Source organism: Streptomyces sp. HSS9-12, assembly GCF_054963655.1.
The window spans coordinates 1-115,343 of the sequence record NZ_JBUEGC010000002.1 but is presented as its reverse complement, the minus strand read 5'-3'; the positions used below and the strand labels follow the sequence as shown (position 1 = coordinate 115,343).

The 115,343-nt window shown below is 70.0% G+C and carries 80 protein-coding genes and 6 pseudogenes (1 of these 86 running past the window's edge); 28 read left to right on the top strand and 58 right to left on the bottom strand.

What is annotated here, in order from left to right; translation table 11 throughout:
* The 6 genes from ACY34J_RS01585 to ACY34J_RS01560 form a co-directional block, all read left to right on the top strand.
* Positions 1 to 623 carry the 3' portion of a DUF3000 domain-containing protein gene (locus ACY34J_RS01585; protein ID WP_462724440.1) on the top strand. 28 nt of this gene lie to the left of the window's left edge, so the window shows 623 of its 651 coding nt (coding positions 29-651); its start codon lies beyond the left edge, outside the window; it ends in the stop codon at positions 621 to 623.
* Positions 624 to 885: 262 nt separating this feature from the next.
* Positions 886 to 1,548 (top strand): LuxR C-terminal-related transcriptional regulator, encoded by a 663-nt coding sequence (locus ACY34J_RS01580; protein ID WP_462724439.1) that lies wholly within the window; start codon positions 886 to 888, stop codon positions 1,546 to 1,548.
* Positions 1,549 to 1,632: 84 nt separating this feature from the next.
* On the top strand, positions 1,633 to 2,907 hold the full coding sequence (locus tag ACY34J_RS01575; protein WP_462724438.1) for an HRDC domain-containing protein: 1,275 nt from the start codon (positions 1,633 to 1,635) through the stop codon (positions 2,905 to 2,907).
* Between the two features lie 407 nt (positions 2,908 to 3,314).
* The gene (locus ACY34J_RS01570; protein WP_462724437.1) at positions 3,315 to 4,535 is read left to right on the top strand and encodes a thiolase family protein; all 1,221 of its coding nucleotides are present in this window, start codon (positions 3,315 to 3,317) and stop codon (positions 4,533 to 4,535) included.
* A gap of 73 nt (positions 4,536 to 4,608) precedes the next feature.
* Positions 4,609 to 6,738, top strand: coding sequence for a 3-hydroxyacyl-CoA dehydrogenase NAD-binding domain-containing protein (locus ACY34J_RS01565; protein ID WP_462724436.1), 2,130 nt, complete (start codon positions 4,609 to 4,611; stop codon positions 6,736 to 6,738).
* A gap of 233 nt (positions 6,739 to 6,971) precedes the next feature.
* Positions 6,972 to 8,030 (top strand): LCP family protein, encoded by a 1,059-nt coding sequence (locus ACY34J_RS01560; protein ID WP_462724435.1) that lies wholly within the window; start codon positions 6,972 to 6,974, stop codon positions 8,028 to 8,030.
* A 7-nt stretch (positions 8,031 to 8,037) separates the two neighbouring features.
* Here ACY34J_RS01560 and ACY34J_RS01555 read toward each other — a convergent pair whose 3' ends face one another.
* From ACY34J_RS01555 to ngcE, 10 genes are all read right to left on the bottom strand, one after another.
* A complete protein-coding gene (locus tag ACY34J_RS01555; RefSeq protein ID WP_462724434.1) occupies positions 8,038 to 9,576 on the bottom strand; it encodes a glycosyltransferase family 39 protein in 1,539 nt (512 codons plus the stop codon).
* 72 nt (positions 9,577 to 9,648) lie between these two features.
* Positions 9,649 to 11,118, bottom strand: a complete 1,470-nt coding sequence (locus ACY34J_RS01550) for an amino acid permease (protein WP_462724535.1) — start codon at positions 11,116 to 11,118, stop codon at positions 9,649 to 9,651.
* Between the two features lie 214 nt (positions 11,119 to 11,332).
* Positions 11,333 to 13,252, bottom strand: a complete 1,920-nt coding sequence (dxs, locus tag ACY34J_RS01545) for a 1-deoxy-D-xylulose-5-phosphate synthase (RefSeq protein ID WP_462724534.1) — start codon at positions 13,250 to 13,252, stop codon at positions 11,333 to 11,335.
* 187 nt (positions 13,253 to 13,439) lie between these two features.
* Complete coding sequence (locus tag ACY34J_RS01540; RefSeq protein WP_462724433.1) at positions 13,440 to 14,726, bottom strand: sugar ABC transporter permease; 1,287 nt, start codon at positions 14,724 to 14,726, stop codon at positions 13,440 to 13,442.
* Positions 14,723 to 15,511, bottom strand: coding sequence for an ATP-binding cassette domain-containing protein (locus ACY34J_RS01535; RefSeq protein ID WP_462724432.1), 789 nt, complete (start codon positions 15,509 to 15,511; stop codon positions 14,723 to 14,725). The genes ACY34J_RS01540 and ACY34J_RS01535 overlap by 4 nt, the downstream gene beginning before the upstream one ends.
* A 149-nt stretch (positions 15,512 to 15,660) precedes the next feature.
* Positions 15,661 to 16,746 carry a sugar ABC transporter substrate-binding protein gene (locus tag ACY34J_RS01530; protein ID WP_462724431.1) on the bottom strand — a complete coding sequence of 362 codons (1,086 nt, stop codon included), beginning with the start codon at positions 16,744 to 16,746 and terminating at the stop codon, positions 15,661 to 15,663.
* Positions 16,747 to 16,867: 121 nt separating this feature from the next.
* Positions 16,868 to 18,091 carry an ROK family transcriptional regulator gene (locus ACY34J_RS01525; RefSeq protein WP_462724533.1) on the bottom strand — a complete coding sequence of 408 codons (1,224 nt, stop codon included), beginning with the start codon at positions 18,089 to 18,091 and terminating at the stop codon, positions 16,868 to 16,870.
* A gap of 287 nt (positions 18,092 to 18,378) precedes the next feature.
* Positions 18,379 to 19,314: a carbohydrate ABC transporter permease gene (locus ACY34J_RS01520; protein ID WP_462724430.1), complete on the bottom strand. Its 936-nt coding sequence runs from the start codon at positions 19,312 to 19,314 to the stop codon at positions 18,379 to 18,381.
* Positions 19,314 to 20,237, bottom strand: a complete 924-nt coding sequence (locus tag ACY34J_RS01515; RefSeq protein ID WP_462724532.1) for a carbohydrate ABC transporter permease — start codon at positions 20,235 to 20,237, stop codon at positions 19,314 to 19,316. The genes ACY34J_RS01520 and ACY34J_RS01515 overlap by 1 nt, the downstream gene beginning before the upstream one ends.
* A 49-nt stretch (positions 20,238 to 20,286) precedes the next feature.
* Entirely contained in the window at positions 20,287 to 21,717 is a 1,431-nt protein-coding gene (gene ngcE / locus ACY34J_RS01510) for an N-acetylglucosamine/diacetylchitobiose ABC transporter substrate-binding protein (protein ID WP_462724429.1), read from the bottom strand.
* Between the two features lie 439 nt (positions 21,718 to 22,156).
* Here ngcE and ACY34J_RS01505 point away from each other — a divergent pair, with 439 nt between their 5' ends.
* The gene (locus ACY34J_RS01505; protein ID WP_462724428.1) at positions 22,157 to 26,002 is read left to right on the top strand and encodes a GH92 family glycosyl hydrolase; all 3,846 of its coding nucleotides are present in this window, start codon (positions 22,157 to 22,159) and stop codon (positions 26,000 to 26,002) included.
* A 79-nt stretch (positions 26,003 to 26,081) separates the two neighbouring features.
* On the opposite strand, the pseudogene ACY34J_RS01500 reads toward ACY34J_RS01505, so the two are convergent.
* Positions 26,082 to 26,290, bottom strand: a pseudogene (locus ACY34J_RS01500) (hypothetical protein); the annotation flags it as partial.
* Positions 26,291 to 26,419: 129 nt separating this feature from the next.
* Positions 26,420 to 29,143, bottom strand: a complete 2,724-nt coding sequence (acnA, locus tag ACY34J_RS01495; RefSeq protein WP_462724427.1) for an aconitate hydratase AcnA — start codon at positions 29,141 to 29,143, stop codon at positions 26,420 to 26,422.
* Positions 29,144 to 29,521: 378 nt separating this feature from the next.
* On the opposite strand from acnA, the gene ACY34J_RS01490 reads away from it, so the two are divergent.
* The gene (locus ACY34J_RS01490; RefSeq protein ID WP_462724426.1) at positions 29,522 to 31,051 is read left to right on the top strand and encodes a helix-turn-helix domain-containing protein; all 1,530 of its coding nucleotides are present in this window, start codon (positions 29,522 to 29,524) and stop codon (positions 31,049 to 31,051) included.
* A gap of 7 nt (positions 31,052 to 31,058) precedes the next feature.
* Here the strand turns inward: ACY34J_RS01490 and ACY34J_RS01485 are convergent, their stop codons facing one another.
* The 3 genes from ACY34J_RS01485 to ACY34J_RS01475 form a co-directional block, all read right to left on the bottom strand.
* Positions 31,059 to 31,886, bottom strand: a complete 828-nt coding sequence (locus tag ACY34J_RS01485; protein WP_462724425.1) for an alpha/beta fold hydrolase — start codon at positions 31,884 to 31,886, stop codon at positions 31,059 to 31,061.
* 231 nt (positions 31,887 to 32,117) lie between these two features.
* Positions 32,118 to 32,516: a RidA family protein gene (locus ACY34J_RS01480; protein WP_462724424.1), complete on the bottom strand. Its 399-nt coding sequence runs from the start codon at positions 32,514 to 32,516 to the stop codon at positions 32,118 to 32,120.
* Positions 32,513 to 33,649: an acyl-CoA dehydrogenase family protein gene (locus ACY34J_RS01475; RefSeq protein ID WP_462724423.1), complete on the bottom strand. Its 1,137-nt coding sequence runs from the start codon at positions 33,647 to 33,649 to the stop codon at positions 32,513 to 32,515. The genes ACY34J_RS01480 and ACY34J_RS01475 overlap by 4 nt, the downstream gene beginning before the upstream one ends.
* 120 nt (positions 33,650 to 33,769) lie before the next feature.
* Between ACY34J_RS01475 and ACY34J_RS01470 the strand changes: the two genes are divergently transcribed.
* Entirely contained in the window at positions 33,770 to 35,398 is a 1,629-nt protein-coding gene (locus tag ACY34J_RS01470) for an AMP-binding protein (protein WP_462724422.1), read from the top strand.
* Between the two features lie 9 nt (positions 35,399 to 35,407).
* Positions 35,408 to 36,232, top strand: coding sequence for a PaaX family transcriptional regulator (locus ACY34J_RS01465; RefSeq protein ID WP_462724421.1), 825 nt, complete (start codon positions 35,408 to 35,410; stop codon positions 36,230 to 36,232).
* Between the two features lie 67 nt (positions 36,233 to 36,299).
* Here the strand turns inward: ACY34J_RS01465 and ACY34J_RS01460 are convergent, their stop codons facing one another.
* Together ACY34J_RS01460 and ACY34J_RS01455 are read right to left on the bottom strand one after the other, a co-directional pair.
* The gene (locus tag ACY34J_RS01460; protein WP_462724420.1) at positions 36,300 to 38,624 is read right to left on the bottom strand and encodes a bifunctional salicylyl-CoA 5-hydroxylase/oxidoreductase; all 2,325 of its coding nucleotides are present in this window, start codon (positions 38,622 to 38,624) and stop codon (positions 36,300 to 36,302) included.
* Positions 38,609 to 39,436, bottom strand: coding sequence for an enoyl-CoA hydratase family protein (locus ACY34J_RS01455; RefSeq protein WP_462724419.1), 828 nt, complete (start codon positions 39,434 to 39,436; stop codon positions 38,609 to 38,611). The genes ACY34J_RS01460 and ACY34J_RS01455 overlap by 16 nt, the downstream gene beginning before the upstream one ends.
* Positions 39,437 to 39,697: 261 nt before the next feature.
* Between ACY34J_RS01455 and ACY34J_RS01450 the strand changes: the two genes are divergently transcribed.
* A complete protein-coding gene (locus tag ACY34J_RS01450) occupies positions 39,698 to 40,138 on the top strand; it encodes an ATP-binding protein (protein ID WP_462724418.1) in 441 nt (146 codons plus the stop codon).
* Here ACY34J_RS01450 and argF read toward each other — a convergent pair.
* From argF to ACY34J_RS01385, 13 genes and pseudogenes are all read right to left on the bottom strand, one after another.
* On the bottom strand, positions 40,101 to 41,105 hold the full coding sequence (gene argF / locus ACY34J_RS01445) for an ornithine carbamoyltransferase (RefSeq protein WP_462724417.1): 1,005 nt from the start codon (positions 41,103 to 41,105) through the stop codon (positions 40,101 to 40,103). The genes ACY34J_RS01450 and argF overlap by 38 nt on opposite strands.
* A 103-nt stretch (positions 41,106 to 41,208) precedes the next feature.
* Complete coding sequence (locus ACY34J_RS01440) at positions 41,209 to 42,441, bottom strand: arginine deiminase (protein ID WP_462724416.1); 1,233 nt, start codon at positions 42,439 to 42,441, stop codon at positions 41,209 to 41,211.
* 404 nt (positions 42,442 to 42,845) lie between these two features.
* Complete coding sequence (mmuM, locus tag ACY34J_RS01435) at positions 42,846 to 43,769, bottom strand: homocysteine S-methyltransferase (protein WP_462724415.1); 924 nt, start codon at positions 43,767 to 43,769, stop codon at positions 42,846 to 42,848.
* 53 nt (positions 43,770 to 43,822) lie between these two features.
* Positions 43,823 to 43,975: pseudogene (locus ACY34J_RS01430) on the bottom strand (LLM class F420-dependent oxidoreductase); the annotation flags it as partial.
* A 5-nt stretch (positions 43,976 to 43,980) separates the two neighbouring features.
* Positions 43,981 to 44,126, bottom strand: a pseudogene (locus ACY34J_RS01425) (LLM class F420-dependent oxidoreductase); the annotation flags it as partial.
* Between the two features lie 14 nt (positions 44,127 to 44,140).
* Positions 44,141 to 44,632 (bottom strand): DUF6099 family protein, encoded by a 492-nt coding sequence (locus tag ACY34J_RS01420; protein ID WP_462724414.1) that lies wholly within the window; start codon positions 44,630 to 44,632, stop codon positions 44,141 to 44,143.
* A 163-nt stretch (positions 44,633 to 44,795) separates the two neighbouring features.
* Complete coding sequence (locus ACY34J_RS01415; RefSeq protein ID WP_462724413.1) at positions 44,796 to 45,161, bottom strand: nucleotide pyrophosphohydrolase; 366 nt, start codon at positions 45,159 to 45,161, stop codon at positions 44,796 to 44,798.
* Positions 45,158 to 46,300 carry an AAA family ATPase gene (locus ACY34J_RS01410; RefSeq protein ID WP_462724412.1) on the bottom strand — a complete coding sequence of 381 codons (1,143 nt, stop codon included), beginning with the start codon at positions 46,298 to 46,300 and terminating at the stop codon, positions 45,158 to 45,160. Before ACY34J_RS01410 ends, ACY34J_RS01415 begins: the two co-directional genes overlap by 4 nt.
* Positions 46,301 to 46,355: 55 nt before the next feature.
* Positions 46,356 to 46,739, bottom strand: coding sequence for a cell division protein SepF (locus tag ACY34J_RS01405; protein WP_462724531.1), 384 nt, complete (start codon positions 46,737 to 46,739; stop codon positions 46,356 to 46,358).
* A gap of 139 nt (positions 46,740 to 46,878) precedes the next feature.
* Positions 46,879 to 48,408, bottom strand: coding sequence for an ABC transporter ATP-binding protein (locus ACY34J_RS01400; RefSeq protein ID WP_462724411.1), 1,530 nt, complete (start codon positions 48,406 to 48,408; stop codon positions 46,879 to 46,881).
* Positions 48,405 to 49,253, bottom strand: a complete 849-nt coding sequence (locus ACY34J_RS01395) for an ABC transporter permease (protein WP_462724410.1) — start codon at positions 49,251 to 49,253, stop codon at positions 48,405 to 48,407. Before ACY34J_RS01395 ends, ACY34J_RS01400 begins: the two co-directional genes overlap by 4 nt.
* A complete protein-coding gene (locus tag ACY34J_RS01390) occupies positions 49,250 to 50,272 on the bottom strand; it encodes an ABC transporter permease (RefSeq protein WP_462724409.1) in 1,023 nt (340 codons plus the stop codon). Before ACY34J_RS01390 ends, ACY34J_RS01395 begins: the two co-directional genes overlap by 4 nt.
* On the bottom strand, positions 50,257 to 51,804 hold the full coding sequence (locus ACY34J_RS01385) for an ABC transporter substrate-binding protein (RefSeq protein ID WP_462724408.1): 1,548 nt from the start codon (positions 51,802 to 51,804) through the stop codon (positions 50,257 to 50,259). The genes ACY34J_RS01390 and ACY34J_RS01385 overlap by 16 nt, the downstream gene beginning before the upstream one ends.
* A 326-nt stretch (positions 51,805 to 52,130) precedes the next feature.
* Between ACY34J_RS01385 and ACY34J_RS01380 the strand changes: the two genes are divergently transcribed.
* The 5 genes from ACY34J_RS01380 to ACY34J_RS01360 are packed head-to-tail and all read left to right on the top strand — an operon-like array spanning position 52,131 to position 57,986.
* Positions 52,131 to 53,120: a TauD/TfdA family dioxygenase gene (locus ACY34J_RS01380; protein ID WP_462724407.1), complete on the top strand. Its 990-nt coding sequence runs from the start codon at positions 52,131 to 52,133 to the stop codon at positions 53,118 to 53,120.
* Positions 53,121 to 53,167: 47 nt separating this feature from the next.
* Complete coding sequence (locus tag ACY34J_RS01375; RefSeq protein WP_462724530.1) at positions 53,168 to 54,151, top strand: ornithine cyclodeaminase family protein; 984 nt, start codon at positions 53,168 to 53,170, stop codon at positions 54,149 to 54,151.
* Positions 54,142 to 55,515, top strand: a complete 1,374-nt coding sequence (locus ACY34J_RS01370) for a type III PLP-dependent enzyme domain-containing protein (RefSeq protein WP_462724406.1) — start codon at positions 54,142 to 54,144, stop codon at positions 55,513 to 55,515. The genes ACY34J_RS01375 and ACY34J_RS01370 overlap by 10 nt, the downstream gene beginning before the upstream one ends.
* Before the next feature lie 24 nt (positions 55,516 to 55,539).
* The gene (locus ACY34J_RS01365; RefSeq protein WP_462724405.1) at positions 55,540 to 56,568 is read left to right on the top strand and encodes a cysteine synthase family protein; all 1,029 of its coding nucleotides are present in this window, start codon (positions 55,540 to 55,542) and stop codon (positions 56,566 to 56,568) included.
* Positions 56,569 to 56,573: 5 nt separating this feature from the next.
* The gene (locus ACY34J_RS01360; protein WP_462724404.1) at positions 56,574 to 57,986 is read left to right on the top strand and encodes an MATE family efflux transporter; all 1,413 of its coding nucleotides are present in this window, start codon (positions 56,574 to 56,576) and stop codon (positions 57,984 to 57,986) included.
* Positions 57,987 to 58,582: 596 nt separating this feature from the next.
* Here the strand turns inward: ACY34J_RS01360 and ACY34J_RS01355 are convergent.
* The 7 genes from ACY34J_RS01355 to ACY34J_RS01325 form a co-directional block, all read right to left on the bottom strand.
* A complete protein-coding gene (locus ACY34J_RS01355; RefSeq protein WP_462724403.1) occupies positions 58,583 to 59,965 on the bottom strand; it encodes an FAD-binding oxidoreductase in 1,383 nt (460 codons plus the stop codon).
* A 66-nt stretch (positions 59,966 to 60,031) separates the two neighbouring features.
* Positions 60,032 to 61,414: a hypothetical protein gene (locus ACY34J_RS01350; RefSeq protein WP_462724402.1), complete on the bottom strand. Its 1,383-nt coding sequence runs from the start codon at positions 61,412 to 61,414 to the stop codon at positions 60,032 to 60,034.
* Positions 61,415 to 61,454: 40 nt separating this feature from the next.
* Positions 61,455 to 62,168: a class I SAM-dependent methyltransferase gene (locus ACY34J_RS01345; RefSeq protein WP_462724401.1), complete on the bottom strand. Its 714-nt coding sequence runs from the start codon at positions 62,166 to 62,168 to the stop codon at positions 61,455 to 61,457.
* A 77-nt stretch (positions 62,169 to 62,245) separates the two neighbouring features.
* A complete protein-coding gene (locus ACY34J_RS01340) occupies positions 62,246 to 63,064 on the bottom strand; it encodes an ABC transporter permease (protein WP_462724400.1) in 819 nt (272 codons plus the stop codon).
* Entirely contained in the window at positions 63,061 to 64,044 is a 984-nt protein-coding gene (locus ACY34J_RS01335; protein ID WP_462724399.1) for an ATP-binding cassette domain-containing protein, read from the bottom strand. Before ACY34J_RS01335 ends, ACY34J_RS01340 begins: the two co-directional genes overlap by 4 nt.
* A gap of 65 nt (positions 64,045 to 64,109) precedes the next feature.
* On the bottom strand, positions 64,110 to 65,048 hold the full coding sequence (locus tag ACY34J_RS01330; protein ID WP_462724398.1) for an NAD(P)/FAD-dependent oxidoreductase: 939 nt from the start codon (positions 65,046 to 65,048) through the stop codon (positions 64,110 to 64,112).
* Positions 65,049 to 65,336: 288 nt separating this feature from the next.
* A complete protein-coding gene (locus ACY34J_RS01325; protein WP_462724529.1) occupies positions 65,337 to 67,715 on the bottom strand; it encodes an ATP-binding cassette domain-containing protein in 2,379 nt (792 codons plus the stop codon).
* A gap of 166 nt (positions 67,716 to 67,881) precedes the next feature.
* Between ACY34J_RS01325 and ACY34J_RS01320 the strand changes: the two genes are divergently transcribed.
* The 3 genes from ACY34J_RS01320 to ACY34J_RS01310 all read left to right on the top strand — a co-directional run bounded on the left by ACY34J_RS01320 (position 67,882) and on the right by ACY34J_RS01310 (position 71,773).
* Positions 67,882 to 68,649, top strand: a complete 768-nt coding sequence (locus ACY34J_RS01320; RefSeq protein WP_462724528.1) for a TioE family transcriptional regulator — start codon at positions 67,882 to 67,884, stop codon at positions 68,647 to 68,649.
* 65 nt (positions 68,650 to 68,714) lie between these two features.
* Positions 68,715 to 69,923, top strand: coding sequence for an erythromycin esterase family protein (locus ACY34J_RS01315; RefSeq protein WP_462724397.1), 1,209 nt, complete (start codon positions 68,715 to 68,717; stop codon positions 69,921 to 69,923).
* A gap of 89 nt (positions 69,924 to 70,012) precedes the next feature.
* Positions 70,013 to 71,773 carry a non-ribosomal peptide synthetase gene (locus tag ACY34J_RS01310; protein ID WP_462724396.1) on the top strand — a complete coding sequence of 587 codons (1,761 nt, stop codon included), beginning with the start codon at positions 70,013 to 70,015 and terminating at the stop codon, positions 71,771 to 71,773.
* A 6-nt stretch (positions 71,774 to 71,779) separates the two neighbouring features.
* On the opposite strand, the gene ACY34J_RS01305 is transcribed toward ACY34J_RS01310, so the two are convergent.
* On the bottom strand, positions 71,780 to 72,967 hold the full coding sequence (locus ACY34J_RS01305) for a cytochrome P450 (RefSeq protein ID WP_462724395.1): 1,188 nt from the start codon (positions 72,965 to 72,967) through the stop codon (positions 71,780 to 71,782).
* Between the two features lie 188 nt (positions 72,968 to 73,155).
* Here ACY34J_RS01305 and ACY34J_RS01300 point away from each other — a divergent pair, with 188 nt between their 5' ends.
* The gene (locus ACY34J_RS01300; protein ID WP_462724527.1) at positions 73,156 to 73,851 is read left to right on the top strand and encodes a tryptophan 2,3-dioxygenase family protein; all 696 of its coding nucleotides are present in this window, start codon (positions 73,156 to 73,158) and stop codon (positions 73,849 to 73,851) included.
* Positions 73,852 to 73,990: 139 nt separating this feature from the next.
* On the opposite strand, the gene ACY34J_RS01295 is transcribed toward ACY34J_RS01300, so the two are convergent.
* From ACY34J_RS01295 to ACY34J_RS01255, 9 genes and pseudogenes are all read right to left on the bottom strand, one after another.
* Positions 73,991 to 74,398: a helix-turn-helix domain-containing protein gene (locus tag ACY34J_RS01295; RefSeq protein ID WP_462724394.1), complete on the bottom strand. Its 408-nt coding sequence runs from the start codon at positions 74,396 to 74,398 to the stop codon at positions 73,991 to 73,993.
* 283 nt (positions 74,399 to 74,681) lie between these two features.
* Positions 74,682 to 74,894: an MbtH family protein gene (locus ACY34J_RS01290; protein ID WP_462724393.1), complete on the bottom strand. Its 213-nt coding sequence runs from the start codon at positions 74,892 to 74,894 to the stop codon at positions 74,682 to 74,684.
* 47 nt (positions 74,895 to 74,941) lie between these two features.
* A pseudogene (locus tag ACY34J_RS01285) lies at positions 74,942 to 84,315 on the bottom strand (amino acid adenylation domain-containing protein).
* A gap of 38 nt (positions 84,316 to 84,353) precedes the next feature.
* Entirely contained in the window at positions 84,354 to 90,614 is a 6,261-nt protein-coding gene (locus tag ACY34J_RS01280; protein ID WP_462761933.1) for an amino acid adenylation domain-containing protein, read from the bottom strand.
* Positions 90,611 to 92,026, bottom strand: coding sequence for a condensation domain-containing protein (locus ACY34J_RS01275; protein ID WP_462724392.1), 1,416 nt, complete (start codon positions 92,024 to 92,026; stop codon positions 90,611 to 90,613). The genes ACY34J_RS01280 and ACY34J_RS01275 overlap by 4 nt, the downstream gene beginning before the upstream one ends.
* 271 nt (positions 92,027 to 92,297) lie before the next feature.
* On the bottom strand, positions 92,298 to 92,636 hold the full coding sequence (locus ACY34J_RS01270; protein ID WP_462724391.1) for an antibiotic biosynthesis monooxygenase family protein: 339 nt from the start codon (positions 92,634 to 92,636) through the stop codon (positions 92,298 to 92,300).
* Positions 92,627 to 94,003: an FAD-dependent oxidoreductase gene (locus ACY34J_RS01265; protein WP_462724390.1), complete on the bottom strand. Its 1,377-nt coding sequence runs from the start codon at positions 94,001 to 94,003 to the stop codon at positions 92,627 to 92,629. Before ACY34J_RS01265 ends, ACY34J_RS01270 begins: the two co-directional genes overlap by 10 nt.
* 66 nt (positions 94,004 to 94,069) lie before the next feature.
* Positions 94,070 to 95,104 carry an isocitrate/isopropylmalate dehydrogenase family protein gene (locus ACY34J_RS01260; protein WP_462724389.1) on the bottom strand — a complete coding sequence of 345 codons (1,035 nt, stop codon included), beginning with the start codon at positions 95,102 to 95,104 and terminating at the stop codon, positions 94,070 to 94,072.
* A gap of 7 nt (positions 95,105 to 95,111) precedes the next feature.
* Positions 95,112 to 95,858, bottom strand: coding sequence for a thioesterase II family protein (locus ACY34J_RS01255; protein WP_462724388.1), 747 nt, complete (start codon positions 95,856 to 95,858; stop codon positions 95,112 to 95,114).
* Between the two features lie 283 nt (positions 95,859 to 96,141).
* Here ACY34J_RS01255 and ACY34J_RS01250 point away from each other — a divergent pair, with 283 nt between their 5' ends.
* The 3 genes from ACY34J_RS01250 to ACY34J_RS01240 all read left to right on the top strand — a co-directional run bounded on the left by ACY34J_RS01250 (position 96,142) and on the right by ACY34J_RS01240 (position 99,057).
* Positions 96,142 to 97,728 (top strand): (2,3-dihydroxybenzoyl)adenylate synthase, encoded by a 1,587-nt coding sequence (locus ACY34J_RS01250; RefSeq protein WP_462724387.1) that lies wholly within the window; start codon positions 96,142 to 96,144, stop codon positions 97,726 to 97,728.
* 751 nt (positions 97,729 to 98,479) lie between these two features.
* On the top strand, positions 98,480 to 98,872 hold the full coding sequence (locus tag ACY34J_RS01245; RefSeq protein ID WP_462724386.1) for a hypothetical protein: 393 nt from the start codon (positions 98,480 to 98,482) through the stop codon (positions 98,870 to 98,872).
* 5 nt (positions 98,873 to 98,877) lie between these two features.
* Positions 98,878 to 99,057, top strand: coding sequence for a hypothetical protein (locus tag ACY34J_RS01240; protein ID WP_462724540.1), 180 nt, complete (start codon positions 98,878 to 98,880; stop codon positions 99,055 to 99,057).
* On the opposite strand, the gene ACY34J_RS01235 is transcribed toward ACY34J_RS01240, so the two are convergent.
* Positions 99,058 to 99,543, bottom strand: a complete 486-nt coding sequence (locus ACY34J_RS01235; protein ID WP_462724539.1) for a hypothetical protein — start codon at positions 99,541 to 99,543, stop codon at positions 99,058 to 99,060.
* Here ACY34J_RS01235 and ACY34J_RS01230 point away from each other — a divergent pair.
* Positions 99,442 to 99,744 carry a hypothetical protein gene (locus tag ACY34J_RS01230; protein ID WP_462724526.1) on the top strand — a complete coding sequence of 101 codons (303 nt, stop codon included), beginning with the start codon at positions 99,442 to 99,444 and terminating at the stop codon, positions 99,742 to 99,744. The genes ACY34J_RS01235 and ACY34J_RS01230 overlap by 102 nt on opposite strands.
* 227 nt (positions 99,745 to 99,971) lie before the next feature.
* Positions 99,972 to 100,955 (top strand): hypothetical protein, encoded by a 984-nt coding sequence (locus ACY34J_RS01225; RefSeq protein ID WP_462724385.1) that lies wholly within the window; start codon positions 99,972 to 99,974, stop codon positions 100,953 to 100,955.
* Between the two features lie 351 nt (positions 100,956 to 101,306).
* On the opposite strand, the gene ACY34J_RS01220 is transcribed toward ACY34J_RS01225, so the two are convergent.
* Together ACY34J_RS01220 and ACY34J_RS01215 are read right to left on the bottom strand one after the other, a co-directional pair.
* On the bottom strand, positions 101,307 to 101,915 hold the full coding sequence (locus tag ACY34J_RS01220) for an HhH-GDP family DNA glycosylase (RefSeq protein WP_462724384.1): 609 nt from the start codon (positions 101,913 to 101,915) through the stop codon (positions 101,307 to 101,309).
* 121 nt (positions 101,916 to 102,036) lie between these two features.
* Positions 102,037 to 102,759, bottom strand: coding sequence for a DUF4839 domain-containing protein (locus ACY34J_RS01215; RefSeq protein ID WP_060904576.1), 723 nt, complete (start codon positions 102,757 to 102,759; stop codon positions 102,037 to 102,039).
* A gap of 214 nt (positions 102,760 to 102,973) precedes the next feature.
* Here ACY34J_RS01215 and ACY34J_RS01210 point away from each other — a divergent pair.
* A pseudogene (locus tag ACY34J_RS01210) lies at positions 102,974 to 103,146 on the top strand (IS5 family transposase); the annotation flags it as partial.
* Between the two features lie 138 nt (positions 103,147 to 103,284).
* Positions 103,285 to 104,522, top strand: a protein-coding gene (locus tag ACY34J_RS01205) for an IS3 family transposase (RefSeq protein ID WP_462724383.1) whose coding sequence is annotated in 2 segments (ribosomal slippage) — positions 103,285 to 103,614 and positions 103,617 to 104,522 — 1,236 coding nt in all. Because the reading frame shifts where the segments join, the coding sequence is not laid out codon by codon here.
* A 151-nt stretch (positions 104,523 to 104,673) separates the two neighbouring features.
* Here ACY34J_RS01205 and ACY34J_RS01200 read toward each other — a convergent pair.
* From ACY34J_RS01200 to ACY34J_RS01185, 4 genes are all read right to left on the bottom strand, one after another.
* On the bottom strand, positions 104,674 to 105,390 hold the full coding sequence (locus ACY34J_RS01200) for a hypothetical protein (protein ID WP_462724382.1): 717 nt from the start codon (positions 105,388 to 105,390) through the stop codon (positions 104,674 to 104,676).
* A gap of 1,200 nt (positions 105,391 to 106,590) precedes the next feature.
* Entirely contained in the window at positions 106,591 to 107,064 is a 474-nt protein-coding gene (locus ACY34J_RS01195) for a hypothetical protein (RefSeq protein ID WP_462724381.1), read from the bottom strand.
* A 13-nt stretch (positions 107,065 to 107,077) separates the two neighbouring features.
* Positions 107,078 to 108,133, bottom strand: coding sequence for a CATRA conflict system CASPASE/TPR repeat-associated protein (locus ACY34J_RS01190; protein ID WP_462724380.1), 1,056 nt, complete (start codon positions 108,131 to 108,133; stop codon positions 107,078 to 107,080).
* Positions 108,123 to 108,446 (bottom strand): CATRA system-associated protein, encoded by a 324-nt coding sequence (locus tag ACY34J_RS01185; protein WP_462724379.1) that lies wholly within the window; start codon positions 108,444 to 108,446, stop codon positions 108,123 to 108,125. Before ACY34J_RS01185 ends, ACY34J_RS01190 begins: the two co-directional genes overlap by 11 nt.
* Before the next feature lie 74 nt (positions 108,447 to 108,520).
* Here ACY34J_RS01185 and ACY34J_RS01180 point away from each other — a divergent pair, with 74 nt between their 5' ends.
* Complete coding sequence (locus tag ACY34J_RS01180; protein ID WP_462724378.1) at positions 108,521 to 112,408, top strand: CHAT domain-containing protein; 3,888 nt, start codon at positions 108,521 to 108,523, stop codon at positions 112,406 to 112,408.
* A gap of 181 nt (positions 112,409 to 112,589) precedes the next feature.
* Here the strand turns inward: ACY34J_RS01180 and ACY34J_RS01175 are convergent, their stop codons facing one another.
* The 4 genes and pseudogenes from ACY34J_RS01175 to ACY34J_RS01160 all read right to left on the bottom strand — a co-directional run bounded on the left by ACY34J_RS01175 (position 112,590) and on the right by ACY34J_RS01160 (position 115,208).
* Positions 112,590 to 113,183 carry a hypothetical protein gene (locus ACY34J_RS01175; RefSeq protein ID WP_462724377.1) on the bottom strand — a complete coding sequence of 198 codons (594 nt, stop codon included), beginning with the start codon at positions 113,181 to 113,183 and terminating at the stop codon, positions 112,590 to 112,592.
* Between the two features lie 285 nt (positions 113,184 to 113,468).
* On the bottom strand, positions 113,469 to 113,741 hold the full coding sequence (locus ACY34J_RS01170; RefSeq protein ID WP_462724376.1) for a hypothetical protein: 273 nt from the start codon (positions 113,739 to 113,741) through the stop codon (positions 113,469 to 113,471).
* 343 nt (positions 113,742 to 114,084) lie between these two features.
* Positions 114,085 to 114,504, bottom strand: a pseudogene (locus tag ACY34J_RS01165) (transposase); the annotation flags it as partial.
* Between the two features lie 194 nt (positions 114,505 to 114,698).
* Positions 114,699 to 115,208, bottom strand: a complete 510-nt coding sequence (locus ACY34J_RS01160) for a hypothetical protein (RefSeq protein WP_462724375.1) — start codon at positions 115,206 to 115,208, stop codon at positions 114,699 to 114,701.
* Positions 115,209 to 115,343 lie beyond the last annotated feature (135 nt).

Here is a 115,343-nt window from a genome sequence, read left to right as displayed (position 1 = left end):
ATGACGCTGACGGCACGGACAAGACGCAAGGGGAGGAGACGCCGCTCCCTTTCCGGCAGGCAGTCGAAGCGCTGCGCACCGCACGGCTCCGGCCCGAGATGGAGATCGACCAGGCCCGACCGCCGCAGCGGCTGGCCCCCTTCGCATACGCACTGGAGGCCGCGGTCGTCCAGGACGGAGCCGATCTGGCCGACGGACGCCTGGTGCTGCTGCACGACCCGGCCGGGCATGACGCCTGGAAAGGAACCTTCCGGCTGGTCACCTTGGTGCGGGCGGAGCTCGAACCGGAGATGGCGGCCGACCCGCTGCTGCCCGAGGTGAGCTGGTCCTGGCTGACCGGCGCGCTCGAGGCCCGCCGGGTCGCGTACGGGGAACCGAGCGGGACCGTGACGCTGGCCGGCTCGCACTACTTCGGCGGCCTCGCCGACCGCGCCCCGGCGACGCAGATCGAGATCCGTGCGTCGTGGACGCCGCACGAAGGCACCCGCGGGGTGCCTGACACGGCCGCGCATCTGGCGGCCTGGTGCGAGCTGCTGTGCCAGATCGCCGGGCTGCCGCCGGCCGCGGGCTCCGACGCCGCCGTGGTACCGCTGCCGCAGCGCCGCGGCCCGCAGCCCCACTGAACCTCCGCGCCCGGGCCGACCACCTGCCCCTGGCCTCCGTACGGCGGTTGTCACGCCCGTTCGTGCCCGCTCACCGCCCGCGCCGCGTTCATTGCTGATCGATCGCGCATCCGAATTGCCCGAATTGTTACTCACTGAATCGTGATCTTTTGCTAAAGCCGCTCGCGGATGCTGCCGAAGGAGTCTGTGACCCTTCCCGTAGGGATCGCCCCGACTCACCCCCAAGTCGGCCCCGTCCCCGCCACTTCCCCCAGGAGGCCTGGTGTCCGTTCTCCTCGAGCAGCCCGCAAGCCTGGTCGCCTACCGCCCGAACAAGCCGACGGCCATGGTCGTCGTCGCCGATCCCCGCGTCCGCTCCACCGTCACCCGCCATCTGTGGGCTCTCGGGGTGCGTGACGTCATCGAGGCGTCTTCGATCGCGGAGGCCCGTCCCCGGATCGGCAACCCGCGCGACATCTGCGTGGCCGATGTCCACCTCCCCGACGGCTCCGGCCTCACCCTGCTGTCGGAGACCCGGGCCGCAGGCTGGCCGAACGGCCTCGCGCTTTCCGCCGCCGACGACATCGGCGCCGTACGCAATGCCCTGGCCGGCGGTGTCAAGGGCTATGTCGTCACCGGCACCCGTACCAACCTTGGTGTCCCGGGCCGGCCGGGCGCCTCGCCGGTCGGCGCCGCCGCGGCCCGGATGCAGCGCCGCCCGCCGGGCATGCCCGGGCACCCGGGCGGCTACCGCGAACTGTCCGGACGTGAGGTCGAGGTCCTGCGGCTGGTTGCGGAGGGCCAGTCCAACAAGGCCATCGGCGTCTCGATGGGACTGTCCGCGCTGACCGTCAAGAGCCACCTCGCCCGCATCGCCCGCAAGCTCGGCACCGGCGACCGGGCCGGGATGGTGGCCGTCGCCCTGCGGACCGGCATCATCCACTGACCACGAAGAGCTGAAAGAACACGCGCTCCCGTCGACGGAACGTTCCGTCGACGGGTGCGCGACATCCATAGATACCCTTGACTGGTGACCGACGCCCAAGACACCGCAGCAGACCAGACACTGCGCAGCCCCGGGGACGCTCCCCCGGACCTACAGTCGGCGCCGGTCCCTCTCCTTGAGCCCCGCGAGGGCATTCCGCCCGTGACCTCCACCCCGGAGGCGCTGCGAGAGGTGGTGGCGGCCTTCGCCGCCGGCACCGGCCCCGTCGCCGTCGACGCCGAGCGCGCGTCCGGCTACCGCTATGGTCAGCGGGCCTATCTCGTGCAGCTCAGGCGTGCCGGAGCGGGCACAGCCCTGATCGACCCCATCGGGTGCCCGGACCTCGGCGGGCTGGGCGCCGCGCTCAGTGACTGCGAGTGGGTGCTGCACGCCGCGACCCAGGACCTGCCCTGTCTGCGCGACATAGGCATGACGCCGGTGCGGCTGTTCGACACCGAGCTCGCCGGGCGGCTCGCGGGGTTCGCCCGGGTCGGGCTCGGCGCCATGGTCGAGAGCGTCCTCGGCTACGCCCTGGAGAAGGGGCACTCCGCCGTCGACTGGTCCACCCGGCCGCTGCCCGAGCCATGGCTGCGGTACGCCGCGCTCGACGTCGAGCTGCTGGTCGACCTGCGCGACGCGCTGGAGAAGGAGCTGGACCGGCAGGGCAAGCTGGACTGGGCCCACCAGGAGTTCGCGGCGATCGCCACCGCACCGCCGCCCCCGCCCCGCAAGGACCCCTGGCGCCGCACCTCCGGCATGCACAAGGTGCGCCGGCGGCGGCAGATGGCCGTGGTACGGGCGCTGTGGTACGCCCGTGACCGGATCGCGCAGCGGCGCGACGTCTCACCGGGCAAGGTCCTCAGCGACGCCGCGATCGTGGAGGCGGCCCTCGCCCTGCCACGGAACGTCCACGCGCTCGCCGGGCTGCCGGGCTTCGGGCACCGGATGGGACGCAAGCAGCTCGAGCAGTGGCAGGCGGCCGTTGACCAGGCCCGCGAGCTGCCGGACTCAGAGCTGCCGCAGCCGGGCCAGCCCGTGGCCGGACCTCCGCCGCCGCGCGCCTGGGCGGACAAGGACCCGGCGGCCGCCGCCCGGCTGTCGACGGCCCGGGCCGCGGTGACGGCTCACGCGGAGCGGCTGAACCTGCCCCAGGAGAACCTGATCACGCCCGACACGGTGCGGCGGCTGTGCTGGGAGCCGCCGGCCGAGCCGACGGTGGAGGCGGTCTCGGAGTTCCTCGCCCAGCACGGCGCCCGGCCCTGGCAGATCGAGCAGACGGCCGCGCTGCTGGCCGGGGCCCTGTCGACCACGTCTCCCTAGCCGCTCGCATCCGCCTTCAGGCGACCACCACGCGCCACCGGGCCCGACCGACGCGCCGGGGCGGTGCCGCAGACGGCTCTCGACCGGGAAACACGGTGGGCGGCACCCACTCGGGTGCCGCCCACCGTGTTTCCGGGTGCCCCGCCCCAGGTACCTGTTCGAGCGCGACATCGCAGATCCGGGCGGAGGTGAGCCCCCATGACCAAGCGGCCGCGCGAGGGAACCGACTGTGATCTGCGACGCTCCGGGCGGCAGGGGTGGGCAGCATGGTTACCCGTAAGTAGCATGTGCTTCAGAGCCGCCGCAGGCAGCCTCGCCTCAGCGCCGCCACCGCCACCCGCACCGCGGAGCGGTCCCCGCGGCCAGCGGCCCCGCAGTGCCCGTTCCGCATCAGGAGGAGAGCCAACGTGCCTCGTACCGCCAGGGATGTCGTCTTCGTCGACGGCGTCCGCACCCCGTTCGGCAAAGCGGGCCCGAAGGGCATCTACCACGAGACCCGGGCCGACGACCTGGTCGTCAAGTGCATCCGCGAGCTGCTGCGCCGTAACCCGAACCTGCCTCCGGAGCGCATCGACGAGGTTGCCATCGCAGCCACCACCCAGATCGGTGACCAGGGCCTGACCCTCGGCCGGACCGCCGGCATCCTCGCCGGCCTGCCGCAGTCGGTCCCCGGCTACTCCATCGACCGGATGTGCGCCGGTGCGATGACGGCCGTCACCACCACCGCGGGTTCCATCGCCTTCGGCGCCTACGACCTCGTCGTCGCCGGCGGTGTCGAGCACATGGGTCGGCACCCGATGGGCGAGGCCGTCGACCCCAACCCGCGCTTCGTGTCGGAGAAGCTGGTCGACGAGTCCGCCCTCTTCATGGGTATGACGGCGGAGAACCTGCACGACCGCTTCCCGCACATCACCAAGCAGCGCGCCGACGAGTACGCCGTGCGCAGCCAGGAGAAGGCCGCCAAGGCGTACGCCGACGGCAAGATCCAGGCCGACCTGGTGCCGATCTCCGTCCGCCGTACCAACCCCGAGGGCGGCGAGACCGGCTGGGGCCTCGCCACCGCGGACGAGCCGATGCGGCCCGGCACCACGCTGGAGAGCCTGGCCGGCCTGAAGACCCCGTTCCGGGCGCACGGCCGCGTCACCGCGGGCAACGCGGCGGGCCTGAACGACGGTGCCACCGCCTCACTCGTCGCCGCCGAGGACGTGGCGCGCGAGCTGGAACTGCCGGTCAAGATGCGCCTGGTCTCCTACGCCTTCGCGGGCGTTGAGCCCGAGGTCATGGGCATCGGCCCGGTGCCGTCCACCGAGAAGGCGCTGGCCAAGGCGGGCCTGTCGATCGACGACATCGGCCTGTTCGAGATCAACGAGGCCTTCGCCGTCCAGGTGCTGGCTCTGCTCGACCACTACGGCATCGCGGACGACGACCCGCGCGTCAACCAGTACGGCGGCGCCATCGCCTTCGGCCACCCGCTCGCGTCCTCCGGCGTCCGGCTGATGACGCAGCTGGCGCGGCAGTTCGAGGAGCAGCCGCACGTCCGCTACGGCATCACCACGATGTGTGTGGGCTTCGGTATGGGCGGCACCGTGATCTGGGAGAACCCGCACTTCGAGGGAGCAGGCAAGTGAGCGAGCGGAGCGAGCGAACCATGGGAAGGTGCACGACGTCGGCATGGCCGACCGAGCGAAGCGAGGGCGCGGCATGACGACCACCGCTGAGCTGTTGAAGGGCGCCGCAGAGCTCTTCCCCGACGAGGTCGTGACGCAGGCGCACGTACGCCACCTCGACCTTCCGCAGGGTGCCGGCCGGTTCGCACTGATCACCCTGGACAACGGCCTGGACCACACCAAGCCGACGACCTTCGGCCCGCAGTCGCTGGCGAACCTGAACGCCGCGATCGACCAGGTCGAGAAGGAGGCCGCCGACGGCGAGATCGTCGGTGTCGGTCTCACCGGCAAGCCGTTCATCTTCGCGGTCGGCGCCGACCTCAAGGGCGTCGAGCTGCTGGGGCGCCACGAGGATGCGCTGGCCATCGGCAAGGGCGGCCACGACGTCTTCAAGCGCCTCGCCGCGCTCGCCGTGCCCACCTTCGCGTACTACAACGGTGCGGCGATGGGCGGCGGCGTCGAGGTCGGTCTGCACTGCACCTACCGCACCGTCTCGGCGGCGGTCCCGGCCTTCTCCCTGCCCGAGGTGTTTCTCGGTCTGGTCCCCGGCTGGGGCGGCTGCACCATCCTGCCGAACCTCATCGGTGCCGACCGCGCGGTCTCGGTCATCATCGAGAACTCGCTGAACCAGAACAAGCAGCTCAAGGGCAAGCAGGTCTACGAGCTGGGCATCGCGGACGCGGTCTTCGAGGGCGCGGACTTCCTGGAGCAGTCCCTGATCTGGACTGCCTCGGTCCTCCGGGGCGAGCTGGAGGTCGTACGGGCCGAGGTCGACCGGGGCGAGGCCTGGGACCAGGCCGTCGAGCGCGGCAAGTTCATCGCCGACGGGAAGGTGCACGGCGCGGCCCCGGCCGCCTACCGTGCGCTGGACATCATCGCCGCCGCCAAGAACGGCGACCTGCGCCAGGGCTTCGACTCCGAGGACCGGGCCCTCGCTGACCTGATCATGGGTGGCGAGCTGCGCAGCGGCATCTACGCCTTCAACCTCGTACAGAAGCGCGCCAAGCGCCCGGCCGGTGCCCCGGACAAGAGCCTGGCCCGCCCGGTCAGCAAGGTGGGCGTGGTCGGCGCCGGTCTGATGGCCTCTCAGCTGGCGCTGCTGTTCGCCCGCCGCCTGGAGGTGCCGGTCGTGCTGACCGATATCGACCAGGAGCGCGTGGACAAGGGCGTCGGCTACGTCCACGGCGAGATCGACAAGCTGCTGGCCAAGGGCCGCGTCAACCAGGACAAGGCCAACCGGCTCAAAGCCCTGGTCACCGGCACGCTCGACAAGGCCGCCGGCTTCGGCGACGCGGACTTCGTGATCGAGGCCGTCTTCGAGGAGATGGGCGTCAAGCAGAAGGTGTTCGCCGAGGTCGAGGCGGTCGTGCAGGAGCACGCGATCCTCGCCACCAACACCTCCTCGCTCTCGGTCAGCGAGATGGCGTCGAAGCTGCGGCACCCCGAGCGGGTCGTCGGCTTCCACTTCTTCAACCCGGTCGCGGTCCTGCCGCTGCTGGAGATCGTCCGCGGTGAGAAGACGGATGACGCGTCGCTGGCCACCGCCTTCGGCGTCGCCAAGAAGCTGAAGAAGACCGCGGTGCTCACCAAGGACGCCCCCGCGTTCGTTGTGAACCGCATCCTGACCCGCTTCATGGGCGAGATCCAGAACGTCATCGACGAGGGCACCCCGGTCATGACGGCCGAGAAGGCCATCGAGCCGCTCGGTCTGCCGATGTCCCCGCTGGTCCTCCTGGAGCTCGTCGGCCCGGCCATCGGTCTGCACGTCTCCGAGACCTTGAACCGCGCCTTCCCGGAGCGCTTCAAGGTCTCCCCGAACCTGAAGGCGGTCGTCGAGGCCGGCAAGCGCGGCTTCTACGTCTACGACTCGGGCAAGCCCGAGCTGGACCCGGAGGTCGCCGCCCTCCTGAAGCAGGGCGACACCGTCCTGACGGAGGAGCAGGTCCGCGCCCGTGTCCTGGACGCGGTCGCGCAGGAGATCGGCCTGATGCTGGAGGAGGGTGTCGTCGCCGAGGCCCAGGACATCGACCTCTGCCTGATCACCGGCGCCGGCTGGCCCTTCCACCTGGGCGGCATCACGCCGTACCTGGACCGTGAGGGTGTCTCCGAGCGCGTGCACGGCAAGAGGTTCCTGGCCCCGGGCGTCGCCAGCGTCCCGGCGTAACGCACCCGCATACGGGCCTGACGGCGCCCGCCCGCACTCCGCGGGCGGGCGCCGTCTTATACATATCCCCAAGTCGCCTATTTTTTTGCGAATTTGGGAATCACGTTCGAACTTGGGCCTCATAGACTCCAGTCGGCACTTCTGGCCTCAGTCCTGTCCCCCCACCGTCCGGAGGAGCCAGTACGGAGCACCGCCCGTCGCCCGACGGCCCGGCCAGAGGATGAGAAGAGACCATGACGAACGGGACAAGCAAGCCCGGAAAGCGGAGCAGAGGCCGCAGCGTCCTGCTGTGGGGCGTCGCCGCTGCCGTACTCCTCGGGGGCGGGGTGACCGGCGGGATATACACCAGCCTCAACCGCAATCTGCACGGCGTCGACATCGACGACGCCATCGGCGGCGACCGCCCGGCGAATCCGCCGAACGGCTCACAGGACATCCTGATCCTCGGCTCCGACTCCCGGTCGGGCGCCAACCGGAAGCTGGGCGGCGGCGGTGATCTCGGCGGTACGGCCCGCTCCGACACCGCCCTGGTGCTGCACATCCCCGGCGACGGCCGGCGGGCGACCGCCGTGAGCATCCCGCGGGACACCCTGATAACCCGTCCAAGCTGCAAGAAGGCCGACGGTACGACCCTGCCGACCGCGCAGCGGGTCATGTTCAACTCCGTCTACACGCTCGGCGGCCCGGCGTGCGTGGTCAAGACCGTCGAGAAGATGTCCGGAGTGCGCATCGATCACTATCTGGAGATCGACTTCACCGGCTTCAAGGACCTCGTGGACGCGCTCGGCGGGGTCACCGTCACCACCGACCGGCCGATCCACGACCGCAGCAGTGGACTCGACCTCGAGGCGGGCACCCACCGGCTGAACGGCACCCAGGCCCTGGCCTTCGTCCGGACCCGGCACGGCATCGGCGACGGGAGCGACCTGGGCCGGATCGGCCTGCAGCAGCAGTTCATGCTGGCGCTGCTGAACGAGATCCGCGCGCAGCGGCTGCTGACCCACCCGGCCAGGCTCTACGAGGTCGCGGATGCCGCGACACAGTCGCTCACCACCGACTCCGAGCTCGACTCCCTCACCTCGCTCGTCGGTTTCGCCAAGAACCTCAGGACGTTGGACACCGGCACCATGGAGACGGTCATGCTGCCGGTGGAGTACGACAGGATCGACCCGAACCGGGTGGTCGCGGCGGAGCCGCAGGCCTCCACGCTGTGGCAGGCGATCAGAGCCGACCGGGAGGTGCCCGAGCCGGCCAAGAAGTCCCCGGCTTCGGCACCCTCGTCGCCGAGGTGACGCGGCGTCAGGACAGGCGCGTATAGAGGATTGCACCGTCCACGGTGATCGCCGGGGTGTAGTGCGCCGCCAGGAACGCCCTCAGCGTGGGCGTGCGGTAGGGCCCGTACGGCTTCCCCCGGGAGTCGTCCACGATCAGCGCCGGGGGGTCGGCGTGGAGTTCACGCCGGAAGACGGGCCAGGAGCCGGGCACCGCGTAACGCTCACCGACCGCCGCCCCGAGCCGCCCGCCGCTGTAGTTGGTGAGCAGACCGGCGGTGAGGAAGCGGCTGGCGGGGGTGCGGTCGGCGAGCCAGTACTGCTCCGGGTGCATTCCCCAGAACAGCACCCGGTCGCCGGGCCGGGTGCGCTGCTGGACGGCGGCCGCGAGGCGCTCGGAGTGGCCCAGTTCGGCGCTCGGGGCCGCCGCGCCCCACACCAGGAACGCGGCGCAGGACGCCACCGAGCACAGCGCCGACGTGCGCAGCCACTGCCCCGGCAGCTTCTGGAGTGCCGCCGTGCCCAGCAGCGCCAGCGGCGGCATCAGTTGAAGGTAGTAGTGGCCGAAGAAGTGGAAGCCGAGGGCTACCGCGAACGCGGACGACGCGAGCCATAGCCACAGGTCGGGCGGCAGGACGCGACAGCGCGTGCCCTCGCGCCGCAGCAGGCTCGCCATGGGCGCGATCAGCCCGGCGCAGGCCGCACCGACCAGCAGCGCATTGACCAAGGCCCGGGAGAGCACGTGGAGTTCTGAGCCGGCCAGGGACGCGTACTGGCCGGAGCCGGTCACCGTCCAGAACAGGAAGCCGGCCGGACCGGTGACCAGCGCGGCCACGGCCACAGGCCCCGCGATCCCCAGCGCCAGCCGCCATGCCGCCTTCGCCTGGTCCGGCCCGGTGCGCCCGTCGGAGCCGCCGCCACCGGACCACAGCCCCGGCAGCGCTGCCGGGCCGCCCCGGCGCTCGTACCGCCACAGCAGCCACAGCACCGGCAGCAGGACCGCTCCCCCGGTCTGCTTGGTGAGCGCGGCGACCGCCACGGCCGCTCCCGCCGCACCCCACCGCCGGCGATCCGCGCACCACATCGCCGCCGCCGTCGCGGGGAGCATGAAGACCTCGAATGTCGCGGCCTGGGTGTCCTCCGGGTTGAGCCCGATCGAGACCAGGAGGTACAGCACCCCGGCCGTCCGCCCGGCCCGCTCACCCCACCGCCCGTACGCGATGGATGCGAGCGTCGCGGCCGTCACCAGCTGCGCGAGCGCGGCCAGGACGCGCAGCGGCAGCAGCGAGTGATCGCCGCAGAGCGCGAACACCCCCTCGTACAGCCAGGGCAGCAGCGGCGGCTTACGGTCCACGACGGTCTCGTACAGGGCCCCGCCGGCCGCCAGTATCCGGGCCTGGACGGCGAGATAGCCCTCGTCCGAGTTCCACAGCGGGCGGGCGAAGGACGGCAGCCGGGTGAGCAGGGCCAGCCCCGCGAGGAGGGGCAGCAGCCGCCGCCAGAAGCAGCGTTCGGCGGCTTCGGCGGGCCGGATCGAGGCCCACGGCGCCGACAGCACGGCAGACATGGGCCTCAACCTAGAGCCCCGTATGCCACCGCCTGCGGCGACATACGGGTGTAGTACCGGCTTTGTTCCGGGCTACAGCCGGGAGGTGGCGGTCAGTCGGCTGTGCGTCCGCCCGTACACGAAGTAGATGACGAAGCCGGCCGCCATCCACACCCCGAACCGGATCCAGGTCTCCGCCGGGAGGTTGAGCATCAGCCAGACCGAGGCGGCCACCGAGGCGATGGGGAGCACCGGCACCCACGGGGTACGGAAGGCACGGGGCAGGTCGGGCCTGGTGCGGCGCAGCACGATGACGCCCAGGGCGACGACGACGAAGGCGAAGAGCGTTCCGATGTTCACCAGCGCCGCCAGCGCGGAGATGGTGGTGAAGCCCGCGACGATGGCGATGACCACGCCGAGCACGATCGTCGAGCGGTACGGCGTGGCATAGCGCGGATGCGTTTTGGCGAAGAACCGAGGAAGCAGCCCGTCGCGGCTCATCGCGAAGAACACCCGGGTCTGGCCCAGGAGCAGGATCAGGCACACGGTGGTGAGACCGACCGCGGCGCCGAAACTGATGATGCCGGCGTAGATGGGGTGCCCGATCGATTTGAAGGCGTCGGCGAGCGGTGCCTCCACGGTCAGCTTCCGGTAATTCTGCATGCCGACGACCACCACCGACACGCCGACGTACAGTCCGGTGCAGATGAAGAGCGAGCCGAGAATGCCGCGCGGCATGTCCCGCTGCGGGATGCGGGTCTCCTCGGCCGTGGTCGCCACCACGTCGAAACCGATGAAGGCGAAGAAGACGATGGCCGCGGCGGTGAAGATCCCCTCAACGCCGAAGGTCGTCGGCTGATAGCCGAACATCAGCTGGATGAGCGGCGCTTTGAGGCCGGACCCCGAGACCGTCCCCTGGGCCGGCGGGATGAACGGCGAGTAGTTGGCGGCCCTGATGAAGAACGCGCCGGCGATGATGACCAGCAGCACCACGGTGACCTTGACCGCGACAACGACCGCGGTGACGCGCGCGGACAGCTTCATCCCGAACACCAGGATCGTGGTGAGCACGATGACCAGCAGGAAGGCAAGCAGGTCGAAGCCGAAACCGGGCCCCGCACCCGGCCCCTCGAGGGCTCTTGGCAGATGCACCCCGACGTTGTCCAGCAGCGAGCGCATATAGCCGGACCAGCCGACCGCGACCACGGCGGTGCCGAGCGCGAACTCCAGGATCAGGTCCCAGCCGATGATCCAGGCGGGCAGTTCGCCGATCGAGGCGTACGAGAAGGTGTACGCGGAACCGGCCACCGGCACCGTCGAGGCGAACTCGGCGTAGCACAGGGCGGCCAGCGCACAGACGACGCCGGCGATGACGAAGGACAGCGCCGTCGCGGGCCCGGCCTGCTCCTTCGCCACGGCTCCGGTGAGCACGAAGATGCCGGTGCCGATGATGACACCGACACCAAAGACCGTGAGGTCGAGCGCGGAGAGGGAACGGCTGAGCGCATGGTCCGGCTCTTCCGTGTCCTGGATGGACTGCTCGACCGACTTGGTCCGGAACATGCCTCCGGCGCTGCGCTTGGGTTCTGACGTGGCCACCGGTGCACCTCCATGTTCGCCTGTCCGCGCCATGGTTCTCGTACCCGAACGGGAGGGTGCGTACCAGCAAGGCCGCTTGGGTGGGGATTCACCCATTGGAATGCGCGGGGGCGAAAACAGCTGGGCTGGTCGGAGTACGTACTCCGACCAGCCCAGAGGGACGTTCCTGCGCGAGACCTCAGTCGCGGGCGGCGCCGGCCGGCTGGTCCTCCAGGCGGCCGTCCAGCTTGGCGACCAGACCGGTGACCTGGCGGGCGATGTCGGGCGCGGTCAGCCCGATCTCCGCGAGGACCTCCTTGCGGGAGGCGTGGTCCAGAAAACGGGGCGGAATGCCGAAGTCGCGCAGCGGTACGTCCACGCCCGCGTCCCGCAGCGCCTGGGCGACGGCCGAACCGACGCCACCCGCACGGCTGTTGTCCTCGACGGTGACGACGACGCGGTGGCGTTCGGCCAGCGCGGGCAGGTGCTCGTCGACCGGCTTGACCCAGCGCGGGTCGACGACGGTCGTGGAGATGCCCTGCTTGTCGAGGAGGTTGGCGACCTCCAGGCACATCGGGGCGAGGGCGCCGACGGAGACCAGAAGGACGTCGGGCCGCTCCGTCTCCTCGGCCGGCTCGCGCAGCAGGTCCATGCCGCCGATGCGGCCGACGGCACGCACCGCCGGGCCCACCGCGCCCTTGGAGTAGCGGACGACGGTCGGGGCGTCGTCGACGTCGACGGCCTCGCGCAGCTGGGCGCGCAGCTGGTCGGCGTCGCGCGGCGCGGCGATCCGCAGGGTGGGGACGCACTGCAGAACCGACATGTCCCACATGCCGTTGTGGGACGCGCCGTCGCTGCCGGTGACCCCGGCCCGGTCCAGGACGAAGGTGACCCCGCACTTGTGCAGGGCGACGTCCATCAGGACCTGGTCGAAGGCGCGGTTGAGGAAGGTGGCGTAGATGGCGACGACGGGGTGCAGACCGGCGCTCGCCAGGCCCGCCGCCGAGGTGGCGGCGTGCTGCTCCGCGATGCCCACGTCGTACACCCGGTCGGGGTAGGCGTCGGCGAACTTCTGCAGGCCGACCGGCTGCAGCATCGCCGCGGTGATGGCGACGATGTCCTCGCGCTCCTTGCCGAGTTTGACCATCTCCTCGCCGAAGACGGAGGTCCAGTCGGCGCCGGCGGCCGAGACCGGCAGGCCGGTGTCGGGGTGGATGACGGGGACGGCGTGGAAGCGGTCGGCCTCGTCCTGGACGGCGGGCTGGTAGCCGCGGCCCTTCTCGGTGAGGCAGTGCACGATCACCGGGCCGCCGAAGCGCTGGGCGCGCTGCAGCGCGGACTCCAGGGCCTCGATGTCGTGGCCGTCGATCGGGCCGACGTACTTCAGACCCAGGTCCTCGAACATGCCCTGGGGGGCGATGAAGTCCTTCAGGCCCTTCTTGGCGCCGTGCAGGGTGTCGTACAGCGGCTTGCCGACGACAGGGGTGCGGTTGAGCATCTCCTTGCCGCGCGCGAGGAAACGCTCATAGCCGTCGGTCGTACGGAGGGTGGCCAGGTGGTTGGCCAGACCGCCGATGGTCGGGGCGTAGGAGCGCTCGTTGTCGTTGACGACGATGACCAGCGGGCGGTCCTTGGCCGCGGCGATGTTGTTCAGCGCCTCCCAGGCCATACCGCCGGTCAGCGCCCCGTCCCCGATGACGGCGACGACGCGGTTGTCCCGGCCCAGCAGCTGGTTGGCCTTGGCGAAGCCGTCGGCCCAGCCCAGGACGGTGGAGGCGTGGCTGTTCTCGATGATGTCGTGCTCGGACTCGGCGCGGGACGGGTAGCCGGACAGCCCGCCCTTCGCGCGCAGCTTGGTGAAGTCCTGACGGCCCGTGAGCAGCTTGTGGACGTAGGACTGGTGCCCGGTGTCGAAGAGGATCTTGTCCTTCGGGGAGTCGAAGACGCGGTGCAGGGCGATGGTCAGCTCGACCACGCCGAGGTTGGGTCCGAGGTGGCCGCCTGTCTTGGAGACGGCATCGACAAGGAAGGTACGGATCTCTCCCGCCAGCCGGTTCAGCTGCTCCGGTCCGAGCCGGTCCAGATCGCGCGGTCCCCTGATGCGGGTCAGCAGCGCCACCCGTGCCTCCTTGCTGTCGAGCTTGCTGTCGAGCTGTGCCGATCCGCCGAGTCTAATCTTCCGCTCGAGGCGCGTTGGACCGGGCCATGAGATTAAGGTCACGCATGGGGAGCACAGGCCTGCGTGCCCGCCGCCGGTCGGCGGCGGGCACGCAGGCCTGTGGTTGTGCGCTGTGCTGAACCGCCTGTCAGGCGCGGCCCGCCGTCTTCTGGGTGCGGCGGGAGACGGAGTCCAGGACCACGGCGGCCAGGAGCACCGCGCCGGTGATCATGTACTGAATCTCACTGGCCATCCCCAGCAGGTTCAGCCCCTGCATGATCGACTGGATGACGAGCATGCCCAGCAGCGCGGACCAGATCTTGCCGCGCCCGCCGAAGAGGCTGGTGCCGCCGATGACGGCCGCGGCGATGACGTTCATCAGCAGGTTGCCGCTGCCCAGGCTCTTGGTCGCGCCGCCGGACTGGCTGGCGATGAACAGACCGCCGACCACGGCCAGCGTGGAGGAGATCGTGAAGACCGTGATCCGGACCTTCTCGACGCCGATACCGGCCCGGCGGGCGGCCTCGGTGCTGCCGCCGACGGCGAAGATCTGGCGGCCGTAGGAGGTGCGCCGTACGACGAAGTCGGCGACGACCAGAACCGCGAGGAAGATCACCAGGGCGAGCGGCAGGCCGCGCGACTGGTTGAGCTCGTACGCCCCCGCGAAGACGACCACCGCGAGAAGGACCGTACGCAGCACGATCTCGCTGAACGGCCGGTACGGCAGATCGGCGGCGCGCCGGCGGCGGCTGTCGAGGAGCATCGAGGCGAGGTAGGCCACAACGGCGACGAGGGCCAGTCCGTAAGCGGCCGAGATGTCCTCGAAGTAGTAGTTGGTGAGGTCGTCGACGATGCTGCCGCTGGGCGTGTTGATGCTGCCTTCCTGGCCCATCAGCCAGATCTGCAGGCCGCTCCAGCCGAGGAAACCGGCGAGGGTGACCACAAAGGCCGGCACACCGACTTTGGCGAAAAAGAAGCCATGGATGGCGCCGGCCGCGGCGCCCACGAGGAGCGCGACCAGTACGGCGACCCCGTCGCTCTGGTGGTGGGTGACGCTGAGCACGGCCCAGACCGCGGCGCCCAGACCGGCCAGCGAACCGACGGACAGGTCGATCTCGCCCAGCAGCAGGACGAAGACGATACCGACGGCCATGATGCCGGGCCCGGCGATGTAGACACCGATGTTGCTGATGCTGTCGGCGGACAGGAAGCTGCTGTCCAGCGACTGGAAGATCACGGCGATGGCGATCAGGCCGAGGACCACCGGGATGGAGCCCAGCTCGCCGCCGCGCACCTTGCGCTTGAACTCGGTCCAGTAGCCGGTGAAGCCCTCTTCCCGTACCAGCAGGCGCGGGTCGACCACGGGGATCGGCGCGGCGCTGTCGTCGACGACCGGCTGTGCGTCCTTCCGTACGGTCTTCGCGGTGTCACTCATTTGGCTGCCTCCGCGGTGCGCGCCTGCCGACGGGTCACGGCGTTGTCCGTGGCGCCGGTGATCGCGGCGATGATCTCTTCGTGGGAGGTGTCCTTGACGGGGAAGACACCGTTGTTGCGGCCGAGGCGCAGTACGGCGACCCGGTCGGCGACGGCCTTCACATCGGCCATGTTGTGGCTGATGAGGATGACACCGAGACCGCGCTCACGCAGCCGTTCGACCAGGTCGAGGACCTGGGCGGTCTGCTCCACGCCGAGGGCGGCGGTCGGCTCGTCGAGGATGACGACCTTGGGGTCGCCGATCAGGGCGCGGGCGATCGCCACGACCTGCCGCTGGCCACCGGAGAGGGAGGCGATGGGGATGCGCACGCTGGGGATGCGGATGGACAGGGTGTGCAGCAGTTCCTTGGCGCGCTTCTCCATCCCGACTTCGTCGATGACGCCCGCGCGGCGCAGTTCGCGGCCGAGGAAGAGGTTGGCGACGACGTCGAGGTTGTCGCACAGCGCGAGGTCCTGGTAGACGGTCGCGATGCCGAGGTCCTGGGCGTCATGCGGCCGGTGGATGGTGACGGGCCGGCCCTCCCACTCGATGAGGCCTTCATCGATGGGGTGGACCCCGGCGATGGTCTTGACCAGGGTTGATTTTCCGGCACCGTTATCGCCCACCAGGGCGACCACCTCACCGGAATGGATCTCCAGATCGACGTCGGTGAGCGCCTGGACGGCGCCGAACCGCTTGGAGACCCCGCGCAACGCCAGCACGGGCGTAGCGGACACGTGAATCATCTCCTTCGCCGCCGGTCAGGCGGAGACAAGGGGAACAGCGTGGGGGAATGTCCGGCGTCCGCCCCCTGCAGCAGGGTGGTGGGGGCGGACGCCGGACGGGATCAAGGGACGAGAGCTCTTGCCGGGCTTACGGATCTACGGATCTACCGTTACTGGATCCCGGCTTCCTTGCACGCCTTGGCGATGCCGGCCGTGCAGATCTGATCGGCCGTGTAGACCTTGTCCTTGATGATCGTGTCCTTGATGTTGTCCTTGGTCACGATCGTCGCGGTGTAGAGCTTGGTCGGGATGCCCTTCTTGGTCTTGCTGTCGGCCTTCTGCGGCGCGAGGGAGTCAATGGACTTGCCGTTGAGGAGCGCGACCGCGATCTCGGCGGTCGTCTCGGCCTCGGGCTTGATCCCCTTGTAGATGGTGAAGGTCTGGGTGCCGGAGAGAATCCGCTGCAGACCCGCGAGCTCGGCGTCCTGGCCGCCGAGCGGGGCGTCCTTGATGCCGGCCGACTTCAGAGCCGTGGCGATACCGCCGGCCATGCCGTCGTTGGCCGAGTAGACGGCGTCGAAGCCCTTCTTGCCCAGCGAGGTGATGGCGGCGGACATCTTCTTGTTGGCCTCGTCCGGCGACCAGTCCGGGATGTCCTGCTCGTAGACGATCTTCTTGACCTTGCCGTCCAGGACGCTGTGCGCACCCGCCTTGAACAGGCCGGCGTTCGGGTCGGTGGGCGAGCCATTGATCATCACGACGCGGCTGTCGGCGGCCTTGTCACCGAGGGCCTTGAGGACGCCCTGGCCCTGCAGCTCGCCGATCTTCTTGTTGTCGTAGGAGACGTACGCGGAGACATCGCCCTCCGCCAGACGGTCGTACGCGACGACCTTGACGCCCTTCTTGGCGGCCGCGTCGACCCACGACTTGGTGGCGGTGGCGTCGACCGCGTCCAGGATGATGACCTTCACGCCCTTGGTGATGAGGGCGTCGAACTGCTTCTTCTGGGTCTCGGTGTCCTGGCTGGCGTTGTTGTAGGCGACCTTGCACTCCTTGCAGAGCGACTTGATCTTCCCCTCGATCAGCGGGCGGTCGAAGGTCTCGTAGCGGGTCGTCTTGTTCTCCGGCAGCAACAGGCCGATCGTCTTGTTACCGCTGCCGCTGTCGTTGCTCCCGGCCTTGCCACAGGCGGCCATGGACAGGGCCATCGAGACCGCGGCAGTGCCGATGACGACGCGACGCATCGTTGCGTTCATGTATGGAACCTCCCTGACGAGGCCGCGTCCTTGCGGCCGAGGTGGCAGGAAGTCAACTCGGCCGTCAGCGGAGCGTCAAGAAGTAAATCCTTAACGAGATGGCAACGGTGCCATTCGTTATCTAAGTGAAGGCGGGTGCAATGGCCGGAGGCGTGGTCGGCGCGTCGGCGGGCGAACGGCCGTCCAATAGGGTGGAATCGCCCATTTCACTCAGCACGAGGGCGAGCGCGCCCAGCACTTCGGCGCGGCCGCCGAGCGCCCCGGGGACCACGGACAGCTGCCGGGCCGCACTGGGGATGGCATACCGCGCGACGGAGTCGCGTATGGGCGCGAGCACCAGCTCGCCCGCATCGGCGAGATCGCCGCCGAGGACCACCCGGCTTGGGTTCAGAAGATTGCACAGGTTGGCCACGCCGCTGCCGATGTGGCGGCCCACGTCCCCGATGACCCGGCGGCAGCCCGGATCGCCCTCGCGGGCGAGCTGCACCATGCGCTCCATGGTGAGATCGGGTCCGTGGCTCGGCTGCAGCAGCGACAGGACGTACCGGGCGGCGGTGAAGGTCTCCAGGCAGCCGCGGTTGCCACAGCGGCACACCGGGCCGGACTCGTCCAGAGTGATGTGCCCGATCTCCCCGGCCGTACCGCCGGGTCCACGGTAGATCTGCCCGTTGATCACCAGGCCGGCACCGACACCACTGGCGATCTTGATGTAGGCCAGGTCCTTCACCCCGCGGCCACTGCCCCAGACCATCTCGCCGAGCGCGCCCAGGTTGGCATCGTTGTCCACATAGACCGGCACCCCGAGCCGGCCCGCCAGCTCCTCGCGCGGGTTGGTGCCCACCCAGCCGGGCAGGATCGCGCTCGAGCCGAGGGCGCCGGTCTCCATGTCGATGGGGCCGGGCACGCCCAGTCCCACGCCGATGACCTTGCCGAAGCCGACACCAGTGGCGTCGATCAGCCGGTTGACCAGGCGTTCCGCCCGGTCGAAGCCCTGGGACGAGGAGGCGTCCACATCCAGCGGCTCCGCCTCCTCGGCGAGCACCTGGTGGGCGAGGTTGCCGACGGCGACCCGCAGGTGGGTGTGACCGAAGTCGACGCCGACGACGACACCGGCGTCGCCGCTGAGCGAGACGCTGCGGGCGCGGCGGCCGCCGGCCGAGGTCGGGGTGACCTCAACGGTCCCACTGTCCTTCAGTTCCCGAACGATGTTGGAGACCGTGGCGGCGGACAGCCCCGTGCTGCGGGCGATCTCCGCCTGCGTGAGCGAGCCGGCCAGCCGCACGGCGCGGACGACCCGCTCCAGATTGGCCCGGTGCAGCGATGACTGCGATCCCGGAGTCTCCACCACGGCCTGATCACTCCCACCTGGCAGGACGGGGCCGCGCCGGTGAGACCCCGTCGTGTACAACATCTGAACTCTAAGAAGAGCCCCGCAGATTGTCTCCCGTCAAGACCTTGAGCGAGATCTTGAGCAGCTCAGACCTCGGATGAGCGCCCTCGTGCGCCCCGAATGCGACCCCCTCGCGGGCGGTGGCCGACAGCCCCTCGGGGGGCAAAACCGCAGGTGGGGATGGGTACGCACAGCGCTGAGCGGGGCGCTGGAGTGAGGCGCCCCGCTGCTCTGCCCCGCGGCTACTTCAGCGCGCCTGCCGTCAGTCCGGACTGGACCTGGCGCTGGAAGATGATGTACACGGTCAGCACCGGCAGCATCGCCATCACCAGGCCGGCGAACAGCCCCGACCAGTCGCCCTTGTACCCCTGGCTCACCGCAAGCTGGACCAGGCCCTGGGAGAGGACCTTCCGGTCCGGGTCCGTGTTGAGCACCGTCGGCAGCATGTACTGGTTCCACTGCCCGAGGAAATTGAAGATCCCGACGCTGATCAGGCCGGGCTTGGCCATCGGCAGCATCACCTGGAAGAAGGTACGGGTGTGCGAGGCGCCGTCGATCAGCGCCGCCTCGGCCACCGAGGTCGGCAGCGTACGGAAGAAGGCGGTGAGAAAGAAGACCGTGAATGGCAGGGAGTAGGCGATATAGACCAGAATCAGCCCGTGCAGCGTGTTGAGCAGGGCGATGTTGTTCATGACATAGAACAGCGGGACCAGCGCCAGGATGATCGGGAAGCTCATTCCTCCGATGAAGAGGAAGTAGATGAAGCGGTTCCCGGGGAAGTCGAAGCGCGCCAGCACATAGGCTGCCATCGAGCCGAACAGCATGGTGCCGATCAGTGAGCCGCCGACGACGAGCACGGTGTTGAGGAAGTAGTCACTCATATGCGCCTGGGTCCAGGCGCGTGACCAGTTCTCGAAATGAAGGCTGCTCGGCAGGCTCCACGGCGAGGTGAAGATGTCCCGGTCGGTCTTGAAGGACGTCATCACCGCCCATACCAGCGGCATGACGACCATGCAGGCCCACAGAATCAGCACGCCGTGCGAGAAGACATTGAGGACCGTGCCCTCGCTGCCCTTCTTCGCGTGCCCGGTCGGCGCCGGGGAGGACGTCCTCTTCTCGACGGACGGGCGCTCGTCGGTGACGCCGGCGCCGGAGGGAGGGGTGTCGGTTGTCTTCATCAGTACTCCAGCCGCTCGCGCCGGCCCAGTCGGATCACGATGGCCGCAAAGGCCAGGGTGACAATGAGCAGGGCGACGCCGATCGTCGTCGCGTAGGCCGCCTGGCCGTCCCGGAATGCGCGCTGGTACACGTACAGCGGCAGGACCGTCGTGGAGTAGTCCGGGCCGCCCGGGCCCACGGTCATGATCTGCACCACCGCGAAGGACTCGGCGCCCAGGGCCAGAATCCCCATGTAGACCCAGCCCGACTGCACGGTGTCCCACAGCAGCGGCAGCGTGATCCGGAAGAACGTGGTGACGCGATTGGCGCCGTCCAGCAGCGCCGCCTCGTAGAAGTCCTTGGGAATGGAGGACATTCCGGCGGAGAAGAGCACCACGAAGAATCCGACGGTGCTCCAGACCAGCACCGCCATCACGCACCACAGGGCGAGGTCCGGATCACCGAGCCAGTTCGGCTGGATGCTGCCGAGGCCGACGGCCTCCAGCGCGGAGTTGAGCGATCCGCTGTTGGGGTTGTACGCGAACTGGAAGAGCAGGGCGACGATCGCGATCGAGAGCACCTGCGGAAAGAAGTAGACGATTTTGTAGAAGGCCGAGCCGTGTACGCCGGCGACGGCGGCGCCCCTGCGACGCCGCCCGCCGACATTGAGCATGAACGCGAAGAACAGCGCCAGACCGATCGTCACCAGCGGCAGCAGCAACGCGAAGGTCAGACTGTGCTGCAGCGACTTCCAGAAGATCTCGTCGCCCAGCAGCCGGTCGTAATTGCCGAGGCCGACCATCGTGAAGTCAGGGCTCAGGCCGGTCCAGTCCGTGAACGAGTAGTAGATGGACTGGATGAACGGCCAGATGACGAAGAGCGCGTACAACGCCAAGGGCGCCGCCAGAAACCCCACGATGAACCGGTACTTGCCGTGTTGCATGGTCACCGACCCCGATCTTCCCGCGCGTGCTGCCGCCAGTGACGGTCACTCACTGGTGCTTGTAGTGCTTGATGGAGTCGTCCTTGGCCGCCTCGTCGGCGAGGCCCTGGATCTTCTTGATGGCCTCGGCCGGAGTGAGCCTGCCCGCCATCATCTCGCCCAGACCGGCGACTCCGATCTTCTCCTTCTGCAGCGCCACGTACCAGTCCTGCATCCGCGGGTTGAGCACGTTCTCCCCGGCCTTGTCCAGGGCAGCGATCGCGGAGGTGAGGCCCGGCGGCAGGGTCAGGCCGTCAGTGCCGCCGTTGAAGGAGGTCAGCGAGGAGACCGCCTTGGTGAAGTTCTTCGACGAGGCCTCGCTGAGCATGATGCGCAGCTGCTCCATACCGCCGTCCGGGTTCTTCGCCTTGGCCGGGACGATGAAGGGCTCGCCGCCGGAGGCCCACAGCGTCCCGAAGGGCATCTTGTCGGAGCTGTCCAGGCTGGACGGCGCCCCGACCCGCATCTCGAAGTCCTTCGGCGTGGTCTTCTTCGACTCGTTCTCCACCCAGGAGCCATTGGGGATGAACAGGGCCTTGCCCTCGTTCCAGGCCGTCTGGGACTGGATGTGGTCCAGGCCGGGGGTGCCCTTGAGGATGTAGCCCTTCTTGTACAGCTCGTAGTACGCCTCGAAGGCCGCCTTGACCGCCGGGTGCTTCCAGGCGTTCGGCTCCAGGTTGTCGATCGCGTCCAGCACCTCCCGGCCGCCGATCTTGCCGATGAAGGCGTAGAGGCTGAAGGGGATGTAGTACGGGTACTTGCCCGCGTACGTCCAGCCCGCGATGCCCTTCTTCTTGGCCTTGGCACAGAGCGCGAGCATGTCGTCCCAGGTTTCCGGGTACTGCGCGTCGAGCTTGTCGAGCGCGGTCTGGGAGTACCACACGCCGTACACGGTGTAGGCGTAGTAGAGGATCCAGACGGGCTCGCCGTCGAACTGGCCCATCTCCACGACGCCCGGGCGCAGCGTGTCGCGCACCTTCTTCTTCGGGTCGTCGATGGAGGGCGCGTCCAGCAGCGGGGTGAGGTCGGTCAGCTGCTTCTTGGCGACCAGGACGCCCATGTCCATCTGCTCGGCGCCGGAGTTGTCGATGAGGTCCGGTGGCGTGCCGCCGTTGAAGCGCGGCTGCAGCACCGACTGGATCTTCTGGGTGGCGGCGTGCTTGATCTTCGCCTTCGGATACGTCTTGGCGTACACGGCCTCGGCGTCCTTGGCGTACTGCTCGCCGAAGCCGCCGTCGAAGATGACGACCTCGAGCGGCGCGCTCTCATTGACACCGAGGGGGTTCTTGGCGCTCTTCTTGCCCTTGGCGACCTTCTCTTCGCCGCCACCGCCGCCACTGGCACAGGCGGCCAGGGTGCTCATCGACGGCACAGCGATCAGGCCGAGTGCGGCGGCCCGCTTGATCAGGTCACGACGGCCGTAGTCGGAGGTGGATCCCATGCTCAAGTCCTCGCCTTCTTCAGGACTCAGGCGGTGGTAGGGAGCCTCTCCCCGGCACCGCGGTCTGTGAAGCTGGGGTCGTGCTGGGTGTTCTCCGGGATCGGTGGGACAGCCGCGGCGTCCGTCGCCTGAAGCGCCGTGCCGCCCCGTCCCCCCGGGTCGGCGACCGTCTTATACGACCGCCGGACGCCGACAGGTATAGTCCACTTACCGTCGCCTGGGCAAGATCGAATGCAGCTTTGGACGGCACTCTTTCCCGAGTTGAGACCTCGAAGAAATGCGTTTCCGGATAGCCCGGGGTGACGGGCGATGACCGGGGGATCCCTTACGCCCCTTCAGGTGATATCGGCAACTCCCTTGACATCACTGGCCATATGAACCGTTACTTATGGTTGCGCGACCTTTTGACAACGTTGTCGAGACCGTTGGAGAGGTTCGAATGCAGCGGAGACGATGGCGCGCCCTCGGACGTACGGCCGCCCTGGTGGCGGCCGTCGCGCTGACCGCGGCGACCCAGGGGGCCGCGGTGGCGCTCCCCCGCGAACCCACCTCGGCCGCGACGGAGTTCGCCTCGTCGTTCGAGCCGGACGACCCTCAGCCAGCCTGGAACAATACCGTAGAAACAACCTCAGAAGGGATAAAGAAGGCCTCGGGTGTCGACGGCGGCTACTCCTCCGGCATCCCAGGCAATGTGACCGACAAGGTCACCGCGGTCCGTGCCAGCGGTGAGAACAGCGGCGGTGGAGAGGTCGGCGGCAACCTCGTCGACGGCGAACCGACCACCAAATGGCTGGTCTTCGACCACACGGCATGGCTGGAGTTCGACCTGGAGGAACCGGTCACCGTGGTGCGCTACGCCCTGACCTCCGCGAACGACGCCCCCGGCCGCGACCCCAGCGACTGGACGCTGCAGGGCTCGCGGGACGGCAAAGAGTGGACGGACCTCGACAAGCGGCAGGGCGAGACCTTCGACAAACGCCGGCAGACCCGGCAATTCGAATTCACGAACGACACCGCGTACCGGCATTACCGGCTCAACATCACCCGCAACGCCGGGGACGACATCATCCAGCTGGCCGAAGTGCAGTTCTCCGACGGCAGCGACACGCCGCCCGCACCCTCCGACATGCGCAGCCATGTCGACAAAGGCCCCACCGGCTCTCCCACCGCCAAGGCGAACGCGGGCTTCAGCGGCAGGCACGCCCTCCGCTACGCCGGTACCCACAAGGCGGACGGCCGGGCCTGGTCGTACAACAAGGTCTTCGATGTGGACATCGCCGTCACGCGCTCGACCAGCCTGTCCTACCTGGTCTTCCCGTCGATGCCCGAGACCACCCCGGACTACCCGGCCACCCATGTGGCGCTGGACCTTGCCTTCACCGACGGCACGTATCTGAGTGACCTGGGCGCGGTGGACCAGCACGGCGCCCGGCTCACCCCCCAGGCGCAAGCCGCTTCCAAGACGCTCTACGTCAACCAGTGGAACCACAAGGAGTCCCGGATCGGTCAGGTCGCCGCCGGCAAGACCGTCGACCGGATCCTGGTGGCGTACGACTCGCCGGCAGGCCCGGCGAAGTTCCGCGGCTGGGTCGACGACATCTCCATCGCCCCGAAGGCCGAAAAGAAGCCCCCCGCCCATCTGGCCGACTACGCCGTCACCACCCGCGGCACCAACTCCAGCGGCAGCTTCTCCCGGGGCAACACCTTTCCGGCCACGGCCGTCCCGAACGGCTTCAACTTCTGGACCCCGGTCACCAACGCACGCTCCACCAACTGGCTGTACGAGTACGCCCGCGCCAACAACGCCGACAACCTCCCCACCCTGCAGGCCTTCAGCGCCAGCCATGAGCCCAGCCCCTGGATGGGCGACCGCCAGACCTTCCAGGTGATGCCGTCCACGGACGCCGGCACCCCCAACGCCTCACGCACCGCCCGAGCCCTGCCCTTCCACCATGAGAACGAGACCGCCCGGCCCCACTACTACGGCATCACCTTCGACAACGGCCTGCGCACCGAGATCGCCCCGGCCGACCACGCCGCGATCCTCCGCTTCACCTTCCCCGGCAGCGACGCCAGCGTGATGTTCGACAACGTCAACGACCACGGAGGGCTCCGCCTGGACCCGGCCAGCGGGGTGGTCACCGGCTGGTCCGACGTCAAAAGCAATCTCTCCACCGGCGCCAGCCGGCTGTTCGTGTACGGCGTCTTCGACGCGCCCGTCACCGACAGCGGTCATCTTCCGGGTGGCGCGGGCGATAACGTGACCGGCTTCTTCCGCTTCGCGCCGGGCGCGGACCGTACGGTGCAGCTGCGCATCGCCACCTCGCTGATCGGGGTCGACCAGGCCAAGGCGAACCTCGCCCAGGAGATTCCGTCCTCGGCGTCCTTCTCCTCGGTCGCCTCCCGGGCCCGGTCCGCCTGGGACGACCTCCTCGGCGTCGTCGAGGTGGAGGGCGCCACCGAGGACCAGCTCACCAGCCTCTACTCGAATCTCTATCGGCTGTACCTCTATCCGAACTCCGGCTTCGAGAACACCGGGAGCAGACATCGGCCGAGGTACCGGTACGCCAGCCCGTTCTCCGCGCCCGTCGGCGAGAACACCCCGACCCATACCGGCGCCAAGATCGTCGACGGCCAGGTCTACGTCAACAACGGCTTCTGGGACACCTACCGGACCACCTGGCCTGCGTACTCCCTCTTCAGCCCCAAGCGGGCCGGGAGGATGGTCGACGGCTTCGTACAGCAGTACAAGGACGGCGGCTGGATCTCCCGCTGGTCCTCACCCGGCTACGCCGATCTGATGACCGGCACCAGCTCGGACGTGGCCTTCGCGGACGCCTACCTCAAGGGGGTGCACTTCGACGCCGAGGCCGCGTACGAGGCCGCCCTCAAGAACGCCACCGTCGCCCCGCCCTCCCCCGGTGTCGGCCGCAAGGGCATGGAGACCTCCGTGTTCCACGGCTGGACGAGCACCACGACACGCGAGGGCATGTCCTGGGCGCTGGAGGGCTATCTGAACGACTTCGGCCTGGCCCGGATGGGCAAGGGGCTGTACGCGAAGACGAAGAAGACCCGCTATCAGGAGGAGTCCGCCTACTTCCTGAACCGTGCGCAGAACTACGTCCGGCACTTCGACGACAGGATCGGCTTCTTCCAGGGCAGGGACCCGGACGGCGAGTGGCGGCTGTCGCCTGACAGCTACGACCCCCGGGTCTGGGGCGACGACTACACCGAGTCCAACGGCTGGAACTACGCCTTCAGCGCTCCGCAGGACACCCGGGGCCTGGCCGGCCTCTACGGCGGCAGGGCCGATTTCGCCGAGAAGCTGGACCGGTTCTTCTCGGTCCCCGAGACCGCGGAGCCGGATTTCGCCGGCTCTTACGGCGGGGTCATCCATGAGATGACGGAGGCCCGCGACATCCGGATGGGCATGTACGGGCACAGCAATCAGGTGTCGCACCACATCGCGTACATGTACGACGCCGCCGGACAGCCCTGGAAGACGCAGGCCAAGGTGCGCGAAGCCCTCTCCCGCCTCTATCTCGGCAGTGAGATCGGCCAGGGCTACCCCGGCGACGAGGACAACGGTGAGATGTCCGCGTGGTACGTCTTCAGCGCGCTCGGCTTCTATCCGCTCGTGATGGGCAGCCCCGAGTACGCGGTGGGCTCCCCCCTGTTCACCAAGGCCACGGTCCATCTGGAGAACGGTCGCGACCTGGTCATCAAGGCACCAGGCAACAACAGCCCGCGGAACGTGTACGTCCAGGGTCTGAAGGTGAACGGCAAGCCCTGGAACTCCACGGCCCTTCCGCACGCGCTGCTGGCGCGGGGCGGCACCCTGGAGTTCGCGATGGGGCCCGAGCCGTCCGCCTGGGCCACGGGGAAGGACGCGGGACCGACCTCCATCACCCAGGGCGACGAGCCGCCGTCCCCGATACAGGATGTGACATCCGTCAGCGACGACCCGCTGCTGGACAACACCTCCTCCACCGCGAGCCGCTTCGACTCGGCCGCGCTGCCGCTGTCGTCGCGGGCCCAGGTGTCGTACTACACCCTCACCTCGCCGCCTGAGGGGTCGCAGGGCAATGCACCGACGGCCTGGGTCCTCAAGGGCTCGCAGGACGGGAGGGAATGGCAGGTCGTGGACCAGCGGGCGGACGAGTCGTTCCGCTGGGACCGGCAGACCCGGGCCTTCAAGGTCGCGCATCCGGGCCGTTACGCGCACTACCGCTTGGAGGCGGTGGGCAGCGAGCCGGAGCTGGCCGAGATCGAACTGCTCGCCTGAGAACCAGTCCCCATGCGGCAGGGCCGCACCCTCTTCGCGGCGGGTGCGGCCCTGCCGTTCGCCGTGGTGTGCCAGACGCTCAGCCCAGGGCGACTGTGAAGACGTGGAGGTTCTCGTTGTCCGGCGGCGTGACGCTCTTGATCGTCCTGCCGCCGGGGCCCGGAACGGCACGGTCGCGAACACGTATGTGTCCACCTCGTCCTTGGCCCCACCGCTCACATTGCGGTACGGGGTCTTCGCCACGGTCTGGTTGCCGTACTGGACCGTGCCGCGCCCGCCACCAACCGTCCGTCTGACAACGTTGTCGCACGCGGCCCCTGCGTTGCGATATGACGCGGCGGGGCCCGCACCCCCTTGGGGAGGTGCGGCCCCGCCGACTGCCGTGCCGACGTACCGCTGTGCCGAGTGGTGCCCCGTTTACTTGCGGATCAGCGAGCGCAGCACGTAGTGCATGATGCCGCCGTTGCGGTAGTAGTCCGCCTCACCCGGGGTGTCGATACGGACGACCGCGTCGAACTCGACACCGGTGTCCGTGGTGACCTTGACGGTGCGCGGGGTGGTGCCCTCGTTGAGCTCGGTCACGCCGGAGATGGAGAAGGTCTCCTCACCGGTCAGGCCGAGCGTCTCGGCGGACTGGCCCTCGGGGAACTGCAGCGGCAGAACGCCCATGCCAATGAGGTTCGAGCGGTGGATGCGCTCGTAGCTCTCGGCGATGACGGCCTTGACGCCGAGCAGCGCGGTGCCCTTGGCCGCCCAGTCGCGGGACGAACCGGAACCGTACTCCTTGCCGGCCAGGACGACCAGCGGGATGCCCTGCTCGATGTAGTTGCGCGAGGCGTCGTAGATGAAGGAGACGGGGCCGCCCTCCTGCGTGAAGTCACGCGTGTAGCCGCCCTCGGTGCCCGGCGCGATCTGGTTGCGCAGGCGGATGTTGGCGAACGTACCGCGGATCATCACCTCGTGGTTGCCGCGGCGGGAGCCGTAGGAGTTGAAGTCGCGGCGCTCGACGCCGTGCTCCAGCAGGTACCTGCCGGCCGGGGTGTCGGCCTTGATGGCACCGGCCGGGGAGATGTGGTCGGTGGTGACCGAGTCGCCGAGCTTGGCCAGGACGCGGGCGCCCGTGATGTCCCCGACCGGAGCCGGCTCCATGGTCATGCCCTCGAAGTACGGGGGCTTGCGGACGTAGGTGGACTCCGGGTCCCACTCGAAGGTGTTGCCGGTCGGGACGGGCAGCGACTGCCACTGCGCGTCGCCCGCGAAGACGTCCGCGTAGCTGGTGTTGAACATCTCCTGGCCGATCGCGGAGGCGACGACCTCCTCGACCTCCTGCTCGGAGGGCCAGATGTCCTTGAGGAAGACGGGACGGCCGTCCTTGTCGGTGCCGAGCGCCTCGCTGGTGATGTCGACCTTCATCGAGCCGGCGATGGCGTACGCGACGACCAGCGGCGGGGACGCCAGGTAGTTCATCTTGACGTCGGGGTTGATCCGGCCCTCGAAGTTGCGGTTGCCGGACAGCACGGACACGACAGCGAGGTCGTGCTCGTTGACGGCCTGGGAGACCTCCTCCGGCAGGGGGCCGGAGTTGCCGATGCAGGTGGTGCAGCCGTAACCGACCAGGTTGAAGCCCAGCTTGTCGAGGTACGGAGTGAGGCCGGCGCGGTCGTAGTAGTCCATGACGACCTTGGACCCGGGGGCGAGGGTGGTCTTGACCCACGGCTTGCGGGTCAGGCCCTTCTCGACCGCCTTCTTGGCCACCAGCGCGGCCGCGACCATGACGTACGGGTTCGAGGTGTTGGTGCAGGAGGTGATCGCGGCAACGGTGACGGCGCCGTGGTCGAGCTCGTACTCGGTCCCGTCGGGGGCGGTGACCTTGACCTTCTTCACCGGGGCGCCGTTGGAGACGGCGGGCGGGTCGGAGGCCGGGAAGGACTCCACGACGCCCTCGTAGGCGTCCTCGGCGTCGGGGACGTAGTTCCGCACGTCCATCAGGAACTGGTTCTTGGCATCGGCCAGGACGATCCGGTCCTGCGGGCGCTTCGGGCCGGCGATGGACGGGACGACGGTGGACAGGTCCAGCTCGAGCTTCTCGGAGAAGTCCGGCTCGGCGGACGGGTCGAGCCACAGACCCTGCTCCTTGGCGTACGCCTCGACGAGCGCGAGCTGCTGCTCGGAGCGGCCGGTGAGCCTCAGGTAGTTGATGGTCTCGCCGTCGATCGGGAACATCGCCGCGGTGGAGCCGAACTCCGGCGACATGTTGCCGATGGTGGCGCGGTTGGCCAGCGGCACGGAGGCGACGCCCTCGCCGTAGAACTCGACGAACTTGCCGACGACGCCGTGCTTGCGCAGCATCTCGGTGATCGTGAGGACGAGGTCGGTGGCGGTGGTGCCGGTGGGCAGGGACCCGGTCAGCTTGAAGCCGACGACGCGCGGGATGAGCATCGAGACCGGCTGGCCGAGCATCGCGGCCTCGGCCTCGATACCGCCGACGCCCCAGCCGAGCACGCCGAGGCCGTTGACCATGGTGGTGTGCGAGTCGGTGCCGACGAGGGTGTCGGGGTACGCCTGGCCGCCCCGGACCATGACGGCGCGGGCCAGGTGCTCGATGTTGACCTGGTGGACGATGCCGGTGCCGGGCGGGACGACCTTGAACTCGTCAAAGGCGGTCTGGCCCCAGCGCAGGAACTGGTAGCGCTCCTTGTTGCGGCCGTACTCCAGCTCGACGTTCTTGACGAAGGCGTCCGGGGTGCCGAAGCGGTCGGCGATGACGGAGTGGTCGATGACCAGCTCGGCCGGGGCCAGTGGGTTGATCTTCGACGGGTCGCCGCCGAGCTCCTTGACGGCCTCACGCATGGTGGCGAGGTCCACGACGCACGGCACACCGGTGAAGTCCTGCATGATCACGCGGGCCGGCGTGAACTGGATCTCCTGGCTGGGCTGGGCACTCGCGTCCCAGTTGCCCAGCGCCCGGATGTGGTCGGCGGTGATGTTCGCGCCGTCCTCGGTGCGGAGCAGGTTCTCCAGCAGCACCTTCAGGCTGTAGGGCAGGCGGGCGGAGCCCTCGACCTTGTCCAGCCGGAAGATCTCGTACGACTCGTCGCCCACGCGCAGCGCGCTGCGGGCGTCGAAGCTGTTCGCCGACACGACAGTCTCCTTCATCAATGTGCGCGTACCACCGCATCCTGCCGTTGCAGCCTCATGCCGATCCGCTGAGGTAAGGCTCAGTTAGGTAAACCTTACTTCCAGCGGGCGACGGTACGCCTCGGCAGATATCTCGATGTCGAGATAACTCTAGTACATCGCCGCCCCGAGGTCATGCGCATGCATCCTGTGCCCCTGAGTACAGGTTCTATGCCGCACGCGGGGAAGCGGCCGCGGGGGATACACCAAAGCGGACGGGGCGCACCCCTTCGGTACGCCCCTTCACCTCCCGGAACCGTTCGACCCGGAGTTGGACACCTCGGATTTCCGGCGGGGCGCGTCTACGAGAGGAAATCTCATATTTGAGATAGAGTCCTGGGTATGTCAGACGATTACCTCCTCCGTATCGGCAAGCTCATTCGTGATGCCCGCCAGCACCGCGGCTGGACGCAGACGCAGCTCGCGGACGCCCTCAGCACCAGCCAGAGTGCGATCAACCGCATCGAGCGAGGCAATCAGAACATCAGCCTTGAGATGATCGCCCGGATCGGCGAAGCCCTGGACAGCGAGATCGTCTCGCTCGGCTACGCAGGCCCCATGCATCTGCGGGTCGTTGGCGGCCGCCGCCTGTCCGGCAGCATCGATGTGAAGACGAGCAAGAACGCGTGCGTCGCGCTGCTGTGCGCCACGCTGCTCAACTCCGGTCGTACGACCCTGCGGAGGGTCGCCCGGATCGAGGAGGTGTACCGCATCCTCGAGGTCCTCGGCAGCATCGGCGTGCGTACCCGCTGGATCAACGACGGGAACGACCTGGAGATCGTGCCGCCACCCCGGCTCGACCTCGACGCGATGGACACGGCCGCGGCCCGCCGCACCCGCAGCGTCATCATGTTCCTCGGCCCGCTGCTGCACCTCGAGGACCAGTTCCGCATCCCGTACGCGGGTGGCTGCGACCTCGGGACGCGAACCGTGCAGCCGCATATGACCGCTCTGCGCCACTTCGGCCTGGAGATCACGGCCACCGAGGGCACCTACCACGCGCGCGTGGACCGCGAGGTCTCCCCCGGCCGTCCGATCGTGCTGACCGAACGAGGCGACACCGTCACCGAGAACGCGCTCCTCGCCGCGGCACGCCACGAGGGCGTCACCGTCATCCGCAACGCCAGCTCCAACTACATGGTCCAGGACCTGTGCTTCTTCCTGGAGGAGCTGGGGGTGAAGGTCGACGGCATCGGCACCACAACGCTGACCGTGCACGGCGTCGGGCACATCGACCGCGACGTGGACTACGCGCCCTCCGAGGACCCGGTGGAGGCGATGAGCCTGCTCGCCGCCGCCGTGGTCACCGAGTCGGAGCTGACGATCCGTCGGGTCCCGATCGAGTTCCTCGAGATCGAGCTGGCCGTGCTGGAGGAGATGGGCCTCGACCACGAGCGCACCCCCGAGTACGCGGCGGACAACGGCCGTACGAGGCTGACCGATCTGACCGTACGGCCGTCCAAGCTGGTCGCGCCGATCGACAAGATCCACCCGATGCCGTTCCCCGGCGTCAACATCGACAACGTCCCCTTCTTCGCGGCCATCGCCGCGACGGCCCAGGGCTCGACGCTGATCCACGACTGGGTCTACGACAACCGCGCGATCTATCTCACCGACCTCAACCGCCTGGGCGCGGATGTGAAGTTGCTGGATCCGCACCGGGTGCTGGTGGAGGGGCCGACACGCTGGCGAGCGGCCGAGATGATGTGCCCGCCGGCGCTGCGGCCCGCGGTGGTGGTGCTGTTGGCGATGATGGCGGCGCCGGGCACATCGGTGCTCCGCAACGTCTACGTGATCAACCGGGGTTACGAGGAGCTGGCGGAGCGGCTGAACACCATCGGTGCGCAGATCGACATCTTCCGCGACATCTGATGCAGGGTCAGGTGGTGAGGAAGGCCAGCAGGTCGGCGTCGAAGGTCTCCCTGTGCGGACTGACCATGGGCAGGCCGTGGGGAGCGTTGCGATAGACCTTGAGGGTGGCATCCTTGACGAGATTCACCGATTTCTGTGCCGAGGCGACGATGGGCACGATCTGGTCGTTGTCACCGTGCACGATCAGCGTGGAGATGTCGAAACGCTTGAGGTCCTCGGTGAGGTCGGTCTCGGAGAACACCTTGACGCAGTCGTAGGCTCCCTTGATCCCGACCTGCATGCTCCACAACCAGAACGCCCCGCGGATGCCCTGGGAGACGGTTGAGCCAGGCCGATTGGCGCCGAGGAAGGGCTCGCTGAGGTCCATGTAGTACTGCGCGCGATCGGTCTGGATTCCGGCGCGAATGGCGTCGAACACCTCGATGGGCAGTCCTTCGGGGTTGCTGTCCGTCTTCAGCATCAGCGGAGGGATGGCACTGACCAGCACGGCCTTGGCGACCCGGCCGCTGCCGTGGCGGCCGATGTAGCGGGTGATCTCCCCGCCGCCGGTGGAATGGCCGACCAGGATCGCATCGCGCAGGTCCAGGGTCTCGATCAGCTGGGCGAGATCGTCGGCGTAGGTGTCCATGTCGTTGCCGTTCCAGGGCTGGCCGGAGCGGCCGTGTCCACGGCGGTCGTGGGCGATCGCGCGGAATCCGTTGTCGGCGACCATGCGGAGCTGCGGGTCCCAGGCGTCGGCGTTGAGGGGCCAGCCATGGCTGAACACGACGGGCCGGCCGGTCCCCCAGTCCTTGTAGACGATCTCGGTGCCATCGGTGGTGGTGATGGTGCCCATCGTGCTCGTCCTTTCCAGCGGTCGTGGCGACCTCTTGGAGGAGGAATCACACCCTTTCACGCTAGGTCCGCCGGGTGGCGGCCGCAAACGGTCGCCAGGCGGCCTCCCGGTGTGTGCGATCCGGCGTACGGAAGCGGCGCGGTGGAGAGTTCGCCTACTCGGATCCTGAAAGGCTGTCAGGCTGCGCTGCGCCGGTCAGGAGGCCGCCGCGCCGTTCCGCGACCGCCCGGGTCAGGGCAGCACAGCGATGCCGTCGAGTTCGACCATGGCCTGCTCGTCCCAGAGCCGTACCACGCCGATCACCGCCATCGCCGGGTAGTCCCGTCCCGCCAGCTTCCGCCAGATGCGGCCCAGTTCACGAGCGTGGACGCGGTAGGCGGCGACGTCCGTGGCGTAGACGGTGACCCGCGCCAGGTGCTCCGGGGACCCGCCGGCCGCCCGCAGCGCGCTGAGGAGATTCGTCAGCGCCGTCGCGAACTGGGCAGGCAGCGTGTCGCCGACGACGTTGCCTTGGCCGTCCAGAGCCGTCTGGCCCGCGAGGAACACCAGGCGGCCGCCAGTGGCGGTGACGGCGTGGGAGAAGCCGGTGGGCGGGGACAGCTCGGCGGGGTTGATGCGCTCCAGGCTCATCCGTACAGCTCCTTCGCGATGATCGTGCGCTGCACCTCGGTCGCGCCCTCATAGATCCGGGGCGCGCGGACTTCGCGGTAGAGGTGTTCGAGGAGATGGCCGCGCTTCAGCGCGCGAGCGCCGTGCAGCTGGACCGCGGAGTCGACGACGTACTGCGCCGTCTCCGTCGCGAGCAGCTTGGCCATGGCAGAGCGGCGGGCGATGCCGGGCGCACCGCTGTCGTACGCCGCCGCTGCCGCGTAGACGAGCAGCCGGGCGGCCTCCGTACGGGTGGCCATCTCGGCGACCCGGTGGGATACGGACTGGAGGTCCGCCAGCGGGCCGCCGAACGCCGTACGGTCCTGCGTATGTGCCAGGGTCGCGTCGAGGGCCGCCTGCGCCATGCCGACCGCGAACGCGCCGACACTGGGGCGGAACAGGTTGAGGGTCCGCATGGCGACGCCGAAGCCGCGTCCCGGCTCGCCGAGCAGGTCGGCGGGCGATACCGGCACGCCGTCGAAGCGCAGGCTGCCGATGGGGTGCGGGCTGAGCATGTCGAGGTGCTCGCCGGACAGACCAGGGCGTTCCGCGGGCACCAGGAACGCCGTGACGCCGCGCGAGCCCCCGCCTTCGCCGGTGCGGGCGAAGACGGTGTAGAAGTCCGCCTCGGGGGCGTTGGAGATCCAGCACTTCTCGCCGCTCAGCCGCCAGCCGTCGCCGTCCGGCTCCGCCGTCAGCTCCAGCGCCGCCGCGTCCGAGCCCGCGCCCGGCTCGCTCAGTGCGAAGGCGGCGACCGCGCGCCCCGCGGCGACTTCGGGAATCCAGCGCTTGCGTTGCCCGGCGCTGCCCGACTGCACGACCGGGTATGTGCCAAGGCCCTGCAGGGCGAGCGCGGTCTCGGCCTCGGTGCACTCCTGTGCCAGGGATTCGCGCAGCAGACAGAGGTCGAGGGCGGAGACCTGACCGGCGCCATCGGCCCCGTCGGCCGGAAGGATGCGTTCCAGCAGGCCGAGCTCGCCCAGCGCGGATACCAGCGGCCGGTTGACACGGCCGGTCGCGCCCCGTTCGGCGAGCGGGCGCAGGCGCTCCGCCGCCAGCGCGCGCAGCTGCGCGCACCACTCCCGCTGGCCCGGTTCCAGTGCGAATGCGGGCATCTGCAGCCCCTCCCTTATCGCGAAGTATTGACCGCCGTCACTATCACGTTACGCTCGTACCTCAACCGCACGGCCGGAACCACCCCATTTCCAGGACCGGCGCAAGGGGGCGCACCCGCCATGGAGCTCATGCCTTCGGCCCACGTGGACACCTTCGCCCGCGACCATCTCCCGCCGGCCGACCAGTGGCCGGACCTCCTGCTCGACCTGCCCGAGCTGCGCTATCCGGAGCGGCTCAACTGCGGGGCCGAGCTGCTGGACCGCACGATCGAGCGGTTCGGTGCGGACCGGCCCGCCATCCGCGACGGCTCCGGCCGGATCTGGTCGTACGGCGAGCTGCGCGGCCATGTCGACCGGATCGCCCACGTCCTCACCTCCGACCTGGGCGTGGTTCCCGGCAACCGGGTGCTGCTGCGCGGGCCCACCACACCGTGGCTGGCCGCCTGCTGGCTCGCGGTGATGAAGGCGGGCGCCGTGGCCGTGACCGTGCTGGCCGCGCAGCGGCCCCTGGAGCTGGCGGGCATCTGTGCGGCGGCGCGGGTACGGCACGCGCTGTGCGACATCCGCTCGGTCGACGACCTGGTGAAGGCCGAGGTGCCGGGCCTGCGGATCGCCACGTACGGCGGAGACGGGCCCGAGGACCTGCTGCAGCCGGCGGCCGGCCATCCCAGGCCCTACGCCGCGGTCGAGACCTCCGCGGACGACGTGGCGCTGATCGCCTTCACCTCCGGGACGACCGGGCGGCCCAAGGGCTGTATGCACTTCCACCGCGATGTGCTCGCGATCGCGGACACCTTCGCGGCTCATGTGCTGCGGCCCACTCCTGACGATGTGTTCGCCGGCAGCCCTCCGCTCGGCTTCACCTTCGGGCTCGGCGGGCTGGTGGTCTTCCCGCTGCGGGCCGGGGCCTGTGCGCTGCTGCTGGAGCAGGCGGGGCCCCAGCAGCTGCTGCCCGCGATCGGCCGGCACGGCGTATCGGTCCTGTTCACCGCGCCGACCGCCTACCGGGTCATGCTCGAACAGCTCGACGGGCACGACCTGTCCTCCCTGCGCCGGTGTGTCTCGGCCGGGGAGAACCTGCCGGCCGGCACCTGGCGCGCGTGGCACGAGAGCACCGGTCTGCGCATCATCAACGGCATCGGGTCCACCGAGCTGCTCCACATCTTCATCTCCGCCGCTGACGAAACGATCCGGCCCGGCACGACCGGCGTACCGGTACCCGGCTTCCACGCGCGCGTGCAGGACGCCGACGGCCGGGAGGTGCCCGACGGCGAGCCCGGACTGCTCGCCGTGCGCGGACCGACCGGCTGCCGCTATCTGGCGGACGAGCGGCAGCGCGATTACGTACGGGACGGCTGGAATCTGACCGGGGACACGTACGTGCGTGAGCCCGACGGCTGGTTCCGCTATGTGGCGCGCGCCGACGACATGATCATTTCCGCCGGGTACAACATCGCCGGCCCGGAGGTCGAAGAGGCCCTGCTGCGCCACCCCGACGTGCTGGAGGCGGCGGTGGTCGGACGGCCGGACGAGCGGCGCGGCCAGGTGGTCGTGGCGTACGCCGTCCTGCGCGAGGGCGTGCGCCGCGACGAGCAGCAGGCCACCGCCCTGCGGGAGTTCGTCAAGAACGAGATCGCCCCCTACAAGTCTCCGCGCGAGATCGTCTTTCTGGACGCGCTGCCCCGGACGCCCACGGGGAAGCTGCAGCGGTTCCGGCTGCGGGAGCTGCCGCCCGACCCTGCGACTTAGAGTGACCGTGTGGCAGAGCAGCACACTCCGCGATCTTTGATTGTGACCTTCTACGGCGCCTACGGGCGCGGGCCCGGCGACGGCAGGCCGGTGCCGATCGCCGCGCTGATCCGGTTGCTGGGCGCGGTGGACGTCGACCCGCAGTCAGTGCGCTCGGCGGTCTCGCGGCTCAAGCGGCGCGGGCTGCTGGTCCCGGCGCGCACCGCTGACGGGGCGGCGGGATATGTGCTGTCCGACGACGCCCGGCAGCTGCTCGACGACGGCGACCGCCGTATCTACGAGCGTCCGGCCGCGCAACCCGGCGACGGCTGGCTGCTGGCCGTCTTCTCGGTGCCGGAGCAGCAGCGGCACAAGCGCCATCTGCTGCGGTCCCGGCTGGCGCGGCTGGGCTTCGGCACGGCCGCGCCCGGGGTGTGGATCGCCCCCGAGCATCTGCTGGAGGAGGCACGGCACACCTTGGAGCGGCTGGAACTCTCCGAGTACGTCGACCTGTTCACCGGCAGCACGCACACCGGCTTCGAGCCGACGGCCCAGTCGGTGGCGCGCTGGTGGGACCTGGAGGAGATGGCCAAACTCCACCGGGCCTTTCTGGAGGCGCATGAGCCGATGCTGCGGCGTTGGGAGCGGCAGCAGACCGTGGAGCCGGCGGACGCCTACCGCGACTATCTGCTGATGCTGGACTCCTGGCGGCAGGTGCCGTACGCCGATCCGGGCCTTCCGGCGGCGCTGCTGCCCGAGGACTGGCCGGGCGGGCGCAGCGCGGAGGTCTTCGCCGCACTGCATGCGCGGCTGCGGGACGCGGGCGCGGCCTTCGTCGCGGAGCAGCTGGGCTGAACGCCGGACCGCCGCTTCCTGCGCGGCGCCCGGTGAAAGAGCCGGCCGGAAGCGGCGGGCGGGGGTCTCAACCTTCCAGGGTGAGGCGGGGCTTGGGCGCGTCGGTACGGCCGGTGGGGGGCTTACGGCTGCCTGCCTGGTACGGCGCCGGCCAGGGGGCGCCGGGCCCGGCGTAGCCCTGCTCCGCCGCCGCGTGCAGGGTCCAGTGCGGGTCGTACAGATGCGGCCGGGCCAGAGCGCACAGGTCCGCCCGCCCCGCGAGGACGAGCGAATTGACATCGTCCCAGGAGGAGATGGCCCCGACGGCGATCACGGGTATCCCGACGGTGTTGCGGATGCGGTCGGCGTAGGGGGTCTGGTACGAGCGGCCGTAGTCGGGCTGCTCGTCGGGGACGACCTGACCGGTGGAGACATCGATGGCATCGGCGCCGTGCGCGGCGAAGGTCCGGGCGATCTCCATGGCGTCATCGGCCGTGGTGCCGCCGGGCGCCCAGTCGGTAGCGGAGATGCGGACGGTCATGGGCCGGTCGTCCGGCCACACGGCTCTTACGGCGTCGAAGACTTCGAGGGGGTAGCGCAGGCGGCCGTCGAGGTCTCCGCCGTAGGCGTCGGTTCGCTGGTTGGTGAGCGGCGAGAGGAAGCTGGAGAGGAGGTAGCCGTGGGCGCAGTGGAGTTCGAGGAGATCGAAGCCGGCTCGGGCGGCGCGGCGGGCCGCGTCTGTGAACTGCTCGCGGATGTCCGCGAGTCCGGCGGCGTCCAGCGCGTGCGGCACCTGGTTGACGCCCGGGCGGTACGGGAGCGGCGAGGGGGCCACGACCGGCCAGTTCCCGTGCGGCAGCGGCTGGTCGATACCCTCCCACATCAGCCGGGTGGACCCCTTGCGCCCGGAGTGCCCCAGCTGCACGCCGATCGCCGTGCCGGGCGACGAGCTGTGCACGAAGTCGGTGATGCGACGCCACGCCGCCTCGTGTTCCGGTGCGTACAGCCCCGCGCAGCCGGGGGTGATCCGGCCTTCCGGGCTGACGCACACCATCTCCGTCATCACCAGACCCGCGCCGCCGAGGGCGCGTGCGCCGAGGTGGACGAGGTGGAAGTCGCCGGGGATGCCCTCCTCGGCGGAGTACATGTCCATCGGGGAGACGACGACGCGGTTGCGCAGGGTGAGGCCGCGCAGCCGGAAGGGGGTGAACATCGGGGGCGTGCCGGGCGGGCAGCCGAAGTCGTCGGCCACCGCGTCGGTGAAGGACCGGTCGCGCACGCGCAGATTGTCGTGCGTCACGCGGCGGCTGCGGGTCAGCAGATTGAAGGCGAACTGGCGGGGCGGCTGGTCGAGATGCACCGCCAGGTTCTCGAACCACTCGAGGCTGGCGCGGGCCGCGCGCTGGGTCGATTCGACGACGGGGCGCCGCTCGGCCTCGTACGCGGCGAGCGCGTCGGCCACGGACGGCTGTTCCTGCAGGCAGGCGGCGAGCGCGAGGGCGTCCTCGACGGCGAGCTTGGTGCCGGAGCCGATGGAGAAGTGCGCGGTGTGGGCGGCATCGCCGAGCAGCACCGTGGTGCCGTGTGACCAGCGCTCGTTGACGACCGTGCGGAAGGCGATCCAGGCCGAGTTGTTGCCGCGCAGCGGGCGGCCGGCGAGGGCCTCGGAGAAGAACTTCGCGCACTGCTCCGTCGACTCCTGCTCGTCACACCCGTCCAGGCCCGCGCGCCGCCACACCTCTTCGCGCATCTCGACGATGACCGTGCTGGCATCGCGCGCGAACGGATAGCCGTGCAGCTGCATCACGCCGTGTCCGGTCTCGGCGATCTCGAAGCGGAAGGCGTCGAAGGCGAAGTCGGCGGCGAGCCAGATGTAGCGGCAGCGGTGGGTGGTGAGCCGTGGCCGGAACGTCTCGGCGTGGGCGTCCCGGGTCGCGCTGTTCACGCCGTCGGCGGCGATCACCAGGTCGTGGCTGCGGGCGAGTTGTTCGGCCGGGGGCGCCTCGGTGCGGAAGCGCAGCCGTACGCCGAGACCGCGGCAGCGCTCATGCAGGACGGCGAGCAGCCGGCGCCGGCCGAGGGCCGCGAAGCCGTGCCCGCCGGAGGTCAGGGTGCGGCCGCGGTGCACGACGTCGATGTCGTCCCAGCGCACGAACTCGTTGCGTAGCGCCTGGTAGACCACAGGGTCGGCGTGCTCGATGCCGCCCAGGGTCTCGTCGGAGAGGACGACGCCGAAGCCGAAGGTGTCTTCGGGTGCGTTGCGCTCCCAGACGGTGATGTCGCGGGTCGGGTCGAGGCGTTTGAGGAGGGCGGCCGCGTACAGTCCGCCGGGTCCGCCGCCGATCACCGCGACGCGCAGCCCGCGGCGGGAGCCGCTGACATCACTGCCCGGCACGGCTACCTGCCCTGCCACTTGGGTGCGCGCTTCTCGGTGAAGGCCGCGTGGAACTCGGCGTAGTCGTCGCTGTTCATCAGCAGCGCCTGGGTGGCGGCGTCCATCTCGACGGCGGCGGCGAGCGGCATGTCGAGTTCGGCGGTGAGCAGCGCTTTGGTCTGGGCGTGTGCGAGGGCTGGGCCTTCCGCGAGCCGCCGGGCGAGGGCCGCCGCGGCCGCACCGGCCTGCCCTTCCTCCGCGAGTTCGCTGATCAGCCCGATCCGTTCGGCCTCCGTGGCACGTACCGGCTCGCCGAGCATCAGCAGCCGGGTCGCGTGCCCGAGCCCGACCACGCGCGGCAGCAGATAGGCCGCGCCCATGTCGCCGCCGGACAACCCGACCTTGGTGAAGAGGAAGGCGAAGCGCGCCGAGGGGTCGGCGACGCGGAAGTCGGCGGCCAGGGCCAGGACGGCCCCGGCTCCGGCCGCGACGCCGTGCACCGCCGCGATCACCGGGAAGGGGCACTCGCGCAGCGCCCGTACGACCTGCCCGGTCATCCGGTTGAAGTCGAGCAGTTGCCCGGTGTCCATGGCGAGAGTGGCGCCGATGATCTCGTCGACGTCGCCGCCGGAGCAGAAGCCGCGGCCCTCGCCGCCGAGCACCAGGGCTCGTACGGATCCGTCCCGGGCGAGCTCGGCGATCAGGTCGCGCAGGTCGGCGTAGGCCTCGAAGGTGAGGGCGTTCAGCTTCTCGGGGCGGGCGAGGGTGACGGTGGCGACTCCGGCGTCCCGGGTGAGGCGGAGGTGCCGCCACTCCTCGGTCTTCCGCGCGGAACCGGTGAACGGGCTCATGGCGTACGGCCTCCTTCAGCCGGATGGCTGGTGCCTGCCCTTCGAAGCTATCACCGTTGGATGACTACCGTCACGAGGACGCGATACGCAGCCCAGCCCCCCGCACTACGCAGCCCCCCTATCGAGGCGCCGTGGGGCGAAAGTCCCTGCGGCGGCAGGCCGGAGGTCCCGCGAGAAGCCGACTGGCGCCTCTGCCTGGGCATTCGCCGCGTTCCTACGGTGGATGGCCAGATCTGCCGACCTGCGAACGGACTACCCCACTTGCCCGCTGCCCCCCGACCGGATTCCTGGCGCATCGCCCTGCCCCACGCCGCGGCCGCCATCCCGATGGCCCGCGCGCTGATTCGCACTGCGCTGGCGGACCTCGCCGAGTCCGGCCCCCGGGAGACCGCTGAGCTGCTGACGGCGGAGCTGGTCGCGAACGCCGTCGAGCACACGGATGGGAACCACCCCATCGACCTGATCGTGGAGCTGCGGGCCGACGGCTGCCGGGTCGAGGTGCACGACCACGACCCCTCCCCGCCCGGCAATCTGGCGGGCGCCCAGTCCAATCCGTTCGACCTGGCCGAGGGCGGGCGCGGCCTGCTGCTGATACGCAGCCTCAGCGGGGAATCCGGCTACCGCCCGACCCCGGACGGCAAGGCCGTATGGTTCACCCTGCCGTTCACTCTCCCGCGAGGGCGGCCACCAGCACGGCCTTGATGGTGTGCATCCGGTTCTCGGCCTCGTCGAAGACGACGGAGTGCCCGGACTCGAAGACCTCGTCGGTGACCTCGAGCGAGGTCAGGCCGTACCGCTCATGGATCTCCCGGCCGACCTGGGTGCCCAGGTCGTGGAAGGCCGGCAGGCAGTGCAGGAACTTCACATCCGGGCGGCCGGTCGCCCGGAGCACATCCATGGTCACGGCGTAGGGACGGAGCAGTGCGATCCGCTCGTCCCACACCTCCTTCGGCTCCCCCATCGACACCCACACATCGGTGGCGATGAAGTCCGCACCCGCCACACCCTCGGTGACGTCTTCGGTCAGGGTGATGCGGGCGCCGCTGGCCGCGGCCGACTCGCGCGCCGCGGCGACGACCTCGTCGGCCGGCCACAGTGACTTCGGGGCGACGATCCGTACATCCATGCCCAGCAGTGCGCCGGTGACCAGGTAGGAGTTGCCCATGTTGAAGCGGGCGTCGCCGAGGTAGGCATAGGAGACCGACTCCAGCGGCTTGTCGCAGTGCTCGGTCATCGTCAGCACATCGGCGAGCATCTGCGTCGGGTGCCACTCGTCGGTCAGCCCGTTGAAGACCGGGACCCCGGCGTGCTCGGCGAGTTCCTCGACGACCGACTGGGCGTGCCCCCGGTACTCGATGCCGTCGAACATCCGGCCCAGCACGCGCGCCGTGTCCTTCACCGACTCCTTGTGCCCGATCTGTGAGCCGCTCGGATCGAGGTACGTTGTCGAGGCGCCCTGGTCAGCGGCCGCCACCTCGAAGGCGCAGCGGGTACGGGTAGAGGTCTTCTCGAAGATCAGCGCGATGTTGCGGCCCCTCAGCCGCGGCACCTCGGCACCCGCACGCTTGGCGGCCTTGAGCTCACCGGCCAGCGTGATCAGGTGGCGGAACTCCTCGGCCGTGAAATCGAGCTCCTTGAGGAAGTGGCGGCCCGTGAGGTCTGTCGCCATGAGGGGCTCCTCGGTCGTATGACTACTGCTGACCCTGTAACTCTATACGATGCATTGCATCTCTATACAGGCCAACCCTTCGTGACGCTCCTCACCGCGGGGCTTACACGGCGTCCCGCTCGAAGGGACAGCTCATACAGCGCGGCCCGCCCCTCCCCCGCCCCAGCTCACTGCCCGGGATCGTGATCACCTCGATGCCGCACTTGCGGAGAAATGTGTTGGTGGTGGAGTTCCGCTCGTACGCGACCACCACACCCGGCTCCACCGCCAGCACATTGCAGCCGTCGTCCCACTGCTCGCGCTCCGCCGAGTGCACGTCCTGGGTGGCAGTGAGGACCCGCACGGAGTCCAGGCCGAGCGCGGCCGCGATCGCCCGGTGCATGTGCTCCGGTGGATGGTCGGTGACCTTGAGGTCCTGCTCGCTGGAGCCGGGCTCGATGGTGTACGAGCGCAGGTTCCCCAGCCCCGCGTACTGGGTGAAGGTGTCACCGTCGATCATGGTCAACACCGTGTCGAGGTGCATGACCGCCCGCCCCTTGGGCATGTCCAGCGCCACGATCGTACGGGCCGAACCGGCCGCGAACAGCCCGCGGGCCAGCATCTCCACCGCCTGCGGCGTCGTCCGCTCGCTCATCCCGATGAGCACCGCGCCATTGCCGATGACCAGTACGTCTCCGCCCTCGATCGTCGAAGGGTAGGCGCTCTGTCCCTCCGACCACACATGGAAGGGCCCGGCCTCCTCGCTGGTGAACAGGGGGTGGTGCCGGTAGATCGCCTCGAAGTGCACGGTCTCGCGCTGGCGGGCCGGCCAGCGCATGGCGTTGATGGACACCCCGTCGTAGACCCACGCGGAGGTGTCCCGGGTGAACAGGTGGTTGGGCAGCGGGGCGAGCAGGAAGTCGTCGAGGTCCATGACGTGGAAGCGGACGGAGGTGGGCTCCGGGTACCGGTCCAGGTATTCCCGCTTGGTCATGCCGCCGACCAGCGCCTCGACAAGATCGGGGATCGGCATGTCGTCGAAGGCCGCCCGCAGGTGGTCGGTGGCCAGCGGGCCGTACTCCTTCTCATGGAAGACCCGGTCGAGAACCAGCGCCCGCGCCTCGGGGATGGCCATGCTGTCGGCCAGCAGGTCCCCGAAGAGGTGCACCTCCACACCGCACTCGCGCAGAACGTCCGCGAAGCCGTCGTGCTCCTGCCGCGCCCGGCGGACCCATAGCAGGTCGTCGAACAGGAGCGCGTCCTTGTTGCTCGGCGTGAGCCGCTTCAGCTCCAGGTCCGGGCGGTGCAGGATGACGCGGCGGAGCCGCCCGGCCTCGGAATCCACATGGAAGCCCATGCGCCCATCCTCGCCGAGTCGGGCGGCTCGCGCGGCCCCTGTGCGCGATCTCGCAGTGATCCGGCACGGAACGGGCCACCAGCGAGCTTCAGCCGCCGTCACTGAGGAGGGTGCGGTGACTCCGCTCCCCAAAGGAGGGGGGCTTCCAACCCGAGGGTTGCGGTCCAGCCCGAACCGATCCCTTGCGGGGCGAAAGGAAATACCACAGGCCAGGGAAGCGATTCCCCCCACCGGCCCCACCGGCTCAAGCCGGTGGTCCCCTCGCCAGGAGACCGATGGACGCCGCTGGGCGAGTCGGAGGCCCCGCGCCGGTACCAGCGGCCCGGTGCCCACCGCCGCGGCAGTCAGGTGCCCACCGCCGCGGCAGTTAGGAATACGCAGCCGAGTCGCAGGGCCCGGGGCCGCTACGAGGAAGGTTCCTCAGGCGACCGCCCCATGAGACGGGTGAGTTCGGCAATCCGGTCCGGTCCGACACGACAGCATCCGCCGATGAGCCGGGCGCCGGCGGACTGCCAGTCGCGGACCCGGCCGGCGTCGAAGGTGGAACCGCCACGCCAGCCGCGGGCCTCGGCGTCCCAGGTCTCCCCGCTGTTGGGGTAGACGACGACGGGTTTGCCGGTGATCTCCGCCGCGACCTCGACCGCGCGCTGGGCATCCCGCGGATCACAGCAGTTGACCCCGGCCGCGATCACCTGGTCGTTGCCGGCGGCGAGCGCCAGAGCCTGATCGAGCGGCTGCCCGGCCCGCGTGGTGTCGCCGGCGATTGTGTACGACAGCCAGACGGGGACTCCGGTCCCCGCAGCGGCGCGGAGCAGCGCCTCCGCCTCGTCGGCGTCCGGCACCGTCTCCAGGGCGAGCACATCGGGTTCCGCAGCGCACAGGGCCTCGATCCGGGGCCGGTGGAAGCGCTCCAGCTCGGGCACGCTCAGCCCGTACCGCCCGCGGTACTCGCTGCCGTCGGCCAGCATGGCGCCGTACGGGCCGACGGAGGCCGCGACCCAGACGTCCTCACGCGGCCCGGCGGCTTGGCGCGCCAGCTCGACACTGCGGCGCAGCAGCACGGACGTCCGCTCGCGTCCGATGCCGCGCCGGGCGAAACCCTCGTACGTCGCCTGGTAGCTGGCGGTGATGAGGACCCGCGCGCCCGCCCGTACGTACGCGGCGTGGGCCGCTTCGACCTGTTCGGGCGCGTCGGCCAGCAGTCGCGCCGACCACAGCGCGTCCGACAGATCGCAGCCCTGGTCGGCGAGTTGGTTCGACAGTCCTCCGTCGAGGACGACCGGGCCCTCGGCGAGGGCGTCGGCCAGCGGCACGGTGGGGGCAGGCATCGCGGGACTCCCAAGGTTGGTGGTCCGGTGGTTCGGTGGTCAGAGCTCCGGGGTCAGGTGAGCTGGGACCGCACCCGAGAGGAGATCAGCTCCAGGTGCTCCAGGCCGTGGAGGTCCAGAACCCGAAGGTAGATCCTGGAGCAGCCGATCTCGGCATAGCGGCCGATCTTGTCGACCACCTCGTCGGGGGAGCCCGCGAGGCCGTTCTCCTGGCGTCGAAGCCCAGATCCTCGGTCGCCGTGGCGACGGTGAGCAGGGTGTCGTAGCTCGCGCCCTGCTGGGGCTCGGTGTGAATATGCGAAGATCCATGCCCCCATCCTGCACGCTCGAGGTGTCACCCCCCGCAGTCCCGTACACGGCCCCCGGGGGGACTACCGCCGGCTGTCCCAGTTTTCGTCATCGGCGGGCCGCCCTTCGGCCCGCTCCCGGTCCTCCAGGTGCCGCAGCAGTCCGCGCACCCTGTCACCCGACTCGTCCGCAGCGTCCATGGCCTCGATGCACTGCCAGTAGAGGCCTTCCTCATCCGCCGCGCAGGCGACCGCGACCAGGGCTATCCCGACGTCCCCGAGCAGACCGCCCAGCCCCAACAGCACGGCCCGCGCATCCTGCACTCCGGTCAGCTGCTCGGCCCGTACCGTCACCGCGCCCGCCCCCGAGTGGTGCGGCGCGCCGTACGGTCGCCCGCCCGCTTCGCTCAGCCCACGGGCCTCGGCCCGCAGCTCCGGCGGACCGTTGATGGCGAGGTGGCTACCGACCGCCTGCGCCAGCGCCTGGGCTTGCCAGGCCTCCGCCACGATATCCGCGGCCGCCCGCGTCTGCGCCAGCGCATGCCGCGTGGCACCGATCAATCGCACCGCATCCATGGGCCCCCGTCCCTCCGTACACCCCGTCAAACTCTCACTACCCAGCGTGATACCTCGCGGCTCGTTTGGCCAGGGGTATTCCGAAATCTGTGGACAACTGTGCCCATGCTGAGACGCCTATCACTCCATAGAGTGACGATCTCACCGTTTGGCGGGCCGCAACTCACCGTTCATCAGGGGGTGCTGGGAAGCGCTCCTCGTTCCGTTCGATCTTCGCCGACAGCTCTGTCAGCACGTCGATCCCCAACACCTCGCAGAACTGCAGCAGATACGCCAGTACGTCCGCGACCTCGTCAGCCACCCGGTGCGCCGTCTGAGGGTCCTCCATCACCCGGGCCGACTCTTCCGGTGTGAGCCACTGGAAGATCTCCATCAGCTCCGCCGCCTCGACGCTCAGCGCCGCGGCCAGGTTCTTGGGTGTGTGGTACGGCTGCCAGTCCCGGGCGGCAGCGAAGGCCGCCAGCCGGCGCTGCAGCGCCCGCACATCGGGTTCCGGAGGGTGCGGTGCGGATTCGGGGCTCTCGGTCACACCCCCAGGTCTACCACCGACACGCCGCCCAGCCCGGCGGCGTACCCCCCGTCCTGGACCGCCCCGACCAGCCGCACATGTCCGCGCTCCCCCATCCGTACCGCCAGCGCCAGCAGTTCGCGGACCTGCCGCCGGTCGAGGCTGCGGTCGAAGCCGTCCGCCAGCACGGTCAGCGCCTGCCGGGCGGGCAGTACCTCCGCCACCGGGTCCATCTCCAGCACCCCGGGCCCGGTCAGCAGCACCAAAGCCAGCGCCAGATAGCGCAACTCGCCGTCTCCCAGCCGCCCCACGGGCGTGACACCCAGCGCTCCCCGGTCGAGGACGGCCCGTACGGTCCCATCGCCCAGTTCCTCGGCCGCCAAGTCCTCAAGCACGCCCCGGCAGCCGGCGCGCGAAGCCGCGACGAGCGCCGCATGCCGGGTGCCGCACTCCGCCCGCGTCCGCCGCAGCACCTCGGCGAGATTGCCGCAACCGCTCTGCAGCCGCCCGCGCCCCACCGCCGCCGGCGCCCGCATCCGCTCCGGCCGCGGGTCGCAGGCGAAGACCGAGCGCAGCGCCACCACGGCCTGTTCGGCCGCCGCGAGCACCAGCCGCTGGCCCGCGGTCCTGCCCGCCACCCGCAGCGGCAGCAGCGCCGTACCCAGCCGGTCGTCCGGCAGCGGGGCGCGGGTCACCGACACGGCGCCCGCCGTGTGCCAGGCGGCCTGGACCGTACGCCGTCCGGGGTCGCGCAGCGCCGTGGACAGCAGGATCTGCCCGCATCCCGTCAACCGCTCACCCACCACGCGCAGTTCGGGCTCGGCCTGGACGGCGACATCCAGCCGGACCTGCCCCACCGGACCGTCTACGGTGCAGCCGATCCGGAACCCGCGCCGCCCCTGGGCGTCGGGTCTGGCCTGCTCGGGCACGCAGTCCGCGGCGTGCGGGAACACCTCTTCCAGCGTGTCGCCGGCGCCGAGCCGCGCGAGCGCCGCATACGCCTGCAGCGCGCCGGACTTGCCACTGCCGCTCGGCCCGGCGAAGAGCGTCAGCGGGCCGATGGGGAAGACGGCGCCGCGGTGCGACTTGTAGGAGGAGAGCCGCAGTTCGGTCACCACCGGCCGGTCGGCTGTCCCGGCTCTCGCGCTGGTCGGTTCCATGCCGGGACCGTATGCAACGGCCCGTCAGCCGAACCGTTCCTCCGTTACGACCTTCCTACGATCGGGGTACAGCGAGGCGGGGCCGGTCCACCTCGGTGCCGACCGGCGACAGCAGGAACACATAGGTGTCGACGCGGTGCATCCCGGCGTTCAGCCCGAAGACGACACCGCTGGCGAAGTCGAGGATGCGCTTGGCGACACCGGCATCCGCGACCGTCAGATCCAGCAGGACCGGGATCTGTGCCATGAGGTACTCCGCGACCTCACGGGCGTCGGCGAAGCACTGAACCCGCAGCACGACCAACCGCCGCTGGTCCGGGTCGTCTTGCGGCTTGCCGGGCGGAGTCTTGTGGTCGGTCCGGGACGGCCATGCGTCGCCGCCCCGCAGGGGAACGACTTCGGCGAGCCCCTCCCACTGCTCATCGGTGACGTCCTGCATGTTCACCGGGCCTCCCCCCGCGGGTGAGCGTCCTGGATATCCGCATGCCGCGAGTCTAGGGATGAACACACCAATCCGGCGCGGAGCGACACAGGTCGCCTCCATGTGCGAGCGCCGTCAGAAGCAGGGGCGCTCCGGCTCAACCGGAACGAACCGCCACCCCCAGGAGAGCGGCGGTGACGGGATGCTCGGGAGACGCGAAGATCCGCTCGGTCCGGCCCTGTTCGACGGCTCGGCCCTCCGACAGGACGACCAGTGCCTCGGTCCGGTCCTCCACCAGGCGAAGGTCGTGGCTGATGAGGATCAGGGCGAGGCCCCGGCGGTCCCGCAGCTCTTCGAGCAGGTTCATGACGGAGGTTGCGGTCTCGGCATCGAGACCGGACGTCACTTCGTCGCAGACCAGCACATCGGGGTCTGCCGCGAGCGCGCGGGCGATGGAGGCGCGTTGCCGTTGTCCACCGGAGAGTTCGTACGGATAGCGGTCCGCGAAGCCGGCCGGGAGGCCCACCTGTTGCAGGAGTTCCAGCACGCGCTCGCGAACCTGTCCGCGGGGCACGCGGCGATGCAGGACCAGTGGGCGGCCGATCGCCGCACCGATGGTGCGGCTCGGGTTGAGTGTGCCCAGCGGGTCCTGGGGGACGAGCTGGATACGCCGTCGCTGCTCGCGGGTGCGGCGGCCGGCGGAAGGGTGAAGAGACAGGCCGTCGAGGGTGATGGTGCCGCCGGCCGCGCGGTGCAGGCCGACGACCGTGCGCATCAGGGTGGTCTTTCCGGAGCCGGAGGCGCCAACGACACCCACGCTGGACCCGGCGGAGACGGTGAGATCGATTCCGTGCAGTACAGGGACCTGGCGCCCGCGGTGGGCGAAGGCTGCCGTCAGCCCGCTCGCGGACAGCACGGGAGGTTTCCCGGTGCCGTCCCGCCGTGCGGACCTGCCGGTGGTTTGTGGGAGTGCTCTGAGCCGTGGACGCAGTTCCACGACGTCGTCGGCGAGGCGGGCGACGAGGTCCGCGTCATGGCAGGACAGCGCGACCGCCATCTGGTGCCGGCTCACCAGGTGTCGCAGGAGTTCGCCGATCTCGTCGCGCAGATTCGCGTCGAGTCCGGCGGTGGGCTCGTCGAGGAGCAGGACGGCGGGGCGGCGGGCCAGTGCCCGGGCGAGGGCGACCCGCCGCTGCTGTCCGCCGGAGAGGGCACCGGGGCGACGGTCGGCCAGGTCCTGGTCGGTCGGCAGGCGCACCTCGGCGAGCAGGGCGCGCAGGGCCTCCGGACTGTGGTCGGCGGTGACTTCGGCGAGCAGGCGGCGGACCGTCATGCGGGGGTTGAGCCCGGAGCCCGGGTCCTGGCCGACGTAGGCGAGCCTGTGCCGGCGCAGGGCACGTTTCTCCGTCTCCGGCAGGCTGAACGGATCGTGACCGAGTACGCCGAGCTTTCCGGCCGTACGCTCCGCACCCGGGGGCAGGACGCCTGCCACGGCGCGCAACAGCGTGGTCTTTCCACAGCCGGACGGTCCGGTGAGGGCGACGACGCGGCCCGGGCGGACCTCCAGGCCGCCGTTCTCGAGGAGGAGCCGGCCGTCCGGGCCGGCGATCGTGAGGCCGCTGACGCGCACCGCGGCCTCCTCCGCACGGACTTGGCCTTCGGGGTACCACCGAGGTATGTGGTTCACAGTGCCGTCACCGCCTTCCGGCCGCTGGGCGGCACGAGTGCCGCGGCGGCCAGGTTGATGCTCATGGCCAGCAGGCCGATGGCGATGCTGGGGGCCAGTACGGCCCAGGGGTTGAGGAGGATTCCACCGGCGTTCTCGCGGATCATCAGCGCCCAGTCGGCGGCCGGGGGCTGCGGCCCCACCTGGAGGAAGCCCGCTGTGGAGACGACGTACACCGCGGCGATGAAGCGCAGCCCGAACAGGGCGAGGAGGGTGGCGCGCAGGTTGGGCAGGACCTCGCGGACGACGAGGTACCACAGGCGTTCACCGCCGACGGCCGCCGCCTCGATGTAACCGGAGGCCGCCACGGGCGCGGCCGCCGCTGCTGCCACGCGCACCGCGTAGGGCACCCCCAGGACGGTGGCCGCGGCGATCAGGGCGAAGTGGCCGCCGTCCGGCCAGGACAGGGCGATCAGGAGGATGCCGAGCACGGCGGGCAGCAGCATGAGTACGTCGGCTGCGCGGTCGATGACGCGGCCGATCCCTGGGCGGAGAGCGGCAATGGTGCCGAGGACGGCGGCCACGGCGGTGACGAGCATGGCCACCAGCAGGGACGTGAGGATGAGATCACGTCCCCCTGCGAGGAGGCGGGTGAGTACGTCACGGCCGAGCTGGTCGCCCCCGAGCGGCGCTCCATCGGCTGGTTCGGCGTAGGGGGCGGTGACCGGGACGTCGATCGCGTTCGGAGCGAGCCATGGCCCCGCCATGGCGAGGAGGACGAGGGCCAGGGCGGGCAGCGTGCGCAGCAGCAGCACGCCAGGACGCGCGCGCCCCTTGCGGACGGCCGGACTCCGGGTGATGGTCACAGGGTTCCTCCGGACGCCTTGGCCTTTACGACGTCGGCGAGGAGCAGCACGCCGCTGATGACGGCTCCCGTGACGGCGACGACTCCGGCGATGACCGGGCCGTCCCGGTCGGTGACGGCTCCGGCGAGAACGGCGCCGATGCCGGGGTAGTTGAAGACGGTCTCGACCACGACCGCGCCGCCGAGCAGCATTCCGGTCGAGGTGGCGATGCCGGCGGCGATCGCGGGCGCGGCACCGGGCAGCACATGGCGGATGAGGACGCGGTGGCTCGGCAACCCGTCGAGCACGGCGGTCTCCACGTGTGGTGCCTTGGCCTCGTCGGCGAGGGCGGCCCGCACGATACGGGTGTTCCAGCCGATCTGCGGCACGGACAGGGCGGCGACGGGGAGGACGAGCATCTGCCAGGACGCGGGCGAGCCGCCGCCGTCGGTCAGGGTCACGGCAGGCAGCCAGTCGAGCCACTGCGCGAAGACGAACACGAGGGCGACCGCGACCACGAACTCCGGCAGCGCGAGTACGCCGGTGGCCGTCGCCGAAACCACGCGGTCGACCTTGCCGCCGGGCCGCAGTGCCGCCCAGCCGCCGAGCGCGAGCGAGGCGGCGAGGGTGACCAGCAGGGCGAGCCCGCCGAGCAGGAGGGTGTTGGGGAAGGGGCGGGCCAGCATCTCGGTGATGGATTCGCCCCGTGCGGAGGTGCCGAGGTCACCGGTGGGCAGGCCGGTCATCCAGTCCGCGAAGCGTTCGAGGACCGGCCGGTCCAGGCCCAGTAGTTCGCGCCGCTGCGCGACGTCGGCCGCTCTCTCGCCGCGTTCGGAGGTGGCGGTGGCCGCGTCGCCGGGGAGCAGCTCGACGGCCGTGAAGACCGTGGCGAGCAGGACGGCGAGCAGGACGGCCCGGCGGGCGAGGAGGGCGGCCAGGCGCATCAGCGTGAGCAGCCGGGGCCGGGCGGGCCGGGAGGTTGGCTTTCCGCCCGGCTCGGCTCCTGCCCGCTCCACACCGCCGGTCAGCGGTTCAGCCATGCCCGCTCGAGCTGTACACGTCCATAACCGGGAAGGGTGGGCAGGCCGCGTACGGGAGCAGCCGCGAGGTCGATGCCGTCGGCCATGCCCCACAGCAGGTAGCCCGACTTGTGGTGCTCGATCTGCTGCACGTCGTGGAGCAGCTTGGCCCGGGCGGCTCGGTCCTCGGTGGCCATGGCCTTGCGGTACGCGGCGTCGAACTCGGCGTTCTTCCAGCCCGCTTCGTTCTGTCCGGAGTCCGAGACCATGGTCTTGCTGGCGAAGAACACCACGGAGTCGTTGGTGCCCCAGTACGAGGTGTACAGGTCGCCCTTGAGCCAGGTCTTCTCCCAGAAGGCGGACGATTCCTGCTTGACCACCTTGATCTTGACACCTGCTTCGCGTACCTGGGTCGCGAAGAGCGTGGCGGACTCGGCGAGTCCGGCGATGTCCTCCGTCGTCACCAGCTCGTAGGTCTTGGACAGGTCGAAGCCGGCTTCCTTCAGCAGGGACTTGGCCTTGGCGATGTCGCGGGTGCGCTGCGGAATGTCCTTGGCGTAGGCGGGGTCGCCGGTGCCGAGGATGTCGTTGGCGACCGTGCCGTAGCCGGACAGGACCTGCTTGACCATGGCCTCCCGGTCCACGGCCAGGCGCAGCGCCTCACGCACCTTCTCGTTCGCGAACGGGCCGTCGGCGGTGCGCATCACGATGGGCATCGCCATGTCGTTGGGGCGGCGCACGATCCGGATGTCCTTGCGCTTCTCGGCCGTTCGGGCCGCGACGGCGCCGACGTTGGAAGCGAGGTCGATCTGTCCGGCGAGCAGGGCGTTCGCCATGGCCTGCGGGGATTCGAAGATCTTGACCTCGATGGCGTGGAGCAGGACCTCGCCGCCGTACCAGTCCTCGTTGCGGACGAGCCGCGCGTTGCCGCCGCGGAACCAGTCGAGCTTGAAGGGGCCGGTGCCCGGGGCCTTCGCGATCTCCTTGTCCTCGGTGCCCTTTTTGACGACGAAGGTCGTCAGGCGGGTGAGCATGGGTAGTTCGGCGTTGGCGTAGTCGGAGACCAGGACGACGGTGTCGGCTCCCTCGGCCTTGATGTTCTCGGCCATGATGCCGGGGAGCCGGGAGGCACCGGATGGGGTGCCGCGCAGCCGGCGCAGCGAGAAGACGACGTCCTCAGCTGTGACCGGGCTGCCGTCGTGGAACTTCGCGCCCTCGGCGATGGTGAACCGCCAGGTCTTGAGGTCGTCCGACGCCGTCCAGCGGGAGGCCAGACGCGGCGCGGTGTTGGTCTTGGCCCCGGGCACGGTGAGGGTGTCGTAGATCAGCGAGATGATGAGGTAGTCGCTCTCGTTGGCCTGACTGCCGTGCGGGTCGCGGGTGATGGCGTTCGCCCGGCCCAGAGCGCCGACCCGGAGAGTGCCGCCGCGCTTGGGCTTGGCATCGGAATCCGACGCAGAGCCGGGGGTCTTGTCGCCGCCGCACGCCGCGAGCAGCACGGCAGCCCCCAAACCGCCACCAGCCCACAGCAACTGTCGTCTGTTCAGCTCCACGTCGTCCTCGTTCCCGGGTTGAAAATCGCACTACTTAGGTATGCCTACCCTAAGGATTGGACTACAGGCAAGGCCGCTGCACACCCCCGACCGTTAAGCCCCGGAAGTGCCCGATTTCGCACACAGGGGTGCGCACCCTCTCGTCGAACTGCCAGCCGAGCGCGAGGTGAAGATGCTTCGAGAGATAAGGTTTGCCTTACCTAAGTTCGATTGGTACGTTCCCCGGTGGCAGCTGCCAACCCCGCCCCGTACGGCGCCGACTTCAGCCATGCACCGCCGGATTCCCCCTGCCCGATTTCCCTGCGACGGAAGTGGATGACGCATCCATGACTACGGGACCCGCACCCGTCCGCGAGCTCGCCCAGCAATCGATCGACGAACTGACCCAAACGTCGCGAAAGATCCTCGACGAGTTCGGCAGCTCCGCCACTCGGCCGGAACTGTTGGAACGGGTATGCGAAACGGCAGCCGGGCTCAGCGAGCAGACGCGGCACCACTGCCGCCCCGTCGACACCGCCGACGGCTTGTTCCTCCTGCGCGGCCTGTCCGTCGACGACACCGACATCGGGGCCACGCCGACCAGTTGGGCCACGGCAGGCGACTGCGCGGCGGTGTGGGACGTGACCCTGCTTCTGCTCGCCACCGTGATGGGCAATCCCATCGCGTGGGAGGGGCAGCAGAACGGCCGGTTCGTACACAACATCGTCCCCAGCCCCGGCCACGAGCACGAGCAGACGGGCGCCAGCAGCACCGTGCTGCTGAGCCCGCACACCGAGGACGCCTTCCACCCGGGCCGCGCCCACCTGCTGATGCTCGGCTGCATGCGCAATCACGACCGGATCGCCACTACCGCCGCCAGCATCCGCAAGGTCCGGCTCCCCGACGCCGATGTCGAGCTGCTCTCCCAGCCGACGCTGCCGATCCTCCCCGACGACGCCTACACCGAGGCGCAGGGGTTTGACGGCCGCCCGCCGAACGTACCCACCCTGTGGGAGTCCGAGGACGGACTCACCCTCCGGTTCGACCCTGCCTACACACCGCTCGACGACGCCTCCCCCGAATTCCGCGCCGCCTACGGCCGCTTGGAGGACGAGCTCGCTCGCGCCTCGGTGGCGGTGAGCCTGGAGCCGGGTGACGTCCTGGTCGTCGACAACGACATGGTCGTGCACGGCCGGGTCCCGTTCCGGGCGCGCTACGACGGAACCGACCGCTGGCTGAAGCGGGCCTCCGTTCGCGTTCCGAACCGCCGCACCCGCCCCGCGGCCGAGGCGGCCGAGCACGGCTACGGCCAGGCGGCGATCGAGGCGTACACGTGACCACCGACCGGACGAAGGCGACCGAAGTGACCTACAGCGCCCAACTCATGGACGACAAGAGCTTGTCCGTTCTCAGCACCACGGACATCGCGGGCATCGACATCTCGCTGCCCGACGTGGTCTCCGTCGTCGAGCAGGCGTACCGGACCCTGGCCGATGGCAAGTCCGACAACCCGCGCAAGCTGACCGTCAAGCCCGAGGACGGGCACTCCGTCTCATACGCCATGCTCGGCCGCGACGGGGTCCGCAACGTCGTCGCCATCAAGACCTCGTACAAGCACGGGCTGCACGAGGACCGCGACAAGCAGCGTTACTACACCGCGCTGACCCTCTACGACGACGAGACCGGCCTCCCGGTCGCGATGATGGACTGCGGCCGCATCGGCTCGCTGCGCACCCCGGCGGTCTCCGCTCTTCTCGCCCGCGAGCTGGCAGCGCCCGGAAGCAGCAGCGCGCTGGTCATCGGCACCGGCACGCAAGGCCGGCTGGCTCTGCCCTTCCTGCTCACCACGCTCCCCCAGCTGGAGCGGCTGATGGTCTTCGGCACGCATCCGGACGGCATACGTGCCGTACGCGAGCAGCTGCACGCGTACTTCCCCGAGCGTGAGCTGGAAGTCGTCGAGGACCTGCGCTCAGCCGCCGCCGACGCCGACGTGGTCGTAGCCACCGCGGGACCGAACACCTCGGCGGCGGTCGAGTCCGACTGGCTGGGGCCTGCCGCGCTCTCGATCCTCGTCGGCCACGGCATCGCGCCCTCCACCCTGCACCGCGCCGACCGGGTCATCGCCACCAGCGCGGCACAGATGCGGGTCACCGGCACCGACATGGCCGACGAGAACGGCGAATTCCCGGACCTGGATGCCGAATTCCCGGAGGTGCTGGCGGGCCGCGCGGGCGGACGTACGGACGACGGGCAGCGCATCTTCGCGTACAACAGCGGTCTCGTCATCACCGACATCGCCCTCGGGCATCGCTTCGCGCAGCTCGCCCTCGCACAGGGCCTGGGAACGCGGGTGCCGCTGTGGCAGTGACCCGAATAGCAAGGATGCCGGGCCTGACGCTGCCCGCGCACCCGGACCCGCAGTCGGACGCCGTTCTGCACGGCGGTCTGCCGCAGGAGCTCGCGTACGTCTTCGGCGGACCGTTTCACCTCTTGCTGCCCGACCGCTTCGACGCCAACGTCGCCGCCTTCCGGGCAGCCTTGGACGAGGCGGGCGTCGACGGCCGCGTCTACTACGCCAAGAAGGCCAACAAGGCCGCGGCCTGGATCGAACGCTGCGCCCTCGACGGCACCGGCGTCGACGTGGCCAGCACCGGCGAGCTGCGCGAGGCACTGGGTCACGGCGTACGCGGCGAGAACATCGTGGTGACCGGCCCCGCCAAGGCCGACGGCCTGCTGCGCATCGCCATCCTGCAGGGCTGCCTCATCGCCGTGGACGCACTGGACGAGCTGGAACGCGTCATGACGGTCGCGTCGGCCACCCGTCCTGCCCGGATCCTCCTGCGCCGACTGCCCCCGATCCAGCCGCACAGCCGCTTCGGCATGAACGACTCCGAGCTCCACACGGCTCTGGAGCGGTGCCGCGACGCGGACGACGCCGTACGCATGGAGGGCTTCTCCTTCCATCTGTCCGGTTACGCCGTGCAGCCGCGCGCCGACCTGGCGGGCGAACTCGTCGGCCTGTGCCTCAAGGCCCGTGTCATGGGTCTGCAGGCGGACCGGATCAGCATCGGCGGAGGGTTCGCCGTCGACTACGTGGCGGCGGACGACTGGGAGCGGTTCACCCGCGACCAGAGTCCCGCCGACTATCACGCGGCAAAGTCCTTCGCGAACTGCGATTTCTACCCCTACCACTCGCCCGCCGCCGGCGCCGACACCCTGCGGGCCATCCTCGCCGCCCGCCCCGAGGGCAGCGATGTCACCCTGGCCGACCAACTGCGCGACGCCGGAGTCATCCTGCTGACGGAGCCGGGCCGCGCGCTGCTGGACCGGGCCGGCTGCACGGTCTTCCGCATCCAGGGCGTCAAGGTCCGCGGTGACTACGCAATCCTCACCGTGGACGGAACCAGCCTGAGCCTGTCCGAGCAGTGGTTCAACAGCGAGTACCTGCCGGACCCCCTACTCCTCACCGCCGACGACCGCCCGGGCGGCCCGCCCTTCCGCGCCTGCGTCGGCGGCGCCACCTGCCTGGAGTCGGACATGCTCACCTGGCGCAAGATCGTCTTTCCAACGCGGCCGGCCCCAGGAGACCTGCTGGTCTACCCCAACACCGCCGGATACCAGATGGACTCCAACGAATCGCCGTTCCACGACCTGCCCTTGCCCCCGAAGGTCGTCGTCGAGGACACACACGAGCGCACCCGCTGGCGGCTGGACCGCCGCCCGCCCTCCTGACCACCTGCCCACCTGGAGCCCGCGATGCACAAGGCACTCCTGCGCCCCGCCGTCGTCACCCGTGTCTCGGACCTCGTCGGCTATACGCCCCTGTTCGAGCTGTGCCGCACCGAGAACGGAAGTCGCCTGCTGCTCAAACTGGAGCAGTTCAACCCCACCGGCAGCGCCAAGATACGGATGGCCCGGCAGATGGTGATCGATGCCGAGGAGCGCGGCGAGCTGCGCCCCGGCGGCCGCATCATCGAGTCGACCTCCGGCAACACCGGCCTCGGCCTCGCTGTCATCGCCGCCGAGCGCGGCTACACCTTCACCGCCGTCGTCGACAATCACGCCTGCACCGACAAGCTGCGCGGCATGAAGTCCCTCGGCGCCGAACTCGTCTACGTCGTCGACGACGGCAGCGAGGACCTGGCCACCGCGGCCCGGGAGGAACTGGCCGAGCGGATGGCCCGCGACGACGACAACGCCATCTTCACCGAGCAGCACAACAACCCCGCCAACGCGGGCGGCTACTACCCCGTCGGCCGGGAACTGGACGCCGCCCTGGACGGCCGTATCGACATCCTCATCGGCGCCGTCGGCACCGGCGGGGGGCTGTGCGGCACCGGTCGCGAGCTGCGTACCACGGTGCCCGACGTGCGGATCGTCGGTGTCGAGCCCAAGGGCTCCATCGCGTTCGGCGGTCCGGCCCACGACTACTTCCAGTCCGGCACCGGCACCCCCGAAGGTGCCGAGATCGGCGCGCTCGTCGACTTCGGCCTCATCGACGAGGGCGTGAAGGTCGGCGACATCGAGGCGTTCGCCACCGCCCGCGTCCTCGCCCGTAAAACCGGACTGCTCATCGGCGGCTCCGCGGGCGGCGTCGTGTACGAGGCCCTGACCCGGATGGCGGCCCTCCCGCCGGAGACCACTATGGTCGCCCTGCTCAACGACGGCGGAGAGAAGTACATGGACACCGTCTTCGACGACGACTGGATGACCGCTCGCGACCTCATCGATCACACGGTCGAGCGCGAGATCGACGAGCTGCTGACCAAACTCCGCGGGAACTGACACCAATGCCGATACCCATACGCACCCTGCTCAGCGACAGCCGGGCCCTCGCCGGCCTCGCCGTGCCACTCGCCCTGACGCAACTCGCCCAGGTCGCCCTGACCACCACCGACACCGTGATGATGGGCCTGATGGGCGCCGAGGCCCTGGCGGCGGGCGGTCTCGCCATGGTGATCTTCAATCAGTTGCGCACCATGGGCGTGGGCATGGTCACCGCGGTCGGCAACCAGGTGGCCGCCGCAGCCGCCCGGTCCGAATCCGCCCCATCCGATACATCCCGGGGGCGGGCCGACGAGGAGGTACGCGACCTGGTCCGCGCCGCACTCGCCCTCGCCACCCTCGCCGGGCTCGCCGGAGCGGTGATCATGGTGCTGGTCGGCCACGCCGTCGTCTGGCTCGGCCAGGACGCCAAGGTGGCCGACGCGGCCAAGCCCGTTCTGTACGCCATGGCTCCCGGCCTGATCCCCTGCCTGTGGTTCCAGGCCATCCGGCAGTTCACCGTCGGCATGCGACGGCCGCAGGCACTCCTGCGCATCACCATCGCCTCCATCGCGGTCAACGCCGGGCTCAACTGGGTGTTCATCGACGGCACCTGGGCGCTGCCCGAACTCGGCCTGCCCGGCATCGGAGTGGCCACCTCCCTGGTCCACGTGCTGTCGTGCCTCGCCCTGCACGTCTCCGCCCGCCGTGACTCGGAGCTCGCGGCCCTGCTGGACATCCGCATATGGAAGACCCGCAAGGACACACTCCGCAGGCTGACCGGGCTCGGTACGCCCATCGCCGCCACCTACGGCTCCGAGGCCGGCTTCTTCTTCGTCGTCGCCCTCATCGTGGGCACCTTCGGCAGCGCGGCACTCGCCGCCCACACCGCCGTCAACCAGCTCATCTACATCGTCTTCCAGATAGCCGTCGGCCTTTCCCACGCCGCGTCCATCAACGTCAGCCGGGAACTGGCCCTGGGCCGGATCGACGCGGCCAAGCGCCTGAAGAACACCGCCCTGGCCTGCGCGGCCGCCGTCATGGCCGTCGTCGGCGCCGTCTACCTCCTCGCGCCGGAACTCGTCCTGCGCCCCTTCTTCTCCCCGTCCGAATCCACGGCGATCTCCATCGCCACCGACCTGCTCCTGGTCGCCGCCGTCCTCCAGTTCTTCGACTGCACCCAGAACATCGGCGTCGGTCTGCTCCGCGGACTGGACGACACCAGGGGCGGCTTCCACGTCACCCTCGTCGGTTACTGGCTCATCGGCCTGCCCGCCGCGTTCCTCCTCGGCCCCGTTACCGGGCTGGACGCCACCGGTGTCTGGCTCGGCCTGCTCACCGGCCTCGCCGCCACCGCGCTGCTCCTCATGCGCCGCTACAACCGGGGCCTAGCGGTGCGTGCCGAGGCGCTGCCCGCGGCGCCCATGCCGGCCATGTAGGACGGGCCGGCCGCGCCGGTGAGAAGCCGGTGTCGGTCTCGCCGTCGGGATGAACGAGCCCTGGTCCAGGGGACACGAAAGGGCCGTCCATCCGAACGGCCCGGTCATGCGCGAGAGGCGGCCGCTCCTACGAGAAGCGCCACCAGCTCAGACACGACGACAGATGCATGGGCACATCATAGCGTCAGCTGCCGTGATCCGGGTGAAACACCGTCAGACTGCGCCGCGCCGACGGCCGATTCGATCCGTAGATCAGCGCGTCTTTTCGGCGGGCTCAAGAATGGCCACGCACTCCACATGATGAGTCATCGGAAAGATGTCCGCCTGAACAGACCCCAGAAAACACCTGGTCAGAGCCGATTTCTCGGCTCATCGTCCTTCGTGTGCACGGCCAGAGCGTCGAACGAGCGTCAAAGACGAGAGTCCCGCGAGGAGGTGCGGAGAACAGCAGCGCCAGGCCGCCCAGCGCCGGCAGTAGCCCGGTGACGAACCTGAACCGATGACCAAGCCGACGACGATCACCACGACGAAGTTGTTCAGCGGGACCACGGGCACGACGAGCAGCATGGTTCCCGCATGCAAGCGCAAAAGCTCAGTCAATCGCTTTCTTTCGGCCGGATGTTATGGGTGAACCGGAACAGGTTGTGCGGGTCGTACAGCGTCTTCACGCGTCCCAGCCGCTCGTAATCCTCGGCCGCGAAGAGTTCCCGCACCCGCTCCTGGGAGACCGGGGCGCCGTCGTTGTAGACGGAGTTGAGGCTGCGGCCGACTGTCCAGGGCTTCAGGGCGTCGTAGACGCGCTGATGGACCGGCCGGGCGACCGTGGACGGCGCGGCCGTTCCGCCGGTCATCACGCGCAGCATGTAAGCGGCGTCCCGTCCGCCGACCGCGTCCGGGTCGGGGGGCCGGCGGGCGAAGGCCCCGCCGAGGTGACGGATCTCGACGATGCAGGGCACGGTCGCATCGGGTCCGGCCACGTCCACGACGGTCCACAGGGCCGTGGGATCGAGTTCGCGCAGCAAGACGTTCCCGCCGAAGTAGGCGTGCGGGACGTGCGGATCCTGGTAGATGGTGCCGACCTCCGTGTACGGCATCTCCCGGACGGTGTCGACCAGCCGCGGGCCGAGCGCCCGCAGGGGCGCCACGAGCCGTTCGCCCTCCTCGGCGGAGCCCGTGAAGGCGATCCGGACCTGTGCGACGTAGCGTCCGCGCAGCGACTCGGGGACAGACGGCAACGGCGGGCAGGTCATGAGACAGATCGAGGAGGTGAGCTCCTCGGGCAGCGTCAGGGTCCATGCCCGGTAGGCGTGCAGCAGGTCGACGGGGTGGTCCGCGGCGAAGTGAAGGCCGCCGCCGTAGAGCCGCGTCACCGGCACGAGGGCGGTGTCGATGGCGGTGACGGCGCCGAAGTTGCCGCCGCCACCGCGCAGCGCCCAGAACAGGTCGGGGTCGGAGCCGGCCGTGACGTGGCGCAGCGCGCCGTCCGCGGTGACGATGTCGATGGCGCGGACGTAGTCGCTGGCGTAACCGGTCCGGCGGCCGAGCAGGCCGATACCGCCGCCGAGGAGGTAGCCGACGACGCCGATGTGCGGAGCTGAGCCGTTGACAGGGGCCAGACCGTGTGGGGCGGCCTGCTCGATGACCTCTCCCCACAGCACGCCGGCCTGGGCTGTGACAGTTCCGGCCTCCGCGTCCACCGCGACGGCCTTCATCCGGCGGGTGGTGATGAGAACGCCCTCGCCGTCCAGGGCGGTGACGATGCCGTGTCCGGTGGACTGCACGGCGACGGGCAGCCTCCGCTCGGCGGCGAAGCGGACCGCGGCGCGCACGTCCTCGGGGCGGGTGGCGCCGACGACGACGGCGGGGCGGTGCCGGAAACCGGTCTGGAAACCGGTCCGTTCCTCGTCGTACCCTCGGCTGCCGGGCAGGAGGACGGGTCCTCTCACCTCGGCGGCCAGCGTCACCACGTCCACGCTCATCCGTCGTTCTCCTTCCGTGGACGGCGTGGCCACCGCCCCGCGAGTACCGCTCGGCCCACAGGTCCGCTAGCGCAGGGACGAGTTCTCCTGCACCCAGTGGAAGCCACGGCTGACCAGCGGGAAGGTGACGAGGTCGCGGCGGCGCAGGTGCAGGCGGAGGTGGCAGCCGTCGGCCTCGCCCTCCAGGATCAGGCGATCGTCGGCCGGGCGCTCGAAGGTGAACGTCACCTGCCACTTCGGGTCGGCCATCTTGGTCAGTGCGACCGAACGGGCGTTCATGTCGATCGCCGCCATGCAGGGGTCGAGCGAGTCGTCCATGTGCTGGATGGCCACGGCGTCGGCGGAGTCCACGACGACTCGGCGCCAGCGCCGACCGTCGGTCGTCACAGGCGGGTGCTGCTCGCCGTCGACGGAGAAGTCGGTGACGTCCCAGACGCCGTACAACTCGGGCTTTTCCCGTCCGCCCCCGTGGTTCTTCCAGAACGTCCAGTCGTTGCGCAGTTGCGCGCCGAGCAGCCAGAGTCCCGCCCCGGCCTGGAGGGCGGTGGCGATCCGGTTCGCCCGGTGGGAACGGAAGAGGTCCGCGGGGGCGGCCGCGCGGAGCGGGCGCTCCGTGAGCATGGCCTCGGCCAGGCGAGGCGTCTGCGGGGCCAGCAGAAGCAGGCTGAGCAGGAGCAATTGGAAGGAGTGGACCTTGACGGGGACGTCGAAGGTCATGTTGAGCAGGAGCACCTGGGCCATCTCCGCCGCCGACAGCAGCGCGCCCAGCGACGCCGTGCGCGGCAGGATGAGCAGCAGCCCGCCCGCGATCTCCGCACAGCCGAGCAGCATCTGGTACGGCTTCGAGGATCCCGTCTGCGCCCACAGCAGGCTCATCGGGCTGAGGTCACCGAGCGGCTCGACGAGCTTGGACGGCGGCAGCTGGAACTGGAGCGGGACAGCCTTGGCCGCGCCGTAGGAGAACATCTGCCCCGCGAGGCAGAAACGGGCGGCCAGGCGGAACCACTTGTCCAGCGTCGCGTAGTCCGTCCGGTGCCGGTCCAGCACGGACCACACCGGGGTGGCCGCGGCGGCGCCCGCGAGCCAGCAGAGCTGCCCCGCCCAGGTGTGCGGGTCGTCGCCACCGTCGAAGCGGTCACCCAGCTCCCTGCCGAGGAACCGGACGGACATCCAGTTCCGCACCGGGCGTATCGCCCAGAGCTTCGCCCAGGCGTCGGCCGCTTCCTGCAGACGCCCCATTCCGCCCCCGCGCAGGGCCAGATAGACCTGCGGAGTGGTCAGGCAGTACAGGCCGGCGTAGACGCAGCCGAACCGGTAGGCGGTGCGGGCGGCCCCGGCCCACTTCGGCGGGGCCGGGGAGGTGCCGGCCGGCGGGAACGCGCGTCTGGCCGCACGGCCGACCGGTGAAGACACGACGGTCCGCAGCCACTTGCCTACTCGCACCTTCATCGTTCATCACCTTCTCAGGGGCCGTCTTCGGTGGTCGCGGTCAGCTACGGCGGAAACGTCCGAGCCAGGCGTGCACGTCGAGGAGTTCCGACGTGGGCGGGATGATGCCGCGCATGAGGGCCTCGTCGATCGACTCGACCGTCCAGCCGTCGGCGAAGCCGTCGCGCAAGTGGCCGGCGGAGCGCTTGAGGGCGGAAGGCTCGTCGTCGCCCGGGAGCGGCGCCGGTATCTCCTCGATGGCCTCGGCGAGCCGCGCCTGCATCTCCGCGGATCCCCGGTCGCTGATCGAGAGGATGTACGCCACCGCCCCCGGGCGGCAGGCGCGGTGCAAGGCCGCCGCGTAGGCGCGCAGCCTGTCGCCCTCGAAGGTGTGGGCGAGGCCGGAGTCGATCACGGTGTCGAAACGCCCTTCGTAGCCCGTGAGGTCGAGGGCGTCGGCGACTTCGAAGACGGCGCCGAGTCCGCGTGCGGCGGCCTTGTCCCGGGCGAGGGAGATCGCCGTCGGGGACAGGTCCAGCCCCGTCACCGCGTAGCCCTTGCCCGCCAGGTGGAGGGCGTCCTCACCGGTGCCGCAGCCCGCGTCGAGCACCGTGCCGCGGATGAGCCCCGCTTTCTCCAGGGCGACGTAGGCGGGTTGGGGCGCCCCGATGTCCCATGGCGGGCGCTTGCCGAACGGGCTCTCCCCGCGGTAGACGGCGTCGAATACCTCGGTCATCACCGCGGGTCCGTCGGGTGCGCCGGCAGGTTCAGTCATGGCTGCCATGATTGCGTCGCCCCCCGGCGCCTCCTCGGTCTCTTGCGGACTTCTGTCACGGAGGTGTCGTCCGCCGGTCAGCGGGAGCCGTACTTGCGGACCGCGAGCGGGGCGAACACCGCGATCAGGCCGACCGCCCAGGCCACGGTCTGCAGGACGTAGCTGGTCGCCGGGCCACCGGTGAACAGTGCGCGCAGCGCGTTCACGGCCGCCGTCATGGGGCTGTGGGCGGCGTACGCCTCCAGCCAGCCCGGCATCGTGCCGGTCGGTACGAACGCCGAGGACATCAGTGTGAACGGGAAGATCCACACACCGCCGACCGCCTGGGCAGCTTCCGCGTTGCGCACCGACAGCCCGAGGTAGGCTGCGAACCACGACACGGCGTAGCCGAACAGCAGCAACAGCAGCAGGCCGGCCAGCGCGGGCACGAGGCCGTTGCGGAACCGGAAGCCGATCAGCAGGCCCACTCCCACGGTCACGCCAGCCACGCCGACGTTGCGGAAGATCTCCGCCAGCGTGCGTCCGATCAGCACGGCGGTACGGCTCATCGGCATCGACCGGAAGCGGTCCATGAGGCCCTCGTGCATCTCGGCGGCGACCCCGATGGTGGTACCGGCGGCGGAGCCGTAGAGCGCCATCTGGACGAGGATGCCGGGCAGCAGGAACTGGGCGTAGCGTTCGCCGCCGACGTCGATGGCGCCGCCGAAGACGTACGTGAACAGCAGGATGAACATCACCGGCTGGACCAGGGAGAACATCACCAGTTCGGGGCTGCGCAGTACATGCCGTACGTTGCGCAGGGTCATTTGCCACACGTCGGAGAACCACCAGGCGTGTGCGTTGCCCGACGGCGTGTACGACGTGCCGCTCTGCCGCGTGAGAGTGGTGGAGGTCATGGCCGCTCGGTTTCCTTCCCACTGTTGCGCCGGTCGGTGCCGTGATCGGCGGATCGGCCCGTCACGGCGAGGAAGACGTCGTCGAGAGTGGGCCGGCGGAGCGCCACATCACCTATCGCGATCCCCGACTCCCTGAGCAAGTGAAGCAGGTCGGGCAGGGCGCCGCCGTCGGGCAGCGGCGCGTGGACCTGCATCTTCTCGGAGTCGGCGACCGGGTCGGTGCCCAGCCGCTCCCGCAGGATCCGGACCGTCCGCTCCATGGCTCCCGTGTCGAGAAGCGTGATGCCGACCCGGTCCGGGCCCACCTGGGCCTTCAGCTCGTCCGGGGGGCCGCTGACGATGACTTCGCCCCGGTCGATCACGGACAGGGAGTCGGCGAGCTGGTCCGCCTCCTCCAGGTACTGCGTGGTGAGCAGTACGGTCGTTCCGTCCGCGACCAGTTCGCGCACGAGCCGCCACACCTCCATACGGCTGCGCGGATCGAGGCCAGTGGTCGGCTCGTCGAGGAAGACGAGCCCGGGCCGCGCCATGAGGCTGGCCGCGACGTCGAGTCGGCGCCGCATCCCGCCCGAGTACGTCTTGGGCTGCCGGTCGGCCGCTTCCTCCAGGCCGAAGCGTTCCAGCAGTTCGCTCGCGCGTGCCCGGCAGTCGGACTTCGACAGCCGGAACAGCCTGCCGATCATGTGCAGGTTCTCGCGCCCGGTGAGCAGTTCGTCGACAGCGGCGTACTGGCCGGTGAGCCCGATCATCGACCGGACCCGCCGGGGGTCGCGGCGCACGTCCACGCCGAACACCTCGGCCACTCCGTCGTCCGGCGCTATGAGGGTGGCCAGGATCCGGACGGTGGTGGTCTTGCCGGCGCCGTTGGGGCCGAGCAGGCCGTGCACCGTGCCCTCGGGCACCGTGAGTTCGAGGCGGTCGAGTGCGGTGAGCGAGCCGAAACGCTTGCACAGTCCGGCTGTTCTGATCGCTGCTGGCATCTACCGTGATTCCTTTCCTGGTCCGACGCGCCCTGGGGTGCATGGTGGCGGGGCGGCGACCCGGTTCAGTGGTGCACGGCACCGAGCAAGGCCGACATGTGGATGGCGTCGGCGGCCGCTGCGCCCGCCGCGGTCGACGCGGTGACCGACTGCTCCCAGCGACTGGTCAGGTCCCCGGCCGCGTACAGGCCCGGCACGCTGGTGCACTGGGAGGCGTCGACGCCGATGAAGCCGGCGTCGTCGACTGTCAGCTTCAGTTCGTCGGCCGCCCGCTGCACGACGGGTTGCTGCCGTTGTCGCGGCGTCCACACCAGGGTCTGCCGCTCCAGGACCCTGCCGTCGGCCAACTCGATGCCGTACAGGGCCCCTTCCCGGTGATGCAGGCGGCGGACCGTTCCCGTGACGACGTCCCCTCCCCTGCTTCGCGCGGTCGCGCGAGCGGTCTCCAGGCCGGGCATCGACTCCTGGCAGATCGCGATCGTGTCCTCGCTCCAGGCGCGGAAGGCCACGGCCGACAGTGCCGCGAGTTCCGCGTTGTCGGCGACCGTCGCCCAGCGCCGACCCGCGTTCTCCTCACCGAGGCAGAACGGGCAGTGGATCACGCTGCGGCCCCAGCACTCCGCGAATCCGTCCACGTCGGCCGGATGGACGTCGACGACACCGGTCGCGAGCAGGACGGTTCGGGCCTCGACGGCCTCACCGTCACCGAGGGCGACCCGGAAGCCCCCGCCGGGAGCGGGGGACACGCTGTCGGCGTCGTCCTCCAGCCGCTCCACAGTCGTGTACCGGGAAAGTTCCCGCCAGGCGCGCTCCCGGAACTCGGCGGGAGTGACGCCGTCCATTCCGATGTGGCCGTGAACACCCGCCGACGCGCTGTTGCGCGGTGCCCGGGGGCTGTCCACGACGATCACCGGGTGCCGGTATCTGGCCAAGCCGAGCGCCGCGGTGAGCCCGGCGGGGCCGGCTCCCACGATCACGGTGGTGTGGTCGGTGTGCGAGGACATCGGTCTGATCCCTTCCGTCGGGCGGCATGAGCGGGTCCGTCCACCACGGGAGCGGTCCGGCCGGTGCTCGGTGTTGGAACGCCGGAACGGGCTGTCAGCGGGCGGAAGCCGTCGGCCCGCATTCTGCTCGCCGCCGCGGTGGTGGAAAGGTGCGGGCGAAAGACGTGAGCCAGACAGTCGTGCGCCTGCGCGGCACAGCCGATGCCGGCTTTCCGCCCGGGTACGAGCCGGCCGCGGTCGCCCCAGCCCCGAGTCACCAGGCGGGGGCAGGCGGACGGCCGCGTCGCGTCAGGCGCTGACGTACTGGGCGAGGTGCTCGCCGGTGAGGGTGGAGCGGGCGGCGACGAGTTCGGCGGGCGTGCCCTCAAAGACGATCCGGCCGCCGTCGTGGCCGGCGCCCGGGCCGAGGTCGATGATCCAGTCGGCGTGGGCCATGACCGCCTGGTGGTGCTCCACGACGATGACCGTCTTGCCGGAGTCCACCAACCGGTCGAGCAGGGCGAGCAGTTGCTCAACGTCGGCCAGGTGCAGGCCGCTGGTCGGCTCGTCGAGGATGTAGACGCTGCCCGTTCCGGCCATGTGGCCGGCGAGCTTCAGCCGTTGCCGCTCGCCGCCGGAGAGGGTGGTGAGCGGCTGGCCGAGGCTGAGGTAGCCCAGGCCGACCTCGGCGAGCCGGTCGAGGACCGTGTACGCGGCCGGCGTCCGTGCCTCACCGCTGCGGAAGAACTCGGCGGCCTCGGCCACCGGCATCGCGAACACCTCGCTGATGTCCCGGCCGCCGAGCCGGTACTGGAGCACCGACGCCTGGAACCGCTTGCCCTCGCAGTCCTCGCAAGTGGTGGCGACACCGGCCATGATCGCCAGGTCGGTGTAGATTACACCGGCGCCCTTGCAGTTGGGGCAGGCGCCCTCGGAGTTGGGGCTGAACAGGGCGGGCTTGACCCCGTTAACCTTAGCGAACGTCTTGCGGATCGGTTCGAGCATGCCCGTGTAGGTGGCCGGGTTGCTGCGCCGGGAGCCCTTGATGGGCGACTGGTCCACCGTGACGACGCCGTCGCGGCCCGCTACCGAGCCGTGGATCAGGGAGCTCTTTCCGGAGCCCGCGACCCCGGTGACCACGGTGAGCACGCCGAGCGGGATGTCTACGTCGACGTCGCGCAGATTGTGGGCGTTGGCGCCGCGCACCTCCAGCACACCGGACCGCTCGCGCACGGACGGCTTCAGCGAGGCCCTGTCGTCCAGGTGCCGTCCGGTGACGGTGCCGCTGGCCCGCAGACCCTCGACGGTGCCCTCGAAGACCACCTCGCCGCCCTTGGTGCCGGCGAGCGGTCCCAGGTCGACGACGTGGTCGGCGATCACGATCGTCTCCGGCTTGTGTTCCACGACCAGCACGGTGTTGCCCTTGTCGCGCAGTCGCAGCAGCAGGTCGTTCATCCGCTGGATGTCGTGCGGGTGCAGGCCGACGGTGGGCTCGTCGAAGACGTAGGTGACGTCGGTGAGCGCGGAGCCCAGGTGGCGGACCATCTTGACGCGCTGGGCCTCACCGCCCGAGAGCGTGCTCGAAGACCGGTCGAGCGAGAGGTAGCCGAGGCCGATCTGGACGAACGAGTCGAGGGTCTGGCCGAGCACCGTGAGCAGTGTTGTGACCGACGGGTCGGTCAGACCGCGGATCCAGGCCGCGAGGTCGCTGATCTGCATGGCGCAGGCATCGGCGATGTTGATGCCGTCGATCTTCGCGGACCGGGCGGTCTCGCTGAGCCGGGTGCCGTGGCACTCGGGGCAGGCGGAGAACGCCACCGCCCGTTCCACGAAGGCACGGATGTGCGGCTGGAGCGTCTCCTTGTCCTTGGACAGGAACGACTTGCGCACTCGCGCGAGGAGGCCCTCGTAGGTGGTGTTGACACCCTTCACCTTGACCTTGACCGGGTCCCGGTGCAGGAAGTCGTGCCGTTCCTGCTCGGTGTAGTCGCGGATCGGCTTGTGCGGGTCGAGGAAGCCCGACTCGGTGAACGACTGCACCACCCAGCCGTCGGGCTTCCAGCCGGGGACTGTGATCGCGCCGTCCGCGAGCGACTTGGAGTCGTCGAACAGCTGGGCGGGCTCGATGTCCGAGACGGTGCCCATGCCCTCGCACCGCAGGCACATGCCGCCGACGACGCTGAAGCCCTTCTCGATCTTCTTGCCGTTCACCACGAGGACACCCGACGCGTCGGCCGAGGCGACGTTAAAGGCGAACGCCTTCTGGGACCCGATGTACGGCTTGGCGAGCCGGCTGAAGAGGATGCGCAGCAGTGTGCCCGCGTCGGTGGCGGTGCCGACCGTGGAGCGGAGGCTGGTGCCCATCGGCTGCTGGTCGACCAGGATCGCGGTGGTCAGCCCGTCGAGCACGTCGACCTCGGGCCGCGCCAGGGTGGGCATGAAGCCCTGGATGAAGGCGCTGTAGGTCTCGTTGATCAGCCGTTGCGACTCCGCGGCGATCGTGTCGAACACCAGGGAGCTCTTGCCCGAGCCGGAGACCCCGGTAAACACGGTCAGCCGCCGTTTGGGGATCTCCACATGCACGTTCTTGAGGTTGTTCTCACGTGCTCCGTGCACACGGATCAGATCATGGCTGTCGGCGGCACACAGCGCAGCGGGCTGGGTGTCCGTCTCCGTGCCGGCTGTCATGGTGTCCCTCCCGTTGGTCGGACGCGGCACGCCTTCGTCATGCGACGTGGTGACGAGTTCCTGAACGTCCCGGTTCATGAGCTCAAGCGTATACCTGCAAAGTCGGTTGAGGGCTTTGGAGAAGCTACGCCGAATTCTTCGGGTAAAGTCTCAAACCGTGAAGTACCTGCGTCCCTACGACCTGGCCCGTGAGCACGGCATTTCCACCCAGGCGGTCCGCAACTACGAGCGGGACGGGTTCATCCCGCTCGCCCGGCGCACCCCGTCCGGCTACCGCACGTACACCGAGATCCACGCGGCGGCCCTGCGCGCCTATCTGGCGCTCGTCCAGGCATACGGATACGCCACGGGCGGCGAGATCATGCGGTCGCTCAACACCGGCGACCTCGACGCCGCGCTGACGGCCGTCGACCGCGGCCACGCCCAACTGCTGCGCGACCGAAGCACGCTGGACGCGGTGGGGCGGGCGGTGGAGCACCTCACCAGCGGCCCCAGCCTCGCCGAGCACACCTCCGCCGGCAGCGAGCCGCTCAGCATCGGCGAACTCGCGCGCCGTCTGGGGGTGACCGCAGCGACCCTGCGGAACTGGGAGGCGGTGGGCATCCTCACCCCCGCCCGGGAGCCGCTCACCGGCCACCGTTCGTTCGGCGCCACGGACGTACGCGACGCCGAGCTGACCCATCTCCTGCGGCGCGGGGGCTACCCGCTGGAGCACATCCGCACGGTGGTTCGCCAGATCCGCACGGCCGGCGGCACCGAGGCGCTGTCCGCCGCCCTCGACGACTGGCGGCGACGGCTCACGGCCCGTGGTGTGTCCATGCTCGACGCGGCGGCCCGTCTCGGCGGGTACGTGGCCCTCCTCGGCATCGCCCCGGCCGGACCGCCGGCCGCCGCGGAACCCGCTTCCGCGCCGGGGTCCCCACCGACGGTTTGAGACCTCGCGGGGCGAGTCCGCCCGCGGTGCCGACGGCATCGCCGTAAGCCTCAACAGGTCTTTCAATGATTCGATTGACAGACATGAGAAAGGACTTCCACGACCTTCCCGTGGCCTCGTGCGCCGTGCTGGCGCTCGGCGAACCCACCCACCGGGAACCCGCCTTCGGGTGGGTACGCAACGAGCTGTTCGCCCGGCTGGCCCGCCTCGGCTTCCGCTCGATCGCCCTGGAGACCGACCGCGTGGCCGCGCTGCGCGTCGACGACTTCGTCAAGGGCGGCGACGGGGATCTCGACGAGGTGGCGCGGGAGGGCTTCTCCCACGGCTTCGGAAACCTCCAGACCAACCGGCGCCTCGTCGCCTGGATGCGCGACCACAACGCGGGCCTGCCGCCGGAGGAGCAGCTGACCTTCCACGGCTTCGACGTCCCGACGGAGACGACCAGCGCCCCCAGCCCGCGGCGCTGTCTCGAGCACGCCCGGGACTATCTGGGGCTCAACCTCGACCTGACCGGGCTGTTCGGCGCGGACGAGCAGTGGAGCCGTACGGAGGCGGTGATGGACCCGGCCATGTCGGTCGGCGCCACGCCCGAGGCCGAGCGGCTGCGGTCCCTCGCCGACGACATGCTCACGCTGCTCCACTCCAACGCCGCCGAGCGGATCGCGCAGACCTCGCGCGCGGAGTGGCTCCGGGCCAGGACCCACCTCACCGCCGGCCTCGGTCTGCTGCGCTACCACTGGCAGGCGGCCCAGCGCCTGGAGAACAACACCCGGCTGTCCCGGCTGTTCGCCACCCGGGACGCGCTCATGGCGCAGAATCTCCTCGACATCCGCAGCATCGAGGGCCGCCGGGGCGCGACTCTGGTCTTCGCCCACAACGTGCACCTCCAGCGGACCCCGAGCACCTGGAGCCTGGGAGACCTGCGCGTCGGCTGGCCCGGGGCCGGCACCGTCGTGGCACCGCTGCTGGGCGAGCAGTACCTCTTCGTCGCCGGCAGCCTGGGCCGCAGTGAGACCATCGGGCTGGGCGACCCCGAGCCGGGCACCTACGAGAGCGTTCTGCAGGACCGTGTCACCGACTGGGCCGTGGCCCCCACCGGCACGGTCACCGCCGCCCGGACCCGGACGGACACCACCCCGCAGCAGGGCTACTTTCCGCTCGACCAGGCCCTCCTGGACACCGCCGACGCGGTCCTGCACGTCCGTGACGGCGCCGCCGTCACCCGGTCGGAGGACCTCCTGCGCACCCCCGCCGGTGCCGGGAGCGAGCACTGACAGAGAGGGGAAGGATTCGCCGGGATCCCCGCGCGCCGGAGATTAGATTCGCCGTCGATCAGGGAGCCTCCCGAAGGAGCTGACCGCGCTTGAACACGGTTCCTGCACTGTTTGAGTCAATCGTCGCCCGTCGGGGCGATGAGCCCGCCCTCGTCGACGGGGAGGGCACCCTCGGGTACGCGGAGCTGAACACCCGGATCAACCGGCTCGCCCGCAGGCTCATCGCGCACGGTGTCGGTCCCGACTCGCTCGTCGCGATCGCGATGCCGAAGTCGCGGGAACTGATCGTGGCGATCATGGCGGTGCTCAAGGCCGGCGGCGCCTACCTCCCGCTCGACCCGGACTATCCGGCGGAACGCCTGTCGTTCATGCTGTCCGACGCGCGGCCGGTGCTGCTGCTGCGGTCCTCCTCGGTGGCGCCCCTCGGCGCGGGTCCGGAGGAACTCGTCCTCGACGACCCGGCGTTCCGTGCCGCTTGCGCGGCTCTGCCGGGGCACGACGTCGCCCAGCACGAGCGCCGCGCCGCACTGCGCCCCGAGCACCTGATGTACGTCATCTACACCTCGGGGTCGACCGGGACGCCCAAGGGCGTCGCCGTGCCGCACGGCGGTGTGCGCGACATGGCCGCCACCCAGGCGGCCGTCCTGCGGGCGGGCCCGGGCGACCGCGTGCTCCAGTGGGCGTCCATCAGTTTCGACGCCGCCTTCTGGGACGTGTCCCTGGCGCTGCTGTCCGGGGCGGCCCTCGTGATGGTGCCCGCCGACGACCTGCTGCCGGGCCATCCGCTGTGGAACACCTTGCTCAAATACGGCATCACGCACGCCACACTGCCTCCGGTGGCGCTCAGCGAGACCGACGCCGAGGACGTCCTGCCCGGCGGGACCGTCATGTCCACGGGGGACAGCTGTACGCCGACGCTGGTGCGCAAGTGGTCGCGGGCACGGCGGATGTTCAACGGTTACGGTCCGACCGAGGTGACCGTCGGGGCGACGACCGCCGGGCCGGTGCGCGATGCCGGTGACATCGGGATCGGCACTCCGTGGGTCGGCAAGGAGGTGCACGTGCTCGACGAGCGCCTGCGCCCGGTGCCGTCCGGCACGGAGGGCGAGCTGTACATCGCGGGCAGCGGGATGGCGCGCGGCTACCTCAACCGGTCCCCGGCGACCGCGGCGAAGTTCGTGGCCGACCCGTTCGGGCCGCCGGGCACCCGGATGTACCGCACGGGCGACCGGGGCCGCAGGGGGCCGGACGGCGAGCTGCTCTTCGCGGGCCGCGCCGACAGCCAGGTGAAGCTGCGCGGTTTCCGCGTCGAACTCGGTGAGATCGAAGCCCGGCTCGCCGCCCACCCGGCGGTGGACGTCGCCGTCGCCGTGGTGCGGGGTGAGCTGGCCGACGCGCATGTCGTCGGCTACGTCACCACCACGGCGCCGGTCGAGCCGGGTGATCTGCGCGCCCATGTCGCCGAGTCGCTGCCCGCGCACATGGTGCCCGCACGGGTCACGGTGCTGGAGCGGTTCCCGACGCTGGCCAACGGCAAGATCGACCGGGGGGCCCTGCCGCAGCCGGACGCGGGCGCCGAGGGACTCTCGGGCGGCGGGCGGGCGCCGGAGGCCGTCGAGGCGGACGACTGCGCTGACGTGGTCTGCGCGATCGTGCGGGAAGTCCTCGGGACCCCGGAGGCGACGGCCGCCGACAACTTCTTCCAGCTCGGCGGGCACTCCGTGCAGGCGACCAGGCTGGTCGCCCGGATCCGGGAGCGGTACGAGGTCGCGCTGTCGATCCGGACCGTGCTGGAGGCGGCGACGATCGGCGAGCTGGCCGCGGCCGTCGAGAGCCGGCTGCCCGGCTGACGGCCGTCAGCGGAAGGCGACCGGCAGACTGGCGTAGCCGTTTAGGAAGTTGGAGTAGATCGGGGCGGGCTCGCCGCACACCTCGATCTCGGCGACCGACTCGGTGAGCGCGCTCAGCAGTGCGCGCAGCTCCGCCCGGCCGAGGAAGGCGCCGACGCAGAAGTGCGGGCCGTGGCCGAAGGATACGTGCTTGTTGGGCGAGCGGGTCGGGTCGAACCGGCGCGGCTGGTCGAACACCTCCTCGTCGTTGTTGGCGGAGGTGTTCCACAGCGTCACGATGTCGCCTGCGCGCACCTGCCGGCCGCCTATCCGCATGTCCCGCGTCGCGGTGCGGGCGAAGTGCATGGCCGGCGTAGCCCAGCGCAGCACCTCCTCGACCGCCGTGTCGATCGCGGCCGACCCTTCACGCAACGCCCGCCACTGGGCGGGGTGCTCGGCGAACGTCTTCACCGCGCAGATCGCGGACACGCGGGAGGACTCGTCGCCGCCGAGCACGAGGCTGTAGCAGTTGAGCGCGACCTCCTCCAGCGTCAGCGGGCGGCCTCCCGCCTCCGCCGTCGCGATCATGCTGATCACGTCGTCGCCGGGGTCGCCGCGGCGGTACCGGGAGAGGTCCATGAAGTAGCCGATGATCTCGTTCCGGGCCTCCAGGGAGTCCAGCCGGTCGGACTCGGCGTCGTCCGAGGAGAGGGCCAGCTTGTTCCAGCGCAGCAGCTTCTCGCGATCCGCCTCCGGAATGGAGAGCAGATCGCAGATCGTGTTCATCGGGACGTACTCGGCGACCTCCGCGGCGAAGTCGAACTCCCCCTGCCGAGCGACGGTCCTGATGAGCCGTGACGTCCGTTCCCAGACCTTCTCCTCCACCGCGCCGAGGACGCGCGGGGAGAAGGCGCGCAGCATCAGGTTGCGCAGCTCGCGGTGGCGGGGCCGGTCGGTGACCGCGAGCATCTTGCCGCCCGCCGAGTCACCGCCGCTCAGAAGGACGTCCAGTACGGTCCCTCGAGCGGAACTCAGGGAGCGTACGTCGGCGTAACAGGACAGCACGTCGGCGTGACGGGCGACGACCCAGAAACCGGGATTTCCCTCGTGCCAGTACACGGGCCGGTGCTTGCGCACGTCGCGCCAGAACTCGTATGCGTCGTGCCGTACGAAGGCGGTCGCGTCGGTCAGGTCCAGCTCGGTCGAGGTGGTCATGCCCAAATCGTCACATCGGCGGCGCCGGCGCCGGGAAGCTCTTGCGCAGGTCTTTCCTCTTGAATGAGAGACGAAAGATTGCTGATCAGCTGGTCCCTTCCCGTGTCACGCTCACGAATATGGGTCGTTGGACGCGCCGGATCGCCCGGCTGCGGCCGGCAGATCACCTATGACGAGGAGGCGGCGTCCTGAGTACTCTGACGTATGGGGACTATCTCCGCATGGAGACCCTGCTTTCGCTACAAGAGCCGCAGGCCCCCCACACAGCCGGCCGCGCGGTCGTCCTGGCCGAACAGTTCTTCATCATCACCCACCAGTCCTGCGAGCTGTGGCTGAAGCAGCTCGGGGCCGATCTGGACGCCGCTGCCGAGGCGCTCCTGCCGCCCTGTGACCCGCACGACCTGGAGCTGGGACTGGAATTCCTGCTGCGGTCCGGCGAGTTGATACGGGTGCTTCAGCAGCAGTTGCTGGTGCTGGAGAAACTGCCACTGCGTTATTTCGCCGAGTTCCGGACTTATCTGGACACGGCGAGCGGCGCGCAGTCCGCGCAGTTCCGGCGGCTGACGGCACTGCTGGGCAACAGCCACCACCAGGGCAGTCTCTACGAGGCGTTCGCGGCGGCGGTCGAGTACCAGGGGCAGTCCGTGCACGACGTCTGCCGACGTGGCGTGGAGTCCGGCGTGCTGCACCGCCTCGGGGAAGCACTGGTGGACTTGGGGAACGGGTACTGGCACTGGAAAGTGGCACACCTGGCGCTTGTGTCGAAGATGATCGGGGAGCAGGGCGGAACCGGCGGATCAAGCGGTGTCGACTTCCTTGCCCGCCGCGTCACCCGACCCTTCCCCGAACTTCGCCGGCTGCGCGGAAAAGTGCACCACTCATAGCCTTTCGGCCGCCGATGGATACCCATGCATGAGGGCCTCCTGTGGTCGGGCGTGGATGTCGCAGTCCACACCGAACCCAGAAGGCCCTCACTTGATCAAGCACCCCGAACACGTGTCACCAACATCCCGGGGCAGCCACCTAGCCGGCTTCGATCTCCAGCGCGTAGCCACGGCCCCAGGCCGTGCGGATCACCAGGTTGGTCGGTGACAGACGGCGGCGGAGCCGCATGATGTGGAGGTCGAGCGAATTCCTCGTCGGCCTCTGCAAGCGTTCCGCGAGCCGTTGTGAGAGTTCATGCCGGTACACCACCTCCCCGAAGTGCTCGATGAGCAGCTCCATCAATTCGGTCTGGACATTGGAGATGGTGATCGAATGCGAACCGAAGGTGAGTGTTCCCGCTGAGTCGAGGGTTGGTATCTGCCGGCTGTTGAGCCGATTTTGGAGAGCCCTGACCCGGGCGTCGAGATCATCCCGGGAGATGGGCGCTCGGACCCAGTCCTCGAAGGGGTCGTTGCAGACCGGCGGACGGGCACCCGCCTCCACCACGAGGAGACGGGGTACGCCGTCCCTCCTACATCGGTTCCGAAGGTCTGTTTGTGCCGGCCATCGGACGAACATGACATCGCTGGTCGTGCATCGCACAGCGTGCGCCTCCCCGTCGACGCAAATATACGGTCACTGTCATCGTCGGCCGACGGCGTCTCATGTCGGCCAAGCAGGCGTAACAGGCTGCAGGCCGTGGTGGTGTGGTTCGGTCGCCACGGCCTCGCACTGCAGCGGCGCGGCTTCCCTCGGGCCAGCGCCCGGAGCCGCGCCTCACGGCACAGCGCTAGCCGTTCATCGCCTCCCGGAGACTGCGCGGCCGCATGTCGGTCCAGTGCTCCTCCACGTAGGCGACGCTCTCCGCCCTTCCGGCGGGGCCAAAGACGCTGCGCCATCCGGCGGGCACCTCGACGAAGGCCGGCCACAGGGACTGCTGGTCCTCGTCGTTGACCAGCACGTGGAACTGGCCGTCCTCGTCGTCGAACGGATTGGTGCTCACCTTTTGTCCTCCAGATCTCGTTTCAGCAGGTGCGGGTTCGAACAGTGTCACTGCGCTGCCCGCAGAATCCGGTTGATGGTGCGGCTGATCTCAGCCGCGTTCCGCGGCCAGTACATCTCGTTGTGAGCGCAGGCGATGTCGATGCGCTGCACACGACCGTCGACGTGTTCCTGCCAGAGCACGTCCAGGTCCTCGCCCAGTTCCCGCTTGTCATGGGTCTCGGGATCGAGGAGTGCGTTGAAGAAGACGACGTCACCGCGGTACCGCGGTGAGGTGAACCGCCGCATCTGCTCCATCTGTCCGATGAAGATCGAGGAGGCGGTGGAGACGAGCGACGGGTATTCCTCCATCCCCGCCAGGTGTCCCATGTAGTTGGCGAGGTAGCGGCGGACCATGGACTCGTCCAGCGCTTCCAGGTCGGCGAAGTGGCTGGAGGGCGCGGCGTCCAGCAGCGCCAGGAGTGCCACCTCGTGCAGGCGGCGCTGGAGTTCGGCCGCCATGGCGTGCGCGAGGGTGCCGCCGAAGGACCAGCCCAGCAGGTGGTAGGGGCCGCTCGGCTGGACCTGGAGCACCTGCCCGAGGTAGTCCTCGACCATCTCCTCGATGGAGCCGGCCGGCGCAGTGGTCCCGTCGAAGCCGCGTGCCTGAATGCCGTACAGCGGCCAGGCCGGGTCCAGGTGGCGGGCGAAGCCGAGGTAGGGCCAGCTCAGCCCGCCGCCCGGGTGCAGCCACCACAGAGGGGGCTGTTGCCCCTCGGTGCGGATCGGCAGCAGGACGGCGAACGGGTCCTCGAAGTCGGCGTCGGCGTCGGTGGTCAGCTGTCCGGCCAGTTCGGCGACGGTCGGATACTGGAACACCGTGCGGATCGGGACGTCCACGCCCAACTTCTCATGGATCCGCCAGACCAGACGCGTCAGCCGCAGGGAGTGGCCACCGCAGGCGAAGAAGTCGTCGTCGATGCCGATCCGGTCCAGGCCCAGCACCTCGGCGAACAGCGCGGCGAGTTCCTCCTCGCGCGGGGTGCGCGGGGCCCGGTGTTCCCCGCCGACCGGGTCCGGCTCGGGGAGCGCGGCCCGGTCCACCTTGCCGTTCTCGGTGAGCGGCAGCCGGTCGAGGACGACGATCTCGGCGGGCATCATGAACTCCGGGAGCCGGACGGCGAGCCGCTCGCGCAGCAGGGAGGGCAGCCGGGAGGCACGGCGGGAGACTGCGGGGACGTTCGCCAGCCGTGCCGAGGGGGCGCCGGCGGGCCGGTACAGGCCGTCGCAGCAGACGGCGTCGACGTCGGGCACGACGGCCGCCTCGAAGCAGTCACCCGCCTGGGCCGACCACGTGCAGTACACCGCGAGCCCGCGCCGGGCGCCCCACGCCTCCAGTTCGGCGGGGTCGAGGGTGCCGCCCAGTTCGGCGGGAGCGCCCCATTCGGCGGCCTCGCCGGCCAGGCGGGCGTTGGGGACGCGGGTCAGGCGGAGCCGGCCGCCGTGCCGGGCCAGCGCGGTCTCCAGGTCGGCCAGTTCACGGACCTCCGACGCCCAGACCGCCTCGGGCAGGTCGCCGAGGTCTAGCGGCTTCGCCGGCGCCTTGTGCAGTACGACCTCGTAGCGGTGGCGGGTCAGCTCGTTGTGGTGGGCGCCCTGCTTGAGGCGGATGTCGGCGGCGACGTCGTCCGGGCGGGCCTCGGCCCATCGGGTGAAGAAGCCCGGGTCGACGACGAGTTCCTTCTCGGCGAGCACCGCGCGTTCGACGGCGGCCTGCACGGCGGCCGGGCCGTCGGCGGGCTGTCGGCAGCGGTGCACCGCCGCGGCGAACGTGCGCAGGGTGCGGTAGTTGCGGACGTCGCCGAGCACCACGCGCCCGCCGGGTGCGAGCCGGTCCATCGCGAGGTCGAGCACCCGGGTGAGGTAGTCGGCGTCCGGGAAGTACTGCACGACCGAGTTGAGGATGACCGTGTCGAAGTACCCGGCGGGCAGGCCGTCGGCGTCGTCGGCGGGCTGGCAGCGCAGGGTCACCTTGCCCGACAGCCGCCGGTCGGCGCTGGTCTGGGCGCGCAGTCGTTCGATGACGGGCGACGAGAAGTCGGTGCCCCAGTACTCCTCGGCCTCCGGTGCGAGCGGGCCGAGCAGCAGGCCGGAGCCGACGCCGATCTCCAGCACCCGGCGCGGGCGCAGGGACCGCACCCGCCACAGCACTGCCTCGCGCCAGGACCGCATCTGCGCCAGCGGGATGGGGCGGCCGGTGTAGGAGCTGTTCCAGCCGGTGAAGTCCTCGCCGACGGTGTCGGTGGCGACCTCTGTCCCGCCGTACATGGTGTCGTAGATCTCGCGCCACTCGCCGACCTGCTCGGCGGCGTCGCGGCCGGTAGACGCGGCGCTGTCGGGCACGACGTAGGCGACCATGCGGCGTTCGCCGAGCCGGTCCCGGCGCACGGCGACCACCGCGTTCGCCACGCCGTCCTGTTCGCGCAGCACCGCCTCCAGCTCGCCCGGCTCGACGCGGAAGCCGCGCAGCTTGAGCTGGTCATCGCTGCGACTGACGTAGTGAAGGCGACCGGCGGTGTCCCAGCGCACCAGGTCGCCGGTGCGGTACGCGCGCGCTCCGGGCCGTGCGGACGGGTCGGGCACGAACCGGGTGGCGGTCAGGCCCGGGCGGCCGGCGTAACCGCGCGCCACGCCGTCGCCGCCGATGTACAGCTCGCCCACCACGCCGGCCGGCACCGGCTGCAGCCGGTCGTCCAGGACGAGGAGCCGGCTGCCGTCCATCGGGGTGCCAATGGGCAGCGGGTCGGTGCACTGCGCCGCGGAGGCCATCCGGTGCCGGGAGGCGAACGTGGTGGTCTCGGTCGGGCCGTAGCCGTTGACCACGGTGACGCCGGGGCAGGCGTCGAGGACCGTGCGGACGGCGGTCGGCGACAGGACGTCCCCGCCGGCCCACACCTCCTGGACGGCGCCGAAGCACTCGGCGTGCTGTTCGGCCATCACGGCGAACAGTCCGGCGGTCAGCCACAGCGCCGTCACCCCCCGCTCGGTGATCACCCGGGCAAGTTCCGCGGTGTCCGGCCGGCCGGCGCGGGCCACCACGGCCGTGCCGCCGCCGAGCAGCGGCACCCACATCTCGTACGTCGACGCGTCGAAGGTGTGCGGCGAATGGACGAGGACGCGGCGATGGGCGCCGGTGCGGAAGCAGCCGTCGAGCGCGAGGTCGACGACGTTGCGGTGGGTCACCTCCACGCCCTTGGGGCGGCCGGTGGAACCCGAGGTGTACATCACGTAGGCGACGGCGTGCTCGCCGACGCCCTCGACCTCGGGCGGCGAGTCGGGCAGCCCGTCGAGATCCTCCTCGGCGAGTCCCTCGTCCACGGTGACCGCCGGATCAAGGTCCGCGAGCAGGAAGTCGATGCGCTCGGGCGGGTAGGTCGGGTCGACCGGCGCGTAGGCGGCACCGGCCTTGAGGGCGCCGAGGATGGCGGCGACCAGCAGCGGCGAGCGTTCCATCACGAGCGCGACGCGGTCGGCCGGGCGGGCGCCGCGGGCCCGGAAGTGGTGCGCGAGGCGGTTGGCCCAGCGGTCCAGTTCGGCGTAGGTCCAGGTGAGCGTGGAGTCCGCGGAGACCAGCGCGGTCGCGTCCGGCGTCGCGGCGACCGCGGCGGCGAACCGCTCGGGAAGGGTGCCGGCCTCGAACCCGGCGCCTCGAGCCGGGCCGCCCCAGGCGCTCAGCGCCGCGCGCTCGTGTTCGGTCAGGACACCGACGGATCCGATGGGCGTGTCGGGCGCCGCGACCGCCTGGCGCAGGAAGTGCAGCCAGCGGTCGAGCAGGGTCCTGACCGTCCCGGCGTCGAAGAGTTCGGTGGCGTACTCCGCGAAGCCCTCGATGCGGGCCGGTGCGCCTTCCTCGTCCCGTTCGGTGACGCTGATGAACAGGTCGAAGCGCGCGGTGCCCAGGGAGAACGGCTCCTCGGTCACGGTCAGGCCGGCCAGGTGGAACTCCGGCCGCGTGTTGTTCTGGAGGGCCAGGCACACCTGGAAGAGCGGGTGGTGGGCGGGCGAGCGGACCGGGTTGAGCACCTCGACCAGGTGCTCGAACGGGATGTCCTGGTGGTCGTAGGCGGCGAGGCTGCTCTCGCGGACCCGGCCGACGAGTTCGGCGAAGGAGGGGTCACCGGAGGTGTCCGCGCGCAGCACCCACGTGTTGACGAAGAAGCCGACCAGTCGGTTGAGCGCCTCGTCGGTGCGTCCGGCGATGGGTGAGCCGATCGGCACGTCCGTGCCCGCGCCGAGCCTGGTGAGCAGCGCGGCGAGGGCCGCCTGGAGCACCATCGACACCGTGGCGCCGGACTCCCGGGCCATCCGGCGCACGCCGTCGGTCAGCTGGAGGTCGAGTGCGAGCGGTTCCAGATCGCCGGCGTACGACGCGACGGCGGGCCGGGGCCGGTCGGTGGGGGGCGTGACGATCTCGGGCAGGCCGGCCAGCTGGGTCGTCCAGTAGTCCAGCTGCCGCCGGTAGAGGCTGCCCGGGTTCTCGCTGTCGCCCAGCAGTTCCCGCTGCCAGAGCGTGTAGTCGGCGTACTGCACGGGAAGCGGTTCCCACTCGGGCGCCCGGCCCTCGCGGCGGGCCTCGTAGGCGGTGGTGAGGTCCTCGGCGAGCGGGAGGGCGGACCAGCCGTCGGCGGCGATGTGGTGCGCGCCGATGAGGAACACCGCCTCGCGTTCGCCGGTCCGCAGCAGCCAGGAGCGGAACGGGATCTCGGCCGCCAGGTCGAACGGGCGGCGCGCCGCCGCCCGCAGGACGCCGGGCAGTTCGGCCTCGGTGACCTCGCGTTCCTCCCAGGGGACCTCGACCGCGGCCGGTGGCAGGATCCGCTGGTACGGCTGCCCGTCCGCCTCGCCGAAGACGGTGCGCAGCGATTCGTGCCGCACGACGACGTCGTGAACGGCGCGGCGCAGGGCGGCCGTGTCGAGCGCGCCGCGCATCCGCAGGGCCAGCGCGATGTTGTAGGTCGCCGAGGGTCCCTCGAAGCGGTGGATGAACCACAGCCGCTGCTGGGCGTAGGACAGGGGCAGCCGTTCGGGTCGGACCTGGGGCCGCAGCGGCGCGCGGAGGTGGTTCAGGGTGGTCAGGTGGGCCGCCAGTTCGGCGACGGTGGGCGACTGGAAGACGGCCCGGATGGGGATCTCCACGCCGTGCTCGGCCCGGATGCGGCTGACCAGCCGGGTGGCCAGGAGCGAGTGGCCGCCGACGGTGAAGAAGTTGTCGTCCACGCCGACCCGGTCGAGACCGAGGACCGCGGCGAACAGCGCGCACAGCGACTCCTCCTCCGGTGTGGCGGGGGCCCGGCCGCCACCGGCCGTGTAGTCGGGCGCGGGCAGGGCGCGCCGGTCGGGCTTGCCGTTGTCGGTCAGCGGCACGGCGGCGATGGGCACGATGGCGGCCGGGATCATGTACTCGGGCAGACTCTCCCGCATATGGCCGCGCAGGGCGGGCAGCAGTGCCGTCACGGCGGCGGCCGCGGGGTCGTTCGCCGGGGTGCGTCCGTCGGTGGCCGGCAGGTACGTGCCGGTGAGGGGGGTGCCGGCCGCCGGGCCGTCGCGCAGCACGACGACGTCGAGCAGGTCGACCCCGTCGGCCGACCAGGTCGGCACCGCGTCCCAGCCGTGCCGGGCGGCCCAGGCGCGGATCTCGGCGGGGTCGAGCGGCGGCAGCTCGGGCGCGGCGGAGCCGTCGAGGCCGAGGGCGCGGGCCGCTGCGGCCTCCTCGGTGAGGCGGGCGTTCGGGATTCCGGTGATCCGCACCGCCGACTCGGGCCGGTCGCCCATGCGGTCGGCGAGCCGGTCCAGGTCGCCTTCCCAGGCCAGGGTGGGGACGCCGTCGAGCCGTCGCGGGGCGTCCGCCGGTTCCGTGCCCGGCTTGTGCAGCACGACCTCGTAGCGGTGCCGGGTCAGCTCGTTGTGGTGGATGCCGTCCTTGGCGCGGATGTCGGCTCCGGCCGCTCCGGCCCCGTCTGCCCAGCGCAAGAACCACTCGGGGTCGACCACCAGTTCCTTCTCCAGCAGGACGGCCTGGTCGACCGTGGTGCGCAGGACAGCCGGTGCCGCATCGGGGTGCTTCGCCCGCTGGACGCCCGCCTGGAGCGTGCGCAGGGAGGCCGCCCGCCGGATGTCGCCGAGGACGATCCGACCGCCCGGCGCGAGCAGTTCCCAGGCGCCGTCCAGCACCCGGGCGAGGTAGCGCTCGTCGGGGAAGTACTGGACGACCGAGTTGAGCACCACGGTGTCGAATCCGCCCCGGGGCAGTGCGGTGAGATCGTCGGCGGCCTGGTGGCGCAACCGGACCCGGTCGGCCAGGCCGGCCCGGGTCACCTGGTCGCCGAGCCGGTCGATCACGGCCCGGGAGAAGTCAGTGGCCCAGTACTCCTCGACCCGGCTGGCGATGTGCGCGAGCAGGAGTCCGGTGCCGACGCCGAGTTCGAGGACGCGCTCGGGTGACCAGCGCAGGACGCCTTCCACGGCGGCGTCGCGCCAGGCCCGCATCTCGTCGAGCGGGATCGGCTCACCGGTGGAGGAGTTGTTCCAGCCGGTGAAGTCCTCACCGAATCCGTGTCCGCTGTCGTCGGAGTAGGTCTGGTCGTAGACCTCCTGCCACTCCCCCACCTGGTCGTCGGTGCCGCCGACGGGCGGCAGGGCGCCGGTGTCGGGGACGACGTAGGCGACCAGGCGCAGGTCGCCGGGCTGGTCCTCGCGGGCGGTGACGATGGCCTGGCGGACGGCCGGATGCCGGACCAGGGCGTGCTCGATCTCGCCGGGCTCGACGCGGAACCCGCGCAGCTTGACCTGGTTGTCGGCGCGGCCGAGGAAGCAGATGTTGCCGTCCGGGAAGAAGCTGGCGCGGTCGCCGGTGCGGTACAGCCTGTCTCCCTCACGCGCGCTGAACGGGTCACGGACGAATCGTTCCGCTGTCAGCTCGGGCCGGTTGACGTAGCCGACGCAGAGACAGTCCCCGCCGATGTACAGGTCGCCCTCGACGCCGACGGGGCACGGCTCCATGTTCTCGTCGAGCACGTAGTAGCGGGCGTTGTCGATGGGACGGCCGTAGGGGATGCTGCGCCAGGACGGGTCGATCTCCCGGACCCGGAAGTAGTTGGACCACACCGTCGCCTCGGTGGCGCCGCCGAGGCTGACGATCTCCGCGCCGGTGAACACCCGTCGGACCTCGTCGGGCAGCGACAGCGGGGTGTAGTCGCCGGAGAGGAACATCAGGCGCAGGTCGTCGGTGCCCTCGTACCCGCCGTCCTCGGTGAGCAGGGATGCGACCTGGTTGAGGGTGGTGGGCACCGAGTCCCAGAAGGTGATCGGCTCCGTGAGCAGGACGTCGAGGAGCAGCTGCGGATCGCGCTGCTGGACGGCGTCCGCGATGTAGACGCCGCCGCCGCAGCCGAGCAGGCCGAAGATGTCGAAGACGGAGAGGTCGAAGCCGAGCGAGGTGACGCACAGGACGACGTCGTCGGGGCCGAACGCGAACGTGCGGTAACACCAGTCGAGCAGGTTGTGCACCGGGCGGTGGGTGACCGCGACGCCCTTCGGCTTCCCGGTGCTGCCGGAGGTGAAGATGATGTACGCCGTGTTGTCCGGTCCCGCGGCCGGTTCCGGATCGTGGTCGGCGCCGGGCGACCGGGCGTCGGCGAGTTCGGCGAGCCGGACGCCGTCCGGCAGGGCCCAGCGTTCGGTGTCCGGCGTGGACAGCACGAGGGAGCACCCGGCGTCGGCGAGCATGCCAGCCACGCGATCGGCGGGCAGCGCCGGTTCGAGCGGCAGATAGGCGCCGCCCGCCTTGAGCACGCCCAGGACGGCGGCGATCATGGCCGGCCCACGGGTGACGCCGACGCCGACGACGGTCTCCGGGCCGACGCCGCGTTCCTTGAGGTCCCAGGCGACGCGGTTGGCCCACCGGTTCAGCTCGCCGTAGGTCATGGTGCCGCCGGCCCAGCGCAGGGCGGTGGCGTCCGGGCGCCGTGCGGCCTGCTCCTCGAAGAGCACGTGGACCGGTCCCGGGCAGTGGACGGCGTGGGCGGTGTCGTTCCACTCGACGAGGATCTTGTGGCGCTCGGCTGCGTCGAGAGTGTCGCCGGACCGGCCGGGCCCGGCCTCGGCCGCTGCGGCGACGGTGGTCCTCGGGTTGGCCACGACCTCTTCGACAACGGCCACGAACCGTGCCGCGATGTCCTCCACGGTGGAGCGGTCGAAGATATCGGTGGCGTACTCGATCTCACCGACGACGGAGCCGGTGGAGTCGTCCGGCGCCAGGTTGAAGAACAGGTCGAACTTGGCGCTGCCGGTGGGCAGCGGTTCCATCGTCACGGTGAGACCCGGCAGGTCCAGGTGCGGTGGGATGTTGTTCTGCCACGCCAGCACCACCTGGAACAAGGGGTGGTGCGCGGTCGACCGCTCCGGCCGCAACAGCTCCACGAGCCGCTCGAACGGCACATCCTGGTGATCGTAGGCGGCAAGCGCCTTCTTCCGTACCTGTTCAAGCACCCACTCGAAAGTCCGCTCCGCAGTCACCTGCACGCGCAGCGTCCAGGTATTGACGAAGAAGCCCACCAGTTCACTCAGTGCCTCCTCCGTACGGCCCGCGATCGGCGAGCCGACGGTCACATCCTTGCCTCCTCCCAGCCGATGCAGCAATACCACCAAGGCTGCCTGGAGCACTATCGCCGTCGTGACACCATTGGCTTGCGCCAACTTCTCCGCGGCAGCGCGCAGTTCGGCGGACAACCGACCGGGACCGATCCGCCCCGGAAACTCGCCACCTCGGGACGGGGCCGGTCCAGGGGCAAGGGAAGAGGCTTGGACACACCGGCCAGTTCCTCGCGCCAATAAGCGCTCTGCACCGAGACGACGCTGTCCGGATCCTTTTCGTCACCCAGCATTTCCTTTTGCCACAGCGCGTAGTCCGAGTACTGCACGGGCAGTTCGGGCCAGTCCGGTGCCGTGCCGGTCACCCGGGCCCGGTAGGCCGTCGACACGTCACGTGCCAGCGGGGCCAGCGAGCCGCCGTCGCCGGCGATGTGGTGGATCACCAGGACGACCACGAACTCCTCGTCGCCGCTCTGGAGGACGCAGCCGCGCAGCGGCACGTCCGTCGACAGGTCGAACCAGCTGCCGCTCACCGACGCCACCACGCCGGGCACCCGCTCGGGGGCCACCCGGCCCCAGTCCTGCCAGGGCAGGTCGATCTCGGCAGGGTCAAGAACACGCTGGTACGGCTGGCCGTCGGTTTCCGCGAAGACCGTGCGCAGGACTTCGTGGCGCACCATCAGGTCGCGAAACGCCGCCCGCAATGCGACGGTGTCGAGCGGGCCGTGGCAGCGGAGGAGCAGCGGAATGTTGTAGGTGGAGGAAGGGCCTTCGAAGCGGTTGATGAACCACATGCGCCGCTGCGCGTACGACAGGGGGGTCATGGTTTTTCCTACCTTTCGGTCATTCTCCGCAGCGGCTTTCGAGTGGAGGCCGACATCTCGTTCCAGCGGGCGGTCAGTTCGGCGACGGTCGGGGCGGTGAAGAGGATGCGCATCGGGATTTCCACGCCCATTTCCGCGCGCACCCGGGCCACCAGCCGGGTGGCCAACAGGGAATGGCCGCCCAGGAGGAAGAAATCGTCGTCGAGACCGATCCGCTCGGCGCCCAGAACCTCGGCGAACAGCGCGCACAGCGTCTCTTCCCGGGGTGTGTGGGGGGCCCGGTACTCGTCCCCGGCGAACTCCGGGCGGGGCAGGGCGGAACGGTCGAGCTTGCCATTGGGCGTCAGTGGCAGTTCCGTGAGTGTCACGAACGCGGCCGGGATCATGTAGGCCGGCAGCCGCTCTCCGACCGCCTCCAGCAGGAGCTCCGTTGTGGGCGGCTCGGCGCCGGTCTCCGGGACCACGTACGCCACCAGCCGGTGGTCCCCCGGCCGGTCCTCGCGGGCGATGACGACAGCCCGGCGGACCGCAGGGTGGCGGGTCAGGGTGTGCTCGATCTCGGCGGGCTCGATCCGGTAGCCGCGCAGTTTGATCTGGTGGTCGGAGCGGCCGAGGTACTCCACCTCACCCGTGTCCGTCCAGCGGGCGAGATCCCCGCTGCGGTACATCCGGGCGCCCGGTGGCCCGAACGGGCAGGCCACGAACCGCTCCGCGGTCATGCCCGGCCTGTCGTGGTAGCCGCGGGCCAGGCCCTCGCCGGCGATCCAGAGGTCACCGGTGGCGCCGGGCGGTACCGGGCGCAGCGCCTGGTCCAGCACGAGGATCCGGGTGCCGGCGACCGGGCCGCCGACGGAGGGAGGCATGCCTGAGCGGCCGGGGAGCAGACGGGCGGCGGTGGCGTAAACGGTGGTCTCGGTCGGGCCGTAGAGGTTGGTGACCTCGGCGGCGTTCCGGCATAGGGTTTCGGCGAGCGCCAGAGGCAGGGCCTCGCCGGTGGAGATCACCCGCAGCCCGGTCAGACAGGCCGGCGCGTGGGTGACCAGGCTCTGCCAGAGCGCGGGGGTGGCCTGCATGACGGTGATGCCGGACCGTTCGACGAGGTCGAGCAGTGCCGACGGCTGGGTGATGTCGTCCTTGCCGGCCAGTACCACCCGGCCGCCGGCGAGCAGGGGCAGGAAGAGTTCCAGCGCGGCGATGTCGAACGCGACGGTGGCGCAGGCCAGCAACCGGTCGTCCGGCGTCAGGGCGAACCGATCCTGCATACCGGTCAGCAGGATCGCCAGCGCACCGTGCCGGACCACCACGCCCTTGGGCGTCCCCGTGGAGCCGGAGGTGTAGATGACGTAGGCGGCGTGGTCGGCGCCGACCGGAACGCGCGGGCCGTGGGCAGGGTGAGGGGACCGGTCGGACAGGTCCACTCCGGCCAGCCGCTTCTCATCGAGCACCAGCACCGGTGCGCTGTCCTCGACCACGGCCCGCACCCGGGCGGCCGGGTACTCCGGGTCCACCGGCACATACGTGCCGCCGGTCTTCCACACGGCCAGCAGGGCCACCACCAGGTCGGCCGAGCGGGGCAGCAGCACCACGACCCGGGATTCCGGGCCCACGCCCTGCCCGGCCAGCCAGTGCGCGAGCCGGCCGGCCCGCTCGTCCAGCTCCCGGTAGGTCAGCCGGTGCCCGCGGAACTCGACGCAGACCGCGTCCGGCGTCCGGACCGCCCGCGCAGCGAGCAGGTCCGGCACGGTCCGCTCGGGGGGCGGGACCGCGGTGTCGTTCCAGCCGTGCAGCACCTGTTCGCGCTCGGCGTCGGACACCACGTCGAGCGCGCCGACGGTGGCCCGCGAACCGGCGGCGAACTGCCGCAGCACCCGCACCAGCCGGTCGGCGAGCGCCTCCACGGCGGTCGGCTCGAAGACGTTGCGGCGGTAGTGGAAGGAGATCCGCAACAGCGGGTCGGCCGCCGCGATCACGGTCAGCGGATAGTGCGGCGGGGCGTACGGGCGGATACCGGTCACCACGGGTTGCGCCGACGCGCCCGCCGCCGCGTGTCCGGACCGGTCGACGGGGAACGACTCGAACACCACCAGCGTGTCGAACAGTTCGTTCAGCCCGGTCGCCCGCTGGATGTCGGCGAGCCCCACATGGTGGTGGTCCAGCAGTCTCGCTTGGGCGTCCTGGAGCCGGCCGAGCACCTCCGGGACCGGGTCGGCCGACGTACATCGCACCCGCACCGGGACCGTGTTGATGAACAGGCCGATCGTGCTGTCCGCGCCCGGCAGCCCCGAGGGCCGGCCCGCGACCGTGGCGCCGAACAGCACCTCCTGGCCGCCGGTGAGCTGCCCCAGCACCATGGCCCACGCGCCCTGCACCAGGGTGTTGGTGGTGACGCCCCACTCCGCGGCGCGGCGCGCCAACCTGGTGGAGTCCTCGCCGGTGAGCGGCACGTCGATCTGCCCGCTGCCGCTGCCGGTCGGCTGGGCCCCGGGCGTCGTGGGCGCCAGCAGGGTCGGCTCCGCCACACCGGCGAGTTCCTCGGCCCACGCGCGGGCGGAGCGTGCCGTGTCCTGCCGTGACAGCCAGCCCAGGAAGTCCCGGTAGCCGTGCGGGCGCGCCGGTGCGGTGCCGCCGGCCGTGTACAGGTCCATCAGTTCCCGCTCGATGAGCGGCACCGACCAGCCGTCGAGCAGCACGTGGTGGGCGGTGAGGGCCAGTTCGGCGTGCCGGGGGCCGATCGTGACGAGGGTCAGGCGCAGCAGCGGTGGGCTGTCCGGGCGGAAGCGTGCGTCCCGCTCCTCGGCGAGGATCTCCTCCAGCCGCGTGGCGGCGTCGTCCTCGCCGGTGAGGTCGAGGTGCCGCCAGGGCAGCGGGACGTCGTCCACGACGACCTGCACGGGCTCACCGGTGGCGCTCGGCTGGAACGCGACCCGCAGGTTCGGGTGCCGGTCGAGCAGGGCCTGGCCTGCCACCCGCAGGCGCCCCGGGTTCACCGGGCCTTCGAGCCGGAACACGAACTGCGTCTGGTATGCCTCGGACGCGCTCTGCGCGAGCATCGTGTGGTAGAGCAGCCCGTCCTGCAACGGCGTGAGCGGCCATACGTCGCTGACGCGTCCGAAGCGCCCTTGCCAGTCGTCCAGTTCTTCCTGACTGACGGTGACCAGCGGGACGTCGGACGGGGTCAGTCCCCGCCCGCCGGACTCGACCAGGTTCCGCAGGCCGCGCAGGGCGGCGCACCAGGTGCGGGACAGGGCGCGGACCTCGTCGGCGGTCAGAGCCCCGGTGGCGAAGGTGAACAGGGCCGTGAGGCGCGCGTCGTCGCCGGTTCCGGTCACCAGGGCGTTCAGTTCCAGCGCGCTGGGCGTCGGCATGTCCGCGGCAGGCGCGGCGACCAACTCGGCGCATTCGGGCGCCGGGGTCCATCCGGAGACAGGGATGAGGTCTTGGGCGGGCGCTGGCTCCGGGCGTTCGAAGGAGAAACGGCCCAGGAAGTTGAATCCGATGTCGTCCGCCGGATACGGGCGCAGCAGTGCCGCGGTGTCGTCGTTGACGTAGCGCAGCAGGGTGTAGCCGATGCCCTGGTCAGGCAGGGCCCGCCGCTGCTCCTTCACCCGCTTCAGGGCGTCACCGGCGGCGGCTCCTCCGGTGATCGCGGCGTCGACGTCGATCCCCGAGACGTCGAGGCGTACGGGGGTGACCGTGGTGAACCAGCCGACCGTGCGGGACAGGTCCGCACCCGGCACCAGTTCCTCCTGTCGGCCGTGCCCTTCGATCCGTACGACCGTCGTGCCGCCGGTGGGACCCCGCCGTTCCCGGGCCAGCGCGAGGACGAGGGCGGTGAGCAGGACGTCGTCCGCGCCGCTGCGGTAGGCCGCGGGGACGGAGGTCAGGATCGCGTTCGTGAGGTCGGCCGGGAGCTCCACCCGGACGGTGTCGGTGGTGGAGGTGAGGTCCCGGCCGGGGTCGAGCGGCCGGGAGCCCACGGGTGCGACGGGGGCCGCGAGCAGGTCGCGCCACAACATCACCTCCGCCACCCGTTCGGGGCGGGCCGCCTCGTCGGCGAGGGCGTGCAGCCATCGGCGCAGGGAGGTACCCACCCGCGGCAGCGCGGGGATCCGGCCATCTTGGACCTGGCGCCAGGCCGCGGCCAGGTCGGGCAGCAGCACCCGCCAGGACATGCCGTCGACGACCAGGTGGTGGGCCACGACCAGCAGCCGCCGCGGCCCGCCTGCGGCCCCCCGGAACCAGACCAACCGGAGCATCTGTCCGGCCCGGGCGTCGATGTGCCGTACGGCCTCGGCGGCCTCGGCTCGCAGCAGGTTCTGCCACGCCTCGCCGTCCCAGTCCCCCGGGCAGTCGACCCGGCCGACGAGTGCGCCGGCGTCCACAGTTCCGGGCGGCTGCACCAGCAGGCCGTCGTCCGTCAGCCGTGAGCGCAGGACGTCGTGCCGGTCCAGGACGCAGCGCAGGGCCGCGGTGAGGCCGGGGAGGTCGACGGCTGCGGGCAGCTCCAGCACCAGCCACTGGGCGAGGCGGTCCAGGCCGGGGCCCCGCTCGGCGTACAGCCGGGCCATGGGGGGCAGCGGCAGCAGGCCGACGCCGCCGCCCTCGAGTTCGGCGAGGGCGGCCGGGGCGGTGTCGCGTGTCGCGGCCTGTGCGAGCGCGGCGACGGTGCGGCACTCGAACACGGCGCGCGGGCTGAACGCGAGACCGCCGACGCGGGCGCGTGCCACCACCTGGATCGCCCGGATGCTGTCGCCGCCCAGGGCGAAGAAGTCGTCGTCCACCCCGATCTCGCTCAGGCCGAGCACCTCGGCGAACGCGGCGGCCAGGAGGCTCTCGTCACCGGTCCGGGGCGGCCGGTGGGCATGGCCGGTGATCTCCGGCTCCGGCAGCGCGGCCCGGTCCAGCTTGCCGTTCGCGGTCACCGGCATGCGGTCCAGCGCGACGATGACGGCGGGCACCAGGTGGGCGGGCAGCCGGGCCGCGACGAAGCCCCGCAGTTCGGCGAGGTCCAGACCGGCGTGCAGATCCCAGTCGGCGCCAGCCGGGCCGCTGCCGCCGGAGGTGGCCGGGACGACGTAGGCGACGAGCTGCGCGGCTCCGTCCGCGCCCCGGCCGGGCCGGGCGACGACGGCCGCCCTGAGCACTCCGGGGTGGTCGGTCAGCGCGTCCTCGATCTCCTGGGGCTCGACCCGGAAGCCGCGGATCTTCACCTGCTGGTCGGCGCGGCCGGCGAACTCCAGCTCGCCGTCGGCGTTCCAGCGCGCCAGGTCGCCGGTCCGGTACATGCGCCGCCCGGGTTCCCCGAAGGGGCAGGCCACGAAGCGCTCCGCGGTCAGGCCCCGGCGGTCGTGGTAGCCCCGGGCGAGTCCGGCGCCCGCGATGTAGAGGTCATCGAAAACGCCGGGCGGCAGCGGTCGCAGGCGGCTGTCGAGGACGTAGAGCGCGGTGTTCCAGATCGGGATGCCGATCGGTATCGTGCGCGCCCCGGGCCGGTACTGCCACGCGGTGACGTCCACGGCCGCCTCGGTCGGCCCGTACAGGTTGTGCAGCGGCACGCCGAAAGTCCGGTGGAATCGCGCGGCCAGCTCGGCCGGCAGCGCCTCTCCGCTGCACACGACGCGGCGCAGACCGGTGCACGCGGCGGCCGTCTCCTCGGTGACGAACTCGGCCAGCATCGACGGGACGAAGTGCGCCGTCGTGACACCGGCCCGCCTGATCACCCCGGCGAGGTAGTCCGGGTCCCGGTGCCCGTCCGGCCGGGCGACCACCAGGGTGGCGCCGGTGATCAGCGGCCAGAAGAACTCCCAGACGGACACGTCGAACGAGGCGGACGTCTTCTGCAGGACCCGGTCGGTGCCGTCGAGCCGGAAGCGGTCCTGCATCCAGAGCAACCGATTGACGATCGCGGCGTGCGTGACGACGACGCCCTTGGGCCGCCCGGTCGATCCCGACGTGTAGATCATGTACGCGGGATGGTCGACACCGTGCGGGGTGGAGGTGACGGGCCGTTCGGTGAGCGGGGCGTCGTCGACCATGACCACGGGGACATCTGTCCGGGGCAGCCGGTCCGCGGTGTCCTTGACCGTCAGCAGCAGCGCGGGCTTGGCGTCGGCGAGCATGAACTCGACCCGCGCGGCCGGGTAGTCCGGATCGACGGGGACGTAGGCGGCGCCCGCCCTGAGGACCGCGACCAGCGCGACGACCAGTTCCGGGGAACGGGGCACCGCGACCGCGACGAACCGCTCGGGCCCGGCGCCGCGCTCGGTCAGCAGGCGGGCGAGCCGGCCGGACTTCTCGGCCAGTTCCCGGGGGTCGCCGGCGGCAGGGTCACCTTGAGTCCGGCGTACTCGGTGAGCAGCGCGCGGCGTTCGGAGGGGTGCAGCGCGGTGACGGTCCCGACCGGGGCGTGCGGGTCGGCCAGGGCCGTCCGCAGGAACGTCACGAACCGCTCGGCGAGCCCGGCGATGTCCTGGTCGTCGTACTCGGCCCGCGGCGCGTCGAACCGGACGTACAGGTCGCTGTCGGCCCTTCCGTCGGTGTAGACGCAGACCATCACCTCGTCGATCACGCCGAAGGTGCCACCGGCGAAGTGGGCTGAGGCGCCCGCCAGGTCGAGCGCTTCAACGGAGGGGAGCACGTTGACGACGGCACCGAACGGGCTGCGCGCGTCGCCGGCGTGGCCGGTGGCCCGTTTGATCAGGGATATGTCGTGCCGGGCGTGCCGCAGGACACGGCGCCGCTCCCGGCCGAGCGCCTCGGCCAGTTCCACGAAGTCGGCCGCGTGGTCCACCCTCGAGCGCAGCGGCACCCGGTTGGAGAGCAGGCCGAGGGAGCAGCGCAGTGCGCCGACGCGGTGATTGACGGTGATGGTCAGCAGCGGCTCGGACAGACCGCACATGTGCCCAAGAAACGCGGTGGCGGACGCGGCGATCAGGTCGGGCACCGAGGTCCCGGCCGCGGTGGAGGCGTGTTCCCAGGCGGCGAGTTCGGCGGCCGGGACCGTCACGGTGCGGGTGGACATCCCCTGCGGTGCGGTGAGGCCGTCCCAGTACCCGGGCTCGCCGGCGGGGGCGCCGGTGCCGGGACGGACCCCGGCGGGCAGGCGGGCGGCGGGCAGGTCTCCGGCGAGGTAGTCGGGCCAGAACCGCTCGGCGTCGGCAAATCGCTTCGACGCCCGGTAGGCGGCGTCGTTCGCCGCCGCGTCCTCCGGCGGGTTGGGGGCGCCCTCCGGCAACGCGGAGCCGACGCGCAGCGCGCGGTAGATCTCGGCGATCCGCCGGGACAGCAGGGTGAGAACGCCGAACGCGTCGGTGAGGACGTGGTGGAAGACGAGCACGAGCAGGTGACGGCCGGGGCCCAGCCGGATGGAGCCGATCCGCAGCAGCGCGTCCTCGGCCAGGTCGAAGGGCCGGCGCACGAGATCGGCGACGACGGCGCGGGCCGCGTCGGCGGGGTCGGCGGCATCGCCGACGTCGAGGCGGAACGGCTCCCACGCCCCGAGGTCCCGGGCGACCAGCCGCACTCCGTCGTCGCGGCGGAAGTTCACCCTCAGCGCGTCGGCTTCCGCCACCGCCGCCCGCAGGGCCTCGGCGAGCAGGGCGGTGTCCAGGTCACCGTCGATGTCCCATAGAGTCGCCACGTTGTTCGGTACGTCAGGGGTGAACTCCTGCGCGAGCCACATGGCCTCCTGCGCGGATGTGACTCCGGTGCAACCCATCCAAATCCCCCAGCAAAGTGGTTTCCCGGACAACGGCCCCTCGCCATGCCGATGCTTGTCGCGGCCCGTGTGGTTGAACAACTGCGATGAAAGATCTAGGCCAGAGATCGAAAAGGAATCGGCCAGCACCCGCAAAAACTCCGCCACCCCGCGCGGGCAGGCGCCCGCCGCAACCGCCCTCGAAGAACATCTCTCGACCGCGGATCTGGGCGTTACCACGGCCGTCCTCCGCCTGCTAGCGCGGCTCCTCGGCCGCTGCGGCCGGGCTCCGGTTGTCGTGCGCGCTGGTCCGGATCACCTGGGCGACGGTCAACTCGTAGGCGGAGTACCAATGTTTCCTGCCCATGCGCTGCGCCACTTGGTGCTCGGGGTCGCAACGCCACTTGTCCAACGTCTCCTCGTCGCGCCACATCATGACGGCGAGACGTTCACCGTCCTCCCCGGTGTAATGCTTGACTTCCACCGGGTCGGACCCGGCGATGGCGCGCACCCGCTCCTGCATCCGCTCCTCGGTGGCGTAGTACTCCTCGCCGGCCTGCTCAGACAGGTGCGACTTGAACAGGATCACGAACATCCGGAGTCCTCCAGGGAGGCTGTGGTCGGGGCGGGGGGAGGGGTGCAGGCGCGCAGCCGGTCATCGGGCGCCGAGACCAGTTCGGTGCCGTACCGGGCCAGCAGATCCGCCACGAGCCGGTCCAGACGCCGGTCGTCGCGCAGTACGGAGGCGTAGCTGTCCTCGCTGAAGGCGCACCGCTCGTACAGGGGCACGAACCGGTCGGGGAAGAGGGCCGTCAGCCGCCCGCGCAGCACGTCCGCGGCGGTCTCCTCGCGAGGTGGGTTGGCCATGGTGAAGTAGTGCCGGTAGGAGAGCCCGGAGATCGCGTCGGCGTCCTCGGTCCGCGACTTCTCGTAGGCGGCCAGGCCTGCCGCCCAGTCGGCGGAGGCGTCGAGGCAGTCGACGAGGACCCGGGCGTCCTCGAAGCCGCAGTTCATGCCCTGCCCCATGAAGGGCGCCATCGCGTGACAGGAGTCACCGAGCAGCGCGAAGGTGTCTCGCCAGACCCATCGGTCGCAGCGGACGGCCGTGAGGGTCGAGACGGCCTTGGTGGCTAGCTGGTCCGCGATGTCGGGGATGATCGCGGTCGGCTCGGGAAAGTGGGCGGCGAACATCTCGGACAGGTCCTGGCCGCCGCGGGCCGCCGCGTAGGACGGGGCATGGCCGTCGAGACGCATGAACAAGGAGCCGGAGAGCCTTCCCGACGGCAGAGGGTGCGCGGCGAACATCGCCTTGCCGGTGGGCCAGTAGTGCGTGATGGTCGGGTCCAGCGGGCCGCCCGGTACGTCGATCTCCTGGTAGGCCAGGTCCAGCTTGCGCACTTCGACCCGGGCGCCACGCGCCTCCAGGGCGGCCCGGGCCGCGGAGTGCGCGCCGTCGCAGCCGAGGACCCGGCGGCACGTCAGCCGGCGCGAGCCGTGCCGGTCCTCCACCAGCACCGCGGGTTCGTCCAGGTCCACCGAGCGCACCCGCTGCCCGAAGCGGATACGCACACCGGGGGTCGCCTCGACGGCGTCCAGCAGGATCTGGTGCAGCCGCCGTCGCTCCACCGCCCAGATGGGCTGTCCGTCCCGGCTGTAGGGAGTCGACCGCGTCCGGCCGTCGGGCAGGTGCCCGCAGCGTCCGTGCAGAGGGACGCATATCCGGCGCACGGCGTCCGCGACGCCCAGGTCCGACAGGGCGCGCCAGCCGCGCGCCGACAGCATCACGACGAGTGACCGGCGGTCTGGACCGGGCTCCAGTCTGGGGTCCGCCCGCTTCTCCAGCAGGGTGACCGGTCCGAAGCGGGGGGCAAGGTAGCAAGCCGTGACCGCGCCCACCAGACCGGCCCCCACGATGACGGTCTCCGGGTTCGCGTCCGTGCGGTTCGTGCCGTTGCCGTTCATGCTGTCCCCGCCCCTCGTCCGTTGTTCCGCCCGCAGTTCCGCGGTCGTATCCGCGTCCGCACCTCGCTACGGCCGCCGCAGTTCCGTCAGGACCACGGTGCCCACCTCCTTCGTGCTGAGGGATCCGCCGAGATCGGGGGTGACGTGGCCGGCCGCCACGGCAGCGGCGACCGCCCGGCGGACCGCGTCCGCCTCCTCGGTCCAGCCCAGGTGCTCGGCCAGCAGGGCCACGGAGAGGATCGCGCCGAACGGGTTGGCGGTGCCGGTACCCGCGATGTCCGGGGCGCTGCCGTGCACGGGCTCGAAGAGCGCCTGTCCGGTCACGGGGTTGAGATTCGCCGACGCCGCGACGCCCAGGCCGCCGGCGAGCGCGGCCGTGAGGTCGCTGAGGATGTCGCCGTAGGAGTTGTTGGTGACGATGACGTCGAAGGCGGTCGGATCGGTGGCCAGCCGTAGCGCAGCGGTGTCCACGTAGAGGTGAGACGTCTCGACGTGCGGGTGCCGTGCGACCGCCTCGCTCCAGCACCGCTGCCACAACTGCCCGCCGTTGCGAACGGCGTTGGCCTTGTCGACGAGGCACACCGACCTGCGCGCCACGGAGAAGGCGAACTCCAGGACCCGTGACACGCCTTGACGGGTGCTGAGGTCCACGTCGATGGCGATCTCCTGGGGGGTCCCGGTGCGCATACCGCCGCCGATGCCGCTGTAGAGGCCCTCGGTGTTCTCCCTGACGATCACACAGTCGATCGCCCGGCGGGCCGGGTCGCGCAGCGGACTGAGCCTGTCGTGCCAGAGTCTGGCGGGCCGGTAGTTGACGTAGAGGTCGAGTTCGAGACGCAGGGTGGTGAGGACAGCGCGCACGTACGCGGTGTCGCTGAGCCGGGGATCGCCGACCGCACCGAGGAACGCCGCCTCGCTGGACCTGATCCGGTCGAGGTCGGCTCCGGTCAGGGCCGTTCCGGTGCGCAAGTAGGTTTCCGCGTTGACGTGGTCCAGGACGTCCGTCCGCGCCCCGAGCCCGAGGGCGTCGAGGACGTCCAAGGCCGGCTCGATCACCTCGGGACCGATGCCGTCACCGGGGATCACGGCGATGGTGGTCAAGGCCGCCTCACTTCCGGCCTTGGCTCAGCACGTCCGCGACGAGTTCCGCGACGTCGGCCGTCACATGGAAGTGCCCGCCCGGCCGCACGGTTTCCGTGAAGCCGCCGGAGGTGACGCCCGCCCACCCCGCCAGTTGGGCCTGCTCCACCAACGGGTCGCCCTCGCCGTGGTAGCAGCGCACGGGGCAGGACAGCGGACGGGTGCCCGGGCGGGGCCGATGGGTCGCGTGGGCCCGCAGGTCCGAGCGGATGACGGGCAGGAGGAGGTCGCGCAGCTCGGCGTTCTCGGCGATCGCGGGTTCGATGCCGCCCAGCGCGCACAGCGTCGTCCAGAACTCGTCGTCGGGTGCCAGGTGGATGCTTCTGTTGTTCATCCGTCCGGGCGGCAGAGCGGCGGACACGCAGAGCGCCCGGGGTTCCTCGCCGGCGTCCCGCAGCAGCAGGGCGGTCTCGTAGGCGACCAGCGCGCCCAGGCTGTGCCCGAAGAGTATGTGGTCGCCCGGCGGCAACCGCAGCAGCTCCGCCGCCACGCAGCCGGCCATCGCGGCCACGTCGTCCACGGGCGGCTCTCCGAAGCGGTCGCCGCGGCCCGGGTACTGGACGGCCATCAGCGACACACCGGGCGGCACTGCGGCCGACCACGGGCCGAAGGCGATCCCCGAGCCCCCCGAGTGCGGGAAGCACACCACGCGCACGCCGAGCGGGTCACCGGTGGTCATCGACCGCACCCATCCGCGTTCCCGTATCCGGCTCATCCTCTTCGCCCTCCTGGCCGGCCGTCGTTCCGTCCGCACCATGTTTTCCACTCATCGCGGATTCGCGCGGCCCGCGACAGATGTCGGCAAGAGATCGGTGGGGCGGTGGACCGCGGCGCTGACGATGCCAAGGGACAGGACAGCAAGGACCGCAGGCACCCGCCCTCCAGCCGCCTTGCCGCCGGCCCGCGGCCAGGACGGACCGAGCGCACCCGCGGCTCCACCCGGACCCCCGCGCCCCCTCGATCCACGCCTCGACCGACCGCTGAAAGGGAACGCGATCATGCTTGACGGTTTTGTGCACTGGCCCGAACAGCTCGCCGCGGAGTTGCGCCGGACAGGGGTTTGGCTCGGCCGGCCGATCGGTGACTTGTTGCACGAGTCGTGCGAACGGAACGCCGAGCGGGTGGCCGTGGTGTGCGGCGAACGCCGGATGACCTACGCGGAGCTGTCCCAGCGGGCGGATCGGTTGGCGGGCGGCCTGATCGGACTGGGCATCAGACCCCTGGACCGGGTGGTGGTGCACCTCCCCAACATCCCGGAGTTCGTCGTCCTGGTCTTCGCGCTGCTACGGGCCGGAGCCATCCCGGTGCTGGCGCTGCCCGGTCACCGCAGGGCCGAGATCACGCATCTGTGCGCGCACTCCGGGGCCGTTGCCTATGTGGCGAAGGACGAGTTCGGCGGGTTCGACTACCGCACGATCGCCCGGGAGATCCCATCGGTCCCGCACGTGATCGTCAGCGGCGACGCCCAGGAGTTCACACAGCTGGAGTCGCTGGACGCCCAGGACGTCGCGCTACCCCGGGTTGACGCGTCCGCCCCCGCGCTGTTCCTGCTCTCCGGTGGCACCACCGGACTGCCGAAGCTGATTCCCCGGACCCACGACGACTACGAGTACGTCATGCGGGCCTGCGCGGAGGCGATGGAGGTGGGCCCGGAGGTGGTGTACCTGGCCGTCAACCCGGTCGCGCACCAGGCGGCCCTAGCCTGTCCGGGCGTGTTCGGCAGTCTCCTGCTGGGCGGGAAGGCGGTCCTCACGTCGAGCGTTCGGCCCGATGACGTCTTCTCGCTGATCCGCCGCGAGGGGGTCACCGTGACCACGGTCGTGCCCTCGGTCCTGCGGCTGTGGGCCGATTCTGGACGACCGCGCGGCGAACTGTCCCGCCTGCTGATCCAGGTGGGCAGCGCGCCGCTCGACCCGGCCCTGGCGCGCCGTGCGGCCCAGGTGCTGGGCTGCCGGATCCAGCGGTGGTACGGCATCAGCGAGGGGCTGCTGACCCACACCCGGCTCGACGACCCGGAGGAGGTGGCCGTCAACACGGACGGCCGCCCGATGTCACCGGGTGACGAGGTCCGGATCGTCGACGAATCGGGGAACCCCGTGCCCGATGGGGAGGCGGGCGAGATGCAGGTGCGGGGGCCGTACACCATCCGCGGGTATTACCGTGCCCCCGAGGAGAATGCCCACTCGTTCACGCCGGACGGTTTCTTCCGCACCGGCGACCTCGTCCGGCGCAGGCCGGACGGCAACATCATGATCGTCGGCAGGATCAAGGACGTCATCAACCGGGCCGGCGAGAAGGTCTCCGCAGAGGAGGTGGAGCGGCAGCTGCGCACTCACCCCGCCGTGCAGGACGCGGCCGTGATCGGCATGGCGGACACCGTGCTCGGCGAACGGACTTACGCGTTCGTCGTCCTCAACGAGGCGGACGTCCGCCCGTCCGCCATGAAGGAGTTCCTCAGGAGCCGCGGCCTGGCCGCCTACAAGATCCCCGACCGGCTGATCTCGATGCCGCAGCTTCCGCGCACACCGATGGGGAAGGTCGACAAGAAGGCACTGCGCGCAGGGATCGCCGCCCCGGAACGCTGACGATGCCCGGGCGCGGGGCGGATGCTGCGTCCGTTCCGCGCCTGCCTCGATCGGTTGGCCACCGCGTCCGGCTGGGACCCCACCGGGCACTGGACCCTGCCCGACCCCACCGCCGACCATGCTGCACACCGGCTCGTGACCGGCGGATGAGCAGTTCGCTCGGCGCCACCGGGCCACCTCCGAGTGCGGCGCCCGTATCAAGGAGGTGACCGGCAGTCCGGGCACGAACACAACCTGACGCACCATCAGGGCGAGCGTCACATGAGCGTCAGAACGGCCCGGCACGGCCCCAGCGAAGACCGGGGGCACCACGCGTCCGCCTTCCTGTCACCCGATCGAAACCGCAGGTCAGCCAGCGTCCGTCCGGCATGCGGCCTGCTCCACGTCGTGCGCCCGTGAAAACAGGTCGGGCCGACCCACTCGGAACCTCAGGAATCCGAGAGCTCGCAGGTCAGAGCCCCTTCGTAGCAGGCTCCAAAATGGCCACGCACTCCACGTGCGACGTCATCGGAAAGATGTCGTCCTGAGCGAGTCACGAAAAAGACCAGGTCAGAGCAGCTTTCTCGGCTCGCCGCGCAGCGTGAGTGCGCCCAGAGCGTCAAACGAGCGTCACGGTCGACAGCCCATCCCGCCCACTCGGGCCAGACCGAACTGCCACGACCAGTTGCCCCAGCAGGCTCCGTCCCGCTCACTCCAGAGGCCAGCTGGCTCATCATGGCCCGCGCCACTACTCCGGCCCCAGAATGGAGGCATGCCCTCCAGCCCACAACACCCCGCACCCATGCCGAAGAACCTCTCGGGGGCGGAGGCCGAGGACCTCGCGCTGTACCGGGAGAAGTTCCGGCGGCGTCTGCCGGAGTCGCTGGAGGAGTTGCACGGCCCGATCCAAGGGGTCGTAGAGCTGCCTCTGCACATGGCCTGGTCGGGGATGACCTCATATGACATGAGCAAGCCTCGCCAGCGCATGGGCCTGTACCGCACTGTCCTGCACGAGGGACTGCGCGACGACCTGCCCCGCTACCTCAACCAGGACCTGCTCCTCCAGTTGTGGCCGGTGCTGCACGCCGTGGCCGGTCGCACCGTGCGCACTGTGTGGGAGGACACCTTCCCCCAGCTCGCCTCCCGCACCCGGGCAGCCGCGTGACGGACATGCCAGAGCTGCACACGCGGCTCCTGGCGAATGTGATCACCCTCGGCTCCCCATATCCGCTGGTCCTCACCGGCGGATACGCCAGGACCTCGATGTCGCCACCGAGAACCCGGTACCCATGGCCGATGGCCGCGCTGGTCGGCACCCCCGGCGCCGGCGCCTGCGGGCTGGGCAACTGATCACCCCGCCCCACGAGGACGCGCGGAAACTCGGCGAGTTCGGCGCGTCCTCGCCGACGTGCTGGCCCGGCATGTCGAGGTCACGGGCATCGACGACGAGACGACATTCTTCAGCACCTTCGAGGACGAGATCCGCAAGGCCCGCGCCTCGGTCTGGCTGTGGGCGCCGTGGGTCGCGAACCGGGTGCGCGGCATCCTGCCACTGCTGCACGAGGCGGCCGGACGCGGCGTGCGCGTGACCGTGTTCATCCGCGACGACAGGACCAGCTCCAGGCCCGCCCGGACAGCCAGAGCCTCATCGCGGACCTGCGGGCCGTCGTCCACACGGTCGTCCCCGTCAATGTCATGCACCAGAAGATCGCGGTGATCGACGAGCGGACGGTGATGATCGGCAGCCTCAACACCCTGTCCCAGGCGTGGACCCGCGAGGTCATGGTGACGATGCGCGGCGGCCACTTCGCCCGCAAGCTCCTGGAGCACGAGCACGCCGAGCTGTTCACCCGCCCGCCGAAGTGCGCCCGCTGCGGCGGCACGAGCATCAAGCTGTGCCGCCGCTCTGGCGCTGCTACGACACGGTCTGCAAGACGGGGCCGAACGGCCGGAGCAACGCCGGGAACCAGGACATCAGGGTGGAGGGGGCAGGAGTTGAGGGATCGAACAATGTGCACCCCAGCTCAGGATTCGTGAACTCACTGGCATTCCCGGCACCTTCTATGGCAGGCTTCCGCGTGCCAGCAACGGGGTCTCGCTCGTAGCCAGATCACCAGCTGCGCTTCAGCCAAGGAGTCTGCGGACGCACCCGGACCACCGGCTTGTCTCTCACCTCATCTTTCACGTAGTAGGCACGAGCCTGCGGCGGTGTTCCCTGCCGTGCCCGCGCTCGATGCCCGCGCGCACCACTCGGAGGCTCAGCCATGCCGGCACGTTCCGCACCGTCGCATCTCTTCTTCCTGACCCAGCCCAAGGGCAACGGCGCCATCCTGTTCAGCATGCGGGGGACACCCCGCGGGCCGGAGCTCTCGAAGATCGGGACGTTCGAGGATCGCGACGAATCCCAGCTGCTCACCCTCACACTCAATGCGGCTCTCCAGGGAGGAACAGGCGCCGTCGCGAAGGTTCACCGGTGTTCGGCTTCCCTGCCTGGCCCCCTCAGGAGGGCAATCACTGACATCGCGGAGGAGATCAAGGACGCAAATGGTGACGCCCCACGGGCCCAGGCTGCGCGCAGAACCGCGCGGGCCGTTACGGAGAGCCTGGGACAGCGCAACGCGGCCGTGTTCTCGCTTTTCAGCGCTACCGACTGCGGGAGCTGCCGGAACTGCGGCTGCACTGTGGACGAGGACTGCGCAAAGTGCGCTGTCTGCGACTCGTCCCCCCGGGGGCGCGGCTGCGGGGACTGCGGCGGTGTTGGTGTGACGCCCAGGACCGCATTCGTTCTCCATCGGCAGCTGAAGGACCTTGGGGACAAGACGTACCTCGCCGCTTATGACCCCGACTTTTGGGAAGAAAGCGTTCCGGTCAGTGCGGAGGCCCAGTCGAACTGGTTCCTGCTTCACTGCGCTCGCGCGTACTACGACCTCGCGGCCGATCTGCTCGCCGGCGGCATCCCGGAACCGCGCTGCCTGGCCGAGAGCGTGCTATTCGGCCATGCCGTGAGCAGCATCGGCGGGTTCAGTATCGAATCCGTCTGCGCGGACGAGGTCTACCAAACCCTTCCGGCCTCTCGGTTCGACTACGACTGGGAATTCCTCGCTAATGAGAGCGGGCTGCTCGACGTCAGCGACAGGGCGCACGACTTCCTGGAAGCAGACGTGGCCGAAGACGACCTGTGGGACGAGTGGTTCAAGCCTCACACCGACGTCGAGCCCCGGGGCACGACCCACGGGTTCCGCTGCTGACGTTCGCCCGGACCCAAGCCATGGCCGGGACGGGCGTCCAGTCCGCACGACTGAACGCCCGTCCACGGGGTCCGGCTCGACTGCTCCGTGGTGCCCTTGCCCGCCAGGAACGGACAGGTCTCGCAACTCCAGCTGCATACCGAATCGAACAGGTGATCCGACGCACGGGATCACGGTAATTTCCCCGGCCACAGGACGGTTCCGCCTGGCCCCGATGGTGCCACCGCAGGATCTTCGCTAGCTGGTGGGAGGAGAAGACCGGAGACATGGTCCGCGAACTCGGCCGCGCATCATCCACGAGCGATCAGCCTGCTGTAACCCGCACCTACAACGGCCAGGCCCGCTGGGTGGCTACGTGGCCTTCGACCTATGCCGCCAAACGGCATGCTCCAGTCCGCCTTTGTCGTGCCCGAGAAGCGCGGCGGCTTCCTCATACACTGCGCGCAACTGGTCGTATGGGAGGTCCGGAACACCAGCATCCACGGCGAAGGCGCGCAGATGTACGTCAACGGCGACGTGCGAGCGGCCGACGAGATTGCCTATGTAGTCGATGCTCTTCGGCCCCACTCCCTTCACCGTGCGCAGAGCGGCGCGATTGGCCTGATAATCGAGCCAGGTGTGAAGGTCCTCGCGGGTATGGACCCCGTCGGCAGCAAGGAGGTCGGTGATGGCGTGAGCCGTCGCGACCTTCTGTGCGTGGTTGAACTTCATGGCCACGGCAAGGTCTTCCGTGACGAGCCGGCGCTGGAAGCCGCGGACTGTTCTTGCATCAGCCCAGCTCAATTGCAGATGGAGGAGCCGCGGTCGGAGAGTCCTCTCGTAGTTGCACCGTGGCTGGAAGCTGACGTCGGAGATGACAGCACCCATGTGGGTCCATCCGCCGGGCTGGAGAAAGGGTCCGCTGCCAAGGAGGTGTCGAACGTGGTCGGCTAGCCGCTGGGCAGGGCTGGATGCGAGCATGGGTCAAGGATGGCGCTGCCGTCTGGCAAGCTGGTGGGAAAGTGCAAAACTCTCGAATGGATGGAGCAGGGGGCCGTTCCATCGGGCAGCTCCCTCCATGATGGGAGGCTGCCCACTTCGGCTACCGGGTCTCCGTCGAGACCGGGGCGAGGCGGAATAGGCACTGGACCGTGTTGAACTCGATCACCTCGGCGATGAAGCGGAACTTGTCGCCAACTGCAATGGTGGCAGGGACCTCCTTGCCGGTCAGGTGGAGGTTGCCGGTGTTGACGTCCTCGTACTTGAAGTTCGGGCCGTCCGTCGTCTGCGGCCCCTTGTCGCCCGGGCCGAGAAGGAAGTCGTAGCGGGTCCGGTCATCCGCGTGGGCCGCCATGTGCCTGATTGACCCGTCGAAGGCGACCGTCTGCCCCTCGTGCTTGGTTGCGAAGTTCACGTTCGCTTCGCCACACGGATCCGCCTTCAACAACGTCGCGAACTCGGGACTGTTCTGCGCCGTGATCACCTCAGCGGTGGTCGGCTCGTCTGCGGGCGGCGTAGCAGAAGGCTTCTCACTGGCGGCCGTCGAACTGGCCGACGCGCCCTTCTCCTCGTCGCCGTCGCCGTCGCCGAGCGCAACGCCCGTGCCGATGATGGCGGCCAAGACCACAAGGGCGGCAGCCCCCGCCCCGATCAGACGCCAAGGCAGTGGCCTCTTCGGCCGACGGAAGTTGAGGGTGGTGCGAAGTCTGCCTGGGAGCTGTTCCACGAGCTCCCATCCGTCCTTCTGCATCTTCGAGATCACCAAACCGTCGGTGCCCCGAACCGTCTGCACGGCCTTGTACTCGTACTTGATCTCATCGGCCATGCGGCTCCCCGCCCCCTGAAGCGAACTGGTCATACCAACTGGGCGCGAGCATAGATGACTCCGCGAGGAGCCCGGCGTCACGAACTGGCGGCTCATCAAGGGGATCCGCAGCACGCTGAACGCGTGTAACGGGAGACCGGAGTCGGCACGCACTACCAAGGGCACACCTCGGGCAACGAGTTGATCACCGTTGGTAGCCTCACGAGCGGCGCAAGTGTTCGCCCAGCTCCATGGCCTGCTGATGCAGATGGAGGGGCAGATGGAGGGCCGTATAGTTCCAGCCCGTCGGCCTGTGTCATCGACATACAGAGCGTGAAGACTTCCACCAGCCTCCCCACCCGGAGCCAGGGAAGCGACGCCGGCAAGACGGTCGTGGGATTAGCCAGGCCGCGTTGGCGTGGAAGTGTCCGGAGGGCAGGTGGGCCAGGGCTGCGGCTTTGCTGTCGGCGATGACCGGGACCTGTCCCCGAGTGGTGGACACCTCTGATCCCGGTCCCGGTAGGGGCCGGGTAGGAGGCATCTTTTATGGTGATGAAGGTCTACTCGCCCGAGTTCAAGGCGGACGCTGTCGCGCTGTACCTGTCGGACCCGAGCCATACCTTCGAGGGCATCGGCAAAGATCTGGGGATCAGCCGGGAGACGCTGCGTAACTGGGTGCGGGCCGAACGGGCCCGCCGCGGCGGGGGCAGCACGACGAGCACGAGTACGGAGAAGAGCACGGTGGATTCCCCGCCAACGGCCGAGGAGCTCCAGGCCGAGAACGAGGCTCTGCGCCGGGAGCTGGCGGCAGCGCGCAAGGAGATGCACAAGCTCGCCACCGAGCGGGACATTCTCCGCAAGGCGACGAAGTTTTTCGCACAAGAGATGACCTGGTGACCAACCGCTTCCAGTTCGTCGAGGACCACCACCGCGCCTGGGGCGTGAAGCGGTTGTGTCAGGTACTGGAGGTCGCCCGCTCCAGCTTCTACAAGTGGCGGGCCGGCCGCGAGGCCCGTGCCGCCCGCGAGCGGGCCGACGTCGCTCTCGCCGAGCGGATCAGGGCCGTGCACGCCGAGTGGGACGGCACCTACGGCCGGCCCCGCATCACCGCCGAGCTACGGGCCGCCGGTGAGCGCGTGAACCACAAGCGCGTCGGACGGGTCATGCGCAAGTACGGCATCACCGGACTGCGGCTGCGCAAGCGCCAGGTCACCACCGTGCCCGAACCGTCCGCCACACCGGTGCCCGACCTGCTGGGACGCGACTTCACCGCCGGCGCGCCGAACACCAAGTACGTCGGCGACATCACCTACCTGCCGGTGGGCGACGGCGAGTTTCTGTATCTGGCGACGGTGATCGACTGCTTCTCGCGCCGTCTGGTGGGCTGGTCGATCGCCGACCACATGCGCACCTCACTGGTCACCGACGCGCTCAGGGCAGCCGCCCGGGTCCGCGGCAGCCTGGCCGGAGCCGTCTTCCACAGCGATCACGGAGCGCAGTACACCTCTCGCGAATTCGCCGGTGTCTGCGCCGAGTTGGGGGTTCGGCAGTCCATGGGGGCGGTCGGCACGAGCGCGGACAACGCACTCGCCGAGTCGTTCAACGCCACCCTCAAACGCGAGACTCTCCGTGGTGCCCGCCGCTTCGACGGGGCTCGCGCCTGCCGCCTGGCGGTCTTCCGCTGGACCACCCGCTACAACACCCGCCGCAGGCACTCACGCCTCGGGCAACAGCCACCGACCGCCTACGAACAGCGGTCAGCTACCCTGACGCTTGCCGCATAACAATACGAATGGGTGTCCGCTCCTCGGGGACAAGGCCCCCTTGCTACGTTCACGGCCACTTGCCAGCGGACTTCACGTTCTGCCCTGGCCAGCTGTTCCTCCTGCCTGCGCCGAGTGTCCTCCCCCGCTCGTGCCTCGATCTCTTCAAGGATCACGCCAGGGCTTCGCCAAGTGTCCGGGTCTTCCGATCCCGCCAGCGACCGGGCCGATCAGTCAGGCCATTGGCGATCTCTATGACGAGCCGAGCGGAGCGCTCCGGAGCTGTGGACTCCGGGAACTCCAGCCTGACGGTGACGGTATACGCGAAGCCGTCGACAGCGACATCCACTCCGCCTTCGCGCGGGTAGAAGGATGACCGGGCCTTTCGCACCTCGTGGCCTCGCCGGACTGCCTCAGCCGCCAGTCCCTGCAATAGCAGGAGCGACCTTCGGCGCAATACTGATGGCATCACCAGCCGGCTCTCGTCATCTTTAAGTGCGGTCACCATCGGATGCAGGTGCCCCAGCCGTGAGGGGACGGGAACAAGAGCCTCGCCCTCCTTCGGCCGCTGACTCAGCGCGTTGGGATGCGGTCCCTCCGCGAGGAACAGCTCCAGCCCCCGCCCACGGTGCGGGACCTTCTCGATGCGTTTACCTGCCGGTTCCAGGCCATGCCGCTTCGCGTAGTTGACGACGCGCCGCCATTCCGCAACCTCGTCGTCATCGGGATCAGTGATCCGGACGCGGCCCTCGGCGACGAGCCGCTCGATCAGCTCCTGTGCCTTCGCCCGCCGGGCTCGCGCGACAGGCCGCTCGCCATAGGGCGCGCGAGGGTTGGCCAGCACCGCCAGGTCACTGCCGCCGGAGGCCGAAGAGTCGTCGTCGATCATCAGGAGCCCACGATCCCGCAAGGCATCGTCTGAGCGCCAGGCACTCGACATCCGGGTTCCAGTACTCGCGTCCAAAGCGAGGTGTTCGACGAGCCCGTACTGCCGTATAGAGCCGAAAGACGCCCGTCAGCAGTGGGAGTCCCCCTGGCACTTTCTGGGACTTCCAGCACCGTAAACCGGCACGAGCGTGAAAGAACTGAAGGGTTATTCGCGCAGGTCAGCCGCCATCACGCGCCCGTCACAGCGCTCGCTGGTCTCTTCCGGGACAAGTGACCATCAGGAACCAGCAGCTCCTCACAAAGCGTCGCCCGCCCTCGGCGCCCCTTCGACATACGCCACCCGACAGGTCCTGACCTGCCCGACAACTCGCCTGACTCCCCATCAGAACGAGCGTCAGATGAGCGTCACGAGCGTCATTTCAGCGTCAAGATATCGCCCGTAACGCCCACACCGCACATAATGCGCACAGGCAAAACTGCAGGTCAGGAGCCCTTTGCGGCCGGTTCGAGGATGGCGACACACTCCACGTGATGGGTCCTGGGAAGTGGTGTACGGGCTCCCACCTGATCCGGGCGACGCGGAGGTACACGCGGCCCTGCCCGCCCTGCTCACCGCCGTGCTCGTCTGGGAGTTCGCGGCCATCGGCCTGGTCGCGAGCGGACCTCCGCCCGGAACGCTGGCGATCCAGCTGTGTGCTCTGCTCGGTGGCCCGGCCTCAGTGACTGGTGGGAGATCCACCGGCTGCGCACCCGGTACGGCGTGGTCCTGCGCGGTTGACCGGCTCGGTGGCCTGCCCCACCTGTGGGGGTGCCGATGTAATTGGTGATGCCGTGCCGATGTAACTGTGGCTGGGGGCTCGTCGGCGATGGCGGACGGCCTTGCTGTGGGCCGTCGATCGTGTTCACGGGCCTCGCCGACGACATGACGGCCTGTTCCGCCGGTGATCGGGCATCGTGGCCTGGGGTGATGTCCGGGTGCAGGCAGCACGCGGGGCCGCTGTGCTTCGCGCGGCGGCCGTTAGGGTGGATCTTGGTGTTGTTGAAACGATGGTTGAGGCGTCGTCAGGGTGGGGGATCGGGCCGGGTTTCCGTGGCCGGGGCATAGCCGCGCGGTGTCCAGTAACCGATCGGAGGCTTCTTCCTCCGGCGCGGCCTGCGTTTCGGTGTTTTGTCCTGCGCTGGGAGGGTGGCCAGCCAGCCCTCAAGTCGGCGTTCGCCGAGTCAACCAGCCGCCAACCAGGATCAGCAGGGCCGCGCCGACCGGTACGCTCACAGCCGCGGTGAAGCCGAGTGAGCTGCCCATCAGCCAGCCTGCCGCTGCACCACTCACCGACAGGGCGCCAATCTCCAGGACGGTCCCAACCCGCCCGCCGGTCCCGCCGCGCCAGCGGCGTGCGACGACCAGCGGAAGAACCAGCCCCAGCGAGCCGAGCAGGGCGATCAGCGGAGCATGGAGGCGGACCGGAAGAGGCACCTTGTACGCCAGCGCCTGGACGGCGGTCAGGGTGAGCAGTACGGAGCCGATGATCGTGGTCTGGATGAGAGAGAGGTACTGTTGGTGGCTCTGGAGCCGCTGTGCGGCGGATTCCGTGGCCACCCGCGCTGCCTCAGCCAGGTGCTCACGAAGAATTCCCAGGTAGGCCACGTCATCTTCGAGGATCGCGGCCAGCTGCACGCGTAGTTCATCGTCACTCTCCAAGACCCTCGGCCGCCCGCCCGAGCCCGACCCGAGGACGCGCATCCTGTCGGATGAGATCTCCAGTGAGCGGATCATGGTTGCGCAGGCGGCGGGTCACCATGCCCCCGGACCGTTCCTCCGCCAGGGCATGCTGGGCCTCTTCGGCCAGGCGCTGCCAGCGGTGGAGAGCCCGACGGCCGATAGCGGACTGCGCCGCCGAGCTCGCCGTCAGTTCCTGCCACTTCCTGGTCAGGGCTTCGCCATGCCGTCCCAGCTGGTCGCGGCGCGCATCCAGGGAAGCGGCGTCGTCGCGCCGGAGGCGGTATTGCTCGCGGATCTGAGCGGCGCCGATGAGGTAGCGCGTCAGCGGTACGGGAACGACGGTGCCGGAGTGCCAGCTCCAGTCGTCCAGCCGCCCTTCGCACGCGTCAGTCGCCATCGTGGTCAGGAGAAGATCGCGCTGGGCGTATGCGGTGTCTCCTGTCGGGATGACTTCCCACAAGGCCAGTCCGTCGTCGGTCAGCACCGGATGGGACAGCCGGGACTGAGGCCAGAGCTCGTGGTGCAGCGCCTCACCGACCAGGGACAGGTCCGGACGCGAGGCGCCGTCGGAGGCGCTGAGTGACCGGCGGATGCAGACGGAACCGATGAGTGAGGGGTCGGAACCGGGGGTTCCGATGCGTGCTGCTGCTTGCGCACGCGCCTCGTCCCAGGCGCCCGCGAGCGCGCGCAGCACTCGGGCGCTTTCCGCCGCGGTGTGCCCCGGTCCGTCGTCGGCCGCCAGCATGACGGTGAGGCCGACCAGATCGTTGAACTGGTAGAGCATCGCTTGCCGTGCGCCAGTGGAGTCGGCCCGCTGCCGCAGGGGACGAAAGCCGACCCCGTCCCCGAGGGCTGAAGGAAGTGACAACTCGCTGTTGGCGGGCAGCGGACTGTCCATGCCGACTTGTGCACACGTCTCCCAGAGAAGTGGCAGCAAGTCTCCGCTCGTGTTACCGAACCGCTGGGACGCGAAGAAGTAGTGCAGCTGAAGTGCCTCCCGCGCGAAGCGCAGGTCACTGCTCATCAGGCTCCTCGCTGCGCTCCTCTTCGGGTGTGTCCCCGTCCAGCCGGTCCAGGATCAGCGCCTTGCGTTCCAGGATCCCCCGCGTGGGCCCGTCGCCCGACAGCTTTCTCGGTGCGCGCGTCACCGCCACGATGTCCTCCAGGCGGAACAGCGCCCGCCGGAACTCGTCGGGGTCACCGTTGTCGAGCGAGCGGGACAGGGCGACCAGGCATGCCTCCACGTGTTCCCAGCCCTGCGGCGATAGCCGACAGTCTGCCACGGCCTCCAGGATGTCCTCGGCTACTTCGTGAAGTTCGCTCAACTCGGCCTGCACGCCGCCCCCTTGCTACTCTCCGAACTACGCGCACACATTAGACGACCAGGTGCGCGAGCAACGGGAGAGCATGGATGAGCCAGGCGAATGGCCTGAACGGATTCGGACGCCTGCTGGGTCGGATGCTGCTCGTCCGGAACGCGGATCTCGTCGCCGCCGACATGGGGCGATACGCCCACCGCGACCTCCAGGACTGGTACCACGACCCCCACGATGTGCAGGCACTCCAGAGCGCTGTCTCCTTTTACCGGAACGCGTTGCGCAACACCACCCCCCAGCACCGCCAGAGGGCGGATCTCGAGGAGCAACTGGCCGCCACCCACCGCGATCTCTGGGTCGCGACGGGGCTCCCAGACTCCCTGGACCAGGCGATCGAGCTCATGGTGGCGTCTGCGACCCGTACCCCGCCGGCCAACGCCGAGGCGTGGACCGGTCGCCGCTGGATGCTGATGCTGCTCCACGTACTGCGTCACAGCGCAAGCGGGGATGCGTCCGATGCGCGGCTCGCCGACGACTGCCACCGCACCATGGCACCGGTACTGAACCGATTGCTTGAGCAGCCCTGGGCGCCGGACCTCCACACGGCGGTGTGCCTCACCGCCGCTCAGCTCGCCGCCGTGCGGGGAGACGAGGCAGGGTTCACGGCCAGCCTGGACAAGGCCCGCCAGGTCACCGGCGGGTTTCTGTCCCCCACCGGGGGACGTGCCGTGGAGACCTGGTCGATCCTGTTGCTGCGTCGCGGCCAGTTCCTGCTGAAGCGGTACATAGAAACGTACGACCACCAGCTGTGCCGGGAAGCGGTCGTGCTGTGCTCATGCGGTATCGATGCGTTCGGCGAACGGCAGGGCGAGCCGGAGCTGTTCACGCTGCGCGGTCGCCTTCATGCCCTGCGCTACCAGCTCCTCGAAATGCCGGAAGACGGACGCCGCGCGCGCCTCGACCTCGAAGCCGCCCTGCGCCTGGCCGCCTCCGCGAGCGCGCAGCAACGCGCCGACCTGCAGTGGCACCTGACCAGGCACCTGCTGGTGACCTCTCAGCACGAGCAGCTCGGAACCGCGGACATCGCCCTTGCACACCGGCTGGCCGCCGAATCCCTGGCCGCGTACCCGCCTGGAACTCAGGACCACGCGCCGCACCTGGACCTGATGGCCGACGTCCGCTACGAGTTTCCCTCGGAAGAAGGCGTACCGTACCTCCGCGAAACCGTGGCGCTCTATACGAAGGCCCTCGCCGAACTGGCCGAGAGCGGGGCCGCCAAGTCCATCCACAACCGGCTCGCCATGCTCCACGCAGACGTCTACCGGGCGACGGGCGACCAGGGGGCGCTTGCGAACGGCATCCGCCATGCGGAACAAGCCCTGCAGCGCTGCGCGCACCGCGATGCCCCACAGCAGCTCCCGATCCTGCACTCTGTGCTCGGCACCTTGCTGCGGCTGCGGTACGAGAGCTCCGGCGACCCGAAGGATTATGAACGTGCGCTGGAGCACACGGGAAAGGGTGTCACTCTGGCGCCCCACCCCGGAACAGCTCCCCAGTGGGCCCATCGCCTCTCCAACCATGCGGCAGTTCTGACCGTGCCAGGCCGCACCGAAGACCACCGCGCCGCGGAGCAGCTGTTGAGAAAGGCTCTCGCCAGCGCGGCCCTCCCACCGGGGGACCGAAAATTGTTGCTCTACAACCTCGGGGTGGTCCTGAGGCAGGACGGCGCCCTCCTGCAAGACCGTGAACAGCTCGAAGAGGCCGCCGAGTGCTCCCGGCATGTGGCAGTCACCACACCAGCGCACGAGGTCCTGGGCCGACTCGCCCGCCGCAACCTCGCCACGGCTCTGCAAGCCTGGTCCGAGCTCGATCAGGATCCCGCCCGCCTCCGCGGGGCGCTGCAGGCTCTTGAAGAGGCGCTCGAAGGATCTCCGGCCAGCGCACCGGACCACCCACTGATCCTGTCGGATCTGGGAACCTGCCTCGTCAGCCGAGGCGTCCACTACGCCGCGCTGGAGATCACCGAGCGGGCCCGCGAGGATTTACAGCGAGCCGTGGACGTACTGCACGACGCTCTTCGCTTGCTACCCTCCGACCACAGACTCCGCCCCGTCACCGAGAGTCAGTACAGCGAAGCGCTGCAAGCCCTTGGACAGCTCACCGGAAATCCGCAGTTCCGGCAGCGGGCCCTCGAGGCCCACCAGCAGGCCGTCCGCTCCCTGGACGAGGACGGCCCCTATTGGGCACAGTCCGCGCTGCTCCTCGCCACATGCCTTGTCAACACTCCGGAACCCTCCGCCGACGAGACGGACGAAGCGGTGCGACTATGCCTGTTGGTCGCCCGGAACACGGCAGCCCCTCCGGCCACGCGGTGGCAGGCAGCGGTCACGGCCGCCGAGCTCCTCATCGAACAGGCGGACTGGTCTGGTGCCCTTGAAGCAACTGCCGCCATGACCGCCGTCCTGCCGCAACTGGCCTGGGGCGGCCTCGCCTTCGATGACCGCCTGAACGCCCTCAGGAACACTGCGCAGACGATCTCCGATGCGGCGGCGGCCGCCCTTCATACCGGTGCCGCCGACAAAGCACTCGAGATCCTTGAATACGGCCGAGGTCAACTGATGTCCCACGCCCTGGACATGCGCACTGACCTGGAGGACGTCCGCCGCCAAGACCCGCGGCTGGCCGCCGAACTGGAGCTCCTCCGCAACAACCGCAACATCATGAGCGCCGGCGGCCCGGAGCACGGGGGAATGTACCGCAGGCAACGCCAGCACCACTGGGACCAACTCGTTCAGCAGGTACGGCAACTGCCCGGACTGGACGACTTCCTCAAACCGCCGACCCACCATGAGCTTCTGACCGCCGCCCACGATGGCCCCGTCGTCGTCCTCAACTCCAGTCCGCTGCGCTCGGATGCACTGGTGCTCCACGACGACGCTCTCACAATCGTCCCGCTACCCGGATTCCAACACCGCAAGGCGATACTCCGCGCTCAGGAGCTGTCACGGCTCGTACACCCGACCGAGGACAGGGACGACGGGCATGACGGGCAGCATGCCGACCTCCGCCACTACCTCACCCATCTCCTCGACTGGTTGTGGAGCACGGTTGCGGAACCGGTACTCAATGCCCTTCCCGCCACTTCCCCGGTGAGCGACAGTGATCCGCTGCCCCGGATCTGGTGGTGCCCCACCGGGGTGTTCAACCATCTCCCGGTTCATGCGGCCACCGCGATCCCGGACCGGTCCGACCCCCACCGACTGAACGCCGAAAGTCTCGCTGACCGGTTCGTCTCCAGCTACACCCCGACACTCCGCGCTCTCAAGGCCAACCGCGAGGCTGACGGCTCCGGCCCCGGCGCGCGACACTCCATGCTCCTCGTCGGCGTGGGCGCAACCCCACCCGAAACGGACTTGGTGAAGCTGAAGCACGTTGCCACAGAGATCGAGACCATCGCAAGTATGTTCCCCGCAGCCAGGGCTCTGTGCGATGCGCGAGCTCGACGAGAGACCGTCCTGCGAGAACTCCGGGCTGGGGGATGGTTCCACTTCGCAGGCCACGGCGAGCAGCACCCGGAAGAACCCGACGGACTCCTCTACCTGTGGGACCACGCCACGAGCAACTCCCTGCGTATCCGGGACATCGCCGGTCTTCGCCTCGACAGGGCGGAGCTCGCGTTTCTCTCCGCCTGCCAGACCCACCTGGCCCCACAGGCCAACTCCGATGAGCCAGTAAGCCTCGCCGGAGCACTCCAGCTTGCCGGATTCCGGCACGTCGTCGCCGCCCAGTGGCAACTGAACAGCCTCCGTGCCGAGCGCGTCACCACCCGCTTCTACGAAAACCTGCTGGAATTCCCTGGGACCCACGGCCTTCCCTCGGCACGGTGTGCGGCTCGCGCTGTGCACGCAGCGGTACGCAAGATCCGACAGGAGCGCCCGGAGGCCGTGGAGGTGTGGGCGGCGTATGTGCACCTCGGGCCGTGACTGGGGGCCTGCATCAGGGTGATCATCCTGGTCACGGTTGACGCGACCGACCTGCGTCTGCTCCGCGAAGGGCCGGTCGGATTGATATAGGTGCTGCGTCCCCTAAATGTGGCCGATGTTGACAGAGGGGCATCTGGTGCAGATCAGAGGAACGGCGACCATGGCCGTTCCGCTGGCATGCTCAGACCATCTCCGTGATGCCGCCCGGTGCGCCGCGTCGCCTGCCACGGAGCAGAACCTGCAGGAAACCCGACGCGATGGCCAGTACGGCCAGGGCAGGCAGGATCCACAGCAGGTGATGGGCGTGCTCGTCCACCCAGCCCGCGGAGCTGAAACGCTCCTCGATACCGTGCTCGGTCTTGCCGAGCGCCCAGGAGATCAGCAGGCCGATTCCGATGCCGGCCCATCCGGCCCTTTCCAGGAGTCCGCCTGCGGCGATCAGTCCGACCGCCAGGCCGAACAGAGCGGGGAAGATATAGCCGGCCGGCGAGAGCTCGAGCAGTTCGATCAGCAGCACCAACGCGGTCATCAAGACGGTCCCGGCGGCGGTGCACAGGCCGCAGCCGATACCCCAGGCGACGGTGCCTCCACCGACAAGCCCCACTCCGAAGGCCGAGACCAATACGATCGCGGCGCGCACCGCCGGCTGGCTGTGATTGGTCGATCCTGCGAACGCCACGTGGTCCATCAGATGCGCGCCGACGGAGAAGAACGCCGCCAGCAGCGCCGCCGCCTGAACGACGCCGCCCAGCGTCAGGGCGCAGAGGCGCGCCACTGAGACACGGAGTGACGGTGCCCCGCGGGTGTGGTGTCGGCCTGGGAACGGTGGATTCGGGCGAGGATGGTTCATCAAGTCCCCTGTCACGAAGGATGATCGGATGAGTTGGCAGGTGTCTCGGCGCGATCCGGGCGGGGTGTCCGGTCACGGCGTCGGCCACCACTGCCGCGAGGGTGAAAGCGGATAGCGCGAGGACCACGGTCGCGTCTGCCACCAGCAGGCCTCCCGCTTCATCGCCCACCCAGGAGATGCGGACGAAACCGACACCGAATGCCACCGCGACTACCACCGCCGCCCAGCTGCGGTAGGCGGCCAGCAGCCGGTGCACCGGAGACCCCACCAGCACACCGCGGCAAGCACCAGCAGCATCACCGCCGTCGTCCAGTAGCCGTCCTCTTGAGAGCCTGAGGTCGCGGACGCCACCACCGAAACGGCAGCTACGAGCCCGATGACGGTCCACAGTAGCCAGCGCAGGGCCCGCACTCTCGAGTAGCGCCACCGCAAGGTCCCGAGCAGCGGTACAGCCAAGATCAGCACGAGCAGATCGACACTCATCGCCGTCCATTGCCTTCCGTCGCTCTGACCAGGCGGCCGTTGTCGCGACGGCGGCCAGTACTGCCCCCACTACGGCGACGATCAGCAGCTTGCGGATCGTCGCGCTGTCGGATGCGTCTCCGGTCAGGGAGGCGTCCATCACTGCCACCGTGGTGGCCGCCGCGGTGATCTCCAGCAGCAGCGGGACTGCGACCGGCCGCAGCCGTGGCCCGGTGCGCAGACCGGGCCACAGGGCACTGTCCGCCCGCGTGGTTGGTCGCCGACCGGCCCGCTGCCGGGGAGCAGGCAGGTGATTGGTCTGGATCTCCCGGGTCTGCTGCACGGATAGGTGACAGTCGGGGTTTCATGCCGCGAGGGCTGCGGCGGGTTTCATGGTGGTCTCGAACTCGATGGGGGTCAATCGGCCGAGCCGCGTTTGTCGGCGGCGTCGGTGGTAGGTCCGCTCGATCCAGCTGACGATCGCGATGCGGAGGTCTTCCCGGGTGGCTCAGGGACGGCGGTCCAGAACGTTGTTCTGCAGGAGCGCGAAGAAGGATTCCATCGCCGCGTTGTCGCCGGCCGCCCCGACTCTGCCCATGGACCCGGCCAGGCGGTGACGGTTGAGGGCGTGGACGAATTTCCGTGAACGGAACTGCGACCCGCGATCGGAATGGACGGTGCAGCCGGCCACCTGCCCTCTCCGGGCGACTGCGTTGTCCAGCGCGCTCACCGCGAGGCGGGCCTGCATCCGGTTGCTGATCGAGTAGCCGACGATCCGGCCGGACCTCGATCGATGTCCTTTGCATGTCGGAGTACACGAAGTCGTACATGAGGCTATTGAGCGAGACCGCCCCGTCATCATCGGCCACCGTGATGTCGGGCGCGCCGCCGGGGCGCAAGAAGTACCAGATGCAGTGCTCGAAGACCTCACGGGCTATGGCCTCGACGGTCTTCAGCGCGCTCTGCTGGAAGGGCCTCTTAAACCCGTCGAGGCTCCGTGCCGACCTCAGCTGGAGTTTCCGCTTCTCCGTCCGGCTCGACCTCTCCCTGGACGGAGAAGCGGAACTGCCGCCCGTTAAGGCATCCGGCTTCGTCCTCGTAGGCGCTGCGGACCGAAACCCTGTCGAACGCCTTAAGCCAGAGCAGGCGCCCCACACCGCGGCAGCCCATGTCGGCCTTGTGGTCGCTGTCCAGCGTCTCGAACGATGTCATGTTCTCCGGAGTGAAGCCCACTCCGTTGTCCTCGACGCTGAAGCCGACGATGGGCTTCAACGCCGCGCGCCCTGGGCCGACGTGGGTAAAGTCGAGTGCTTCCTGCCGACTGCGCCGGATCCTGATGCTCAAACGACCGGGCTCCATGTCGTCGCCGAACCGGGCGTCGATCGCCTGGATGCCGTTGACCACGGCCTCCAGGAGCGGCAGAAGGGCATGGCTTTCCGGCAGACTCGTGTTCCGGACCCGGCTGGCCAGCGACGTGGTCAGCGCCATCGTCTTCCTCCTCGCTCCCAGGCTGCCCACCCTATCGGCGGGCCCGGAGCAAAGCGTGCTGGGCGGCCGAAGCGCCGACGAAGTGACCTGCTCGCCACGGCCCGTTGCTGAACCCGCAGTCCGCCACCCGTAGCC

What these genes read in the sequence shown, in the direction of transcription:
- ACY34J_RS01515 (WP_462724532.1), bottom strand. Translation starts at nt 20,237, where the DNA reads ATGCAACACGGCAAGTACCGGTTCATCGTGGGGTTTCTGGCGGCGCCC.
- ACY34J_RS01550 (WP_462724535.1), bottom strand. Translation starts at nt 11,118, where the DNA reads ATGTTCCGGACCAAGTCGGTCGAGCAGTCCATCCAGGACACGGAAGAG.
- ACY34J_RS01275 (WP_462724392.1), bottom strand. Translation starts at nt 92,026, where the DNA reads ATGTGGCTCGCGCAGGAGTTCACCCCTGACGTACCGAACAACGTGGCG.
- ACY34J_RS01520 (WP_462724430.1), bottom strand. Translation starts at nt 19,314, where the DNA reads ATGAAGACAACCGACACCCCTCCCTCCGGCGCCGGCGTCACCGACGAG.
- ACY34J_RS01375 (WP_462724530.1), top strand. Translation starts at nt 53,168, where the DNA reads ATGGACGACAAGAGCTTGTCCGTTCTCAGCACCACGGACATCGCGGGC.
- ACY34J_RS01485 (WP_462724425.1), bottom strand. Translation starts at nt 31,886, where the DNA reads ATGGGCACCATCACCACCACCGATGGCACCGAGATCGTCTACAAGGAC.
- ACY34J_RS01305 (WP_462724395.1), bottom strand. Translation starts at nt 72,967, where the DNA reads ATGACCACCTCGACCGAGCTGGACCTGACCGACGCGACCGCCTTCGTA.
- ACY34J_RS01360 (WP_462724404.1), top strand. Translation starts at nt 56,574, where the DNA reads ATGCCGATACCCATACGCACCCTGCTCAGCGACAGCCGGGCCCTCGCC.
- ACY34J_RS01365 (WP_462724405.1), top strand. Translation starts at nt 55,540, where the DNA reads ATGCACAAGGCACTCCTGCGCCCCGCCGTCGTCACCCGTGTCTCGGAC.
- ACY34J_RS01530 (WP_462724431.1), bottom strand. Translation starts at nt 16,746, where the DNA reads ATGAACGCAACGATGCGTCGCGTCGTCATCGGCACTGCCGCGGTCTCG.
- argF (WP_462724417.1), bottom strand. Translation starts at nt 41,105, where the DNA reads ATGGCGACAGACCTCACGGGCCGCCACTTCCTCAAGGAGCTCGATTTC.
- ACY34J_RS01420 (WP_462724414.1), bottom strand. Translation starts at nt 44,632, where the DNA reads ATGGATGCGGTGCGATTGATCGGTGCCACGCGGCATGCGCTGGCGCAG.
- ACY34J_RS01255 (WP_462724388.1), bottom strand. Translation starts at nt 95,858, where the DNA reads ATGAGCCGGATACGGGAACGCGGATGGGTGCGGTCGATGACCACCGGT.
- ACY34J_RS01180 (WP_462724378.1), top strand. Translation starts at nt 108,521, where the DNA reads ATGAGCCAGGCGAATGGCCTGAACGGATTCGGACGCCTGCTGGGTCGG.
- ACY34J_RS01440 (WP_462724416.1), bottom strand. Translation starts at nt 42,441, where the DNA reads ATGGGCTTCCATGTGGATTCCGAGGCCGGGCGGCTCCGCCGCGTCATC.
- ACY34J_RS01240 (WP_462724540.1), top strand. Translation starts at nt 98,878, where the DNA reads ATGCCAGAGCTGCACACGCGGCTCCTGGCGAATGTGATCACCCTCGGC.
- ACY34J_RS01200 (WP_462724382.1), bottom strand. Translation starts at nt 105,390, where the DNA reads ATGATCGACGACGACTCTTCGGCCTCCGGCGGCAGTGACCTGGCGGTG.
- ngcE (WP_462724429.1), bottom strand. Translation starts at nt 21,717, where the DNA reads ATGGGATCCACCTCCGACTACGGCCGTCGTGACCTGATCAAGCGGGCC.
- ACY34J_RS01490 (WP_462724426.1), top strand. Translation starts at nt 29,522, where the DNA reads ATGTCAGACGATTACCTCCTCCGTATCGGCAAGCTCATTCGTGATGCC.
- ACY34J_RS01250 (WP_462724387.1), top strand. Translation starts at nt 96,142, where the DNA reads ATGCTTGACGGTTTTGTGCACTGGCCCGAACAGCTCGCCGCGGAGTTG.
- ACY34J_RS01315 (WP_462724397.1), top strand. Translation starts at nt 68,715, where the DNA reads ATGATTCGATTGACAGACATGAGAAAGGACTTCCACGACCTTCCCGTG.
- ACY34J_RS01475 (WP_462724423.1), bottom strand. Translation starts at nt 33,649, where the DNA reads ATGCCCGCATTCGCACTGGAACCGGGCCAGCGGGAGTGGTGCGCGCAG.
- ACY34J_RS01535 (WP_462724432.1), bottom strand. Translation starts at nt 15,511, where the DNA reads ATGATTCACGTGTCCGCTACGCCCGTGCTGGCGTTGCGCGGGGTCTCC.
- ACY34J_RS01345 (WP_462724401.1), bottom strand. Translation starts at nt 62,168, where the DNA reads ATGACTGAACCTGCCGGCGCACCCGACGGACCCGCGGTGATGACCGAG.
- ACY34J_RS01170 (WP_462724376.1), bottom strand. Translation starts at nt 113,741, where the DNA reads ATGAGTGTCGATCTGCTCGTGCTGATCTTGGCTGTACCGCTGCTCGGG.
- ACY34J_RS01160 (WP_462724375.1), bottom strand. Translation starts at nt 115,208, where the DNA reads ATGGCGCTGACCACGTCGCTGGCCAGCCGGGTCCGGAACACGAGTCTG.
- ACY34J_RS01245 (WP_462724386.1), top strand. Translation starts at nt 98,480, where the DNA reads ATGCCCTCCAGCCCACAACACCCCGCACCCATGCCGAAGAACCTCTCG.
- ACY34J_RS01405 (WP_462724531.1), bottom strand. Translation starts at nt 46,739, where the DNA reads ATGCAGGACGTCACCGATGAGCAGTGGGAGGGGCTCGCCGAAGTCGTT.
- ACY34J_RS01480 (WP_462724424.1), bottom strand. Translation starts at nt 32,516, where the DNA reads ATGAGCCTGGAGCGCATCAACCCCGCCGAGCTGTCCCCGCCCACCGGC.
- ACY34J_RS01555 (WP_462724434.1), bottom strand. Translation starts at nt 9,576, where the DNA reads ATGTCTGCCGTGCTGTCGGCGCCGTGGGCCTCGATCCGGCCCGCCGAA.
- ACY34J_RS01265 (WP_462724390.1), bottom strand. Translation starts at nt 94,003, where the DNA reads ATGAACGGCAACGGCACGAACCGCACGGACGCGAACCCGGAGACCGTC.
- ACY34J_RS01215 (WP_060904576.1), bottom strand. Translation starts at nt 102,759, where the DNA reads ATGGCCGATGAGATCAAGTACGAGTACAAGGCCGTGCAGACGGTTCGG.
- ACY34J_RS01390 (WP_462724409.1), bottom strand. Translation starts at nt 50,272, where the DNA reads ATGGCTGAACCGCTGACCGGCGGTGTGGAGCGGGCAGGAGCCGAGCCG.
- ACY34J_RS01565 (WP_462724436.1), top strand. Translation starts at nt 4,609, where the DNA reads ATGACGACCACCGCTGAGCTGTTGAAGGGCGCCGCAGAGCTCTTCCCC.
- ACY34J_RS01410 (WP_462724412.1), bottom strand. Translation starts at nt 46,300, where the DNA reads ATGGAACCGACCAGCGCGAGAGCCGGGACAGCCGACCGGCCGGTGGTG.
- ACY34J_RS01270 (WP_462724391.1), bottom strand. Translation starts at nt 92,636, where the DNA reads ATGTTCGTGATCCTGTTCAAGTCGCACCTGTCTGAGCAGGCCGGCGAG.
- ACY34J_RS01190 (WP_462724380.1), bottom strand. Translation starts at nt 108,133, where the DNA reads ATGAGCAGTGACCTGCGCTTCGCGCGGGAGGCACTTCAGCTGCACTAC.
- ACY34J_RS01325 (WP_462724529.1), bottom strand. Translation starts at nt 67,715, where the DNA reads ATGACAGCCGGCACGGAGACGGACACCCAGCCCGCTGCGCTGTGTGCC.
- ACY34J_RS01380 (WP_462724407.1), top strand. Translation starts at nt 52,131, where the DNA reads ATGACTACGGGACCCGCACCCGTCCGCGAGCTCGCCCAGCAATCGATC.
- mmuM (WP_462724415.1), bottom strand. Translation starts at nt 43,769, where the DNA reads ATGCCTGCCCCCACCGTGCCGCTGGCCGACGCCCTCGCCGAGGGCCCG.
- ACY34J_RS01225 (WP_462724385.1), top strand. Translation starts at nt 99,972, where the DNA reads ATGCCGGCACGTTCCGCACCGTCGCATCTCTTCTTCCTGACCCAGCCC.
- ACY34J_RS01350 (WP_462724402.1), bottom strand. Translation starts at nt 61,414, where the DNA reads ATGAAGGTGCGAGTAGGCAAGTGGCTGCGGACCGTCGTGTCTTCACCG.
- ACY34J_RS01470 (WP_462724422.1), top strand. Translation starts at nt 33,770, where the DNA reads ATGGAGCTCATGCCTTCGGCCCACGTGGACACCTTCGCCCGCGACCAT.
- ACY34J_RS01330 (WP_462724398.1), bottom strand. Translation starts at nt 65,048, where the DNA reads ATGTCCTCGCACACCGACCACACCACCGTGATCGTGGGAGCCGGCCCC.
- ACY34J_RS01455 (WP_462724419.1), bottom strand. Translation starts at nt 39,436, where the DNA reads ATGAGCCCGTTCACCGGTTCCGCGCGGAAGACCGAGGAGTGGCGGCAC.
- ACY34J_RS01505 (WP_462724428.1), top strand. Translation starts at nt 22,157, where the DNA reads ATGCAGCGGAGACGATGGCGCGCCCTCGGACGTACGGCCGCCCTGGTG.
- ACY34J_RS01230 (WP_462724526.1), top strand. Translation starts at nt 99,442, where the DNA reads ATGATCGGCAGCCTCAACACCCTGTCCCAGGCGTGGACCCGCGAGGTC.
- ACY34J_RS01560 (WP_462724435.1), top strand. Translation starts at nt 6,972, where the DNA reads ATGACGAACGGGACAAGCAAGCCCGGAAAGCGGAGCAGAGGCCGCAGC.
- ACY34J_RS01355 (WP_462724403.1), bottom strand. Translation starts at nt 59,965, where the DNA reads ATGAGCGTGGACGTGGTGACGCTGGCCGCCGAGGTGAGAGGACCCGTC.
- ACY34J_RS01340 (WP_462724400.1), bottom strand. Translation starts at nt 63,064, where the DNA reads ATGACCTCCACCACTCTCACGCGGCAGAGCGGCACGTCGTACACGCCG.
- ACY34J_RS01335 (WP_462724399.1), bottom strand. Translation starts at nt 64,044, where the DNA reads ATGCCAGCAGCGATCAGAACAGCCGGACTGTGCAAGCGTTTCGGCTCG.
- ACY34J_RS01220 (WP_462724384.1), bottom strand. Translation starts at nt 101,915, where the DNA reads ATGCTCGCATCCAGCCCTGCCCAGCGGCTAGCCGACCACGTTCGACAC.
- ACY34J_RS01540 (WP_462724433.1), bottom strand. Translation starts at nt 14,726, where the DNA reads ATGAGTGACACCGCGAAGACCGTACGGAAGGACGCACAGCCGGTCGTC.